The sequence below is a fragment of the Acinetobacter sp. 1207_04 genome, from assembly GCF_052850415.1.
Genome location: NZ_VXCQ01000008.1, coordinates 57,672 through 173,014, shown reverse-complemented (window position 1 = coordinate 173,014; position 115,343 = coordinate 57,672). Strand labels below are relative to the sequence as shown.

Genomic DNA, 115,343 nt, shown 5'->3' with positions numbered 1-115,343 from the left:
GGTGTTTATTTACCCTTTCATAAAGCTAATCAGTTTTTAGGTATGCAGGGTTTACCGACATTTATTGTAAATGATGTGATTAAAGCACCCAATGTTGAGCTATATAAAACAGAATATCGTCAACATTTATTGGCATTATTTGGTTAGGATGATTGAATAATGCTTACAGTTATTGCTGAAATTTTGACAAATTCAGAGCATAGTTTACAGAGGGTTATGGGTTCATTTAAAGCCATTCAAAATACTGTTCTACAAGAAGTAGGCTGTCATGGTTATGATTTGTATATTGATAGCGTTGTTGCTGCTGTTAGAGAAAGTACCATACAACAAAAAGTACCTTATTCATTGGTGATGTATGAACAGTGGGAAACGATGCAACATCTTGAAGTACATATGCAAACTGCGCACATGAAAGCTCATTTTGATGCAGTGAAGGATTTGGTTTTAGATGTTAAAATAAGAATATTGGAAAAGCAGTGAAATGATTGAACGCCAGTAAATACAACTTGATGAAGTATGTAACGGTAACTTTACTTCTTTTATGAATATTTGATTAAGCACCTTTGGGTGCTTTTTTATTTAATAATCTATTGAGTTGGATTGTCTTTTAAGATTCCATTGATGAAGAAATCTTCAGGCTTAAATTGAATAGACTGTAAAGTATAATACTTCAAATTTTCGAGGTGTTGCCAAGTGACTTTAGTTTGGTCTTTAGAAGATTGAAGTTGCATAGAAGTTTGAGTAATTTTTCTCTTATTAGTTATATAGTTGATACTAGTATAATGAACTTCTCCTGTGTTTTTCTGAGTGAAGTCGTAGTCAAAGCCAATGAGTTTGAAGTCATTTTTAATACATTTAAAATGGTAAGTATTTGTAGAGCCATACCAGTTTGAACAAGTAGACATTGAACTGAAAATGATACTTAATGCTTGTTTTCTAATTTTGATTGCTTGTTCTTGAAAGGCATCTGGTAGACAGTTTTCATGATCAGGGTATGTCCATTCGGGGAGTTTTTTGGTCAAAATCAAGTTATCGTTTTTATTTTGTTTGAATAGAATAAGAAGTTTACGATCAGATATTTTATAGTTTTTAGGTTGAATAATTATCGCAAGATCTGCTTTACCATCATTATTGAGATCACCAGTAGATAGTGAAAGGATTTCATAGTTTTACGGAATGAATTTATGTAATGATGCAGGAGTATGTTCAGCTAAACATACTGACGAAAAGCTAATAAGAAACAGTAGATAGGTTATTTTAATCATTGTAGATTTCAATTCTTTTTATTTAACTTTGATGAATTTAAAAGGATTCCGTAGAACCCTTTTATATGATGCTTATAGATGATCAATTGAATTGGATCAGTACTATTTAAAGAAATATCCTGTTTCAGGTGAGCTTGCATTCGCCATACGTTTACGTGGCATACGACCTGCCAAATAGGCTTCACGACCTGCTTCAACTGCTTTCTTCATTGCCGATGCCATCAAAATAGGATGTTGTGCGGCTGCAATTGCTGTGTTCATAAGGACACCATCACAACCCAGTTCCATTGCAATTGCAGCATCACTTGCTGTACCGACACCAGCATCAACTAAAACAGGGACTTTGGCATTTTCTTTTATGATGGAAATAGTATGTGGATTTAAAATCCCTAAACCTGAACCAATCAGACTACCTAAAGGCATAATCGCAACACAGCCCATACTTTCAAGCTCTTGAGCTACAATCGGATCATCTGATGTATAGACCATGATTTCAAAGCCATCATCAATGAGTGTACGTGCTGCTTTAAGCGTTTCGGTAATGTTTGGATACAGCGTTTTTTCATCACCTAAAACTTCAAGTTTCACCAAGTTATGGCCATCTAAAAGTTCACGTGCGAGCATGCAAGTACGCACAGCGCTATTGGCATCGAAACACCCGGCGGTGTTAGGTAAAATGGTGTATTTTTCAGGTGGGATCACTGACAATAAGTTCGGTTGATCAGGATGCTGTCCAATATTGACGCGGCGAATCGCAACCGTAACAATTTCAGCTCCACTGGCTTGAATCGCAAGGTCTGTTTCTTGTAAATCTTGATACTTACCTGTACCCACAAGCAGGCGAGACTGAAAAGTACGAGAACCAATGATCAGAGGTGAATCTTGATAATTAAATGAATTTGGGAGGTCTTGCATGGTTTTCTCCATTTTAGCCGCCACCGACAGCTTGAATAATTTCAATTCGATCTTGTGCAGAAATCACTGTATATTCAAGTTTACTTTTGGAAATGATCAATTCATTCATTTCGACGGCATAACGTTTACCTTCGAGAGAAAGTTCTTGAATGAGTTGCAGTAGATTTTGGCAAGACGTTTCTTGTGGCTTACCATTTAAGAAAATTTGCATAACTGTTCCATTTAATAGCGTCCATACGTGTGCAAATTGAAGATGAGTGTTCAATACATCCAATTATTTTAAGTGTTTAAAGGCATTCCATGCGAGAACGAGCCAACCCAAAATCATCAATGCACCGCCAATTGGAGTAATTGCACCCAATATACGAGGTAAACCAAGTGCCATGATATACAGTGAGCCACAGAACAAGAAAATACCGATTTGAATCAATAAAAAGCTTGTTTTTATTGGAAGTTGCGGAATGACTTTACTGATGATGCCTAAGACAAGTAAGCCAAGTGCATGATAGAAAAAATAGTCGGTTGCGGTATGCCACCAAGTGAGTTGCTCAGGAGAGGCAATTTTTTTTAATCCATGTGCGCCAAAAGCACCCAAGACTACCGCTAAAGCGAGGTTTAGTGCAGAGATTCCGATCCACATAAACGTGATTCATCTGAATAAAATTTCGCATAACATTAACATAAAATTGAGCTGTCATCATGGTAAAATTGCTTAAATAATTAATAAAGTAAAAGAGCCATATCGGCTCTTTTACAGATTTCTAACCAAGTGATTTACTCATTAGAAATGGAATGGATGACTTAGTTGGACGACATCGCTACTTTAATTTTATCCATCGCATTTTTTTCTAACTGACGAATACGTTCCGCGGATACATTATATTCAGCAGCCAATTCATGTAAGGTCGATTTATCATCATCTAACCAACGACGCTGTAAAATATTGCGTGAACGATCATCAAGTTGTTCCATTGCGCTGTGCAAGGCGTTATTACTTTGTTCTTCATAATCTTCTTCTTCAACCAAACGAGCAGGGTCGTAACGATTATCTTCGAGATATAAAGAAGGAGCAACATAGGTGGAATTATCATCGTCATCTTCGCCTTGTGCTTCAAAAGCAGCATCATAAGCAGTTAAACGACCTTCCATTTCGAGCACTTGTTCAGGCGTTACATTTAAATCATTAGCAATTGATTTAGCTTCTTCAAGGGTGAGTTTTTTGCTTGATTTTTTAAGACTACGGAGGTTAAAAAATAGTTTACGTTGTGCTTTAGTAGTCGCAATTTTGACAATCCGCCAGTTACGAATCACGTATTCATGAATTTCAGCTTTAATCCAATGTACTGCAAAAGACACCAAACGGACACCCATCGTTGGGTCAAAACGTTTTACCGCTTTCATTAAGCCTAAGTTGCCTTCTTGGATTAAATCACCTTGTGGAAGTCCATAGCCCGCATAACTACGAGCAATATGCACAACAAAACGTAGGTGAGACATTACCAACATTTTTGCGGCATCCAAATCTTGATCGTAAAAATAACGATCTGCAAGCTCTTTTTCTTGTTCAGCGGTCAGAATTGGAATTTGATTGACCGTGCTGATATAAGCCCCGAGGTTTACACCTGGTGCAGATAAGGACAGGGGCATCAATTGATTGCTGCTGTCGCTCATGAGTACTCCTTAATCGGATCAAATTTTTTAACAATGGTCTTCATCTTAATGCCAAAAACATGCAGAATTAAGAGGAAATAGTGTAAAAATGTAAATTTTTATGCAAAGGCAACTGCTTGTGTTGCATTTATATACAAATTGAAAATAATTACGATTCAATTAAGTAATGAAATTCAGAGTCGGAAAGCTTAAACATTTGCATATTCAATGCATGCAATTGACAATAGCGACTGATATCAATTTCACTGTGTGGATCGGAAGATTTGACGAGAATGATTTGCTTTGATGACACTTTTTTCAATTGTTTTTTTAACAATAAAAGTGGCATAGGACAAGGCTTTCCTATTGCATCGACTTCATAATCAGGGCGTTTTGTATCAATGGTTAGATCAGTCATTTGGGCTTAAATTTAAAACTATTTTATGGTGTGGAATTATAGCAAAGCAGATGTCATTGCTAAACTTAAAAATATGTAAAAGTTGTAAATTTACTTTTTAAATCATGCATAAAAATAGAGCGAAAAAAATTAACATTCGATATTTGGAAATAATTATCTAAAAAAAATCTATTAATTGTAATAAACCCATGATAAGCTCGTTTTGTGTTTAGGTAATAGAGCAATTAATTTGTTGTTTTAAAACCTAAATTCTGAATGGATGTAACCGGGATTTGGTAAATAGTTTTACAGAATGATTACAAGCTTTGAAATACAAAAATATTTTGAAACTTTGTTTGCTCTGCTGTTTGCAACACCGGGTGGTCCTTTTTCATCACTACAGAGGATTAACTTATGACAGCTCGCGAACAAGGCGTTGTTAAATGGTTCAACGACACTAAAGGTTTCGGCTTTATTCAACGTCAAGGTGGCGACGATGTATTCGTTCACTTCCGTGCTATCCAAGGTGACGGTCACCGTTCACTTCGTGACGGCCAACGCGTTGAATTCAGCGTAGTACAAGGTCAAAAAGGTTTTCAGGCTGAAGAAGTACAGCCTTTAGACTAATATTTGGTTCTCGAACTGAATATAAAAAAAGCCTCAATATCATGTTGAGGCTTTTTTGTTTATAATACCCTTCGAATTTACTCCACTACAGTTAGAGCAGCTCTATGGCATCTAGTTTTAAAACCCTAAATTTACATCCGCAACTCAGTCAAGCGATTGATGCTCTAGGGTTTAAAGAAATGACTCCCATTCAGCAAAAAGTATTGAAATATACATTGGGTGGTCATGATGCAATTGGTCGTGCACAAACAGGTACAGGAAAGACAGCAGCATTTTTAATTAGTATTATTAATGATTTGCTCAATAATCCAATTAAAGAGCAACGTTTTCGTGGTGAGCCACGTGCTTTAATTTTGGCACCGACGCGTGAACTTGCAATGCAAATTGAAAGTGATGCTCGTGATTTGGTGAAATTTAGTTCTTTAAATGTGCAAGCATTAGTCGGTGGTGTTGATTTTGATAAGCAAAAAAAGCCACTGAGTCAGAATTTTGTCGATATTATGGTGGCAACACCAGGTCGCCTAATCGATTTTATTGAACAAAAAGAAGTGTGGTTAGATCAAATTGAATTTTTAGTCATTGATGAAGCAGATCGCTTACTTGATATGGGATTTATTCCATCGGTTAAGCGTATTGTTCGTTATTCACCACGCAAAGAGCAACGACAGACTTTATTGTTTTCGGCAACGTTTAGTTATGATGTTTTAAACTTAGCAAAACAGTGGTTGTGTGAGCCTGTGACAGTTGAAATTGAACCAGAAAAGAAAACCAATGCTGATGTTGAACAGCGTGTGTATGTGGTTGAGCGCAAAGATAAGTATAAGTTATTACAAGATATTTTGCGTGATGAGCCAATTGAAAAAGTAATGATTTTTGCTAATCGTCGTGATCAAGTGCGTAAGTTGTATGATCATTTGAAAAAAGATGGTTATAAAGTAGTGATGTTGTCAGGTGAAATTGCACAAGATAAACGCTTGAAAATGCTCGATCAGTTTAAGAATGGTCAACATAATATTATGATTGCAACGGATGTTGCAGGTCGTGGTATTCATGTCGACGGTGTGTCGCATGTCGTGAACTTTACTTTGCCTGAGCAATCAGATGATTATGTACATCGTATTGGTCGTACAGGGCGCGCGGGTACGCAGGGTGTGAGTATTAGTTTCTTGTCTGAAGATGATGCATTTTATTTGCCTGAAATTGAAAAAGCGATTGGTCAAAAGTTACCATTGACACGTTTGGAAGGCTATTGCTAATTTATTTTAATTATATTTTTAATAAGATGCTGTATGAAAAAACCTCTCACTTTGAGAGGTTTTTTACATTTATAAACAAAGATTTGATTTTTAACTAATAAATTAATTCGCTTTGCAGCTAAAAGTTAGCGTAGTTTGATAATCTGTATCTTTCTCAATGTTAGTGTTTGTACCCAATACTGAGCCAAGTACGCCCGCAGCAGCAGTAATCATTTTCCCTGTTTCTTCATCAAAGACACCTTTTAATGCACCGTTGTATTCAGTTTTTTCATTGGAAACAACAGGAGTTGCTTTCTTACCGCATGTTGCATTTGCTGCAGAGATGGCATTATTTTTTGCAATAATCTGACTTTTACCAAGTCCCGTGACTTCATATTGATTGTCTGCTTTTTGAATCGCTAATGATTGGGTCGGTGAGGATGCGCAAGCTGATAGTGCGGCAACAACAGCAACGCCTAACGATATAGTTATATATTTTTTCATCATCTTATTGCTACTCATGTATTGAAATTGAATCTATCTAAGCACAGCATCATGCATAAAGAACAGTATGGATGTATTAAATTTGAAGTTTTCTATGGTTTTACTGTGAAAACAAGGTAATGCCATCATTTTTCCACAGGTAGAACGTAGCTTAGTTTTTTATGAATATGCTACTCTTGTGCATCAGTTTAAATTGACAGTGTATAGGGTAATGGTGGATTCAAAATTACAAATTGTTCATGACAATATGCATCAACGTCAGTCTATTGGGCATCTTATTGAGCCTGCGCCAAATAAAGCACAACTTACACAAGCATTTCAGGCTGCACTGACTGCACCTGATCATCATCGTTTAAAGCCTACACATTTTATTCAGATTGAGACAGAACAGCGAGAAGCTTTTGGTCTGTTGTTGGCAGATGCTGTTGCTGATTTAGGTGAAACTGATCCTGTTCAAGTTGAACGTGTTAAGAGTCATCCATTTCGTGCGCCATTATTGGTACTTGCAGTCACTCGCTTTCAGGATCATCCCAAAGTTCCTTTTTTTGAGCAGACTTTGAGTACGGGTGCCGCTGTGCAGAATTTTTTATTGTCATTACAAGCACAAGGTTTTTCAAGTATTTGGCGTAGTGGGGCCGTGGTAGAGTCGGCTTTATTGAAACGTCAATTGGGTTTGAATGATCGAGATTTAATATCGGGAATTATTTATATTGGAACTGCTGTTAAAGCGATTCCATCTCGTGTTGATGTGGATAGTGCTGAATTTGTGACGACATGGCAGCTATAAGCTAAATTTTAGATGTATTGAAATAATATAAAACAAAATGTAGATGTCATTTGGTTTTATTTGAGGTTGGAGGTTGTAAGTCCTCCAACACAGATTGATTGGGATAATAACAATGTCGGAATTACAATTTAAAGATTTGGTCAGCCCTGTTGCGGTCAATCAGAAAACAGCATTAAGAGTAACTGTGCTTGGTGGTGGTAGCTTTGGTACAGCTATGGCAAATACTGCAGTGCGTAATGGTTGCGATACCATGATTTGGATTCGTGACGAAACTATTGCGACTGAAATTAATGCAACGCATATCAATCAGCGTTATTTGCCTGGTTTTCAGTTGGAAGAAGGCTTGCGTGCAGAGTCCAATCTTGAAAAAGCAGTGTCAAATCGTGACATTATTTTAGTCGCGATACCAAGTCATTCATTTCGAGATGTTTTACGTCAAATTAAACCCTTTATTACGTCACAAGCGGTGGTGTCATTGACTAAAGGTGTAGAGGCGAAAACCTTTAGCTTTATGAGTGATATTATTCAGCAAGAACTTCCTGAAGTGCCTTTTGGTGTGTTATCAGGTCCAAATTTGGCAAAAGAAATTGTTGCGGGTCAGCCAGCAGGAACAGTAATTGCAAGTGATTCTGAGTTGGTGCGCTATGCGGTACAACAGGCATTACACAGTGCATTATTTCGTGTGTTTGGTAGTGATGATGTGCACGGTGTTGAATTGGGTGGTGCGCTGAAAAATATTTATGCAGTTGCTATGGGAATGGCGGTCGCGCATAAAGTCGGTGAAAATACTAAAAGTATGATTTTGACCCGTGCCTTGGCTGAAATGAGTCGTTTTGCAGTGAAATTAGGTGCAAATCCTCTGACTTTCTTGGGGCTATCTGGTGTTGGTGATTTATTTGCAACGTGTAATAGTCCACTTAGTCGTAATTATCAAGTGGGTTTTGCCCTCGGTTCGGGTAAAACGCTTGAGCAAGCGACACGAGAATTGGGGCAGACGGCAGAGGGGATTAATACTATTGTGCAGGTTCATGCCCGTGCAAAAGAATTAGATGTCTATATGCCGATTACTATGGCGCTGTATGAAGTGATTTTTGAGGGTGCACCACCATTGAATATTGCGGTTTCATTGATGAAAAATGGACATCGTAGTGATGTTGAATTTGTATTGCCACATCATCAAGTTTAAATAGAATTGAGTGTAAAATAGATTGGTTTAAAATGAAGTCTATTTGACCTATAGATAGGCTTAAATTTTAACGAAACTTGAAAATAAAATTGAGAGTTGGTTTTCTAAATCAAAAAATAGCGTTAGAAGTTAAGGAAAATAATTATGCAACTGACTTTGGTTCGTCATGGAGAGGCATCACCTGCGCTCGATGGTAATGATGATAAACGCCCATTGACTGTACGCGGTCAACTTCAAGCGGTTGAAACAGCTCGTTTTGTACAACAGCAGGTACAACCTGATGTATTTGTAGTGAGTCCATTGTTACGTGCACAGCAAACGCTTGCAGGAATCCAACAAAATTTTAAAGATTTAGATATTCCTGTGCTGATTTGCGATAAAATCAAACCTGAAGATGATGCAAAGTTTGCCATTGATTGGTTATCTCAGTTGCCTTATGAGCGTATTGTAGTGGTGTGCCACATGAATGTTATTGCTCATATTGCAGAACAACTCACAGGTGAGTATTTTAATCCTTTTGCACTCGCTGAAGCTCGTATTTACGAGCAAGCTGTGATTGCAAATGGTTTGTCGACGCAAAAAAAAGCATTTGTACCTGCGGTATAAACAGATTTAAATATAATGAATGACAGGGCAGAATAAATAGATGTTGCATATATGGATGCCTGAATCTAACGGGGAATGGCAATGGTCGAATGGTGGTCATTGGCAAAAGGCAGAAAGCCTTGAGCAATTAATTCAAGACATTAAACTTGAGAAAACTGATGATGCTGTGGTGTATTTCCCGAGTCGTGAAGTACAAATTGTTCAGCAACAATTAAGCAAAGCACAATATAAACAATTGGCTTCCGAAGGAATTAAATATTTGCTCGAAGAATATGTAATTATTCCTGTGGAGCAGATGAAAGTTTTTTCGCATTTTGAGCAACCTGATCAAGTGTCAATTTTAGGTATTGCTAATAATGCAGTGATCACAATGCAACACGCATTGACATTGTTACCAGTTAAAGTTGTAGCTTTGTTGCCTGATTTTCTCATGTTACCCATTTCTGAAAAAAACCAAATTGTACTTGCCAATATCAATGGGCATTTATTGGTGCGTGAAAATGAATTTTTAGGAAATTCGATTGATGATTTAGCTTTGTATTTAGATTATGCACCGAAAGATCGGCAGTATATGTACAGTGGTTTGAGTGATGCACAAGTGGAAAGCTTATTTGCCATTGCGCCATCAGATCAAAGAGAAAGCTTTGTTTATGAATTAACTGAGATTAAAAAGCCAAAGCAGCATCCTTACAATGTTTTACCGAAAGCAAAAACAGAAAGTAGTGGTGTTACGGGCTATTGGAAGGCTTGTGCAGTACTTGTGGTTGCTTTGATTGTGGTGCAATTGAGCTACGATACATTGCGTTGGATAAAACTGAAAAAAATAGCAGACCAAACCGCTATGCTTGCGGTTGAGCAGTATCAATCTTGGTTTGGGCGTACAGAGCGCACAACTGAGCAGAATGTTCGAAGTAATTTTCAAAGTCGTCTAAATAAGAGTCAAACAGGAGATACTCAAGCTTTACAATTGTTGAGTCGTGTAGGTCCAATTTTGATGCAACATCAGATTATTGCCAATCAAGTTAATTATGAAGCATCGGTGTTAAATATGGATTTAGTCGCAAAGTCTTCAGATAGTTTGCAGACTTTAGTTCAGCAGTTAAATCAACAAGGTTTTAAAGCGGAATTAGGTAACGTACAAACTCAGGGTACAACAGTGATCGGATTGGTGAAAATACAATAATGAAAGCATTAGAGCTTGTGCAAAATAAATTAGATGTTCTGTTTGAGCGATTGACTGAGAACCTTGAGCGGATGTCACCTCGTGAGCGCGTAATGGTAGTTTTTACCACGCTATTTGTTTTGGTTGCTGGTGTCGGTTCTGCGCTATTTTATACGCATAAAGCGGCAGAAAATCAGCAAAAACGTTTGAATGAAATCAAAGAAAGTATTGTGTGGATGCAAAGTAATGTTGTTACGATTCAACCCTCTGATGATTTGGTGATGACGTCTGCGGAAAAAATCCAACAAATTGCTCAACAGCAAGGGATTGCAATCACCTCTCAGCAAATGGGTGAGCAAATACAACTCAGTGCTCAGCATGAAAATTATGCCATTTTGGCTAATCTGCTGACTCAACTTGCACAAGCGGGTTTGAGTATTGAAAAAATGCAGCTTTCTAAGGCAGATGGGCAGATTAAATTAACAGCGACTATACAGTAAGCATTGAAAATAAACGCCTATCGGGCATAGCCTTTTTAACATTGTGTGCCTATAATACGGCAACTTAAAAAGCAGTAGACTTTTCTAGCTATGATGTATTCACTTGCTCGCCCTTTGTTGTTTTCTTTAGCACCAGAGCGTGCACATGAACTCACACTGTCATTGCTTAAATCTGCCCATAAAATGGGTGCAATCCGCAATCAGGTGGCTGCCAAGCCTGTGACCTGTATGGGTATCCAATTTCCAAATCCTGTCGGTCTTGCTGCGGGCTTGGATAAAAATGGTGCTTATATTGATGCGCTTGCTGCGTTAGGCTTTGGTTTTATTGAAATTGGAACCATTACACCGAAACCGCAGGAAGGTAATCCAAAACCTCGTTTATTCCGAGTAGCTCAAGCTAAAGCCATTATTAACCGTATGGGTTTTAATAATGATGGTGTTGATCAACTTGTTGAAAATGTTAAAGCAGCTAAATTTAAAGGCGTGCTTGGTATCAATATTGGTAAAAATGCTGCAACGCCTGTAGAAGATGCTGTTTCAGATTATTTAATTTGTCTTGAAAAAGTCTATAACTACGCCTCTTATATCACTGTTAATATTTCTTCTCCAAATACGAAAAATTTGCGTTCTTTACAAAGTGGTCATGCATTAACTGAATTGCTTGAAACTTTAAAAAAACGTCAATTAGAGCTAGCTGAAGAACAACAGCATTATGTGCCGTTGGTTTTAAAAGTTGCCCCTGACTTAGAGCCAAACGATATTGAGTTTATTGCTGCACAATTATTGCAATTTAAACTTGATGGTCTGATTGTAACCAATACAACCTTGTCACGTGAAGGTGTGGAAGGTCTGCCTTTTGGTGATGAAGCGGGTGGTTTATCGGGTGCTCCTGTATTTGAAAAAAGTACACTATGCTTAGAAGCGTTTGCTAAAATTCTAAAAAATGAAATTCCACTGATTGGTGTAGGTGGTATTTTGGCGGGTGAACATGCGGTTGCAAAACAAAATGCAGGTGCATCGTTGGTTCAAATTTATAGTGGTATGATTTACACAGGTCCAGACTTAATTGCTGACTGTGTGAACGCAATGACCTAATTATGAACACCCCTGATATTATCATTCTGATTATATTATTGATTGGAGGGTTCAACGGTTTGCGACTAGGATTTGTAAAAGCCTTTGCGAACTTGATTGGTTGGGTTGTTGCATTGATTATGGGCGCAAAATATGCCACGTTAATTGCACCAGCCATGTCCTCCCTGAGTCAGGATCCAGTGGTACAGAAGATTGCAGCTTTTGCATTTATTGTCATGTTAATCATTGTATTGACGTGGATTATCACCGCTTTGCTCAATCGAATTTTAAAGACACTCAAACTTGGGCCTCTTAACCGTTTAGCAGGGGCTGGGCTTGGAACCTTGAAAGGTTTGTTTGTCGTCCTCATAACTATGCAAGGATTGGGACCATGGGTGAGTAGTTCACCTACATGGAAACAGTCGAAACTTATTCAGACGCTATTGCCATTTGCACCATTTGCATCTGAGTTATCCAAAGATGTAGCAAATGAAGCATTGCAACATATAAGTCCAGAAGATTCTCAAAAAGAACATTCTGTTAGTGATTCTGATATGCCAGCCTCTACGAAGGAAGGAAAGGCAGAACACTCAACCAAAAATCCGTTTTATTAGTCCTAGCTGGTCTGTGAGGTAGTTATGTGTGGAGTCGTTGGTATAGCTGGTAAATCACCTGTTAACCAAATGTTATTTGATGCGTTGACGATGTTACAACATCGTGGACAAGATGCAGCTGGGATCGTGACTTGCCATAATGGTCGTCTTTTCTTAAGAAAAGACAACGGTATGGTGCGTGATGTATTTCATACACGTCACATGCGTGCATTATTGGGTAACTATGGTATTGGACATGTGCGTTATCCGACCGCAGGTTCATCGAGCAGTGCAGAAGCGCAGCCTTTTTATGTGAATTCACCGTATGGTATTACGCTTGCACATAATGGCAACTTGACCAATGCATCTGATATTCATGATGATTTATTCAAAACTGACTTACGTCATATGAATACCGATTCAGATTCAGAAGTCTTACTGAATGTTTTTGCACACGAACTGCAAAAACGTGCAACACTTGCACCAACACCTGATGATATTTTTTATACGGTGAAACGTGTGCATGAGCGTTGTAAAGGTGCTTATGGCGTGGTAACGATGATTACCGGTCACGGTATTGTTGGTTTCCGTGATCCAAATGGTATCCGTCCACTCATCTACGGTTCGCGTTTAACTGAACAAGGTGAAATGGAATATATCATTGCATCTGAATCGGTTGCGATTACCTCGCTAGGTTTTAAAGTTGAGCGTGATATTGAGCCGGGTGAAGCTATTTTCATTAATGCTAAAGGTGAATTGTTTGCACAACAATGTGCTGAAGCACCACGCTATCGTCCATGTATTTTTGAATATGTTTACTTTGCACGTCCAGACGCAACCATTGATGGTATCTCGGTTTACAAAGCACGTTTAAAAATGGGTGAGAAGCTTGCGAAGAAAATTCTTCAAGAGTGGGGTACAGAGCATGATATTGATGTAGTGATTCCAATTCCAGATACCAGTCGTACCTCTGCGCTTGAACTTGCTAATATGCTCGGTGTGAAATTTCGTGAAGGCTTCATGAAAAACCGTTATATCGGTCGTACTTTCATTATGCCTGGTCAACAACAACGTGAAAAATCAGTACGCCAAAAGTTAAACCCTGTTGAGCTTGAGTTTAAAGGCAAAAATGTACTGTTGGTTGATGACTCAATTGTACGTGGTACAACGTGTAATGAAATCATTCAAATGGCGCGTGATTCGGGTGCAAAAAATGTATTCTTTGCTTCAGCTGCACCGATGGTGAAATATCCAAATGTGTATGGTATTGATATGCCTGCAAAAGCTGAATTGATCGCATCACATCGTAGTGTTGAGCAAATTCGTGACATTATTGGTGCAGATCGTTTAATTTTCCAAGATTTGGATGATTTAAAAGATGCTGTGCGTACAAGCAAAGTTCCTGCAGTGACTGAGTTTGATTGTTCAGTTTTTGATGGTGTGTATGTTACAGGTGATATTGATGAGCAATATCTGGATACACTTGAGCAAAGCCGTAGCGATTTAGCAAAAAAAGATAAAGATGGTTATATCGATGTGAATATTGATGCAGCATCGGTTGACTTGAGTGGTATTAAAGAAATGCTTTAATTTCTAAAATAAAAACTCTTTGAAAAAGCGGGAATTTCCCGCTTTTTTCATTTATATTGTTTGAGATTTAAACTTTTTAATTTTGTCCCGCTGTACAGGTTAAAATGAAGAAGTCTGCTCAGTGTAAAAAGTCCGTTAGGTGCAATGTAATGAGGGTTTTACATTGAAAGATGTGAGTCATTATCTGACTAAAAACAAAAATATCCTTTGGTCAGCAAGTATTTGCTTGATTGCTGCATTGTTGACGATTTTTATTTTAAATACAGTATTAGGTTTACTTGTATATTATACCGATTCATCACAGTCGATTTTTTGGCATGTGCTTAGTCCGCACTTAGTCGTGCTATTGATTATGGTGATTGGTGGCTCGATTGCATACGAGTTTTATGTATTTCGTGCAGGTGGACATTCTCTTGCGAAGCAGTTGAAGGCACGTCGTTTAAGCATGCTCGAAAGTACACCAGAAGAAGGTGTGGCTTTAAAACTTGCGACTCGATTAGCGCAGACTTTTGAAATTGATGAGCCTACACTGTATGTGCTGCCTGATGAAGTTGGGGTAAATGCATTAACTGCAGGTTTTCATCCGAAGGATACGGTCATTATTTTGACTTGGGGTGCATTACAAAATCTAGATGAACAAGAGTTGTACGGTTTATTGGGTCATGAATTTCATCAGATTTTATCAGGTGAGGCGCAAGAAAATACACGTTTAAAAATCATGTACAGTGGTTTGATTTCTTTTAGTCAATTTGGCAGTAAAATTTCTAAACAAGGGTTTAATCATTATACCAATACACAGCGACATAAATTTGAAACTTCATTTGTAGCGGTTGGTGGTGTGATTTGGTTGATAGGCAGTATGGGGGTTTTAATTAGCCGTTTGATTAAATATTTTACGCTCGGTGGGCGTACATTTTATAATGATTATAAAACACGCCGTTTGATTTTAAATGATGCCAATATTCAAACTTTACTCAGGATTTATGTGCATCATGCGGGCTCACAAATTCACAGTGAGTACTCGGAGGCGATAGCGCATATGTGCTTTGCTAACTCATTGAGTCCACAAAGTTGGTTGAATATTCATCCCTCTATTGCAGATCGAATTTATGAGTTAAATCCGTCATTACTACAAAATTTGCAACTTGAAAATCTCAATAAATTAAAAAATCAGCCTTTATTTAGTTTGTTACGCCCCTTAGAGGAAGAGATATCGGAAGTCTATAACCCATGGATTTCTCCGCAACCCTTGCCATTATTGAGGCTTTCACCAATTAGCTTTGCGCTAAATGATGCGATTAAGCCCCTCAATAGTGACGTGCGACGTAATATGGCACGCCCTGATTTGTTAAAACGTGCAATGCAAACGGCAACAGGTTCACGCGAGGTAATGGTTGCGATTTTGATGATTCGCCAATATCGTGAATTTATACCCTCTGAGGCAGAAGTTAGTCGAGCTATTGTTGATGCTTTATTGCATCTTGATGGTCGTGTGCATATTCAAATTTTTCATGATGCATGTGCTAATTTGGGCAATATGCCTGCAACGAGCGCACGTCAATTTATAACCAAACTCGCTAAAATTATTCAAGAAGATGGTGAAATTGGTTTATTGGATGCTTTATTGATTGAAAAAGTGAAAGCTGAGCTCAACCTATTACCTATTCATACACCATCATCACTTGAAAATGTAAAACCTCAAATTGTGCGCTTGATTGATGCTTTATTGCATGTACAGCAAATTAACAGTGCAAATCAGTTAGATGTACGTTATCAAATTTTGGAGCGAGTTTTAACCGAAGATGAACTTGAATTGTTTGAAGAAATTTCTGATGAACCAATTGATTTAGGTGAAATTGTCAATGATATTGCAGGTTTGTTGCTACGTGAGCGTTTAATTATTTTGGGTGTAGCGGAAGTTTGTTTGTGGAATGACCGTATTATTACCCAAGATGAATTAGATGTTTTGGAGCTGCTCTATTGGCGTTTAGGTTTTGAAACAAGTGAAATGATTGATCAGATGCAGAAAAAAAATAGTGTGATGATTTTTTAAAGATTTCATTAATGGTAGGATTTTTGACTAATGTTTATAAAAAATAAGTAACATTAAGTACTGAGACCAATTGCCTAGATTTGCAACGGTAGTAGAAAACAACAATGTAAAGCATAGGTAATTTACTGTAAAACCGTTAAACTACATAGAATAATTTTTTAGTGATCGTTTTGTGAATAGAGCCGAGCATCAGCGCAGTATTTTAGCAACTTTGGGGATTGATGTTTGGATTCCTCAGGTTGACGTGCGTGTTGAAAGCTATATTCCACAAAATTATCGTGATATGGCAACTTCTGATCAAACCGTTGTCACAAATCCTGAATTTCCAATTCCACAAAAAATTTCCCCCACTCAACCACCGATTCAGTCCGAACCTGTCACTATTCAACGAAATACTGAAAAGACAGATATTCACTCGAGTCAACTTCAAGTCAAAACTGTTGCTATTTCTCAGTCGATTGAGCCTTTAGCGCCCACTTTGCAGATTGATGCTTTTGATGTGCAACTCTATGCACTTGAACACTGTGTTTTATTGCTCGATGCGACGGATTTAAACGATGAGCAACGTCAGTTGTGGCGCAATATTCAAGCATCAATGCAAGGGCGAGAAGCAACGTTACATTGGCCATTTCCTCTAATTAATATTCAAGATGGACGTGGTGTAGTGCAGTATTTACAAGGCTTTATAGATGTATATGGTGTGGAAAAACAGTTGATTTGTATGGGGGAGATTCCACATTTAAATATGGGTCAATGTACGGTACTTGCAAGTTTACAGCAAATGATTGAACAACCGATGTTGAAGCGAAATTTGTGGCAGGCAATGCGAACAAAGGTAACAGTATAAAAGACAGTAAAATCAGTTGAAATAAAGATGGTTGAAAATCATAAAAATAATTTTAATCGGCATACTCTTTTTAGGTTAAAAATCATAAATTAATTTGATAAAAGAATAATCATGTTCAATTAAAATTTAAGCAGATGCTTTTGTTTAAATAAGAGATTTGAGTTAACTTAAACTCTAAATAAAATGACTGAATTATTTTATTGGTTGTGATTAAAAATACAAAGGAGTATGTATGCAAAAAGTCGTGGTATTTAGTCAATTAGATCAAGATATTTTGCAACGCTTACATGAAAAGTATCAAGTTGTGGTGATTAATCCTAAACTTGGCGATGTAAATGACCAAATTTTAAAAGAAGTTCAAGATGCTGATGCCATGATTGGTGCAGGGCGTGTATTGAATGAGAAGAATTTAGCTTCAGCGCAAAAACTGAAAATTATTTCATCGGTAAGTGTGGGTTATGATAATTATGACCTCAATTATTTAAATCAACATAATATTTGGCTCACAAATACACCGCATGTGCTGACTGAAACGACTGCTGATTTGGCATTTACACTCCTGATGAGTGCTGCACGACAAGTAGGTTCACTTGATCGTTGGACGAAACAAGGACATTGGCAACGTACAGTCGGTACGGAGCAGTTTGGGCAAGAAATTTACGGTAAAACGCTCGGAATTATTGGTTTAGGTAATATTGGTGCAGCGGTAGCAAGACGAGCACGTTATGGCTTCAATATGAACATTCTCTATCATAACCGCCGAGAACGTCCTGAAATTGCAGAGCCACTTATGGCGCAATATTGTGATTTAAATACATTGTTACAGACATCAGATTTTGTGGTAGTCGCTGTTGATTTAAATGCAGATTCGAAAGCTTTAATGAGTACTGAGCAGTTTGCTCAAATGCAACCTCATGCTGTTTTTGTCAATATTGCTCGTGGTTCTGTGGTGGATGAAATTGCTTTGATTGAAGCGATTAAAAGTCATCAAATTTTTGCAGCAGGTCTTGATGTTTATCAAAAAGAACCATTACAGGAATCTGCAGTTTTCTCATTGGAGCGTGTAGTAACTTTACCGCATGTGGGTTCTGCTACAGCAGCAACACGTAAGCGTATGGTGGAGTTGGCATATCAAAATTTAGTTGATGCATTGGAAGATAGAACGCCACGTTATATTGTCAATACTGGATTTTAGTGTGTGTTAAATATGATGATAATCTGGAATTTAGCATAATGTTGTTAATAACTTCATAACACTTCATTGCAAATTACTTCAAATTTCAATGTTATATTGCTTTAAATCTCTCCATGGATCTGCATTTTGAAAAAGACTTTGCTTAGCTTATGTTTAGTCATGGCGACCACACCCACTGTGGCGGATGATTTTCATGCTGCGATTGGTCCACAGTTTGAAGTCCCCGATTTGGGTAGTGGCGTTGGTTTTATTGATCAGCAAAAAGAACGTGCGATTGGTGAAAAAGTGTATCGACAGGTACAGCAACAACTGCCAATTATTCAAGATCCATGGCTTGAAGATCAGTTTATGAATGTGTTTAGTCGTATTCTAAATCAAACACAGTTGGGTCAACCAATTGGCTTAGTTGTGGTTCGGGATCCTCAAATTAATGCTTTTGCTGTACCTGGTGGTTTGTTTGCCTTAAATGCAGGTATGGTGACTTCATCTGCAAATATGGATGAGATTGCTGGGGTGATGGGGCATGAAATTGCCCATGTTACGCAGCGTCATTATAGTCGCTCACAAGAAGCCTTTAAGGGGCAGGGGTTACTTGCGCTTGCGGGGATTTTAGTGGGGGCTGTGGTTGCATCGCAGGCAGATGGTGATATTGGTGGTGCATTGATGATGGGAACTCAGGCCGCTTTGCTAGATCGACAATTGAGTTATAGCCGAAATCAGGAACGTGAAGCTGATCGTATAGGTATGCAGTTTATGTATGGTGCAGGCTATAACCCAAATAGTATGGCAGATTTTTTTGAAACTATGCATCGATCAACGAGTCGTTTAAGTTTTTTACCTGATTTTTGGCTTACACATCCATTAACCACGGAGCGTATGAGTGAATCACGCTTACGAGCGCAACAATTTCCTCGTGTACCGTATCGTCGGAATGATCAAGATTTTGATATTGTGAAATGGTACACAGCAGTGGTTGCAGGGCAGAGCAATGAGCGTGAATTGCAGGCATTGGCAAGAAATAACAGTTATGCAGGCATAATTGCATTGAGCGCATTTTACTTGAATCAAGGTGATTTTTCAGCAGCACAGCAACAGCTTGATCTAGCCCGTAAAATAAATCCTGATCACAGTTTAATTACACTCATTCAAACAGATATTTATTTAGGGCAAAATAATACCGATGTAGCATATCAGGTGATTTTGCCTAAACAGCGCATTATGCCAGAAAATAGAGCATTAAGTTTTAAACTGGCTGAAGTGTTGATTCGAGAGAAAAAATCCGCTGAAGCCGAAACTTTAGTTAATCGTTTTATTAATAAAAATCCACGAGATATAATGGGTTGGCAATTATTACAACAAGCTGCTAATTTGGATCAAGCGAATCCATTACGAACAGTAAATGTATTGCGTAATCGGGCAGAAGTACAATATTGGTCGGGTGACGAAGAAAATGCGATTAAATCATTGTTGCATGCACAGCGTTTGGCGAAAGATAATATGTCTGCCAAAGCTAAAATTGATATACGCCTAAAAGCCATGCAAGATGAGCGCAAGTTGAAAATTTAAATTTGATGATATGTATTGGTCTGAATAAAAAGCAGTTTTAAGAAAAATGACTTTCTATTCATATATTAAAACGCTAAGCTTAGTGGCTTAAATTTATAAAAATGTATTTGATTCTTATGGAAAAAATGATTGCTCGTGTTGGGATAATTTGTTTAATTTCAAGTTTAATGATGATAAGTACGGTCTCATTTGCTGAAAATATTCCCGATCAGTATGTTCGTGATATTGAGAGAATTTCTACACGCTACAATGCGGATATGAAGTTTTTTCTGCGTACTCTTGACCCTAAAATTAGTCACTTTAATCAAGCACAGCAGGCGCAGTTTTGTACTATTTTGAAGCAGTATGTAGATGATATGTATAAAACGACTGATCAGCATCGGAAATATTTGCCATTATCATCACAGTCAGTCACAAAGCAAACAATCATTGATAAAGTTATGGTTTCACCTGAAATGCAAATTTTGAAAAAATATAATATTCAATGCAATTTGAATTAATTAAATAGAAATTGCTTTGTTTTAAAATTGTTTTCAAGAAGATGTATTAAGGGCTGATCAATGTAGCTGGACATTTTTGTCATGGTAGGAGGAGGTTTGAATGGGAAATTATTGGATAAAAATAAATGTAATCGTTAGGTTTTAAATTTTATTATTACTTAATTTTTGATTGGATGAAATTGAATGTAGAGATTGATTGGCTATTTAATATCTATATTGCGCTTTAAAAACACAAAAAACAAAAATTAAATAGTCCAAATCAAACACAAATCAGATTTTACGACGTGGGGAATTAGCCAAGTTTTGCTTTAATTTTTGCTGAAACTTGTGCAGGATCGGCACGTCCGGCTATGATCGGACGTAGAGAATTCATCACCTTACCCATATCTTTCATGCTAGTTGCACCTTGCGCATCAATTGTTTGCGCAATGAGAGAATCAAGCTCTTCCTCTGACATAGCTTCAGGTAGAAATTGAGATAAAATCTCAAGTTCGGCTTGTTCTTTACTAGCTAAATCTTCACGGTTAGCGCCTAAAAAGGCTTTCACCGATTCTTTACGTTGTTTGATTTGCTTTTCAATGACCGCAAGAACTTGATTATCGTCAAGTTCAATGCGCTCATCGACTTCGATTTGCTTGATTGCTGCCTGTAGACCACGTATAACCGTTAATTTATCCATTTCTTTAGCACGCATTGTTGCTTTCAAAACTTCAGTAATTTGGTTTTTTAAAGTCGTCATTTATCTAGTCCAGGTAGTCAATCAATCACAAATTAATCTTAGTAAAGGCGAGTCGTACGTACTGATTCACGCGCCAATTTCTTTTGGTAGCGTTTAACAGCAGCAGCTTTTTTACGTTTACGTTCTTGAGTTGGTTTTTCGTAGAATTCACGTTTACGAACATCAGCAAGAACACCTGCTTTTTCGCATGAACGTTTGAAACGACGAATTGCTACGTCAACTGGCTCGCCTTCTTTCAATTTAACTTGTGGCATGAAGAATCCTCATTAAGTTATGGATAAGATCTAGGGTCGAATTACCCGAGATCACAAGTGAAGGTCAGTATTTTACTCATTTACATCTCATATCACAAGTCTATAATGGCTTTAGCAATATTTTGAAACGGGTAAAAGGCAGTTTAATGATCGTTCTTGGCTTAGAAACCTCATGTGATGAAACAGGGCTTGCACTTTATGATAGCGAAGTCGGTCTACGAGGACAGGTGCTATATAGTCAAATTAAACTGCATGCAGAATATGGTGGTGTAGTGCCTGAGCTTGCATCACGTGACCATGTGCGTAAGCTTATTCCTCTAATGAATCAATTGCTTGAGGAAAGTGATGTAAAAAAATCTGAGATTGATGCGATTGCTTATACGCGTGGCCCAGGCTTAATGGGAGCCCTAATGACAGGTGCACTGTTTGGGCGTAGCTTGGCATTTTCGCTTAATAAACCTGCAATTGGTGTGCATCATATGGAAGGGCACATGCTTGCGCCACTTTTATCTGAAACACCACCTGAATTTCCGTTTATCGCTTTACTTGTGTCAGGTGGGCATACGCAATTGATGGCTGCACACGGTATTGGCGAATATGAAATTCTCGGTGAGTCGATTGATGACGCTGCAGGTGAGGCTTTTGATAAAGTCGCAAAAATGTTGAAACTTCCTTATCCCGGTGGACCTAATATTTCAAAATTGGCAGAGCAAGGTGATAAAGAAGCCTTTGTATTTCCACGTCCGATGTTGCATCAAGGTTTAGATTTCTCATTCAGCGGTTTAAAAACAGCAGTTTCTGTTCAGCTTAAAAAGTTGGGTGAAGAACAAAGAGATGCAGATATTGCAGCATCTTTCCAAGAAGCATTGGTTGATACTTTGGTAAAAAAATCTGTAAAAGCATTGAAACAAACAGGCTTAAAACGATTGGTCATTGCTGGTGGAGTCAGTGCAAATAAGCGTTTGCGTGAGCGTTTAGAAGCAGATTTAGTCAAAATTAAAGCCACTGTTTATTATGCAGAACCTGCTTTATGTACAGATAATGGTGCAATGATCGCATTCGCAGGTTATCAACGTTTAAAATCGGGTCAAAGTGAAGGATTATCAGTCACTACAACACCACGTTGGCCAATGACGGAATTGACCAAACCCGAATAAATTTATTTAGACTTTAAAAATGAGGAAAGAGGCGAAAGCCTCTTTTCTATTGAAAAATGAAGAATTAATCTAGTTCAGCATGGGCAAAAATTTTCAAAATCACTTCTGTATTATCACAAGATTTTTTAAATTCAGTAATGAATTTTTTTAAAGCATATTCATCAGTTGAATAAGCAACAAACATACTTCCTTCGGGATCAAATTTAACAATATTTTTAAGTTCAGGTAACTGAATTTCTAAAAAAGCCAATGCTAAAGAACCCCAATCGTAACCATTACCTTCAAAGCCTTCATCTGCCCGTGTGGCAAAAATATGCGATTGATAATCCAGATTAGATAAACAAGCTGAAAAACTTTTTTCATGAGCGACCCACAAAAAAGGTGCTATAGCTTGTTCGAATACGGTATCCATTATTTTTCTCAATTCAATCATTATTAAAAATTAGTAATGTCATTTTAAAAAAATCTTAACTTTATTTGGTAAATTTAAGAGTTGAAATTGTATGAAGAATGTATTTTTTATGATTGAAACAGTCTATTCGTTTTCAAATTTATAAGATGTAGTAAATCTTAATATTTACAATCAATAAGTATGGTAAAAGATAAGTTATATCAAAAATGAAGAATGCTTCAGTAAAGTCATGATGCATCGATCTTAGGAGTGAAAATGTTAAATAATAATTCGATTCACTTATACCAAAAATTTAAACAAGGCGTACGTCTACCTTATGATATTTTGAATATTCATAATATTCCGGATGGTGCTAAGCAAGGGAATTTTATTGAAATTCATTGTGGTGGTTTTGGTTCGGAAATATCACCTCATCCAATTGAAAAAGAACAATTTTATGCACTCACAGATCGTGGGCCAAATACGACTTATGATGTAAATGGTGATAAAGGTAAAATATTTTTAGTACCCAATTACACACCAAAGATCGGGCTGTTTAAATTACAGGAAGATGGTTCTATTCAAAAACTAAAAGAAATTTTACTGAAAAATCCATACGGAAAACCAATTACAGGTCTGCCAAATCAGCACTTTGGTGCAACCAAAGAAATTGCCTATGATCAACATGGAAAAGTTTTAGAACAAGGCACAGATGAATATGGGCTAGATGCAGAAGGTTTGGTGGCTTTAAACGATGGTACATTTTGGGTCAGTGATGAGTATGGCCCGCACATTGTACATTTCAATGCAGATGGGGTTGAAATTGATCGGATCAATGCCTACCCAAAAGATAGTCGCCGTATTTCAGGTAATTTATTGCCTATAGAATTTGCAAATCGTAGACAAAATAGAGGGATGGAAGGTTTAACCATTACACCTGATCAAAAGACGTTGGTCGGTATTATGCAATCGACCATGAGTAATCCTGATGTATCAGTTACGAAATCTGATTTGGTTCGTATTGTGATGATTAATCTTGAAAATAAAGAAATTTCTCAATATTTATATAAGCAAGAAATTAAAGGTAACTCGAATACGGCAATCGTGGCATTAAATGATCATCAATTTTTAGTGGCTGAACGTGATGATGATTTTTATAAAGATAATCCAAATGCGTTTAAACGTGTGTATAAAATTGATGTGAAAGAAGCGACTAATTTAGAATGCATTCAGCACAGTTTACAAATGCAACAAGATGAACAATTAGGGTTGCTGATTGAAGAAAAAACCTTGGAACAATATGTATTAAATGCGGGTTGGCAGGGTTTGGCACAATTTAATATTTTACCTGTTACAAAGACTTTAGTGGTCGATTTGATTGAAAAAATAGGATATGTACATGATAAAGTTGAAGGTTTATGGATGATTGATGAACAGCATTTGGCTGTGATCAATGACGATGATTATGGTTTTTCAGAAACCAATGGTGTACTTGAGCAAAAGTATTTAGATTTAGATAAAAACGTAATTGATGCGAATACGCTTTATATTATTGATGGCTTAGATTTAAAACCATAATTAATCTTGAGTTTTGATACGAAGAGGTGCTGTAGATTTCGCTTATTATTTGTTATGAATACGTTGTTATTTAAAGTAAAAGCGCAATATTTTAAGAAAATATTGCGCTTGATTTGAAACTCAAAGCATTAATTTGCACGAATCATTTCATTAAATTTTTCTTTTAATTCAATATATTTTTCATTGGATTTTGCTTGGTCACTCTTTTCTTTAAATATTTTTGCTACAGCAACTTTAGCTAATTCTTCAGGGCTACGTTGTGGCTTTTCAGTTTGATTTTCTTGGGCAACCACGACTTTAATTTTGGGTGTTGCACCTTTGTGTTTGCGACCCGTTTTAATTGAACCTTTTTTGTGGTTTGCATAACGACGTGCGCGAGTATAGCCCATAAGTAAAAATTTACGAGCCATGTCTGCACCGACAAAATCGTTATTTTCCAAATACTCTAAGAATAAAGCAAAAATTTTGTCACTGCTTTCGGCAGCTTGAGCTTCATTTTCAAATGCCCAAAAGGGTAGAATTTCAGATTTGTACGGTTCAACCAATAATACGCCTTCTTCACCACGACCAATACGATATAAATTGGGACGCTTTCTAAAGTTTATTTTTTCAAAGTCGAGAGAAAAGTCAAAACTGCGTGAAAAAGGCTTGGTATCCGTTTGAATGGGAAGTACATTGAGTGCGAGATCGGTCATTGGGGAGTCCTTAAACAGGTAAATAATCAAAAATATACGTAACTATATAGACATGATTATAAAATAGACGTGATTATAAAAGAGTACGATATGCAAAATTTCAGGTATTTTATCGTATTTTGCTGTGGCAAAAGCTAAATACTAATCATAAGCGTTGTTTATCTGTGCTATATCTGAGGATTATACTTTTTAAGCAATGTTAGTTAACATAAGTTTGATAGGTCACTCATCAATTTAAGGCATATCGCATTTATAAATGAATGACCAAAATCGGTGCAGTTTTATACTTTCCTTAAGCGGAAGCGAGTTGGGTTGAACCAATCCAGTGTTTAGAAAATTGATAAGCGGCACGACCTGAGCGCTGACCACGTGCTTGACTCCATCTTAAAGCTTCGGCTCGAACGTTATCATCATAATTCATATTGGCTTTTGTTAAATAATGTTCAACAATTTCCAAATATAAGTTTTGATCCATTGGATAAAAAGACAACCACAAACCAAAACGATCCGACAAAGAAATTTTTTCTTCAATGGCTTCTTGTGGGTGTAACTCTTTGTATTGAGGTACGTCTACTTTGGTCACAGGAGTATTTTCATGCATAAATTCAGGTAATAAATGACGGCGGTTACTTGTGGCATAAATAATAAAATTATTCGAACCTGACTGTAGCGAGCCATCTAAAACACTTTTTAAGCTGCGATAGTTTTCATCTTCAGCATTAAAAGCAAGGTCGTCGCAATACACAATAAATTTTTCAGGACGGTTCTGTATTAGTTTCTGAATTTCAGGTAAATCTTTTAAATCATCACGTTCAATTTCAATTAAACGTAAGCCTTGATCTTGATAAGATGGAAGTAATGAGCGAACAATAGAAGATTTGCCTGTACCACGCGAGCCTGTAAGTAAAATATCATTGGCAGGAAAGCCTTTGAGAAATTGTTCAGTATTTTGCAAAACTTTTGCTTTTTGGCGTTCAATGCCTTTTAAGTCATCAAGTCGCATAGCTTTAGGATTTTGAATGGCTTTAAGTTGCTTATCTTGCCAATGAAATGCGAAAGCAGAAAAATCGGTTTCTTGTTTTGGTGCGGGTAATACTTGATGCAACTGCTCTAAAACAGTGGCTAATGTTTTGATGATATTTTCAGGTAAATCAAGGGTTGGCATTTTTCTGACTACATTTGATTGGTAGTTGAAATATAGCACTCCAAGGTGAAATTTTCTGCAAAGTTCGGTTAAAATTCTAAAATGCTTGATTCGTGTATGATATTGATCGAATATTGCAATTCTATACTTGCTTATCGAAAGTAGATTCAACATATTACAACTAAGAAAAGAGCAATCCTTTAGAACAAACAGAAAGGGTAAAGGCGAATATGATTTTACAATCCATCCAAGATCTCAATCCTCATCAGGCATATCGCATTAAAAAACTACAAAGACAGTTAGATCGTGCAGAAAACTATGAAGAATGGAAAAGTATCGCCCTTCGCTTAGATGAAGAGTCTGGTGCTCAGGAATGGAAATTTGACAATAGTTCGCCTTATTTTGATGCAGAGATTATCTCGCATCGTTTGAATTTATTACGTCGTTATCGTTTTCAAAAACGTACAGCCGATTTGATGTACATTTTACGTGAAGGCTTTAGCCATGATGTTGCCAATATTGGGCATCCATTGTTATTTACCCAAACATATATTGGTACGAAAAAAATCATTGAGCATTATATTGAGGAAGTCAGTCAAGCACTTGCTTATATCGCTTCAGTAAAGTGTGAAACACTAACCTTAAAAGAAAAACAGGACTTTTTTGAAAACTGTGAGAAAGCCTATGGACAGCCTGCGCTGATGTTTTCAGGTGGTGCGACATTGGGACTTTTTCATAGCGGTGTAGTGAAAGCACTGCGAGAACAAGACTTAATGCCAAAAGTATTGTCGGGATCAAGTGCTGGCGCAATTATGACGGCAATGCTTGGTGTGGCAGATCCTAATGACATTCCACATTTGTTGACGGGTGAACATTTTTACAGTGATGCATTTCATTTTCGGAGTCTGCAAGAGTTAATTAAAGGCAATGGAGGTTTTGCCGATGTGCGTTATTTGAAAAAATTCTTGGTAGAAAATTTGGGTGATGTGACATTTGCTGAAGCTTTTGAAAAATCAGGGTTAGACATTAACGTGACCGTTGCACCGTATAATGTGGCACAAGAAGATGCACGTATTATGAATAAATATACATCACCTGATTTGTTGGTGTGGAGTGCGGTTTTAGCTTCATGTGCTGTACCCGTCTTATTTCCGCCTGTGCGTTTGACCAGTAAGCGTTATGATGGGGTACATACGCCATATTTGGCGAGTACTCGTTGGGTAGATGGCAGTGTACGGAGTGACTTTCCACAAGAGCGTATGTCACGCTTATATAACCTGAATTACACTATTGCAAGTCAGGTTAATCCACATATTGTGCCGTTTATGCAAAATGATGAACAGCGTTTTCGCCAAGATCTACTTAGTTGGCCTGAGCGTATTTTACGTCAGCAAGGCAAAATTGTTGCAATGGGTGCGATGGACTTTACTCGTTCACGTATGGGGCGCATTCCATCCATTCGCCGTTTACTTGATCATGGCTATGGGATTGTCGATCAGCGTTATTATGGCGATGTTAATATTGTCGGTAATTATGGTTTGCGTCATTATGGTTATATGTTGCAAAATCCAAAGCCAAAGTTATTCAATATGTTGCAACGAGAAGGTGAACGCGCAACGTGGCCAAAAATATCGAGTATTGAAACACATGCACGTATTGGTAAAACTATTCAACATTGCTTAGAAGTTTTAAAATCACCTCAGGCACAGAGTAGTATGTCTACAAATTTACATGTCCCAGCCTAAAATAAATACACATAGTATTATTGGTAAATTAGCATCTGTTGATTTGCCAAGCACTCAAATTGATCTCACATCACTCACAGCTTGTAATAGCATGCAAAGTCAGGCTTTAGGTCGCCGTGTATTTAAAATTGATCAACATGGGAAGAGCTGGTGGTTGAAAGGGCAGATCAAAGGGATTAATACATTAAGTGAGCAATCTTTTCTTAATGAACTTGATACTTATCAAAAGCTGACCATATTACAAGTCAGCTTTTTATTACCTTTTCAGATTTTTAAACCGATCAAAATTCAAAATTCAACAGAACCCACTTTGAATGTGCAAGTGCCGTGTCAAGGCACTCAAAATATTTGGCTTGAGCAAGGACTCAAAGTTCAACATGCGGCGGCACTTTTCGACCAAGAGCCTGAACAATTGAGTACTGATCAAGTTATTCAAATACTTTTACAAAGTTTAGACATTTTGAATGCACTACATGGCGTTGGTTGGATTCATGGCGATCTCAAGATTGAACATTTTCGAGTGGATCAGTCACAGTGCTATCTCATAGACTTTGAACAAGCACACACCTTAGAGACAAAATTCCCGCAAATATCAGCAACTCCACGCTATATGGCACCTGAATTGTTTCATGGAGAAGCAAAAACAGTGCAAACAGACATTTATGCACTCGGAATAATTTGGTTGCAGTGGTTGACGCAACAAAAATTGAGTGAAAAAAGCTATTTAGATTGGGCGTATTTGCATTGTCAGTACTTAAAAGTACATCTGCCCCCCCGATTTTTACATTTAACAATAATTTTAAATGTCATGCTGGCAAAACATAAACAGCAAAGATGTACAAATATTTATCAAATAAAACAGATATTAAGCGATATTGTATAAAGAAAAAGCAAGATACCTTAAGTTTGTTTTATATTTAGCCAAACGATGGTTTTTTTAATAAAAAGGGCTTGTCATGTAGGGGTGATCTCTATAATATACACAGCCATTGGGGACGTGGCGAAATTGGTAGACGCACTGGATTTAGGTTCCAGCGCCGCAAGGTGTGAGAGTTCGAGTCTCTCCGTCCCCACCAACGAAATCTTACTGCTTTTAGTAAGTAATGTAAGAAGTCGGAAACAGAGGATTGGTGTAATGGTAGCATGACGGTCTCCAAAACCGTTCGTCAAGGTTCGAGTCCTTGATCCTCTGCCAAATTTAAAAAATCTGAGTAAATACTCGGGGACGTGGCGAAATTGGTAGACGCACTGGATTTAGGTTCCAGCGCCGCAAGGTGTGAGAGTTCGAGTCTCTCCGTCCCCACCATATACTAAAGCAGGATTATCCTGCTTTTTTAAACCCTATTTGGGTGGTATTGTGGGAAATTAAATTGAAATAGATTTGAAATGAGTTAAACAAAGATTGTGCGGGGACGTGGCGAAATTGGTAGACGCACTGGATTTAGGTTCCAGCGCCGCAAGGTGTGAGAGTTCGAGTCTCTCCGTCCCCACCATTTATTTAAGTATTTAATATTTGAGATTAATCAAAGATTCATCTAAGTATTAAACACAAGGAAAGGCAGAATGATTATTCTGCCTTTTTTTATGCCTGTATATTTTAGATTTTGATAAATTGTTCTAAAGGTAAATATATACACAATAAAAAAGACCTGAATGATTCAGGTCTTAATTAAAGCAAAATAAACATTCCATTTTTAAAAGTGTAATCTTTTAACTTTTCATGAATGCACAATGCAAAATTTGAAAGAGAGTGTTAGGGTCAAGTATTTAGTTTACAATCTTAATTTAAATTGATCACAGAATGCCAAATCAGTAGTCATTAAAATAGGGTGTTAAGTTACGCCTTTAAATGGTCTTCAAACTCTTCACCTAGCTGAAATGCAAGATTATTTCCCGCAAGATCACAGGTGACTAAGCCGTATTCTTTTTTAAAACTGAATGTAAATCCTTTATTATCAGTTAAATTTTTGACTGAATACCCAAGCTTTTCAAGCCAGATACGAAATGCAATTAAATTTTTAGCTTTAACAACTTTTTTCATGGAGTTTCTCCTTCATTCCTTGGCTATTTAAAATAGATAGGGGTGCTCTGAATTTTTTAAAGGGGCATTCAAATTAATATTATTTTTTTATCATATTTTTTGAGCATAATGTATGTGTGTTGTGGTAAGAAAATGTTTTATTTTGATGATTTATATTTAATTTAAATACTTTTATATTTTTATAAAACATTGATTTATATAGATGTGTGTGTTGTTTTTGAAGTAGCTAAGGAAGATTTTGAAACAATTTAAATGTATAAATCATTGTGTAAAAAATTATGTTTATTTGCACATAATTTACTCTTGGAATACTCAATTGTTGATCAATAAGCGGGCTGGTATTTATTTTTTTTGATTATATTTAAAGAGGTTGCTTAATATTTAGGCTAAACTTAAAATTTGTTGTAAGAATTCATCTGAGAAATATAAAAATAAGCTGATTTGGCATTCAAAGCATAGTAATTTTGAATTTGGAATGCCAAATGAATTTCAGCAGAAAATGTTGTCTTTGAATCTATCTTTAGAAATTATCTTTCAATGCTCGAATGCGTGCAAATTCAGCAGGACTATCAACTCTTAAAAATGGATTGGTTTCAAGTTCAAGTTCAATTGTGCTAGGCAATGTAATTTCACCTCGTTCACGTTGTGCTCTAATTTCGGCAGCACGGTTTTGAATGGCATGATTATCGGGTTCAATATGTAGCGCAAACTGTGCATTCGACAGCGTATATTCATGTGTACAATAAACTTTTGTGCGTGGTGGCAGTGCTGCAAGGCGATTGAGTGAGTGATAGAACTGCTCTGGTGTTCCTTCAAACATACGTCCACAGCCCATTGCAAAGAGGGTGTCACCGCAAAATACGCTATCCAGTTCATCAATGAAATATACGATATGCCCTAAGGTATGACCAGGTACAGCAATAATTTCGATGTTTAAACCTTCAAATTCAAAATGATCATCATGGTTTAGAGGGTGACTGATAAAAGGGATATGACTCAATTCTTCTCGTGGACCATATACTGCAATTTGATGTGCTACCTGTAATTCAGGCACACCACCAATATGGTCTTTATGCCAATGGGTCAGCCAAACTTGTGTCAGATTCAATTGATGATTTTGGCAATATTTAGTCACTAAATGTGCTTCGGTGGGATCAATTGCAACTACATTTTTCGTAAATGTATTTTCAATTAACCAAATGTAGTTTTGCAGTTGATTTTGAACATCAATCACATGAATTTTAAATGACATTTTGAATTCCCCTGCATATTTTCATCTTTATATCTAAAGTGAGTATATCAAGCTCTGTAAAAAAGATGTATGTAATCTATACATTAGATTTTTTTGGTGAAATGGGAAATGATTTAAATATGCAGGAGGTGTTTATTTTTTGATTGATTCATTCAAAAATTGATGAATATTCACAAAAAATTGTTGCAAAATTTATACAAATACTAATAATAACAATTCTCATTAATATTAAGAATCTGTGTTATGCCCTATCGGTTATCTATACTTGCATCTGCAATTTGCTGTGTGCTTTCAGTATCGCAGTCATATGCAGTTGGAAATCAGGCGAATATGAATGAAGAAGGTAACAATGAGGTCAATCGCTCGGACAAGTCTCAATTTACAGTGTCGAAAATGACGCCAATAGTTGTTTATGCATCGAGAGTATCTGAAGTGGGTCAGAGTATTTATAACCAAGAACAATTACAGCGTCTGCCCAATACACAAAAGACGATGACTGATTTTTTAAAGGTGAATCCGAACGTACAGTTTGGTAATGGATCACTTGCAAGTGGTCGACAGGGAGAGCTTGATGCATCGAATATCAGTATTAATGGAGCGTTGTTTTACGACAATAAATTTTTACTCAACAATGTCAATATTGGTAATAGTTTAAATCCTGCCTCTGGTTTGATAGATAATACAGTGGACGGGCTTGCAGGTTCATCGTTAAATGCCAATATTAATATGGATCTAATCTGTGAACTTGAAGTGCTTGATAGTAATGTCAGTGCTGAATATGGCGAGTTTACAGGTGGGGTAGTGAAGGCGAAAACGTGCGCACCAAAAACTGAAATTGGTCAAATACATGGCAAAATAAACTATGATTTTACCAGTAGTGATTGGACAAAATTTAATTATATTAGCCCTGAAGAACAAGAAAAATTTGAGCAAGGTACAGATATTGATTATCAAAAAGATTTTGTAAAGCAAGGTTTGAGTACTCAGCTTTATGGGCGTGCTTCAGAAAAATTGGGTTTAAGTTTAGCTGCGTCTCGTCGTTGGTCTGATATTGAAAAGAAATCAGATTTTGATGCTAGTGAGAATTATGATCAAAAACGTATTGCTGATGATTTTTCAGCAAATGCTTATTATGACTTAAATGAAGATCAACAGCTTAAATTAGGTTTGTATTATCAAAATAGTCAGGGTGAAAAGTACGTTTCAAGTTTAAAAGACGGTGGTTATCAGACCAATATTGAAAACTTAGCACTTGATATGGAATTGAAAAGTACCTTTGATCATGCTGTAGTCACACAAAATATTGTCTTACAAAAACAAAGTAATCGGAAAGATTCAGATTCAAATGAAAGTGTGGCTTGGAATACATCACCCGATAAAAATTGGAATGCGAAAATCAGTAGTGAAGGTGGCTATGGTGCTTTAGAGATGGCTCAGGATAATTGGGAATATAACCTTAAATCCGTTTTTGATGAAATTACCTTTGCCAATGTGCATCATCAATGGACTATAGGGGCAGGTTATAGCCATATCAACGCAATATGGGATCGTCCTGAAAATATGTATCAATATTTTGTACCCTCTAAAAATAATGGTTTAGGGACAGATACATGTACTTTAATTGACGGAAGTGTTGATACACATTGTGATCTGAGTTATGTGGGTAATGATGGTACAAAGGGGCAATACAATACGATTCGTAATGTCTATCAAGCAGGTACTGTCGATGTTCAGCAGGACAAGGGATATGCTTTTGTTGAAGATCAAATGAATTTGAATGATCAGCTTAAGTTGCGTTTGGGATTACGTCTAGATTACGACAGCATCAGTAAAAATAATAATATTGCACCACGTAGCCAATTGCAGTATTTCCCTTTTGCAAATGAGCGACTTGGTTTTACAACAGGTTGGAATCGTTATTATGCAAATAATGCACTTTTCACAGAACTGCAAGATGGTGTGAATCTTTTACGTATTCAGGAAAAACGTAAAAATTTAAATGCGGAATGGTTACAAAATACAAGTGCAAGTGCAGGTACGGCAGTCAATCGTAGTGAGCTTGATACGCCATTTGCAGATGAGGCGGTTTTTGCAATACATTCCTTGTGGAATGGCTGGGCAATACAACTGAAATATGTCAATCGTGATAACCAAGATCAAATTCGTCGGCAACGGATCAGCTTGAGTCCAATTGTTGATATCTATGACAACAGTGGTGCAAGTAAAGCTGAAACATATACACTAAGTCTTGCAAATCAAACTCCAATTCAATTTTTAGGTGCGAAACATAGCTTTAATTTTGCAGCTGATTACAGTGATATTCAGCGTAATTTTAATAGTTATGATGACAATATTTTTATTGATCAGACTTATCAGCAGTATATTTTATATGATGGTGAAGTGATTGATGAAGCGACACGTCCTGCGACTAATTTCGCAAGACCTTGGACAGTACGCGTGGGTTGGAATACTGAATTTACAAGTGTACCGCTGAAAATTAGTCAGTTCTTCCGTTATCGTTCAGATTATGATGCGATGGTCAGTTCAACAATTCCTGTGACAGAGCGTCCAATTGCATCAAATGGTGAAGTGGTTAAAACACGTTATGACAAAGAATCGTTGGGTAGTGCATTTAATTGGGATGTACGTGCAAGTTATGATTTTAAAGTTGGACGAGATGATCAGTTGACGTTGGGTTTAACCATCAATAATTTGACCAATAAACATAATAAATATACCGAAGATAAGGTGGTATCAAATAATGGTTCGAATGGTGTCTATTCAGAGTCGGGTCGTCAGTTTGTTGCCGATATTAGTTATAAGTTTTAATGTATGGAAAGAAAAATGAATTTTTTGAAAATATCTCAGCATATTTTAAATTGTGCGATAGGTTTGAGTATCGTAGTTGTGGCTCATGTGAGCCATGCTAATAGCACTGCACAGATTGCACCTAGGGTTGTTGATAAGACCTGTCAGGTGAATGAAAAAATTGAACGTAACGCGATTCCGAAGACGCCTCATAATATGAGTTTACCTGCTTTTGGGCAAGGTGTAATTGGTTGGGCAACAGGGCCTGAGGGTGCAAAAGCACGTTTTGAAAATATCCAAAAGCAGGATTTGAAAGCAATTCAGGAAAAAGGCACCACTTTGGCAATGGTTAAGGAATGGCAAGCTTTTTATGAAAATGAAGTGCAACGTAATCCATGTAATCCGACGGCGCCATATCGTGCTGAATTGATGAAAAAGATTGCATGGCTATGGGGGTAATTCATAAAAATAAGCGCTGATTTACAGGGGATTTAAATCATTTCTGAGAGTTATTATTACTCACCACCTAATCATTAAGATAGGTGGTTTTTATTTTACTTATTTGCATTCAGTATTTTATGATTACTTTCATAAAATAGGACTTGATTCTGATTTTTTGTATTTAAATTTACTAATTTCATCAAAAACTAAAGATGCTTCTTGTTGGTTGAGACTAATACCAAATGAAATTTTTTTAAATTTACTCTTTATGTGTAAGTTGCCTTTTGCTGCACTTGGTAGTTGATTTTTTGGAGCACTATATTCTGAATAATACATTTTTTCTAGATTTTCAAATAAAATTGTAGTGCTATCTTCATATTTTTTTGTGAGAAAATAGAGTGGAATATGTTTGATAATAATGATTTTATCATCATTAAGGTCAAGCGTTTCACTTCCTTTTCTTAGCCATAAAGTATGACTAATGGCGTGATAAGTGAATGCACTTACGCCGATAAGCCAAATCATTAAAAAACCTGCTGCATTTGAATCTGAACCAAAAAGAACAGCGTAAATAGCAAAAGATGCAGCTAACCAAAAAATGCCAACCACAAAAAAATTGACAAGGATATCCCCAATAAAAAGTGAGTGATCAAATTTGATATGAATGCTACAGCCGTTATTTTTTTGAAAGATTTTAACTTTGTTATTGAGTTGGGTTTTCATGTAATAGATAATTTAAGTGAATGAGTTAAGTCGTTATTTTGTGAGTATAAAATGAAAGCCTAGATAAAGTAAAACCCTCGAAAGAGGGTCTAATATAAATATTCAAAGGCTTATCTGAGTTTAGATAACCAATTTCCCGTGCTTTGAACAACTTGAACAACAACCAATAAAACAATAACAGTGAGTATAACAGCACTTGAATCAAAGCGTTGATAGCCATAAGAAATGGCGAGGTCACCAATACCACCACCACCGACAGCACCAGCCATTGCGGTTGCACCAATTAAGCTAATGGTTGCCGTTGTAAGGTTTAAAATCAGTGAACTACGTGATTCAGGAATGATGAATTTAAAAACAATTTGTGAAACTGTTGCACCCATCGCTTGAGCTGACTCTACGATGCCATCATTGACTTCTAATAAAGAGGTTTCGATTAGACGACCAATATAAGGACCAACATAAATGGTTAATGGAACAATAGTCGCCCATGTGCCAATTGATGTACCAACAATAAACTTGGTCAGAGGAATAATCGAAATGGCGAGGATAATAAAAGGTAAAGACCGCAGGGCATTGACAATTGGATTGAGTATTTTGTAAATAAAGGCATTCGGTAAAATCCCTTCAGGTCGAGTCAGGTACAAACAAATTGCCTGTAAAAACCCCCAAATCATGCCAAATAGCATTGCAAAAAATACCATGACACAGGTTTCTTGCATTGCTGTGACAAACTGATCCATGCTCAGTGAGCTTTTCCAGAAGGGAGCAGTGACTTGTGTCAGCCATTGAACAATCAGATCTCTCATACTTTAACTCCTGATTGCTCGACTTTTACGCCATTTTTCTCAAAGAAGGTGATTGTTTGTTGAATAATTTCAGCATCACCTAAAAGCTGAATAAACATTTGCCCAATCACTGAGCCATTAATTTCGGTCATATTGGCAAATAAAATATTCAGACTAATATCAAACTGTTTTATAGCAGCTTGTACCACTGTTTCCTGCGCAGATGTACCAAGAAACTGTAAGTTATAAATACTATTATGATTTTTATTTTCAAGATTATTCAAAATATTGACAGGCAATTGTTGCTGTAAAACCGTTTGAATAAAGGTTTTGGTGGTTGGGTGTTTTGGTTGGCTGAAAATTTCTAAGGTAGAGCCATTTTCAATCACTTTACCTTGTTCCATAACGGCAACATAGTCGCAAACAGATTCAATGACATCCATCTCATGCGTTACCATAACAATGGTAATACCTTGTTCTTTGTTGATTTTTTTGAGCAATTCAAGTACAGACTGCGTTGTCTGAGGATCAAGAGCAGACGTTGCTTCATCACAAAGTAAAACTTTAGGATGGTTGGCAAGTGCACGAGCAATACCGACACGTTGCTTTTGACCACCTGAAAGTTCATCGGGGTAAGCATCTTTTTTGTGTTTTAAATCAATAAATTCAAGTAACTCATTGAGACGCTTTTGGCGTTCAGCTTTTGCCACACCCAAAAGTTTTAAGGGCATTTCAATATTATCTGCAACCGTTTTGGTTTGCATTAAATTAAAATGCTGAAAGATCATACCGATATTTGCACGTTGATGACGTAATGCATTTGCATCTAGGGCAGTGAAATCAGTTTGATTGATAATAATCTGACCATGCGTAGGGCGTTCAAGCAAATTGATTAAACGAATGAGCGTACTTTTACCTGCACCACTATAACCAATAATGCCGAAAATACTTCCCGCAGGAATGGTTAGGTTAATTTCATCAAGCGCACGTATGTTCTGACCTTTCAGTTCATAGTGTTTTGAAATATTTTTAAATTCAATCATATCGTCAGGAACTATGCAAAAATGAAAAAACAGGCAAATCTTCTTTGCCTGTTTGGTTGATCTTATTATAAAACTATTTTGATTCTGTAAGATAGCTTACAGGTTTATTTACATCGACTTTAGTTCCGCCAAAGTGTTCTTGAACATATTTGCCTACAGCCGCAACATGATAAAGTTCACCGACTTTTTTCAGTACAGCATCATCTTTACGAGATTCAGCCACAGCGAGTACGTTCACATTCATTTTTGTACTTTGATCGGTTGGCTCATAGTAAATTGAATCTTTTAATACATTTAAGCCGCCTTCCATTGCCAAAGTATTACCTAAAATAATCGCATCAACCTCATCTTTGGCACGTACCGCAGTTGCCATTTGAATCGGTTTAATCACAATTTTCTTCACATTTTCAGTAATATCAGCAGGTGTACCTTTTACGGTATCAAAACCATCTTTAAGCTTCACTAAGCCTGCAGATTGTAAAAGTAATAATGCGCGAGATTCATTTGCACCATCATTTGGAATGGCAATTGTTGCGCCTTGAGCGAAATCTTCAACTTTTTTAACTTTAGTTGAGTAAATACCCATTGGCTCTAAATATGTAGTTGCAATTGGAGCAATTTTGTCTTTATTCGACTCATTGAATGCAACAAGGTATGCATACGATTGGAATGCATTGATGTCCACTTCTTTATTTGCAACGGCAGTGTTCATTGCAACATAGTCAGTGAAGTTTTTCACTTCAAGCTTAATACCTGCAGCTTTGGTTTCAGGTAAAGTTGCAATATAACGCCAAATATCAGCATCTGAACCTGTTGATGCCATAACAACAGTTTGTTCTGCGCCTGCTTTCGCTTCAGTTGTTTCTGTTTTTGGTGCTTCTTGTTTACCACATGCGCTAAGGGTGAGCACAGATGCGCTGAACAGTACGCTAAATAGCTTTTTCATGTTTGTGTCCTGAAAGAGGAAATGCCTGCTTTTTATAGAAGTATGACATTCTCGACACGGATGTCGAAATTCAATTATTGCCGGAAATCACTTCCAGTTAAAATGGGTTTTGTTGATTGAGAACCATGCTATTTTATTGTTGAATGCTATTCAAAAGAATAAAATTATTATGGAAAACAATCTCTAAAGATTTGTTAATCATATCAATAAATTTATCTTATACATAGTAGCTTGTGCATGCTACGACAAATGGGGTTGAGTTTATCATATGTCTATATTTTGAATAATTTGATAAGTAAAACAAATACTTTTATTGACTGTACTAAGAAAAGTGGTTGTATTTTATACTTATTCATAATATATAAGTTTTTTTAGGTTGTTATCTTATTTTTAGATATAAATAGTTTGAGTACTTTAGTCGTGAAAAATGTCTAATTCTATTAAAGTTTTTTCTAGTCTATCTATTTTTAATCAAAATTGCCCCAATAACAGGTAGCCAAGGGAAGGTGAGTATTACGATATTCCATGTATAAATGCGAAGTGGAATGGACTTTTCGGAACTAAAAACTCCCCACCAAACCAGTTCTAATAAGATAATGATCAGCAATACACTAAGGATAATGCTCGGCATAAAACTGGTAGTTTTCTTATGGATTTTCTGAGCCATGTGATGTATGCACATGAATGTGGCAATGAAACAAACGTGTCCTAGGAGAAAAATAGAAATTACTAAAAATGGTGAAATAAGTATAATTATAGCTTCTCCTAGTGCAGCGGAACCATTAGCATTATTTTTTCCTAAATCTATAATAAATATGTACCAGATAAATGGTAGAAGTGAAATTGCGCTCCAAAAACAATGCTTTGTAAATAGGTGAATGTAAGTGTTTTTATACTGTTGATCAAATTTTGAAATGATGAATCCTATTGGAATCATTAAAAAAAATGTGAAAAAAAGAGAAATATACATAAAGCACATTCAAAGGATATTGCAGTGATAATCCTGTATTAGTGTCAATTTGAGGTGAAGTGTATATGAAATGTTTGTGATCTTTTGGGTTGAATGAGCAATAAAAAACCCGCCTAAGCGGGTTCTTAAATACCTAAAACTTTATGTCATAAAACAAAGTTAAGCATTTTCACGTGCAATCGCACGGTAACCAATATCTTTACGATATTGAACACCATCAAAAGTTACTTTTTGACAAAGCTCTAATGCTTTGGCTTGTGCTTCACCAATGGTATTACCCAAAGCTGTTACGCATAGTACACGACCACCCGCAGTTACAATGTCTCCATTTTCAAGTGCTTTCGTTCCTGCATGGAAGATTTTTGCATCTGCCATTTCAGTATCTAAACCAGAAATCACATCATCATTGCTTGATGTTTCAGGATAGCCTTTAGATGCAAGAACGATACCCACAGTTTTACGCTCATCCCATTCAGCTTTGGCAGGTAAGTTACCTGCAAGACCTGCTTCAACCAGATCGACCAAAGATGATTTTAAGCGCATCATGATGGGTTGAGTTTCAGGATCGCCAAAACGACAGTTAAATTCGATGACTTTAGGTTGACCTTGAGCATCAATCATCAAGCCTGCGTATAAGAAGCCAGTATATACATGACCGTCTTTTTTCATACCTTCAACGGTAGGATGCATCACTTCGTTCATGGCTTTTTCGAAAACGTCAGCAGTTACAACAGGTGCAGGAGAGTAAGCACCCATACCGCCTGTATTTGGACCTTGATCGCCTTCAAAGATACGTTTGTGATCTTGAGAAGTCGCCATTGGTAAAATGTTGTCACCATCAATCATACAAATGAAAGATGCTTCCTCACCATCTAAAAATTCTTCGATGACGACACGAGAACCTGCATCTCCAAACTTATTGCCTGCAAGCATGTCATCAATGGCATCGAATGCTTCTTGATTGGTTATGGCAACGATTACGCCTTTACCTGCTGCAAGACCATCAGCTTTGATCACAATTGGCGCACCATTTTTTTCAACAAAGGCTTTGGCTGCATCAACTTCAGTGAATACGTCATAGAAAGCAGTTGGAATATTGTGGCGTTTAAGGAAGTGTTTTGCGAATGCCTTAGAGCCTTCAAGTTGCGCCGCAAATTGAGTTGGTCCCCAAATTTTAAGACCTGCTTCTCGACCTGCATCAACCACACCATTTACAAGAGGTGCTTCAGGCCCAACAATAACTAAATCAACAGCATTATTTTTAGCAAAGTCGATAATTGCTGCATTGTCTAAAATGTTTAAGGCAACATTTTCACATTTATTTTCAGTTGCAGAACCTGCGTTGCCAGGGGCTACAAAAACTTTGGCAACTTTTTCATCTTGAGCGATTTTCCATGCAAGTGCATGTTCACGACCGCCATTACCCAAAACTAAAATGTTCATCTAAAAATCCCTTAAGAAAAGAATCCCACCTTGCGAAGCCATGCTTCTCACCCTGTAAAAAAAGGGGCTTCACCAATAAAAACATACCTTTATTTGTGAAAATTCCCCCTTTGTTACAAAGGGGGATTTAGGGGGATTAATAAATATGACTTCTAATCAATTAATGACGGAAATGACGCATACCTGTGAAGACCATTGCAATGCCAGCTTCATCCGCAGCTGCAATCGTCTCTTCATCACGCATAGAACCACCCGGCTGAATGATACATTTGATTCCTGCTTTAGCAGCATTATCAATACCATCACGGAATGGGAAGAATGCATCAGATGCCATAACTGCACCTTCAACCACTAAACCTGCATGTTCAGCTTTGATGGCAGCAATACGAGCAGAGTTTACACGGCTCATTTGACCTGCACCGACACCAATAGTTTGACGCCCTTTAGCATATACAATCGCATTCGATTTTACATATTTCGCAACTTTCCAAGCGAAAATCATGTCGTCAATTTCAGCATCCGTTGGTGCAACCTTAGTCACAACTTTGAGATCATCTTTAGTGATCATGCCTAAGTCTTGATCTTGAACCAATAAACCGCCATTCACACGTTTGTAATCAAGTTGAGATTGACGTGAATCAATTGCAGGAAGTTCACCACATACAAGTACACGGACGTTTTTCTTCGCGCCTGTTACTTCAAGTACGCCATCCGCAATACTTGGAGCAATGATTACTTCAACGAATTGACGGTCTACAATTGCTTGAGCAGTTGCAACGTCTAATTCACGGTTGAATGCAATGATGCCACCGAATGCAGATTCAGGATCGGTTGCATATGCAAGATCATAAGCGGCTGTAATACCATCTAAAGAAACTGCAACGCCACATGGGTTTGCATGTTTTACGATGACACAAGCAGGCTTAGCGAATGACTTAACACATTCAAGCGCAGCATCAGTGTCTGCAATGTTGTTATAAGACAATTCTTTACCTTGAAGCTGTTTCGCAGTTGAAACAGAAGCTTCAGTTGCTGTTGATTCTACATAGAATGCAGCAGATTGATGCGGATTTTCACCGTAACGTAAATCTTGAACTTTATTGAGCTGAGTATTGAAAGTGCGTGCAAACTTATCAGCTTGACCTTCGTCTTTACCTACACGAGCGCCTAAGTAAGATGCAATCATGCCATCATACTGAGCTGTATGCTCAAATGCTTTAACAGCTAAGTCAAAACGCGTTGCGTGAGATAAAGCACCTTCGGCTTTAATTTCAGCAACAACAGTTGCATAGTCAGATGCATTAACAATAATACCTACAGATGCATGATTTTTAGCAGCTGCACGAACCATTGTTGGACCACCGATGTCGATATTTTCAATCGCATCAGCAAGTGAACAGTTTGGTTTTGCAACAGTTTCAGCAAATGGATAAAGGTTCACAATGACAAGATCGATCGCATCGATGTTGTGTTCAGCCATAACAGCTTCGTCTAGACCACGACGAGCCAAGATACCACCGTGAATTTTAGGATGCAGTGTTTTGACACGACCATCCATCATTTCAGGGAAGCCAGTGTGCTCTGAAACTTCAACTACGGCAACATTGTTGTCTTTAAGCAACTTGTATGTACCACCCGTAGATAAAATTTCCACCCCAAGAGCAACAAGGTTCTGGGCAAATTCAACGATCCCGGTTTTATCAGAAACAGAGATTAAAGCGCGTTTAATAGTCATGATCTTCGTCAACAGTATTTAAGTCTAGAGATTGAATAGCTAAGCAAAAGCAGGTTAAAAAAAATGCCTGCGGAAGCCGCAAGCATTTTATCATTTATTCACTCATTAAACCGTGAGCTTTCAACTTTTTACGTAAAGTTCCGCGGTTTAGTCCGAGAATCTCGGCAGCGCGTGTCTGATTCCCACGCGTATATTCAAGAACGACAGATAAAAGAGGTTTCTCCATTTCTGCAAGCACCATGTCATAAACTTGAGATGGTTGTTCACCTTGTAACTGTGCAAAGTAGTGGCGAACTGCGCGGTCTACGTGAATACGTAGAGCAACATCAGACTGTGCAGTAAAAATAGGAGATTTGCTATTCATGCGAATTAATCCGAAAAATCAGATACCACTTGGGTAAAGTGATATAACAATGAGGTCTAAAAAAATCTGAGCCCCGTTTTAGATCCTAAAACGTTGGCTCTAAAACAAGAACTTTAGCTTGCCACAATTCGTGCAATTGAGCGAAAAATAAGCGTAACAATAGTTTAAAATTTGTTACAACGCTCTTTTGGGCAAAAAAACAATCTACGTGCGCGATATTCAAATATAAAGCACATCATTAGACTGTATTTGTTTTCTAAAATTGCGAGGAGTTTGCAGGACAAAGCTTTCGTGGCGCGTATCATACCATTGTCTTAGAAAAAATGAGCAAGAAAACTACATTTTTTTTCACTTTTTTTATGTTTTTTCTACTTTTAAGGATGAATTATTTCAAGATAATACTCATCAAATGCATTTCGTGATTTGTCAATTGTAAATTTGAATTTATATGGGCTATTTGATGGGATGCGATTAATACCACTGAGGCTTTCATTGAGATAATCTTTAGCAGTAATGGTTTGCGTTAAAATCGTTTGACCTTGAGCTTTGAGTGTAAGTTTAATGATCGGGACTTCTAAACTCTTTTTGTAGGTATTTAACAGAGATCCTGAAAACTGAGTGCTCGATTTACCTATTCTTTGTACTTTAATGTTCTCAACACGAATTTGATTGTAACGATCATCAATGGTGTCACAGTTTAAGAGATTACATGTTGTATTAAATGCTGAGTGTAAAGCAGGATGTTTGTCTAATAAAGCAGGATTGAACCACAGGATTTGAAAAACAAGTACAAGTAAGAGAGCAATGTTGATCAAACTCCAACAAAAATAATACAACGGTTTACGCGCTTCAAAGCGTTCCTGTTGACTATAGGTATGCCCATGCGCTTGTCCTGCTGAAAGGTTGAGCGAGGGAATGTTGGTCAATGGATCAAGATTAAATTGATTGAGGCTATTTAAATAAGTGCGTAAATCAATATTTGAGTTTTCAACTTTACGGTCAAAAATTTCAAGCACACTAGTTTCATGGTAAACCTTCTGCTCAGGAACAGGAACTGCTGAAATTTTAGTATGTGTTGGAGTCGATTGTTCTGTGATACCAGAGATTTCAGTTCTAGCAGAAGTGGTCAAATCAAGTGTCGTATTTTCTGTTGTAGATGCATTCGTATGTGTTGTGTTGTGTGGTTGATCTAGATCGTCAGTATTGTTTTGTTCAACTACACTTTCTGATGTCTGAACATTTACAGGAACAGGTTCGGCATTTTGCTTTGATTTTACAGAAGTAATGAGTTGCCCATTCTGTGAAAGATTGAGCAACGCATTAAAGTCAGTATTGCATTTTGGACAAGACACCATACCCTGAGCAACAGTAAGTTGTGGTACTGAAACTTTATAGGTCGTTTTACAGTTGGGGCAAATGGTTTGCTTGTCAGTCATACGTACACAATACTCTTATGATGTTATTTTCGTTTACCTGAAATACGACACCAAGTTTCATCTCGTTTTTCTACTTCTAATATATCAAAAAATTCAGAATAAACATCAGAAACATCAGATACTTGCTCTTCAATTACACCAGCAAGTGCGAACTCGCCATCAGATTTAATCAAAGTTGAGAACTCTTTAGCAAGCATCATGAGAGGACCTGCAAGAATGTTAGCAACAAAAACATCTGCTTTTTCATCTTTAAGTTCAATATTGAACTCTTCAGGTAAGCCAACATACAGATTTTCAAGTACGCCATTGAGTTCAGCATTTTGTTTGGTTGCAAGTACAGCTTGTGGATCAATATCAGTTGCATAGACTTTTTTAGCACCTAAAAGTAATGCAGCAACGCCTAAAATACCTGAGCCACAACCATAATCGATGACAATTTTATCTTTGACGTCAGTTTTACCTAACCATTGTAGGCATAAGAATGTCGATGCATGGTTACCTGTACCAAAAGCCAAGCCTGGATCAAGTTTGATGTTTACAGCATCGGCTTCAGGTGCTTCCATCCATTCAGGAACAATCCAATATTTTTCTGCAATTTGAATCGGCTCATACGCATCCATCCATGTACGTTCCCATTCTTGGTCTTCCATAAACTCGCTACGCATTGGTTCAGTAGGAAGCTGGGTGCGAATAAATGTTTCTAAAGCTGAAACATCAATTTCTTCACCTTCTTCTTGTGCATAAATACCCGTTACAATGACTTTATTCCAAAGCGGTGTTTCGCCCGGAAGTGGTTCAAGTAAATCTTGATTTTCAGCATCATCTAAAGTAACACTCACTGCTCCAAGAGAGCTAAGTAATGTTTCAGTAAAATCAACTTGAGCTTGTTCAACAGTAATATGAATTTGTAACCACTTCACGAGTTATAACCTAAATATATTTTCATCAGTCGGCTATTGTAACGGATGCAACAACAGAACGACACCTCAAATCTTAGAGAAATGGGTGTCCCTTATTGTTTATATCTTTATAAATTACAGTCCATGTAATAAGTTAATGTGATGATGCCGTATTTTCAATTGATGGTTGTTCGGTAAATCGATTCAGTGCAAAACCAAACAATGCTGCAAAAACATACATGAAAATAGAATACACTGCTGCAGGCATTGCAATAGTACTGCTAGCCATCACTGTAAGGGCAATCGTCATTGCTAATGTACTGTTATGAATGCCAATTTCAAATGCGCAAGCACGCGCTTGTGCTGTATTGATACCCAACATACGTGGGACAAAATAACCAATGGTTAGGCTGCATAGGCAGAAAATCACTGTTGCTAAACCTACTTGGGTTAAATATTGCATAATTTGAGTGCGTTCTTTGGCAATTGCACCAATAATAATGAGTACAAGGAAAACGACGGCAAAAATACGTAATGGTTTATTTAATTTTTCGGTGAAATGTGGCGCATAGTGACGAATCAGCATACCAATACAGACGGGTATAATAATAATGCCGAATACTTGTAGAATTTTACTGAACTCTAAGCTGATTTGTTGCCCATCATTCATAAAGTATTGAATCGAAAAATTCATAATTAATGGTAGGGTGAAGGCTGCGATTACAGAGTTAATTGCCGTCAGAGTAATATTGAGCGCAATATCACCTTTAAATAAGTAACTGAACAGATTTGCGGTACTCCCTCCTGGTGATGCTGCCAATAACATGAGACCAACAGATAAAAGTGGTGGCAGTGCAAGTATTTTGCAGACCATAAAGGCGATGCTGACCAAAAGTATCAATTGGCAAAAAAGTGCAATTAACACAGCTTTAGGATGTTTGCTAACTCGAGCGAAATCTTTAGGGGTTAGCTCTAGACCTAGTCCGATCATAATAATAGATAATGCCAAAGGCAGCATGATGGTGATAATTCCGGAATCCATGTGGTTCTATCCTTTTTGTTTTTTTATAAAATTAATCTTCTTTAAACTAATGTATTTATTCTTATTTGGGTAGGTTTTTTGTGCCTTAATATATAAAGTAGGTATTTTCTCATGTAAGGCAAAACAATCATTATTTAAGTGATTGGACGGTTATAAAAAATGGATAAAAATAAAAAATGATTAACTTAGAGAAGATTTAAAATTGATGGAAAATTTTAAGTTAATTTTTTAACGAATGATTGTCTAAGCGAATGACTTTATCATTTGTATTAATAGAGGGTAGATTGGTTGTCGGCAGGCAGAACTGATTCATAAAATTAAATAGATATTCGCCTGAAGATATATAGAAAAAGTAACTTAATAGAAACTTTAAGTGTGGAAGCATATATTTCAAGCGGATATCTAGATTTTAATTGAATTATAGAAATAAAAGCATATAGGTAGATTTTGCCAATAATTTTCTCAATCCCTTTAGTGTTACACCAGAGTGCTTACCTTAAAGGTTATTGAGTTGCACCACCTGGAGGTGCAGGGAAGTGAAATTGAAGTTTACCATTTTCATTAGGTTCGCAGGTGCCGTTAAAAATTACACCTTTGTTAGCATATACAACCCAATCCCCTTGTTTTTTCTTACTACAGATTTGGATTTGTTTCTTCACTTCATTTTGAGAAGCGGTATCTTTGGCATGTGCAAAAGAAACCGTAGCAACACAAAGTAGTGCTGATGAAATAATTTTTGCAATAGTGGTATTCATCATGTATTTCCTTTCATTAGATTTGAGAATCATTCAATTTGAGAAAAACTTGGATATATCACATCATCCTAAATGGACTGAATTTTAATCATAATTTTCTTTTTTCATTATTAATATGAACTTTTTACGATATTTTGCAACAGAATGTCACGGAGTGTAATAATGTTATTATTTCTTAATAATTGATGAGTTCAATAAAAATTAAAAACAGAGCAAAACTCAATTCAAAATTTTGCTACAATAGTCAGTCATTTTTAATCTCCTTTTTACGACTATGCATTATCCTAAAGTATACGATGTCATTGTGATCGGTGGCGGTCACGCAGGTACGGAAGCAGCATTGGCTGCGGCGCGTATGGGGCGACAGACACTACTATTAACACACAACATTGAAACTTTAGGGCAGATGAGTTGTAACCCTGCCATTGGTGGTATTGGTAAATCGCATTTAGTGCGTGAAATTGATGCCCTTGGTGGTGCGATGGCTTTGGCTGCAGATAAAGGTGGTATTCAGTTTCGTATTTTAAACTCACGTAAAGGTGCAGCGGTTCGTGCGACACGTGCGCAAGCCGACCGTATCCGTTATAAAGCTGCGATTCGTGATGTTTTAGAAAACCAAGCCAATTTGGATATTTTCCAACAATCAGCAGATGATTTGATTCTTGAAGGAGATACTGTAAAAGGTGTTGTGACACAAATGGGGATTCGTTTTGAAGCGAAAACCGTTGTCCTTACCTCAGGTACTTTTTTGGGCGGAATCATTCACGTTGGTTTGAATCAGTCTTCAGGTGGTCGCGCTGGTGATCCACCGTCAATTTCATTGGCGGCACGTTTACGTGAATTAAATTTACCAGTGGGTCGCTTAAAAACAGGTACACCACCACGTATTGATGCGCGTTCGGTTGATTTCTCTGTAATGACACCGCAACCAGGTGATTTTCCATCGCCGACTATGTCGTTCATGGGTGATGCATCAATGCATCCTGAACAAGTGAATTGTTATATCACGCATACAAACGAAAAAACGCACGATATTATCCGTGGTGGTTTAGATCGTTCACCAATGTATACAGGTGTGATTGAGGGTGTAGGTCCACGTTATTGCCCATCGATTGAAGATAAAATTCATAAATTCGCCGATAAAAATTCGCATCAAGTGTTCTTGGAGCCTGAAGGCTTGGATACACATGAACTTTATCCAAATGGTATTTCGACATCGTTACCGTTTGATGTTCAGTTTGAATTGGTGCGTTCAATTCGTGGTATGGAGAATGCGCACATTCTTCGTCCAGGTTATGCGATTGAATATGATTATTTTAATCCTCAAGCATTAAAATTCTCTTTAGAAACCAAAGCTATTAATAACTTGTACTTTGCTGGTCAAATTAACGGTACGACAGGTTATGAAGAAGCTGGTGCACAAGGTTTATTGGCAGGTTTAAATGCCGCTCGCCGTGCATGGGATCAAGAGCAATGGACACCAAAACGTGATGAGGCGTATATGGGCGTTCTTGTGGATGACTTGATTACTTTAGGTACGAAAGAACCATACCGTATGTTTACCTCACGTGCGGAATATCGTTTGATGCTTCGTGAAGACAATGCGGATCAGCGTTTAACAGCCATTGGTCGTGAAATGGGCTTGGTGGATGATGAGCGTTGGAATGTGTATTGTGAAAAAATGGAAGCAGTAGAAAAAGAAACGGGTCGTTTACAACATCTTTGGGCTGCGCCAAATAATCCATTGGGTAAAAAATTCGTTGATTTGACAGGTGATGACTTGTCTAAAGAAACCAATGCGATTGATTTATTGAAACGTCCAAATATCAACTTTGCGCAAATTGCTGAAATTACGGGTTCTGAGGTTTCTGCATTTGTTGGTGAGCAAATTGAAATTGCGGTGAAATATGCAGGTTATATCAATCGTCAGCAAGAAGATGTTGCTCAAATGAAGCGTCTGGAAGAAACTCGTATTCCTGCTGAATTTGATTATGATGTCGTTTCGGGCTTGTCTCGTGAAATTACTTTGAAGTTGAAAGATGTTCGTCCTGAAACTTTAGGTCAAGCAGGGCGTATTCCGGGTGTAACACCTGCGGCTGTTCAGTTGATTATGATTACGATACGTAAGAATAATGCAGCGAAAAAATCTGCATAAGACTTTTTAAAGTTGTAAAAAACCCGCTTAGTGCGGGTTTTTTCATATTTTTAAAAAAATGAGGCTTTATAGGCTTATTTGTTAATATTCGGTGGTGCAAGTATCGTATTTGAATTTCGTGTATATTAATTAGATCAGATATAAAACAATTAGAGAAAAATGAAAGAATTTATAACAAAAAATGCTACAACAACTCATGGTGGTGTTGTTTCAGAAGTATTAGATACTTTTACTATTGATGGAAAGAAAGTTCATTTAGATGGTATGCAACACTTTTGTCCTCTATGTAAAAAAATGGTTTCTGCTCTAGGCACAGACAGTACTAAGACAGCTATGGGGCGAAAAACTATTTTTGAAGGAAATAGGACATCCTGTGGGGCAAGTTTTATTGCGAATCAAAGTCTTGCTTTTGCCGATACAGGTGGTATTGCTTTAGGTAAAGAGTTCCTGACTCAATTGATACTTGATCAGCCTACTCATGAATTTGCAGAACGATTTTTATTGCGTAGTCAAAATACAGATGAAGTCATTCGCAATGGAGAATATGAAATATATAAAAACGGTCATCTTGTACTTAGAGGCCATACAGATGAAGATGGTATGACACAACTAATTAGTGGTATGGAAAATGATGAAATAGAAATTCATATTACTGATGGGAGTGATGATAATGGGTAGTGTGGTTATTGGCGTTGCAAAAATGCGAAAAATGCGTGCTGATGCTGCAAACAATCCTACACTGTTACAGGTGGATGTAGAACGGCTGTTAACCAGTGGTGAAATTGCCATGTGTCAGCAAGTATTTAAAAATGCAATTGATTATAGCAAGGTCAGAATTGTCAGAGGTGGACTATTAGGTTTAACTGCTTTGACAGGTAATGCCATGACACCCGAGGGATTTATTCATTTACCTAGTAATGAATATATGAACACACCTGATTTTAGTATTGCACTTGATGCAATAGATAAACATTGGTTTATTCATGAAATGACCCATGTCTGGCAGTACCAATTGGGTACAAATGCGGTTTGGCACGGAATTAATCAATTGTGCAAGGGAGGTTATACTTCTACTGTTCGGACAGCAGATACTCCTAAGAATGGTGATTTAAAAGCTTATGCTACAGATTTAAGTGGAGCAGATGCTAAGAAAAAATTTAGTGAATTTAATTTTGAGCAACAAGGACGGATTATTGAGTTTTGGTATGATGCTTGTTATTTACAGAAAGAAAATCCTCAAAGACCACATCATCAACGAAGTTTGCAATTATTAATTTATGTAAAACAAATTCTTGTAGATTTTTTACAAAATCCATCGGATAAGAACTTACTTCCAAAAAGTTAATTTTATGAAAAAAAATGTTTATTTATTTATTTTTTTATTTGTTTATGGATGTAATTATGAGAAAACTGCTCATAAACTACCACTTTCATTGGATGTGAAAGAGGATAATATTTGCTTATATACAAATAGTAAAAATTCATTTTTAGATGAAAATAATAAAGATGCTTCGTATTACTTAATTTGGGTGAAATCTTTTATCTCAATGGGTAATGCAAATATTTATGATAAAAAAATTACACTTAGAGAACATTCATTTCCATTTAAAAAAGATAGCTGTGTTTTAGTACCAATAAATTTACTTGAAATAAATAAACCGTATGAATTTATTATTCATACAGAAAAATCATTTTCAACAAGGGCATGTGTTTTGAAAAAGGGAAATAAATTTCAAATTAAAACTGTAACATCAACTGAAAATTGTGATAAATAAGATATTTAGAGTGATAGGTTTGAATACTTACCTAAATTTTTTGAAAAGTTAGAAAATTAATTTCAGTAATTTAAGTTACTACAGTCTATGTTTGAATTTTTCGAATTAAAATTAAATTGGGTTAAGTGTATGTTATCGAATAATAAAATTTCATAATAAGTATAATTAAATTACTCAGCATTTTTAATTATTTCTCAGCATGAAACAATTTGGTTAAATTGAACTTACTTTCAAACAGAGGTGAACGATATGACTAAAAAATCAATCCGTTACAACAGTGGCGATCTTGCATGTATAGCTTGATCATTCAACTTAAATCTCTAATGAAAAATTGATGTCTGTACTGTCATACCGTATTAACAGCCATGAGAGTTTTTTGTGATATGACATTGCAGGCATTAATTTTCAAAATTTAGAAAGATAAAATGACAATAAAATAGTGAAATCTAATCAATAATAAAGAAATCGAATAAATAAAAATGAATTGAATAATCTAAAATAAAAAAACTATGAAAAGAGCCTGAATTCAGGCTCTTTTTTATTGCATGATTTTTTTAAAATGAAAATAAGGCATTATTCAATTTCATGAACTGCATTAAAAACTTCAATGGGTTCAATACGCACAATTTTTTGACCAAAACTACGTAACCACCAAACTAATTGCGAAGTAAAAGGAACAACAGCGCTGATTTCATACAGTTGATCATTGAGTTGTGTGATGGTTTGCGCATGGCTGAGTTGGCTTTCACTAAAATGTAGTACATCACTTTCATTCATGAATAATTTAAGTTCAATACTTTCAGTGGGCTTGTTGAAGTCGACACGGAAACCTAAAGCGCCTGAATCTATATATTTATCAATATCAAAATCTACAGGATGCATAGCACGAGTATCTAACACAGTTGCAGATTGAAAACGATGTAAGGCAAAGGTTTGAACATCTGACTTATCTAAACGTGTGCAGATCAGATAAATAATGGCACCTTTTTGTACTAACCCTAGTGGATTAAGGGTGTAATTACGTTCTTCACTTTGATGCCCTCGTGAACGATAAATACATTCGATTTGTTTATCCTGCAATAAACCTTCATAAATAGCTTGCTGTGCTTGTCGTTCAACGAGTGGGGGAATAAGTGGCTGACTAGCAGGAACAATTCGAACACGATTAATCCATTGGCGCACATTATTTTGGCTCGATAGGCTGCGCCGTGCCAAATCAAACCAAGGATTCATTTCATCAATTAGACTTGGTGGAAGTAAATGCTTTAAATGTTCCTCAACCATCATAAAAGTAACTGCTTGAGAGCTCGTCATATTGGGCAAACTTTGAATAGGGGCATCTGAGCGCCAACGCCAACCCTGAGGCACTGTTTTGTTGCTTTCAATTGGAAAGCGTTGTGCAATTTGATTTAAATCACGCTGAATGGTACGTAGACTAATATCAATGCCTTCACGGTTGAGGCTTTCTTGTAATTCACGTGTGCCTAACCATTTCCCTGTAGAGAGTCGGGAAAGTATTTGCCACTGACGATAAAGGCTATTGGAAGTTTCTTTTTCTTGTGCAGGCATAATTAATCAATTAAATAAGATTTGAGGAACAACATTAGAATGACACAATAAGAAAAATATTCACATTCCGCAACTAGAAAACAATTCATTCTCTGCTTAAGCTAAAAGAGAGGTGTGTTCCTCGATTATCATCTGTTTAAAAACAGTTGCTGTAGCAATCCGTAGAGTTGGCATTGTTATTGCTATATCCCTCATACAATCAACAACAAAGAAACGAGGTTTGTATGCTTAAAGATAATATGAGTACAGAGTTAAACCTTGAACAATTCTTACCAGTAACGGGAAATATTTTAGGTGAGCTCAGTCATGTGAGCCACCATTCGCAACATGTACTTGGACAAATAAAATCACAATTTTTTAATGAATTAACCGATGACTTAAGCCTACCAGTGGAAACAACACAGCATTTAGAAGCGTGGTTAGCACAACATAGTTTAACGATTTTACATCAACTTAATGATAGTGTGAAAACGCATTTTCTCTATCAAGGTATTACTTTTAATGTGTATGGTGAGAGTTCAGGCATAGAGCGTACGATTCCTTTCGATCTGATTCCACGCATCATCGCTCGTAAACAATGGAACCATATTGCACAAGGCTGTACACAACGTGTCAAAGCCTTGAATTTATTTTTAGATGATATTTATCATGATAGGCATATTCTTAAAGAAGGCATCATTCCTGAGCTTCAAGTGCTGAGTCATGAGGCATATCAACCTATGATGATTGGGCATAACTTACATGGGAAGATTTATAGCCAAATTAGTGGTGTCGATATTATTCGAGATGGTAGTGGAGATTTTTATGTACTTGAGGATAATCTTCGCACGCCATCAGGTGTGTCTTACATGCTTGAAAGCCGTAAGATGAGTCAAAAACTGATGCCTGAATTGTGTGAAAAACATTTATTAGGTATTGAACATTATCCGCAATTGCTCAAATCAGTCTTGGCTGAGAATGCTCATGTTGATACACCGAATATCGTAGTGTTAACGCCAGGGCGCTATAATAGTGCATATTATGAGCATGCATTCCTTGCTCGAGAAATGGATATACCTTTGGTGACATCGCTCGATTTATTTGTTGAAAATGATAAAGTTTATATGAAAACCATTCGTGGACGTCAACAAGTTCATGTGATTTATCGCCGTTTAGATGATGCCTTCATTGACCCTTTAGCATTTAAGCCAGACAGTACATTAGGCGTTCCTGGTTTAATGTCGGCTTACTTAAAACACAATGTCGTCATTGCAAATGCACCAGGTACAGGGGTGGCAGATGATAAATCTATTTATCCTTATGTCGATAAAATGATTGAATATTATTTAAATGAAACACCTATTTTAAAAAATGTTCCAACCTATCAATGTCGTGAAGCTGAACAGCTTGATTATGTTCTCGCTAATCTTGAAAAATTGGTGGTCAAAGAAGCACAAGGTTCAGGTGGTTATGGCATGTTAGTTGGGCCACAATCATCAGAACAACAAATTGCTTTGTTTCGCAGTAAATTAATAGAGACACCACAAAACTATATTGCACAACCGACCTTGGACTTATCGGTATCGCCGACTTTAACGCAAAGTGGTATTGGTGAACGTCACATTGATTTGCGTCCATTTGTACTGAGTGCACCTGACCGCACTGAAATTGTACCAGGTGGCTTAACCCGTGTGGCGATGAAGCAAGGTTCACTTGTGGTGAACTCATCGCAAGGTGGCGGGATTAAAGATACATGGGTTATTGATCCTTTACATGCCTAAATGCAGATTCAGGGTGATCTTATGATTTTACTAACTTCAAATGCACAAAATATTTTTTGGTTAGGTCGTTATTTGGCGCGTGTACAGTATGCCTGTAGCCAGTTTCCATTTAACGATGATGATCGTGCTGTGGAATATGCTCATGCATTTTATCTACCTGTTTTTGATGCAGCATCGCTCAATGTATTGCTGCAAGATGAAACGCAAGAGGCATCATTTCAACAACAATTTCAATGTGCAAAAAATAATATCCATGATTTACGTGGGGTATTATCGACAAGCTCTTTTGCTGAGTTGAATCAATTGATTGGAGAGGCTGAACAGAACCGAACGTATATCTGCGATATTGCAGGTGATTGTCGTGAGGTACTTGAGTCGGAAGAAAATCATGAGGTTTTTTTATTTTTTAGCCTTGGACAAAAAATAGAACAGTTGGATCACCATCTACGTTTAAAGCAGCATATAGAGGTTGTAATTGTTGAATTGGACTCATTGATTATATTGTTACAAGCATTGGGTTTTGAGCATTTAGAGCGGTATTGGAAACAGTTACAGCAAAAAATTGATGTTCAGAATTTTTATCTTTTAAGTGAACAAATACACAACATTTTTACGTTGGATCGCTTATGAAACTGATGATTAATCACCAAACACATTATCATTACTCAGAGCCTGCTTCTCGCAGTATCCAATACGTTCGCATGTCGCCACAGAGTAATCAGCACCAATATGTACACAGTTGGGATGTGAGTATTCCTGGTGTTAATGTATCGAGTAAAGATGCTTTTGACAATGTATGGATGACAAGTACGCAAGTAGAAAATTATCAACAATTACTTATTATGGCGCAGGGTGTGGTGGAGATTAATCCTGGTAATCTTTTTGGAATTGCTTCAAAAGTACCTCCAAGTATTTTTTTGCAAATGACAGAAACGACTTTATGTAATGCTGAAATGCTCAATTTTGCACAAAAATATGTGCCAAATGTTAGTCTTGAACATTTAAAAAAACTTGCGCAAGCGGTATTACATGTGATGCCTTATCTTTCGGAAAGTACTTCGGTGACACACAGTGCAATTCAATCATTTAATGATCGGCAGGGTGTTTGTCAAGATCACAGCCATGTTTTTATTGCGATGTGTAAGGCATTGGGTGTTCCTGCACGCTATGTATCGGGCTACTTATATGTGACCGATATGATTCATTTGGCGAGCCACGCATGGGCTGAAATTTGGCTTGATGGACACTGGCATTGTTTTGATGTCAGTAATCAATTGTTTAAGCCATCAGCGCATATTTATGTTGCTGTGGGGCGTGATTATTGGGATGTTGCACCAGTACGTGGTGTACGCACACGGGGTGGAATTGAAACAATGCACTCGATTGTTCAAGTACTTCCCTGTTAAGATAAGCGCGATAACTTACATGTATTTCAACGACTAGAGCCATCGGAATAAAAATAAAAGGTAACAAAATGACATATTGCTGTGCACTGCGATTACAAGATGGTTTCGTTTTTATCAGCGATACAAGAACCAATGCAGGAATTGATCATATTTCTGTCTATCGTAAACTTTATACTTTTGGTGTGGAGAACGAGCGTTTTATCTGTATACAAACATCGGGAAATTTAGCGACTACACAGGCAGTGATAGGGCATCTTGAAAATCATTTGGCTTTAAAACAAGAACCGCATTTGTATAGCGTGAATACCATGTTTGAAATGGCGGAACTTGTTGGACAAACATTGAAAAAAGTAATTGCTGATGTAACGACTGATCCTATAGAGCAGAGCAATTATTTTTGCAGTATTTTGGTCGCAGGGCAGATTTCGGGTACAGAGATGCAGTTATATAATATTTATCCGCAAGGTAATTTTATTTGTGCTACCCGTGATACGCCCTATTTTCAAATTGGTGAAAGTAAATATGGGAAACCAATTTTAGATCGTGCACTGCATTATGAAATGCCCTTAGACGAGGCATTACGCTGTAGTCTAATTTCCTTTGACTCAACATTGCGCTCCAATGTATCGGTTGGAATGCCACTCGATGCCCTGATATATGCTAAAGATAGTTTAAAACAACCTACAGGTAAGCGAATTACTGAAGATGATCAGTATTTTCAGAGTATTAGTAAGCAATGGTCGGAGACTTTGCGTAGTGGATTGCAGGAAATGCCAAAGCCAACTCCAGATTACTTTGCTTAGATTGGGGTGATATGAACAGTAGTTAGATAAAAATGTGCATATGTAATCTAATGAAAACATTGCTACTATTTCATAGAGTTGTTTTTAATTGGTTCTTAGGTTATAAAACAATCATAAAAATAAAATTGAGTGATATTAAATCATGAAATTTCAACTCTGCTATGCAAGTGAGGCAACTGCTTCAGATAAACATATTTTAAATGATTTACGTAACATCTTGAATGAAGCACGTCATTTTAATATTAAGCATAATGTGCATGGGGCTTTATTTTTTGCAGATCGTTATTTCTTCCAGTGTATTGAAGGTGAGCAGTCGATTGTTGAAAATCTAGTGGTGAAGCTGTATAGAGATTCGCGTCATATGGATATTCGTATTTTGAGTCGTAATCCAATTGAGCAGATGCATTTTAGCCAGTGGTCAATGAAATATGTCAGTCGAAATAGTCAAGTACAGCAATTTTTTCGACAAAAAGGATTTGATTATTTTGAGCCGCTTAAGCTGAATGAACAGGATTTGCCTGAGTTTTTAACACTTTTATATGATGCAAAGGCTGTTGAAGTATAAATAGTTTAAACATATAAGCAGTCTAAAATTTGAGGTTTAAGTCTTTAAATAAGAAACCAAGCATGGCTTAGCTTCTTATTTAGGAGCGAAAATTAGAGTTTTTTACGCACAGGTCGATTACTCATACGACAAAGTAACTCATAGCCAATGGTTCCATTGGCTTCTGCAACATCATCAACTAAACGGTTTTTACCCCAAAGTTCAACAATTGTACCTAAAGGGGCATTTAAACCTGTAACATCAATAGCGATCATATCCATTGCGACACGACCAATTACACGAGTTGTTTGACCATTGATGGCGACGTAGTTTTGTTTTGGAAATGCACGAGGATAGCCATCGCCATAACCAATAGAAACAATTGCAATATTCATGGCTTGTTCAGCAACAAAAGTTGAACCATAACCAACTGATTCACCTGCTTGAATTTCATTGAGCGCAATGATTTCCGCGGTAAAGGTCATCACAGGCTTGATGTCTAGATCTTGTACCGATTTATCTGTAAATGGTGATGCACCATAGAGCATAATACCTGGACGAACAAAATCAAAATTCAATTCAGGCCATTTGAAAATTGCTGCAGAATTACAGCAAGATGCCATGATTGGATCACAAGCTTCTTTCACATCTAAAAATTGATTTTTTTGTTGTTCATTTAGTGGGTGATTTTCAGCATCGGCATTGGCAAAATGCATTGCGAGAACACACGTGAAGCCATCGGCTTTTAATGTATTAATAATATTAATGATCTCGGGAAATTTAAAACCAAGACGATTCATGCCACTATTGAGTTTGACCCAAACTTTTAAGCCTTTAGCGATATAGATATCTTTGTGTGCATTTAACCAATCGAGTTGAATTTGGTGATGTACGACAATTTCAATATTTTGCTCAATGGAAATTGCCATTTCATCGGCACTGAAAACCCCTTCAATGAGAGTAATCGGTTGTTGAAAACCTAATGCACGAATTTCAAGTGCTTCTTCAAGGTGGGCGACACCAAAAGCATCGGTTTCACTTAAGGCATCTAAGCAGTCTTTAACGCCGTGCCCATAGGCATTAGCTTTGATCATACTAACAATTTTAGCTGTAGGCGCAAGTTGTTTAACGCGATTTAAGTTATATTGCAACGCTTGACTATCAATATAAACTGTTGCTTGACGCACCCGTGTTACTCCTTGGGAATGGCAAATGTAGAACGACATTTCATACAATGTCGCTCATGTTAGGGGATTAAATTTTGAAAATATAAGTAAACGCGCTTATGTTTCAGGCGTATATTTTAAACCGACAATATTGTAGACCTATCAAGTCTAAATGGACATGAGCATTTAAGTTTTTAATCATCTATCAGCTTTGAATCGATAAAACATATCTATTGTTGTTTTGACATCATTTGTGAACCAATTAAATTTAAATTTTTCTGTAGAATCAGAGATTTTATCAATTATTTAATTGATTATAAAAGTTGGAATAATAAAATTTAGTGGCAAGTTTTTAAATCGAATGATGTATGAGAGTTCTGTAATGAATGGTTATTTGTAGAGTAAATGAAGTTTTTCTTGCACGATTCAATACAAGTACAACGGGTTTCGTAGAAGTGAATGTTTCGAAATTTGTATTTTGATTATTTTGGACAAATTTTCGCTTTGAAAAACTTAAACTTTGGGGACTCAACTTCGATTTAAACAAGATTGAGAAAACTAAATTTCATTAAAATCAATTGGTGGTTGAACTTGCATATACTTGATTGTGATACGCCTAACGACTACACATTAATGACCTTAGTAGCATTAAATTATGATATTAATCAAATCAATACTGGGTCGAGTATGTGTAGCACTTATTTTTGAATAGATAAAAAAAGAAGGTGAGCATGTGAAAATGAACACCTTACAGGTCTTTGAAATGGATTTATTCAGCAGAATCAAGCGTACTATTTGGAGTAATTACATAAAAAATATGCAAAGCGTCAGAGGCTTGATCAGGCATTTTAAAAAGATGAATTATTCTTCATCATCATACTGCGCATAATACTCAGGTGATAAATTACTGAAACGTGTATATTGTCCTTCAAATGCTAAACGAACAGTACCAATAGGGCCGTTACGCTGTTTACCAATAATAATTTCTGCAGTACCAGCTTCTTTCGATTCTTTGTTATAAACTTCATCACGGTAAATAAACATAATTAAATCGGCATCCTGCTCGATGGCACCCGATTCACGTAAGTCGGACATAACTGGGCGTTTATTTGGGCGGTTCTCTAACGATCGGTTAAGCTGTGATAATGCAATAACAGGACAGCTCATTTCTTTTGCTAAAGCTTTTAAACTTCGTGAAATTTCGCCAATTTCACCTACACGGTTGTCGCCCATTCCTGGAACTTTCATTAACTGAAGATAATCGACCATAATACAACCGAGTTTTCCGCCATGTTGTTTTGCAATACGGCGAGCACGAGCACGTAATTCAGTGGGTGGAAGTGCAGAAGAATCATCAATATATAAGTGTTTTTCTTGTAGTTGTAAAATTGTCCCCGTAACTTTAGACCATTCGTCCCCATCCATTTTACCTGAACGTAAATGCCCTTGATGTACGCGCCCCCAAGATGAAATTAAACGCATTGCAATGGAGTCTGCGGGCATTTCCATAGAGAAAACTAAAGCAGGCAAGTTGTTATTAAATAACACACTTTCTACAAGATTCATGGCAAGGGTGGTTTTACCCATCGATGGACGTGCTGCAACAATAATCATGTCACCCGCTTGCATACCAGAGGTTTTGTTATCAAGTTCAACAAAGCCAGTAGTTAAACCTGTAATACTGCCTTCCATTTGTGAAAGTTCATCAAGTTTAGTGATTAAATCTGCGGTTACACTTGCAATAGGTTTTGGACCTTGTGCTTTCGCATTATTATTGTGTTGTTCTGCGATCGAGAAAATATTGGTTTCTGCTAAGTCTAAAATTTCACTGACTTCACGACCTTTAGTGTCATAGGCATTTTGCAGCATTTCATTGCCGACTTTAATCATGCTACGTAAGGTTGCAAACTCTTTGATTTTAACTGCATAAGTTTCAAGGTTATAAAAACTTGAAGGTGAGTCTGACATGAGTTGCATCAGATATTCTTCACCACCGACAGTGTCAATTAAATTCTGTTTAATGAGCCAATCATTGACTAAAACAGCATCATAAGGTGAGCTTTCTTGTGCAAGTTTTTCAATGGCACGGAAAATGTATTTATGTCGTGTTGCATAAAAATCATTTTCATTCAGTACATCACTGACTTGTTCAAATGATTCGGCAACAGTCATTAATGCGGTCAGTACAGCCTGTTCAATCGCCAAGTTATGTGGTGGCGTACGAAATTCTTTTAATGGTGCTGTGTCAGGTGACTTAGCATCATTTTTAAAAGTATTTGTAGAAGCAGGGGCGGTTGCCTGAGACATATAAGACCTTGATTTTAAATAAAGCAAAATGGCTGATAGGGGACTGCTTTATCATAAAGCAAAACTCATCCTATTTCCCAATGAAAAAATTCAATAAGCTGAAAGAAGAGGTTTTGAGTAAATTTTATATTTTTCAATTAGACAAATAAAAAAGAGCATGCAAAAGCATGCTCTTTTTTTGCAAAAATTACTCAGCTACGATAGTAACGAGAACTTCAGCAGTAACATCATGATGCAATTGGATTGCGATGTTGAATTCACCAACGTTGCGTAAAGCACCAAGTGGTAAACGTACTTCTGCGCGGTCTACAACAAGACCAGCATTTGTCAACGCGTCAGCGATGTCACGAGTACCGATTGAACCAAATAGTTTACCTTCGTCACCAGCTTTAGCAGTGATAACGATGTTAACTTCGTTCAATTGATCAGCACGTGCTTGAGCAGCAGCTAAAATATCAGCTTCAGCTTTCTCAAGTTCTGCACGACGAGCTTCAAAAGCAGCAGTATTTGATTCAGTTGCAGCAACAGCCTTACCTTGTGGGATAAGGAAGTTACGGCCGTAACCAGCTTTAACTGAAACTTTATCGCCTAGTTTACCTAGGTTTTTAATGCGTTGTAATAAGATAATATCCACAGCTCAACCTCACTTATGATTGTCAGTGTAAGGGATCAAAGACAAATAGCGAGCTTGTTTAATAGCAAGCGCTAATTGACGTTGGTAACGAGCTTTAGTACCTGTAATACGGCTAGGAACAATTTTGCCGTTTTCAGTGATGTACTGTTTTAAAGTGTCAATATCTTTATAGTCGATATACGTTACTTTCTCTGCTGTAAAACGGCAGAACTTGCGACGACGGTAAAAACGTGCCATGTTATGTTCTCCTTAAGCTTCAGCAGAGTCTTGAGCGTGTTGTGCTTCTTCACGTTGAGCTTTACGCGCACGTTTTTCTTCAGCACTTTTCGCCAATAATGACTCTTCAGTAATTGCGTTTTCACGACGGATAATTACGTTACGAAGAATAGCATCGTTGTAACGGAATAATTCTTCCAATTCATTAAGCGTAGTTTGACCACATTCAATGTTCATTAGAATGTAGTGAGCTTTATGAATTTTGTTAATTGGGTAAGCCAATTGGCGACGGCCCCAATCTTCAAGACGGTGAATTTGACCTTCAGCTTCTTTGATGTGAGAAATGTAGCGTTCTACCATTCCCACAACTTGATCGCTTTGGTCTGGGTGTACCAGAATTACGATTTCGTAGTGACGCATTGTCAGCTCCTTACGGTTTATGCAGCCCCAATCTAATAAAGATTGAAGCAAGGAGTCACAATTAAATTAACTTGAAAAGTCAATCAAATTGAGCCGCAAAATATTGCGAGGTGGTATTATAGGCATAATGTTATTGGATTACAATCTAAATTAATTTTGTTTAAATATACTATTTTGTAGTTTCTAAAACTTTTTGAACCAAATCACAATTTAATTTAAGCGGGCTGATCTCATAATCAACAATTTTTTGGCGATCTTTATGGGAAATCTGATTATCTTTTAGTTGAAAATCACTATTATGGCTATACCAACGGAAATTAGGCAAGGATTGGTATGGGTCTTCAGAAAGAAAAGTGTACTTTTGATTGATTACAACATCACGTGCTAATGATTTATAAAAACCTAGTCGAATATTTCCTTTCCATTGAATTTGATTAGCTTGTTCTTGTTGATTAAGTGGGAGCGTATTGATTTCAACACGTGCTTGATAATTCATTACTTCATAGAATAAATAAAAGGGGGCACCAGAACTTGACGAAACATATTCTTTACCATTACACATAATCCAATTGTTTAAATAACTTGTTTCTAGAGCGGTATAAACTGTTTGTTCTTGATTGGTTAATTGTTCAAAAGTGACTTGTTGGTAGTTTACAGGTGGAAAATCCCATAAATCTTCATCTCGATTGATTGTTGATACTCGATAGATATTCGATCTCAAGGCATCTTTTAATTTAGTTTGTGAAAAATTTGAAGATAAAGCTTTGGTTTTAGAAGTGATAGAATAGTCTGTAGAAGATCGTAAAGATGGACTATTAGGATTTAACGCTTTTTGAGTGGGTTGAGGATTAGAAGTACATCCTTGTAATAAAAGGGTTAAGCAGACTACTTTTTTTAGCATATAAAATTCCAGTAAAAGTCAAAAACTACATCTAAATAATATAAATTCCGTATTGTTCAGATAATGTTGGATTGTGGCTAAATTTTTTCAAACTTTGTTATAAAATATAAGAATAGCTTACGATTTTCAGCCTAGTTTGTTCATTTTTTGCCTGCGGCGTTAGCCATTTATGAAATGTTAATGAACCCTATATAAATAAAGAATTTAAAAACTTACTCCCTCAACAAAAACACCACATAACCTTTAAAATTTGGATCATTTTTAAAACTCAATGGTCTGTTCCAGTCACCATGCTGAACAAGTCCAATTTTATAAGGTAGGTTGAGTTTAGTCACTTTTTTTAAATAGTTTTGATAATTCGGAATTGTTTTTGAACCCTGATAGGTTTGAATTGCGAGCTCATCAATATTATTTCGAAGTAACCTAAGCGTTTCAGTATCTTGAATATTTGTCCAATCCAATAATCCTGTGATACTGAGCTGATACTGTTTAGGAAGTTGTAGTCTAATTTTTTGCAAAAATAATGCATATTCTTTGAGGTTTTTAGTTTTTGCATCAAAGTCGATTTGAATCCCGATAATTTTATTATCGTTATTTTCCCATTGATGAACACGCTTTAAAATTTTATCCAATTCATGATCTTGCCAATTGAGATGATGATTACGGAAAACAAGCCAAACTTTTTGATGTGGCACTCTTAGAACAGCAACGCCTTGAGGAATTAAAATCGATTTTTTCGTGTTCCGTTCTATTTTGACTTCACCTTGTAGCACATAAATTTCTTTAGCTTTGGCTAAATAAGGGGCAGAAGAAATATCACCCCAAATCCAAAAAGCATCATAATGATTGGCGTCTATAATATTTGTTGATGTAGCATTCTCTGCTGCCGATTGACTTGGGTTACAAGCCATCAAACCGAAAGCAAACATAAAAATAAGTATTAAATAATGAAAGCGCATTGGAAAATTACCAATAATACTTCAATGACTTCGCCCAACTTGAGTTTGGGTAGTCTCGTTTCAGTTGATCAAACCATTGTTTTCGGGTGTTTTTAGGAACGTCTGCATCGCCACAATCATTCGTACCATTGGGTGAGTAACACATGACAGAACGATATAGAGCATAGGCTTTTAAGTCGCCATTGGGTTCAGTTTGAATGATATTTTTATAGGCCGTTCCACGAGCAAAAGGCGTACCCTTAAAATTGGTTTGATTGTTTTCAGTCTGCCACGAATAATAATAGTCACCATAACGTGAATGACGCATATATTCACCTAAACATACATTCAACAATGCATTTTTTGGTGATTGTACAAGTTGTTTAGACAGGGTGATTAAGTCGGGGCATTTAAGTTGCGGTGTAATATTTGAGCCTTGCCAAATAAAATCAGAAAATGGAGGCTGTTCTTTGAGTGCATCATTGGATTCATAAGATTTATATTGATTCGCATCTTTAGGTAAATACTGAATATTTTGATTAAACAGGGCAAAATTTTGCACATTTAAAGATTTAGATAATAAGGTATAAATCGCAGTATTCTTTTGATTTTGTGTACTTATGCTCGACTGAATAATTGTTTGTAACGACTTTTCATTGGCAAAGTCGTGGATAAAATTCTTTTGCAGAATTGCTTGGCTTATTTGTGGATTTTTACCAATAAATGCTTGAGTATTTTGGCTTTGATTGAAGTGATTCGCTAAAGCTGTTTCAAGTAGGGCTTTGGTATTACCATTATTCGCATGTTGGTAAAGTTGTAACCAATGCTGGTGGGCTTGCGCTTTATTTTGTTTTTCTAAAATTTGCCCAATTAAAAATTGTTGACTCAATTGCAAAGCGCTGTTGTTCTGTGTAGCAGCTTTCGGTAAATAAGATAAAGCGTCTTGGTTCTTTCCTTGAACATAAAATAAATGAGCAGCTTGTAGATATTGGAATAACTCAGGTTGTGTTTTAAAGAACGCTTTTTGGCTATTCAATTGTGTCCATGTAATCGGTTTATAGTTTTCATCACCTGTTTTACGCATTTGCATTAGGTTATAGGTAGTCAATAAAAAAGGTTCATTGAGTAATTTAGGATTAAAATTTTTTGAGCGAAAAACCCGTCGATCCAATTCTGCAGGTAGTTGATCCATTTCTAAATTATATAAAGGAGATTCAGGGTGATTGATTTGCCATACAATTTCATTGACTAATAAATCTTGTCGATCTGTTAACCATAAACCACGACGCATCAAACCACGGGCGCTTGCGACATATTGCCCTTTTGGATACAGCTTTAAATATTCGGTAATGTTGTTAAAAAAGTTTTTAACGGAAACATGATTAATTTTATCAGGGTTGATATCGCCATATTGATCTTGTGCAGAAGCAAAAGCGGTATTGAGTTCTGTTCGAATAAGCATATATTGCGCTGTTTCTTTGAGCCAAGGGTCTTCAACTTGGCTTAATGCTGTATAAATTTTAGAAGCTGCGGAAAAGTTAGTATTGTAAAACAAAATACTACCATTCAAGTACGAGGCATATTGGCGTGTTGTTACTGACCAATTTGGGTTTACTGAAATAAGCCCAATAGATTTTTCACAATCGATGAGTTTTGAGCGGGCATCAATTAGTAATTGTTTTTCAGCTATTGGAATATTTTTATTGGCTTTGACTTGATTAGTAAAACTTTGTTGTCCTTGTTGTAAGGAAATACAACGCTCCTCATAACTAACTTTATCTTGATCGGGTTTAAAGGGTTTACGTTTATTATTAACTTTATTCTCGGTAATAGTGGGGAATAAGCTCACATCAAAAGGTACGCTACCATATTGGGCTGACCAAAGGTTTAAATCGGGCTTTAATGTTTTAATTCGTGCCAAGCCTAGATCGCTCAGCAAAAGTGTCATATTGGTTTTATTGTCATTACCAGGTATTAAAACGGGTAAATTACTACAGGCATTATAATCTGATCCATCTAGACTAAAATCAGGTGAACAGTATTCATCTGAACCTGCATAGCTTTGTTGTGTGATAAAAAGTGTTGTGGGAATGAAAGCAATAAAAATAGATTGATATAGTGTTGTTATGTTCATGAATCGTTATTTATAAGTAAGGAATGCATTAAATCATAACAATTAATTCGAAGAATAAGGATGGCAAAAATAAAAAAATAATGTGATTTTAAGATGAATTTTTGAGAGCGATTTTAAAATTGCAGATTAAAGCTAGGGAAGAAAAGATAGAGAGAACTCTATCCTTTCTAAAACAGGGGTAAATGTGGTGCGGGAGAATTTGTGCTAAAACTAAAACTAAAACTTAAAACCGTAATTAAAATTACTGAATATAAGAAATAGCGTTTTGCCCAAATTTGATCATTTTCAGCTTTAAAACCAATGATCGATAGATACACCCAATATGCACACATAGCATTGAAGATGATCACGAAGAAAATATTGGTATAGCCAAAACAATACAAACCATTTAAAACCAATGCAAACAAAATCACATAAATCAGGCTTTCGACCTTAGTACGAACAATTGAGCGTGCAACAGGTAAAATAGGAATTCCAGCATTTTTATAGTCATCAAAACGATAAATTGCGATACCCCATGAATGTGGCATTTGCCAAAATGCATATGCTAAAAAAATCAGCAATGCGGCAACATCAAATTCATTTGATACAGCGGTGTATCCAATAACAGGAGGGCTTGCGCCAGAAATACTACCAATCACCGTTTGGTGAATGCTGGTACGTTTGCTCCATAAACTATAAAAAATTACATAAACCACAAAACCAAGTACAGCAAAACCAAAGGCATATGCGTTAACAAAAAACCATAATAGAGCAAAACCCGATAGACCTAAAACTGCTGAAAAAATTAAAGCAACAGTTGGACTGATAGTTTTTTTAACCAATGCACGGTTCATTGTCCGTTGCATTTTATGGTCAATGTCTTGATCGATGACGTTATTGACAACACAACCTGAGGCAACAACAAGTGTTGTACCAAGTAGGGTGATGAATAGGAGAAGGAAATCTACTGAGCCCTGAGCGGCTAAAAAGAAGCCGCCCAGAGTGGTAACAAAGTTACCAAAGAGAATTCCTGGCTTAGTCAGGAATAAATACTTTTTAAACATGCCGATCAGTTTAGATCATCATGTTTGAATGTAAGTAGTTCATAATCCACACAGAACCAATAAGCAATACAGCAATGGTTAAAATTGTGTAGACAAAAGCAATCACATTCCAACGTTGTTCAGATGACGAGTTCATGTGCAAGAAGAAAACCAACTGTACAAGAACCTGAGCAACCGCTGTAATTGCAATGGTTGCAACTACAGCGCCACCTGTCATACCGCTCATCACCATCCCAAACGGGATGATGGTAAGGATAACAGACAAGATGAACCCGATAGAGTATTGCTTAATATTGCCGTGCGAAGCATCTGCAGTATTATGGTCATGACTCATTATAGTGCTCCCAGTAAGTAAACTACGCTGAATACACAGATCCAAACGATGTCAAGGAAGTGCCAGAACAAGCTTAAACAAGCAAGGCGACGAGTATTTGGAAGTGTCAAACCATTTTTCTTGATTTGATACATCAATACAAGCATCCAGACTAGACCAGAAGTTACGTGAATACCGTGTGTTCCTACAAGTGTAAAGAACGAAGATAAAAACGCACTATGACTAGGGCCGTGACCAGCGTGAACTAAATGATTGAATTCATAAAGTTCCATGCCGATGAATGTTGCACCGAATACCCATGTAATTGCCAACCACATTAAAACTTGGCTAACATTTTTCTTGTATGAAGCAAGTACCGCGAAACCAAAGGTCACAGAAGAAATAAGGAGAGCAAAAGTTTCGACAAGTACGAAACCTAAGGTATCACCAAATAATTCTTTAGGACTAGGGGTGCCCGGCGGAATATGACTGCTTAATACAGCGAACGCGATGAAGAGTGTACCGAATAAAATCAAGTCACTCATCAAGTAGGTCCAAAAACCAAAGACGGTGATGTCTGTATCATCGTGATGATGATGCTCGTCGTGTCCGTGGTTATCGTGATGAAGTACTTCAGTCATGTCCTTAGTCCTTCTTCAAGTGTTTTTCAAGTAAAGCGTAACGTTCGTTTTCGATACGTTCAACTTCAGCAGCAGGGACGTAGTAATCCACTTTTTTCGTGAATGAACTTACGATGAAGCTGATGATCGCACCAAGGAAGCAAACAGCAGCTAACCACCAAATGTGCCAAATCAATGCAAAGCCCATAGCCGTAATGAACATTGCAATCACGAAACCTGCAGCACGGTCAGTCGGCATATGAATATCTTCATATGAATCAGGACGGGCATAAGCTACACCATTTTCTTTGTCAGTCCAGAAAGTATCAATACCATTGATTTTTGGAAGATGAGCAAAGTTATAGAATGGAGCAGGTGACGAAGTCGCCCATTCAAGTACACGACCATCCCATGGATCGCCAGTGTGGTCCATGTTGTCGTGACGTTGTAAGAAACCAACGATGACTTGCATTAGGAAACATGCGATACCAATAGCAACTAGTACAGCACCAAACAATGCAATCGCGATATACGGATCCCATTCAGGGTTATCATATGTATTCAAGCGACGAGTCATACCCATGAAACCAAGGATATAAAGTGGCATGAATGCAAAATAGAAACCGAAGAACCAGAACCAGAATGATGCTTTGCCCCAAGTTTCATTTAACTTCCAACCAAACATTTTTGGCCAGTAGAAAGTGATACCCGCGAACATACCAAATACCACACCACCAATAATTACGTTATGGAAATGGGCAATAAGGAACAATGAGTTATGTACCAAGAAGTCCGCTGGAGGAACTGCCATCAATACACCTGTTAAACCACCGATACCAAAAGTCACAAGGAAGCCAAGTGTCCAGTACATTGGTGATGTAAAGGTAATACGACCCTTATACATGGTGAATAACCAAGAGAAGATTTTCACACCAGTTGGGATCGCGATGATCATAGTCATGATACCGAAGAACGCGTTAACGTTGGCACCAGAACCCATTGTAAAGAAGTGATGTAGCCATACTACGAACGCAAGTACTGTGATCGCAATAGTCGCATATACCATTGATTTGTAACCAAACAATGTTTTGCGAGAGAAAGTAGAAACGATTTCCGAATACAAACCAAAAGCTGGAAGAATCAGAATATATACTTCTGGGTGACCCCAAGTCCAAATCAAGTTCACATACAGCATTGGGCTACCGCCAAGCTCGTTTGTGAAGAAGTGGAAACCGAAGTAACGGTCAAGCGTTAACATTGCAATAGTTGCAGTTAATACTGGGAATGATGCGATGATCAATACAGCTGTACAAAGTGCAGTCCATGTAAAGATCGGCATATCCATAAGACCCATGCCAGGCGCACGCATTTTAATGATGGTAACAAAGAAGTTAACACCAGTAAGAAGTGTACCTAGACCTGAAACTTGGAGTGCCCAAATATAGTAGTCAACACCAACACCAGGAGAATACTGAATACCAGATAGAGGCGGGTAAGCCATCCAACCTGTTGCAGCGAATTCACCTAATACAAGTGAAACCATCATCAAACCTGCAGCACCAGCAAATAACCAGAAGCTTAAAGAGTTTAATAATGGGAATGCTACGTCACGTGCACCAATTTGAAGAGGTACAGTGATGTTCATCATACCTACAACAAGACCCATTGCTACGAAGAAGATCATAATTACGCCATGCGCAGTAAAGATCTGGTCGTAATGGTCAGGATGTAAGTAACCTTCACCACCACCTTTTGCAAGGAAGAGTTGAAGACGCATCATGATCGCATCTGCGAAACCACGCAACAGCATGACTACAGATACAACGATATACATAATACCAATTTTTTTATGGTCTACAGATTTAAACCATACATTCCAAAGGTAGCCCCATTTTTTGAAATAGGTAATACCACCGAGTAAAGCAATTGCACCTAAAGCCATGATTACCATGGTAACAAGTACAAGAGGCTCTTTAGGGATTGAATCCCAATTGAGTTTACCCAATAACAGAGTCATGCTCATATCTTATTCCCCTACAGAAGCAGATGCATGTTCAGCACTTGCATGTTCAGCACTTGCATGATTTGCACCATGGTAGTTGCTCATGTAAGTCTTAATAATGTCGTTGAACAAGTTAGGCTCAACTGAAGAATAATAAGTCACAGGATGAGGCTTAGTAGGGAATGGACCTTTACGTTCAGCTTCGTGTGCAGCTTTAATTTCTTCTGGTGTATGAGCATTGTTGACCATTGCTTCAATTTGGTGCTTAGAACGATCACCATCTTTCAGAGATGCGAATTCTGCTTTATCCAACATAGGTTTTTGGATTGCATCAGCATTTACTGAAGTACCATTGCCAGCTTTAACAGCATCAACCCAAGTATTGAATTCAGCGTCAGTTACCGCATGCGCACGGAAACGCATTTGTGTAAAGCCATAACCGCTATAGTTTGAAGAGAAACCGCGGTAACCTTCAGCTGGGCTATGTTCATCAGCAATAATATGAAGCTGAGTTTGCATGCCTGCCATTGCATAAATCTGACCAGCTAACTGTGGAATGAAGAATGAGTTCATTGTGAAGTTAGATGTGATTTTGAAATTAACAGGTGTAGCAACTGGGAAGCGTACTTCGTTTACTGTCGCAATTTCTTGTTCAGGATAAACGAAAATCCATTTGAACTGTTCAGCAATAACCTGAATAGTTAATGGTGCTTTTTCTGATTCTAGCGGACGATATGGGTCATATTTGTGCGAACCATACCATGTGATATAAGCAAGAATACCAATAATAATACATGGAATGCCCCATACTACAATTTCAATTGCAGTTGAGTGCGCCCAAGTAGGTTTATAGTCTGCATCTTTATTTGACGCGCGATATTTCCAACCAAACCACAATGCCATAATGATCGAAGGAATTACGACCAATAACATTAAGTAAATTGCAGTCATCATTAGGTCACTTTGACCTGCTGCAACTGAACCTTTAGAGTTTAGAAGTACCATATCACCACCACACCCTGTTAAAAGTGCAGTCAGCGTTGATAAAGACAATACAGCTAAAATTGTTTGTCTCATTTTACAACCTCGGTGAAGAGTCCCATTCCCTATATAAATATGGGATAGCGATTAAAGTGTCGCATGATTAAAAATGCCCATTATTAACAAATAGTAATCATTCTCAATAATGTGACACCGCTACGTTGTAGGGCATTATGCCTCATATCGTCAAACTTAGCTATAGATAAGGGGGGAATATGTTGTGTGAAAAATACCTGATATGTTTAGTCGGAAATGTAGCTAAAACAAAAAGATAAACTATTATTTTTTCATTGCTTAGAGTTAAAAAATGGCGGAAATCCGCCATTTTATTATTTAGAAGTTATTTGGAAATTTCTATGACTCGGGTTTTTGCAATTCGATCGTGTAGCGCAATATTTCCTTTACTAAAGAACATCACTAAGTCAACGATAAAGATAATTGCGAGTAATGGCATAAATGCAACCATTTGTGAAAGCACAATAAATAAGAATGAGCGAACAAAAAAACCACGTAATGAGCCAGGTGGAAGAAGCGTTGTATTATCTACAATTTGAAGATTAAACAACTTCTTACCGATACTTTGCCCTGATTTTTTAATCATGGTGCTTTGAACTAAAAGTAAAATGAATACAAAAGCGAGCATCGCCATATGCGCTGAAGCAGGAATGCTCTCATTGAGTATTTCCACAACTTTCATCTGATTTTCCATAGATGCACCAGATTCAGCAATTTTTTTGGCTTCATCAGGCATGTAATACATCATGACCATCAGTTGCGGTAAGAAAAATAATGCAAGGTCAGTCACTTTTGCAGAAATGCGCTTACCTACAGGTGCAGCTTGAACATTGTTTGGTGTAATTGGTGTTTTTTGAGTCGTTATGTTTTGATCAAGATTATTTTCAAAAGGTGTATTATTGAACGTTGGATTTACTATTTGTTGTCCTGCAGGTTCATATTTCAATTGACCTTGCGTCAATTCACCTAAAGCTTTCCATTCGGTCATGCCTTGATGCCAAACCAAATCAGTCAATAAAACTTGTTGGCTGCTGAGCATCTGATTGAGTTGCTCTAGTGAATATGGACCGGCTTGTTGATTATTGCGTGCCAAGTAAATTTGCATAAAACTTAAATCTCAAAAAAAACAAAAAACAATATTGAAAAAAAAAGACCCACAAGTGTGGGTCTTTTTTAACACAGTTTATTAAGCTTGTTGAGCTTTTTCTTCAGAAAGGAAGAACCAAGTGTCTAAAACAGAATCTGGATTAAGTGAAACAGACTCGATACCTTGTTCCATTAACCAAAATGCAAGATCAGGATGATCCGAAGGTCCTTGACCACAAATACCGATATATTTACCAGCTTTACGACAAGCATGAATCGCCATAGAAAGAAGCACTTTCACCGCTGCATCACGTTCGTCAAAAAGGTGAGATACAATACCAGAGTCACGATCTAGACCAAGTGTTAACTGAGTTAAGTCGTTAGAACCGATAGAGAAACCGTCAAAGTGTTCAAGGAATTGTTCAGCCAATAATGCATTGGTTGGTAATTCACACATCATGATCACTTTAAGACCATTTTCACCACGTTTTAAACCATTTGCGGCAAGAAGCTCAATTACACGCTTCGCTTCATTTACTGTACGAACAAATGGAATCATGATCTGGATGTTTGTAAGACCCATTTCATCACGTGCTTTTTTCAATGCACGGCATTCAAGCTCAAAACAGTCGCGGAAGTTGTCAGATACATAACGACTTGCACCACGGAAGCCCAACATTGGGTTTTCTTCTTCAGGCTCGTATAGCTTACCACCGATCAAGTTTGCATATTCGTTTGACTTAAAGTCAGACATACGAACGATTACAGGCTTGTCTGCAAATGCTGAAGCAAGGGTGGAAATACCTTCAACCAATTTCTCAACATAGAATTCGATTGGAGAAGAGTAGCCTGCAGTACGTGCCATAACAGCTGCACGTGTTTCACGTGGTAAGCTTTCAATGTTCAATAATGCTTTTGGATGCACACCAATCATACGGTTGATGATAAATTCTAAACGTGCAAGACCAATACCTTCATTTGGAATTTGCGCGAAGTCAAATGCACGGTCAGGGTTACCCACGTTCATCATGATTTTGAACGGAAGAGCTGGCATAGATTCAATTGAGTTACGTTGAATTTCGAAATCCAAAGCACCTTCATAAATAAAGCCAGTGTCGCCTTCAGCACAAGATACAGTCACTTCTTGACCATCTACAAGAACTTCAGTTGCATTACCACAACCGACAATTGCAGGTACACCAAGCTCACGTGCAATAATTGCTGCGTGACAAGTACGACCACCGCGGTTTGTGACGATTGCTGCAGCACGTTTCATTACTGGTTCCCAGTCTGGGTCAGTCATGTCAGATACAAGAACATCACCTGGTTGTACTTTGTCCATTTCTTTGATTGAAGAAACGATACGAACTTTACCAGAGCCAATGCGTTGACCGATTGAACGACCTTCACACAGAACAGTACCTTTTTGTTTAAGCAGGTAACGTTCCATTGTGCCGACATTTTCACGGCTTTTTACAGTTTCAGGACGTGCCTGAACGATGTAAATTTGACCGTCATCACCGTCTTTTGCCCATTCAATATCCATAGGCGCTTGGTAATGTTCTTCAATGATTAACGCTTGTTTAGCTAATTCTTGAAGTTCTAAGTCATTTAAAGCAAATTGTTGGCGTTCAGCTTTTTCAACATCTACGACAACAACTGATTTACCTGTAGTGCCTTCTTCACCATAAATCATTTTTTGGTGTTTAGAGCCAAGGTTACGACGAATAACTGCATGTTTACCATTGCGAAGAAGTGGTTTAGAAACATAGAATTCGTCAGGGTTAACCGCACCTTGAACAACCATTTCACCCAAACCGTAAGATGCAGTAATGAATACCGCTTCACGGAAACCAGATTCTGTATCAAGTGTAAACATTACACCAGCAGCGCCAGTTTCTGAGCGAACCATACGCTGAATACCCGCAGATAATGCAACGATGTCATGGTCAAAATTTTGGTGTACGCGGTAAGCAATTGCGCGGTCATTATATAGTGAAGCAAATACTTCTTTAATCGCAATTAAAATATTGTCGATACCGCGAATGTTTAGGAATGTTTCTTGTTGACCTGCAAATGACGCATCTGGCAAGTCTTCAGCAGTCGCAGAAGAGCGTACAGCAACAGCAACGTCAGGGTTGCCTTTTGAAAGTTCAGCGAACGCATCACGAACTTCTTTTTCTAAGCTTGCTGTAAGTGGGGTATCAACAATCCATTGACGAATTTTAGCGCCAGTTTCTGCAAGAGCGTTAACATCATCAACATTCAATTGTTTTAATTCAGCTGAAATTTTAGCATTTAAACCGCTTTGCTCAAGGAATTCACGATAGGCAGCAGCAGTGGTTGCAAAACCACCTGGTACTGATACGCCAGCATTTGCTAAATGGCTGATCATTTCACCAAGTGATGAGTTTTTACCACCCACGAGTTCTACGTCGTGTTTCCCGAGTTTTTCCAGACCGATTACGCGTGCTTCCAAAGTTGTTACTCCACTTTTGCAGTATTCACTATCTTGGTATCAAATTATAACAAAAAAAACCGCTTTTTGATTCAACCAAGCGATAGTCATGTAAGATGACGTTACTATAAAGATTATACAGTGCGATGACAAATGTTTGAGGAGAATTTTAATGTCGGGAAGTAACCAAATAAAGAGAAGCGTTTTTTTTATTTCTGATGGTACAGCTATTACCGCTGAAACACTGGGTCACTCTTTGTTGGCACAGTTTCCACATGTGAAATTTGACATTCATATTATCCCTTATATTACGAGTGAAGAGGCGGCCATGAATGTGGTCGAAGAGATCAACAAACGGGCGGAAATAGATGGTGAACAACCCTTAGTTTTCGATACTTTAGTTGACCCTTACGCACGAGATATTATAAATACTGCAAATGCTGTAAATCTTGATGTATTTGAAGGGCTTATCAGTAAACTATCAGATGTTCTAGGGACTGCGCCTACAACTTTAGTCGGACAGACCCATGCTGTGACCGATTCTGAGTCGTATAAAGCACGTATTGATGCTGTACATTTTGCTTTAGATAATGATGATGGTGCACGTACACGACACTACGATAAAGCTGATTTAATCCTGATTGGCGTGTCACGTTCAGGTAAAACACCGACCTCTATTTATCTATCATTACAGTTTGGAATTCGTGTAGCGAACTATCCACTTACAGAAGAAGATTTGGACGATAATCGTTTACCTGCGGTCTTAAAAGAGCATAAACACAAGCTTTTTGGTTTGATGATTGATGCAGAACGCTTGGTTGCAATTCGCTCTGAACGAAAGGCAAATAGTCGTTATGCGAGCTTTAGTCAGTGCCAAATGGAGTTGCGTGCGGTAGAGGGAATTTATATTTCGGAAGGAATAAAACATCTCAATGTTTCTGAAATGTCTATTGAAGAAATCTCAACTCGTGTGTTGCAAATGACAGGTTTAAAACGTCGAATTGGATAATATTTGTACACTTTTAAGGGTTTTGTAAGATCCTAGTTTGAGCGTTAATAATTCTTCGTATTTTTATATATTTCGAAAAAAAGCTGAACATCTGTTCGGCTTTTTTTGTGTGAAGTTGTGATTATTTAAGGTGACTAAAATAACAATAATAAATGCTTTAGTAACCTGTTTGAATGATGAATTTATTGCTAAAAAAAACGTTATTTTGAACATAAAATAATCACATTGGGGGTGGGTTTTGTTGTTAACTTTGCATGGTATCACTAAAAAAAATGGCCTTTATAGTTGTGAAAATGATACTAATATTGTTTTACGTGATATGAGGTATCACAAGTATTTAGAATATAAATAGTTGAGAGATGCTATTTTGCCTATTTTTTGTTCTGAATTTTGAATTGAACATCAAAGAAATGATTTTTGGGTTCATGCGCTTCAGCAATAATTGATTTTTTTGATGATGTTTGGCATCAATACAAAAGTAATCAGAGATATTATATAGATATGATTTATATTTTAATGATATGAAAAGGTGGTTTTTTTGAGTTTTGACTGATCAAGTTAGTGCTGTATAAAAGAGAAGCTCTTATTAGCTTCTCTTTTTATTGGCAGAATCTAATATGTGGTAATAATAACATCAACTAAATGTTCAATGCCTTCCATACTTTGTACAGCATTTTTAGTAATTTTTAAGATAGGCCATGTAATTAGTTTGCAGTTGCCTTTTTGCAAAGCTGAATAATAGGTATCCGATTTAAAAAATACTTTCTTCTCTGTGGCAGAGTTTGGCATGAGTTGACGTTTCATCCAAGTATTACTGACTTGTGATTCTAAATAGCGAATCGCCAATAAAGATTTTACACGGTTGTTAAATAAGTGGCGATTTTTACTAATGAGAGGGTGGGCAATAATTTTTTGAATCGCATTTTCGGTTTGAGGTAAAACAAAATGAGGTTTAATTTGAAAAACTTTTACAAATTGCGCTTGTTTGATCAATAGTGCAAGATGAGAAATAGTCAGTTGATTTGCGCCAATCACAGCAACGTTTAATCCTGAAAAATTGGCGATTTTGATTTGGTCAGCCGCAATGATTTTTCCCTGAAATTCTTGAAAATACTCAGCGTTATTGTGGAAAAAACTATCTTGTTGCTGCTTTTGTTTTGACATCCGATGTAATCCTTTTTGTTTTAATTGTTTGCAGTGAGTTCTGCTGTTAATTCATATATCCAACTTGGAGCCTTTGGTAAAGATTTTTCTAGTATCTGGTCAGTCATTTTCACTATAAAATCAATGGGGCTGTGAAATCATTTTAGATTGCGATCAACGGTTTTTTTGCCATGAAATTGGATCAGTTGGAACCAAGGGTTACGGCGATCTTCTACTGTACCTCCACCAATACGAGAGAATTTTCTCATTGCGACATACAGTTTTTTTTCGGGTAAACCTAACTTAATGGCGTTGACCCGCATTTTATTGATCAGTGATCAATAAGCTAAAGTCCCAAGTAATAAGTGTGAATCAACAATACGAGCAGCCATTTTCCCGATTTCAATCGTACTTTTATTGATGCCTTGTGCCTTCATGACGCTTAAAGCCAACACCTAAGTGTCGTGCTTCATCACCATTACTAAGTTAAAAAGCTTAGTGACAGACAGGATCATCAACTGTTTCAAGGACAAATGTAAAAAATTACACCATCGAGAGTGACTTTAAGCATAGGAATGACTGCGCCTAATATATAAAAAGGCATATCATCAGCATAGGTGTCGAGCCATTCAATAATCGGGCGTAATTTTTATTGGGCTTTGGAGTGCCATCCTCTAACATATTCAAACGTTTCATCTGTTCTATTTCAGCATTGGCATGGCATTGTTCTTCAGCGTGAAAAATGGCATATATATCACGCAGTGTTTCGGTTGTAGCTTTATTGCTTTTCTTCTGATGTGTATATGAATGAATAAGTGTATATAAAATGAGATGGCAATTTATTTTAAATTGAAGTATTTAATCAAAAAAATATAACAGATTTTGTGCACTAGCTTGATCGTTAACTATATTATTATGCGTAAATATTAAGCAATAAATTAAACAGAGTGATTGATTATGCAGATTAAAATAATTTTCATTGGGGTAATGGTTCTTTCTCTAAGTTCAATCAGTAGTGCTGTAGATACTAATGCTCAAGAGAAAATTCAAATTGTTAAGAAGCTTTATAATAGTCTACTAGATGGTTCAGCCTTAGGCGAGGATGAAGCCATTCGTCGTTATGGTAGTCATGAATTACGTCAAATTTTAAATAAATTAGAAGTCATTTCAGATCATAATGAAGGTGATCAGTGTGAATGGCAGGCGGCAGGTGTGCTTATTCCGGGTCAAGACACTGATTTAACTGCAAACAAAATTCAATACTCAGTGTTACAAAATGGTCGAGTACGTGTGCAGGCGAAAAATTTTGGTCAAAGTTTTAAAGTTGATTTTGATGTGAAATGTACAAATTTGGGCTGTAGTATTACTGATTTTTATACACCACAAAGTTATAAAAATATGATGGCAAGTTATGCTCGTAAAGGTCAATGTTGATTAATTGACCTACTATATAAAAATAGCCACTTTTAGCTTGGCTATTTTTATATATAAAGATTCTAAGTACGGAAAATAGTATTTAATTTGACTGTTTCAAATTCATTAATAAACTAAAGTTATTTAAACGGTTGTCTGTGTCGAAAATATCACAAGTAAAAATGAACTCATCGACGTCATATTGCATGAGTAATTTTTCTAAACCTTGTTTCACTGTTTCAGGTGAACCAATTTGTGCCATCGCTAAGAAATTCTGTACCGCAATTTTCTCTGACACAGACCATCGACCTTCCATGGTTTGAACTGGTGGTTGAAGTTTTAGACTACGTCCAGTCAATAAAGCTAAAATTCTTTGATAGACACTTGTTGCTAAAAATTCTGCTTCTTCATCAGTGTCAGCAACAACAGTTGGTACGCCCATAGATACATAAGGTTTGTCTAAATATGGGGAAGGTTGGAAATTTTCACGATAGAGCTGAATCGCTTGACCGAGCATACGAGGAGCAAAATGTGAAGCAAAGGAGTAGGGAAGTCCCAACTGTGCTGCAAGTTGTGCGCTAAATAAACTTGATCCAAGTAACCATACAGGGACATGCGTATTTTGTCCTGGTGTTGCTGTAATGCGTTGTCCTTGTTTAGCTTCAGCAAAGTAGCTCAAAATTTCTAGGACATCTTGTGGAAATTGCTCTTCGGTTTCTTGGCGACCACGTCTTAATGCTCGCATTGTGACTTGATCTGTTCCTGGTGCACGACCTAAGCCAAGTTCAACTCGTCCTGGGTACAGTGTTTCTAATGTACCAAATTGTTCAGCCACAACAAGTGGAGCATGGTTAGGTAACATAATGCCACCTGAGCCAACTTTAAGTGTCGATGTATTGGCGAGTAAATAGCCCAGAAGTACCGCTGTAGCAGAACTTGCAATACCATCCATATTATGATGTTCGGCTAGCCATAAGCGTGAAAAACCAAGTTTTTCAGCATGCTGAGCCAATTCAAGGGCATGTTGTAAAGAAAATTGTACCGATTTATCTTCACGGACGGGAGCAAGCTCAAGAATGGAGAATTGCGTATTGTGCAATGAGCGCATATTTAAACTCTTTTATAATCATATATCGAAATAATACGATATATGGTGATGGAAGTATATCGTTTATTTTCGATATTTGTGTGTATTAAATATTGATCATTGCAAAATAGATTTTGTAATTTTTATCAGGCGTAAAAAAACACCCGAAGGTGCTTTTGAGTTGAGTGAGTAAGTTAATCACGCCAATTTTTATTTTTGTACTGACCGTAGTGATGACCATTGTCATGGCGATAATTACGATCATTATAACGATAATTTGAGTTACGATAGCCTGATGATCTGCGATCATAACGATCATTGTAGTTGCCGTTATAGTTACGGTCATAACGGTCATCATAACGACGATCTTCAGAGACTTTTTTACCTAAAGAAGCCCCACCTGCCGCACCAAGCGCAGAGCCAATATAGCCACCTGTCGATCCAGATACATTCCGACCTACAGTATAGCCACCAGCGCCACCGAGTGCTGCGCCAATTGCGGCACCTGTACGATCTTTGCGGTTTGCAGAAGCAGCTGCACCACCTGCACCACCAATCGCTGAACCGATCATTGCACCAGTTGAGCCACCCATTTGCTGACCAATTGCCGCACCAACCACACCACCTAAGGCTGAAGTTAATGCAGTATTTGTACTATTACCTGCATGTGCAGTGGTTATTAAGCTTGTAGCGATTACCGTTGCGCCGATCATTGCTGTAATTTTCATGGTCAACTCCTTGAGAAGCTTCTCTAATATTTTGTCTTGAGTTTAATGTAACGAAATACTTCGCTTTGATTGTGAATGCTCATGTATGCAACATGATGTGAATAGTAAATGCTTTGTATCCACTCTTATTAATTTCTCCATAATTATGTTCGTATTCTTGTTTTAATCTGTGCAATATTGAAACTAAAGAAAGTGGTTCAAAGGATAAATTAAAGGGTACGAATACATAAAAAAAGCCCTCAATCGATATTGATTGAGGGCTTTTTCTCACCGCACATTAAATTAATGACGGTGCTTTTTATAATACTTTTTGTTGTGCTTTTTACTATATTTGCGGTCATCGTAGTGGCGATCTTCAGATACTTTTTTACCTAAAACTGAGCCACCCGCTGCACCTAATGCAGAACCAATATAACCACCTGTTGAACCGCCCATATTTTTTCCGACAGTATAACCACCGACACCGCCTAAACCACCACCGACTGCGGCTGCTGTACGGTCACGTTTATTGGTTGCAACAGCAGCACCACCAGCACCGCCAAGCGCAGAACCGATCATTGCACCTGTGTTGCCGCCCATTTGTTTACCAATTGCTGTTCCAGCAACGCTGCCCAATGCAGAAGTTGCTGCAATACGTGTCGAATTATCTGCATGCGCACTAACCGTAAATACTGAAGAAACTGCAAGTGCAGTACCAAGTAACATTGCATTAAGATTCATCATTCACTCCATGTCCTGTTAGGGACTAATGTCTTTCATTTAATATTTGATGTAAGCAATGTACCAAAGACAAGGGCTTTGAATGTGGAGATGAAATACTAGAGTTATAGCGTTTGGTATCGGAGTGTATGCTTTGTATTAATATTGTCTATTTAGAAAACAAATGATTGAAAATTTTGTGAAATATGTCACAAAAACATAAAAACTTAATTTTTATAAAAATACATATAGATGAAACGATCAAGTGTAGTAGTAGAAGTCAGCGAATAGATATGTCAATTAAGAGGCAGAATCGTTAAACTAAGCGCAATTTTAGAATTCTTTACTTAATTTGAGTATGCTGCATCAAATGTGATGTATCACCCGATAATATTGATAGAAGTTTTATTTTATTGATTTTATATTGGCTCTAAAAAGTAAAGACGAGCTTGAGAATAGATTTAAATGAAAGAATCGTTACGTTTACGATTAGATCAACTGTGTGATCGACATGAAGAATTAGAAGCCTTGTTGGCAGATATCGAAGTCATTTCTGATAATAAGCGTTTTCGCAATTTATCTCGTGAACATAAAGATTTAACAGAAATTACAGATGTTTGGAAAAAGTATAAACAGGCAGAAGAAGATATCGTCACGGCTGAAGCGATGCTTTCTGATCCTGACTTTAAGGAAATGGCGATTGAGGAAATTAAAGAGAATAAAGCTTTAATTGAAAGCCTTGAAGCCGATCTGAATGTATTGATGATTCCAAAAGATCCAAATGATGCCAACTCTGCATATTTGGAAATCCGTGCAGGAACAGGCGGCGATGAAGCTGCTATTTTCTCGGGTGATTTATACCGTATGTACAGCAAATACGCCGAATCACAAGGTTGGCGTATTGAAGTACTGTCCGAAAATGAAGGCGAGCACGGTGGTTATAAAGAAATTATTTGCCTAATTAATGGCGATGGTGTGTACGGTCGTTTGAAGTTTGAAAGTGGTGCACATCGTGTACAACGTGTGCCTGCGACAGAATCACAAGGTCGTGTGCATACTTCTGCATGTACGGTAGCAATTTTACCTGAAATTGATGTCGATACCACGGTTGAAATTAATTCATCAGAATTACGTATTGATACTTACCGCGCATCAGGTGCGGGCGGTCAGCACATTAACAAAACCGATTCAGCGGTACGTATTACGCACCTTCCAACAGGAACAGTAGTAGAGTGTCAGGACGAGCGTTCACAGCATAAGAATAAAGCCAAAGCGATGGCATTACTTGTGTCACGTTTGGAAAATGCAAAACGTGCTGCTGCTGATGCCGCAACATCGGAAATGCGCCGCGATTTAGTCGGTTCAGGTGATCGCTCAGAACGTATTCGTACTTATAACTACCCACAAGGTCGTATGACAGATCACCGTATCAATTTAACCTTATATAAGTTGGATGCCGTAATGGAAGGCGATTTAACTGAACTTTTAGACAGTTTACACCGTGAATATCAAGCTGATCAGTTGGCGATGCTTGCACAGCAGAATGGTGGCTAATGAACATTGCACAGGCTTTAGCCTTACGTGGTGAACCTGAAAGCTACGAACGCCAAGAAAATGCATGGTTGCTCGAACATATCACTAAAATTGATTCATTTGATTTGGTGATGAAAAAAGAGCAAGTATTGACTGCTGAACAAGAGCAAAGCTATGTTGATGCTTTGAAACGTATTGAAGCAGGTGAACCTTTAGCCTATGTAACAGGTTCACAACCATTTTGGACACTTGATTTAAAAGTCACTAAAGATACGCTCGTGCCTCGTCCAGATACGGAAGTTTTGGTTGAAACGGTGTTGCATTTAGATTTGCCTGAAGATGCCCGCATTGTCGACTTAGGGACAGGGACGGGTGCAATTGCATTGTCTTTGGCAAGTGAACGTCCTGATTGGGATATTACTGCAACTGATATTTATGAGCCAACGCTCGAAGTTGCTCAGTTTAATGCTGAGCAACATGATTTAAATCATGTCAAATTTGCCTGTGGCAGTTGGTTGAATGCTTTAAATCGTAATCAATATTTCGATGTGATCGTGTCTAATCCACCGTATATTGATGCAGATGATGTGCACATGAAAGATTTGGCGACTGAACCAAAACGTGCTTTAGTAGCTGAAAATCATGGTTTGGCTGATATTGAGTTGATTATTCAACAAGGTCAAAAGTACTTAACAGCAAATGGTTGGATTGCGCTTGAACATGGTTATGATCAGGCGGATGCCGTACAACAGTTATTTAAAAAATATGGCTTTAAAGACATTCGTACTGTGAAAGATTACGGTGGTAATGATCGAGTAACCTTGGCATGTCATGCATAAATGACCTATTACAGATCATTTAAGCGTTAAATGTTAAATATAAGAATAAAAAACCGAGCAAATTGATTTGCTCGGTTTTTTGCTTATTAATATCATGTTTAAACAGTAAAATACTGAATTTTATAGAGTTCAGCAAATAATTAACTTTTAAAGCTTTTAAAGATAGGTATCCGCGATGCTATCTGCAATATTTAGTTGATTTAGACCATCTGTTTCAAGGGCTAAACAGAGTGCAACAATTTTAGCTGTTTCTGCAATATTCTGTTTTTTTAATGCCAAGCCTGTTTGAATTTCTTCGAGGCATTGTTGATTGATATCTAAAGCATCGGCTAAATCGGTTGGATTATTTTGATCCATAAAATTGGCGATGACTTTTTTAAGTTCGATATCTGAACTGCTGAGAATCCCTTGGCGCATTTGCTCATCAAGATCTTCAACGTGGTTGGAAAATGAATGAGTAAAATTTTGCACAAGACTTGCGTCAAGTACATTAATCATTTTAAGCATGGCAATAACCTAGCTGTTTAACAGGGTGGGAGAGTAGAGTTTAAAAATAACTCAAAATATGAGTGAAAAATAAACGATAAATCACTCTACTGCAAGTAGAAATAGATGAGTGGTATGCAATTTTTTCAAGCAGAGTTTTACATTGTTTTTTTTCATATTGAATAGAGACTAGTTACTCCTGCCCATCTAATGTAATATTTTCATGGCGATAACTGCCAGGACTTACACCTGTCCACTTTTTAAATGCACGGTGAAACGCACTCGGGTCTTGAAAATATAAATCATCACTAATCTGTTGCAAGGTTTTATCACTGCGACTGAGCAATTCAATAGCGGTATCTCTGCGAATTTCATTTTTAAGTTGTTGATAACTGAAGCCTTCACTTTTTAAACGTCTTTGAATTGTTGCTTCCGAAATGTTTAAAAAATGAGTTAATTCATTGAGTTCAAGCCATTCTGAAGGATGTTTTTGCATTAAATGCTTACGAATGATTGAGCTTAACGCATGCGGGTTTTTAAAGCGAACTAATAAATTTTGTGGTGTATTTTGAATGAATTTTTGCCATGCAGAATGGTCTTGTTTAATTGGTGTTTTGAGCCAACTCGCATCAAATTGAATATAATTTTCATCTGCTAAATAGCCAATATTTTCACAAAAACGGACTTTATAGTCTTGATCATCTTGAGGTGCATTGCATTTAAGTTCGATACGATTGAGCGTAATACGTTGTCCTGTCAGCCAACACATCAGTCCGTGAATGAGCATTAAATATGTCGCATAGCTAAACATTCGCTTGGGCTGATCTGTGTCATAAATCACGATATAAGCGTAGTTTTCTTCGGTAAAGAGCGTGCTTTGAAAATCATCTAAAATTGCATTTAAAAATTGTAAAATTTGTCGTAAAGCCATGTGTAAATGATCGGCATGCATGACCATTTCTGAGAGTAATTTATAACTTCCTCTACGCATATGATGACGGTCCATACCAAAAAACTCATCATTCATGGCATTGGCAAGTTCAGTCCAAAGTTGCGCATAGGCTTCGACTGAAACACGAGCAAGGGGAGAATGAAGAATCTCAGATGCAATGCCTGCTTGATCGAGTATAGGATCAAGAGTGATGCCCTGATTTTTTGCTTCCTGCAATGCTTCGTGCACCAAGCTGACGGAAATCGTTCCTTTGCTGTACTGTAACGGTTGATTCTTCAGCGTGTTATCCATTATTTTGTTGGGCATCCATTGTCCAAAAACATCATACATGATGCAACTTTTGGAAATTGTACTCAATTAGACTTACGATTACTCTGCGTGATATGCAAATTTTGTATCGTTAATGCGATACCTGAAAAAAATGAAAAGGATAGAATATGAAAATTGAAGGGAAAGTCGTTGTTGTGACAGGTGGTGCATCAGGTTTAGGTGCAGCAACTGCAAGTTTCTTGGTTGAACGCGGCGCAAAAAAAGTCATCATGGTCGATATGAATCAAGAGCTTGGTCAAGCCTTAGAACAAGAATTGGGTGCAGCATCAAAATTTGTAAAACTAGATGTTACCGATGAAACTGCAGTACAACAATTTTTTCAACAACTCGAAAAAGATGAAGGTCAACTCAACGGCTTAGTCAATTGTGCAGGTATTGGCCCATCGGCTAAAGTTTTGGGTAAAAATGGTATTCATGCTCTAGATGCATTTCAAAAAGTTTTGAATATTAATGTATCAGGGACATTTAACATGCTACGTTTTGCGGCAGATGTGATGTCACGTTATGAGTTGAAAAATGGCGAAGAAGATCGGGGTGTTATTGTCAATACTGCATCTGTTGCAGCATTTGATGGTCAAATTGGTCAAACGGCGTATTCAGCTTCGAAAGGTGCGGTAGTTGCAATGACTTTACCTTTGGCACGTGAGCTTTCTCAGCATGCAATTCGTGTGATGACTATTGCACCAGGAATTATGGAAACACCGATGTTAAAAGCACTACCGCAAAATGTACAAGATGCTTTGGGTGCTATGGTGCCATTTCCACCGCGTTTAGCAAAGCCAATCGAATTTGCACAGTTGGTCGGTCAGATTTTTGAAAATGGCTATTTAAATGGTGAAGTGATCCGTTTAGATGGTGCAATTCGTATGCAACCACGTTAATCAAACTTATTCGTACTATTTAATCGTTTAGTTTTATTCAAAATTATTAAAGATGAGCGAATTTTGAAGTTCGCTCATTTACCTCAAATATTTTTAATAAATCATTTTGCATGAAAAACACCCTTAAATTGAATTTGATTAGTTTAAGGCTGGGCTTTTCATTGCCTAAATTTTGTGAATATTGAAAATATAAATTTAAAAATTGAGCATTATTGTTACGAAAAGCAAAGCACAGTGAAATATCGATAGGGTCAGCTTGAATAGACATGATCCTAGCAGTCAGAGAAGGGAATCGACATGATTTTAAATGAAGAACAAAAAATGATTCAGGACATGATGCGTAATTATTCGCAAAATCAGCTTAAGCCTACAGCAGCAGAGCGTGATAAAACCCATCGTTTTCCTGCTGAAGAATTAAAGGCTTTAGGTGGATTAGGTGCATTAGGGATGACTGTTGCACCTGAATGGGGTGGAGCAGGGCTTGATTATATTTCGTTAGTTTTAGCGATTGAAGAAATTGCTGCGGGTGATGGTGCAATTTCAACCATTGTCAGTGTACAAAATTCATTGCCATGTGGCATTACGCAAAAATATGGTACGCAAGCACAGAAAGAACAGTATTTGAGCAAATTGGCGACAGGTGAGTGGCTTGGTTGCTTCTGTTTAACTGAGCCTCAAGCGGGTTCAGATGCAGGGGCATTGCAGTGTAAAGCTGAACGTGTAGGCGATGAATGGGTATTGAATGGCACGAAACAATTCATTACATCAGGAAAATATGCCCAAATTGCCATTGTATTTGCAGTCACAGATAAAGCCGCAGGTAAAAAAGGTATTTCTTGTTTCCTTGTGCCGACGCAAACTGAAGGTTTTATTGTTTCTCGTATTGAAGAGAAAATGGGGCAACATTGTTCAGATACGGCTACCATTGTTTTAGAAAACTGCCGTATTCCTGCGGATCACTTGCTTGGAAAAGAAGGTGAAGGTTATAAAATTGCATTGTCAAATTTAGAATCAGGACGGATTGGGATTGCATCACAATGTGTAGGAATGGCACGTGCCGCTTTAGAAGCAGCGGTTGAATATGCCAATGATCGTAAAGCTTTTGGTGTCGAACTTGTACAGCATCAAGCTGTAGCATTTCGTTTAGCCGATATGGCAACACAAATTGAAGCTGCACGCCAATTGATTTTTCATGCAGCAAGCTTAAAAGATGCAGGTTTGCCATGTTTAAAAGAAGCCTCAATGGCGAAATTATTTGCTTCTGAAATTGCAGAAAAAGTCTGTTCAGATGCGATTCAAATTCATGGCGGTTATGGCTATGTTTCAGATTTTCCTGTAGAGCGTATTTACCGTGATGTACGTGTTAGCCAAATTTATGAAGGTGCATCAGATATTCAGCGTTTGGTGATTGCACGTGAAGTCATTGCAGGATAAATTACTTTAATGTGAAATTTTTATCGATTGGAAAAAGTCAGTGTTAAATACACTGACTTTTTTATTTTTTTAAATATTTAATATAAAACAAAAGGATAGATCTTATCCAAAAACTGCATGTCGCTTGAGGTGTTTGGAAATTGTGCGCATATTCTAATCGTGGTTATCTATAGATATACATAGAAATAAACAGTTTCAAAATGAAACAGTTTTAAAAGAATATTTATCGATACATGGAACTACAAGTCATGAAGATTTGTACACACGAATAAAGGAAGCGTGATGAAAACATTAGAACAGGCGTATCAAACTTTTAATTATGAGCAATTGGTTCAAGAGCAATTGGTTGGCAATCCTCAATCAATCAATGCTTATGAAGAGTGTTGTGGTCGCTATGTAGGGCAAAATAAAGTAGCGCTGATTTGGGAAGGAAAACAAGGTGAGTCGGAACGATGGACTTTTGATCAACTTGCCGAAGCATCAGCTCAACTTGCACATTATTTTCAATCGATTGGCATTACAACAGGAGATTGTATTGCAGGTTTATTACCACGTACGCCTGAATTGCTGATTACAATTTTAGCAACATGGCGTATTGGTGCGATTTATCAGCCTTTATTTACTGCTTTTGAATCGAAAGCCATTGAGCATCGGATTGAAACTGCGGGAACACGTCTGATTGTGACCAATAGCGAACAACGCACAAAACTGAATGAAATTGAAAATACAGAAATTTTAACCATTCATACGCAAGGAAAAGTATCTAAAGATGCTGATTTTTGGACGGAAATTGCTAAATATTCTTCTCATTTCTCATCTGAAATGTTGAGTTTTGAAGATGACTTTCTGATGATGTTTACTTCAGGTACAACAGGTTTGGCTAAATCGGTGCCTGTACCTTTAAAAGCAGTGTTGGCGTTTAAGGAATATATGCGTCATGCAGTAGATTTGCGTGAAGAAGATTCTTTTTGGAATCTAGCCGATCCTGGTTGGGCATATGGTTTGTACTACGGTATTGCAGGACCATTGGCTTTAGGTCATAGCATTATTATGGATGAACGTGCATTTAGCGTAGATAACGTCGTGCAAGTAATCAAAAAATATAAAGTCAGTAATTTGACTGGTTCACCGACTGCATTTCGTATGTTTTTTGGATTTAAAGAGCAATTTGATCAAGCGATTCAATCACATTTACGTGTAGTAAGTAGTGCCGGCGAGCCTTTAACTCCTGAAGTTATCCATTGGTTCAAGCATGATTTAGAGGTCAATATCTATGATCAATATGGACAAACTGAACTTGGCATGGTGATTGGAAATCATCACGCACTCGAACATCCCATTAAAGTGGGCTCAGCAGGCTTTGCCAATCCGGGACATCGTTTTGCAGTGCTTGATCAACATCATCAAGAAGTTGAGAGTGGGGGTATTGGTACTTTAGCCATCGACTTTGCACAGTCACCTTTAACTTGGTTTAAGGGCTATGGTGGTAACAATCGTAAATCTTTTGTGGGTGACTACTATTTAACAGGTGATACTGTTCGTTTAAATGAGTTTGGTGGTGTTGATTTTATTGGTCGTGCTGATGATGTAATTACAACTTCGGGTTATCGTGTTGGTCCTTTTGATGTTGAAAGCACATTACTTGAATGCACTGAAGTTCTTGAATCTGCAGTAATTGGTAAACCAGATCCTGAACGAACTGAATTGGTCAAAGCCTTTGTGGTACTTAAACCTCATTATGAGGGTAATGAAGCATTGGGCTTAAAACTACAAGAATATGTACGTTCACGGTTGTCGAAACATTCATATCCAAGAGAAATTGAATTTGTGCAAAGTTTACCTAAAACATCAAGTGGCAAAATTCAACGTAATTTACTCAAACAACAAGAAGTTGAATTAATGCAAAAGCTACAAAAAGTTAGTTAGTGCTGATTTTATAACTGATTGAAAGAATTATTTTACTCACCCAACACGATTTTAAATCATGTTGGGCTTTCCTTTAAAAAATATTGTAATTACAATGGAATGTTTTTGTAATTTTGTTTCGATGTTTTAATGCAGAATAAGTTGCTATTCTTTAAGCATTATTCAAAATGATTTTTTATAGCTATCACATTTCAGCAAATTTTTAGATAAGCTATGTACCTTACATCTTCTACCCGATATAGGCTCGAAACGTAATGTACTCATTTGATCAAGTATTGGAACTCAGTGAAGCTGAAATGCACCTTTATGCACGTCAGATTTTATTGGAGGGTTGGGATCTTGAAGCACAAGAACGGTTAAAACTTGCTAATGTTTTGATTGTGGGTTGTGGAGGCATTGGTTGTACGACTGCGGAGCTTTTAGCACGTGCAGGTGTAGGTAAAATTACCTTAATTGATTCAGATACGGTGGAAATTAGTAATTTACAGCGACAGATTGCTTTTACCAGCCAAGATATTGGTTTTTATAAAGCCGAAGTTTTGGCGAAGCGTTTAAAACAGATCAATGCTTATATTGAAATAGACAGTCATGTTGCACAGTTCAATGCTGAAAATGCAGATGCACTCATTGCACAGCAAGATTTAGTCCTTGATGGTTGTGATAATTTTAGTACCCGTTATTTGGTCAATAGTGTGTGTACGCAACGTAATGTAGCCTTAATTAGTGCATCTGCAATTGGTTTTGAAGGTCAATTGTTTATGGTGGAAGGTGATTCAGCATGTTATGAATGTCTATTTCCCAAAGAGCAACATGCAAATGAAGCTTTGCGTTGTGCAGATTCGGGTGTACTTGCAACCACGCCAAATGTAATGGCAAGTTTACAAGCGCATCATGCGCTGTTGTATTTAGGGCTCGGTACAACGCCATTGAAGCAAAAATTGTTACTTTGGGAAGGTTTAAGCATGAAACAACGTATTTTAGCCTTTGAAAAAGATGTGGAATGTACAAACTGTCAGGCAAGACAATCCGCAAAAGCATTTTAATTTGTTACACTCGAAGCAATTTATTTAAAGTCAGATCTTATGAAAAATAATATTTTCCTAGATGGACTCCGTTCAGTTGCCCGTGTGGGTGAAACTGCGGTGATTGCTGCAAAGGCAGGTATTCGCTACGCCACAGAAAAACCAAGCAATGCCAAGTTGATGCGTGAAACATTTGAATCACTTGGTTCAACATATATTAAACTTGGACAATTTATTGCGAGTACGCCGTCACTCTTTCCTCGTGAATATGTTGAGGAATTTCAAGGCTGTTTAGATCAAACGCCATCATTGCCATTTAGTTATGTTGAAGAGGTTCTAGCTTCAGAATTTGCTGGACGCAATTTGTCAGAAATTTTTGCATCGATTGATGAAAAACCATTGGCATCTGCATCTATCGCACAGGTGCATGCGGCAAAATTGGTATCGGGTGAAGATGTTGTCATTAAGGTACAGAAGCCTGGCGTGGAAACGATTTTATATACCGATTTGAATGTTTTACATTGGGCGACCAAAGTGCTTGAACGTGCTGTGCCAAAAGTAAAATTTGCATCTTTGGCGGATATTGTCGATGAGATTAAAACACGTATGGTACGTGAAGTAGATTTTATTGAAGAAGCCAATAATCTCGATGATTTTGTTGAGTATTTGCAGGTTTCTCAAAATACTGCCGCAACTGCTCCGAAAGTTTATCATCAATATTCAACGCGTCGTATTTTGACTATGCAACGTTTGTATGGCGTGCCATTAACCGATTTTGAAGTCGTAAAAAAAGTAGCAAAAGATCCTTCACAAGTCTTGGTTACAGCCATGAATACATGGTTCGGTAGCCTAATGTTGTGTAAATCTTTTCATGCCGATTTACATGCCGGTAATCTGATGTTACTTGATGATGGTCGTATTGGCTTTATCGATTTCGGTATTGTCGGTCAGCTCAAACCAGAAGTTTGGCAAGCCTGTATGGCATTTATGGATGCTTTACAAAAGACCGATTATCCATTGATGGCTGAAAATATGCTGCAAATGGGCATGACCAGTACTAAAATTGATACTGCTGTACTTGCTGCCGATTTAGAACGCTTATTTAGTGGTGTTTTAATGGCAGATCCACAACAGATTTTGTCGTCTAATCCTGCCGATTTGAATGATATTATGATGGATATGGTCGGCGTTGGTGAACGTCACGGTATTCGATTCCCACGAGATTTTGCATTACTTTTCAAACAAATGTTGTATTTTGATCGATTTATGCGAGTGCTTGCACCGTATACCGATATCTATGCAGATCAACGTATTCAAATGGTTCAATCACTTGATCCTGCATCATTATTGAAACATTGATATCGTATTTTTGATTAAATAAATAATCCCCCTCAACCTCCTTTTAATAAAGGGAGGAGCTTTTCAATATATATGTAAAAGTGAGGAAATCCCCCCATTATCAATAGGGGGGATTTATTAGGGGGATTCAAAGGAATGTTTATGGACGCAATTATCATTGAAGGTTTAAAAGTTGAAACTGTAGTGGGATGTTTTAATTGGGAACGCCAAATTATTCAACCACTAATGCTTGATCTGACCATCAATACATCACTTGAAAATGCATCAAATTCAGATGAACTTGACGATACGCTAAATTATGCAGAAATATGTGAAATTTCAGCAAAAGTGATTGTTGATGCCGCCCCAAAATTGATCGAACATGCGGCAAAGCTAGTACTTGATGCGCTTTTTTCTACCTTTCCAAGCATTGAATCGATTATGATTACAATCCGGAAGCCTGCCATTATCGCGCAAGCAAATTCTGTAGGAATTCGTCTTGAACGCCACCGAAACGATTTTCGCCCTAGCATTGGCGAGTAATTTAAATCCTCAATATCATTTTCAGCATGTTTTCAGCCAAATCCAAAATTTGGGTTCTGTGCAATTTTCTCCAATTTATTTAATTCCGTGTCGTGATGGTGTGGGTGAGGATTATTGGAATGCTGTCTGTTTACTAAAAAGTACCTTGTCAGTTGATGCTTTAACGGTCTTGTTAAAACAGCTTGAAATAGAATCGGGGCGTGTACGTCCATCGCATCAAATTGCTTTAGATATTGATCTTATTGCGTGGGGTGGTGATCTTAATCATATGCAATTTAATCCCAAAAAATTACCTTTGGCGTTGGATGTAAAAATTCCGATGTTAGATTTATGGTCAATAGATTTTTTCAAACATGAAAAACATCAATTTCCAATCATTGTTTTATAAATTAAAAAAAATTAGAGGGTTTTTTACTATGTATTTAAAGTCATTTGCGGTATTTAACTGTGTACTTGCGTTGAGTGCATGTCATCATTTGCCTAAAAAACCAGTACAGCAACCGAGTGTGACAGTTGAAAATCAGACATTGCAGCAAAGAGATCAGCAGTTAAAACAAAAAATATATAATTACACGCAAGATCAAGCTTTATTTGATGTGGCATTTGATGATTTGAATAATGATGGAAAAGAGGATGCAATTGTTGTTTTGAAAGGGCAAGATTGGTGTGGTTCAGGTGGTTGTACTATGTTGATTTTTAAAGGGCTGCCAAATCAACAATTTGAATTTATCAGTAAAACGACATTGGTCGATACACCTGTTTATTCCACCACATATTTACACAATGAATGGAAGCAATTGTTGGTGTATAGCCGAAAGCATGGACAGGTTATGTTAAAGTTTGATGGAATGAAATATCCATCAAATCCATCTTTACTCCCAGTTCAAAGTGCTAAGCTTGCACCGAATAGTGCCCATTTATTATTAGGACAGCCTTAGCTATTTAAAAAGTAAAAAATCTTCTTTTATTATTCTAAATTTAAAATTAATATTTATTTAAATAACGAAAGAAGATTTTACTAAGTAAAAGCTAATGATTGTTTTAAGTGTTATTTTAAATTATTTTAGCTCATCCATAAAATAATAAAAGGTAATGAAATATTCATTAATAATGTTTTTAGAAATTCCTCTCTTAATCTAATAAACATATTGTTAAAAATCAATTTTGATTCTCAATCATTGTATGACCTATTTCGTGACTTAATGAAATTGCCTATAAAATTTTGAGGGTGGATTGAAGGTAATAGAATCTGTAATATTTTTTAAAACTGTAAAAATTACATTTCCAGTCGCTTTAATGATTTCAATAATAATATATTTAATTATTTCAGGTTGATTACTCAATAATGAAATTAATTTATAACTTAGTCTTTTATTTAGTACTCATTTTTCTGACCAGAGAAATTCTAATGTTTGAGTAATTTTTTGAGTTTGGTCTAAGTTTAAAGCCTTTAGTTTATGAATAAATTACGATCAATGATGTGCATCTTTCTGAGCATGAATATTATTATTTTTTATATAGATATTTAGGAGAGTTTAAGAGGATTACATATTTATTGATATCCCCAAAACTTATAAGGAAATGTGCTCGATAAGGAAGAAACTCTCATTCCTTGTTTAACTCAATTTGAGCTTCATATAATGTCTAAAAAATAATGTTGGCTGAATAATGATTTTTTATTTTTAATTTTTAATGTAATGTTCTGAATTATACATATTAATTTTTTATAGTTTTTAATAAGAAGTAACTAAAATAATAAATTAAAGTAATTTAAATTTTATAATTAATATTTTGGATCATTAATTTTTATATTCTAAAATCTTTTAATTTTAAGTTGAATTATCTTTAAATTTAGAGGGGACTAAATGTAGATTTTTTAGATTAAATAAAAAGCTCACATTTGTGAGCTTTTTAGGAATCCAGATAAGAAATTTTTTTAAATAAAATAACTCGTCTTTGTCATTAATTTAGAAATAGCCGTCATCGTAATTTTCACTGGTGCTGGTAAATCGACACCACCTGCATTTAAAGCCGTATCACGATGATGCAATTCATCTTCATTCATTTGTACTAAAATTTTACGAGAACGTTCATCTTGTGGAGGAAGTTCACTAATATGTTGTTGTAGGTGGAGGCTTACTTGGCGTTCAGTTTCTGCGACAAAACCTAGACTATATTTATCACCAGCAATACCTGCTAAAGCACCCATACCAAAAGATAGGCCATACCAAACAGGATTAAATAAACTGGTATGACTGTCCAATTCTTTTAAGCGGTCTTCACACCAAGCCAAATGATCTTGTTCTTCAATGGCTGCAAATTCCATTTCCTGACGTACTTTAGGTAGTTTCGCCGTGAGTGCTTGACCGTGATATAAGGCTTGTGCGCAAACTTCACCACTATGATTGACACGCATTAGCCCTGCAACATGGCGAGCTTCACTGACTGCAAGTTGTGTAGTCGTACCTTCAGATGGATTGCTACGCTGTGCAGAGGTTGCACCAGGAACAAGACTGCGTAATGCTTGATCAAAGGAGTTGATGAGTTTGTCGATGCCTGTATATTGACGCATATTAGTCCTCCAAGGAAACTTGAGTGGTGGCTGCAAGCGGTTTTAAACGAGCCAATAACCAAAAACTGAAAATGGCACTGAGAATTGCCGTAATACAAAATAGAATTTTAATATCAATTTTCAGAATACTTAAGATAATAATTGAAAAAATTGCTGAACTGACCATGAAAATCGCATTAAAGATGTTATTGGCAGCAACGACACGTGCACGGTGGCTACGTGGTGCATAGGCTTGCATCATCGCATACAGAGGAACAATATAAAAACCGCCACTGATTCCGAGTAAAGTCACAGCAATCATCACATGATAATAAGCGAAACCTGATGTGAACATTTGAGCAATATTCATCAGCTCACCTGTACGTTCAGGAACAAAGGCTAAACTTGCTGCTAAATACAACGCAAATACCGTTAAACCTATTGCACCAAAAGGCACCATGCGAATATTGACTTCATTGCCACCAACTTTTCGACATAATAATGATCCGACTCCAATGCCGACTGAAAACAGAGTAAGGAGTAGACTTACGACATTTTCGGATGCATGTAAATTTTGCTGTGTCAGTTGTGGAATTTGGGTTAAGTAGGTTGCACCATAAAACCAATACCAAGAGTTGCCGAGTAAAACCAAAAAAACCAAAGGAAGGCTGTTCGCATAACGAATAGTTTGAATGCTCGTGCGGAAAAAGTTCCAATCAATTTCTATATCATTTTCAGTAACATTTTGTTTTAAAACGAAGGTACTACAGATGTAACCAATCACCGCAATCATGGTGACTGTTAGACTGATCCACCATAAATTGCCTTGTGATGAGGAAATCACAGCCCCACCTAAAATCATCCCAATTAGAATAGCGATAGATGTACCCGATTGGAACAATGCATTACCCGACATCAACTCTTGTGGTTTTAATATATCGGGTAAAATAGCGTATTTAATGGGACCGAAAAAAGTACTATGTGTACCCATTAAAAATAATGCAAACAATAAGATAAAAATATTACCCAATAAAAAACCAACTGTTGCAATCAACATAATGATGATTTCAAGCACTTTAATTTTACGAACTAAAGATGAACGCTCATATTTATCGGCAATTTGTCCTGCGGTTGCTGAAAAAATAAAATAGGGCAAAATAAACAATAAAGCAGCCAAATTATTCATGGTGCTCACGTTGCCACTGTGCTGAATCCATCCGTAGGTAATGACCAACAATAATGACTGTTTAAAGACATTATCATTCAAAGCACCGAAAAACTGAGTAAGGAACATCGGAAGAAAGCGCCGTGTACTCAGAATGTGTTGATTTTTATCCATGGTCATTTGACTTCGATTAGTTTTATTAAGAAATGTGATGAAATAGTAACTCTAAAGAAAAATCATGTATCATACTTTTTGTGTTCAACTGAACTGTTAAATCAGTAAAAACTTGAACTTACAGTGCATAACACAGGGGATCGAACCTAGCATCCATGAATATAGTGTGTATGCTTTCGATATTTTCTGATATATGTTTCTTCATAGATTAAATTTCTCTGCTATAGAGCCTGGTATGCCAGCAAAAATTAAATTTAAAAAATCCGTTCTTGCGCATTGCATGTATAGCATCTTTAGCACAAATGATATCAATAAACTCTTATTGAACAGTATTTTTTTAAGTGCATTTGTTGTACCTAATGTTTATGCACAAGATTTATCTGTAGATGTAAAACAGGATACGACTGTTGATGTTGCATCAACGAGTGGTGCGACTGTAGAAAAAATCATTCCACTGCCAAATTTAAATGATTCAAGTTTAGGGTTAAAAAATTCTCAATTTTCGCAACAACTTGAAGATGCCGCTCAACAACAAGGATTGCCTGCAAGCAAGATTGCGTTAATTGATGAGAAATTAACGCAAGCTGAAGATCAGACACAGCAAGCTGCGGAAATTGATAGTTTACTAATGTTGCAGCAGCAACAAAAAAATCCAAATAGTGATCAGGGTTTTAAGCCAATTACATTTGATGATTTAGAAGAATTACCTGCTAGTCAGATTGATCCTGCATTTGCTGCCGAAATCAATCAAGTTGCAGAAGAAGCTAAAACGGAAGCATTGAATTTCCGTCATGGTATGAGCAAGCAGCCAGAGATGATTATTGCTGATCCGACTCAACAAGAGCTGATTGATATTGGACAAGCGCCAATTAATGTTGATTCATTGATTCAAGATATTCGTGCAGATAGTCAAATTCAAGTGTCTGAAAATGAATCGGGACGAACTTTTATAGACTATAATCAAGAGGTAGTTGAAGAAGACACACAAAAGCTCAATGTATTTCAACGTATTGTAAAGAAGATTGGGCCTAAAAAAGATAACACAGTTGTGATGGAAAAAATTCATGTCGAGGTTGAGGGAGCAACCGTTCCTTTGGCTGCCAACATTAAAGCTAAATTATCCGTTTTTACGGTAGAGGCATTTTCAGACTTTAATTCATCTGTACCACAGTTGCGTACGCTTGCTAATCAGGCAGCACAAGCTGTTGGCTATTATAATGCTCAATTTAAGTTTAAAAAACAAAGTGATAATAAGTTAAAAGTCACTGTTACTCGTAATGATCCTGTGCTTATTGGCGAGCAGAATATTGAATTTAGTGGAGCAGGTGAAAATTTACCACAATTACAAGTAATCCGTGTTTTACCTGATCAAGAGCCTGGTGATATTCTCAATCACGGTTTATATGAAAATACTAAGGCACGAATTGTTGAAGCTGCAACCAACAATGGTTTCTTTGACAGTTATTGGCGTTTACATGATCTTAAGGTTTTACAGCCACAAAATAAAGCCGATATAAATTTGAAATATGAAACAGGCAATCGTTATAAAATTGGTGAAGTTGAGTTTCGCATGAGCGATCCAAGCAAGCCATTGCCCGTAGATTTGGATATTTTAGAAAAACTTGCCCCTTGGAAAGATGGTGCAGATTATACGGCTTGGCGTGTCAATACTTTGTCAAATAACTTGACCAATACGCGTTATTTTAACTATACCTTGGTTGATGCTGTTAGACCTGATCCAATTCAAAAACCATTAGAATTACCTCCTGATTTACAAGCGCTTGTTGATGAGCGAAAAATCAGTGAAGGTGCGTTGATGGCAGATAGTGGTAAGAAAGTAGCTACTACATCTAGCGAAGAAGTAACACAAAATCTAGTTGATGAGCAAACTTTTGCAGGAACGACGCCTGAAGAGCAATTGCCTGCTGCGCGTATGCAACAAACACAACAACAAGATAAGGAAGCTGAAACTGAACGCTTACAACAACAAGCACGTATCGATCAAAAGATTCCTGTCATCGTCACGCTAAATGCAGATAAGTTGAATAACCTAGAGGCAGGTGTAGGTTATGGAACGGATACGGGTGTCCGTTTACGTAGTCAGTATAGACGTGCAATTGTGAACAATCGTGGACATTCATTTGATGCCAATATGGAGCTTTCACAAATTCGACAGGCATTTGATGGGAAATACAACATTCCTTATAACCATCCACTCAATGACTACGTTAGCATTGTTGGTGGTTATGAACGAGAAGAACGAGATGAAGTCGGGAATAATTTAAACCTTCTCATTGAGTCAGCCGTTTTTGGTGCAGACCGTATTATTAAAGGTTCAAGAAAAGAGTGGCAACATATTTTTGGAATGCGCTATCGTTTAGATCGTATCACGCAAGAAGGTGATATTACGAATGAAGCAGATTTACCCGATGCGTTTGTCATTCCTGGCGCAAAGCCTGAGCAACAATCTTTGTTGGTTGGTTATCAAGTCAGTAAAACCAATAGTGACAATCGTCTAAACCCAACGCAGGGTTTTAAACAGACTTATAAAGTTCAGTTGGGTAGTGACAAATTACTGACCGATACTAATATGGCGATTGTCGATGCGACATGGAAAGCACTTTATAGCTTTGGTCAAAACGATGTACATCAACTGATTGGTGGAACACAGTTAGGCTACATCTTTGCCGATGATTTTGAAAAAGTACCGTATAATTTACGTTACTTTGCTGGTGGAGATCAAAGCCTACGTGGTTTTGATTATAAGAGTTTATCACCTGAAGAGTTTGGCTATAAAGTCGGTGGACAAGGTCTAGCTGTAGGCTCATTGGAATATAACTATCAGTTTAAAGACGGATGGCGTGCAGCTATCTTTACTGACTTTGGTAATGCTTTTGACCAAAAATTTAATAATGATGTTGAATATAGTTTAGGTTTAGGAATTCGTTGGAAATCCCCGATTGGACCAATACGTTTAGATGTGGCATCAGGTCTTTCAGATGAAGGGCATCCAATACGTTTACACTTCTTTATTGGTCCGCAACTTTAATTTTAAAACTTAACAATAAGACAGGATTACTGAAATATTATGGCTGAAATTGAACAGCAAGAACCTAACACACCACAGGAAGAACCTAAAATGACGCCTAAGCAGAAGCGTAGTATGTTACGCCGTTCTTTGGTGTGGATTGGTGTTTTGTTGTTGATTTTAGTCGGGACTTTGACGCTGATGTTTTCAACGGACAAGGGAAGTCGTTTTTTACTTGATCGTGTTTTATCAAAACAAAGTATTATTCAGTATCAATATGAAAGTGGGAATTTACTCAAGGGAATTATTTTAAAAAATATTATTGTGAGTTTAAAACCTGTCGATATCAAAATTGATCGGGCTGACGTATCACTTGGTTGGCGTGCTATTGTGAATAAAGAAATTCATTTAAGCCACGGTGATGTCAATAATCTCCGAATTATTATGAAATCGCCACCATCGGATGAACCCTTCAAATTTACTCCAATTAAATTACCTTTTGTATTACGTATTGATGATGCAACGGTTGATCATTTGCAGATTGCAACATCATCAGGTGTTAAAGTCGATTTTAATGATATTGAGTTGCATGAAGCATTGTGGGCAGGAACTCAATTAACCTTTGAAAATGCAAAAACAGATATGGGTTATTTATCTGTACGAAATGCAACAGGTTCAATGGATTTTTCAGGTAAATATCCAATTAATGCGAGAGCAATTGTAAAATTACCATCACTGAAAAGCCTAAATGTTGAAGATATTTATGTCGATGCTCGCGGTACTTTAGATACGATTAAAGCGGGTATTGCGACAAAAACACCCGATATGCTGACAGGTTGGGCAGTGGTTCATCCCATGCGTACACATGTGCCAATGAAAGGTGGATTGATTTTCAAAGACTATCACTGGCCATTGTTATTAGATCAAGAATTAATGTCTAAAAAAGGCACAGCGACATTTAATGGTAATATTGAACAGCTCAATTTAGATGTGCAAACGGATATTAGTGGAAAAAATATTCCACAAGGTCAATATACGGCTTCAATGAGTACCGATTTATTAAATCAATTGAATATTACCAATCTAAATGGTCAATTGATGGGTGGTGCGATTAATTTAGCAGGTATGGTGAGTTGGGAAGATCATGTGCATTGGGATCTTAAAGGGCGTTTAGATCGTATTAGTCCGAAAGATAAAATTATTCCACAAGCGATTCGAGACTTTTTACCACCATCATTAGATGCCAATATTGCCTCGAAAGGTGCATTAAAAGAAGGTATGCAAATAGGTGCAAATGTTGATTTTGACAAGTTTGAAACTTGGAATTTAAACCTTACACAGGCTGAAGAAAAAGCGAAAAAAGCACAGCCAATATTGATGGATGTTCAGTGGAAAAATATTGATCGGGCGATGCCTTATATTGGATGGCTAAGTAGTGACTCGGGCAATGTAAAATTGGCATTGGTTGAAGGACAGCAGAACATTCAAGTTGCAACAACCATTGGTAAGCATGAGCAAGCGACATTGCCTGCGGGACAATATCAAGCGAAGTTAGATTTAAAAGATAATAATTTACACATTCCTGAGTTTAGCTATCAGGCAGATCAAGGTCGTTTAACGGGTAATGCCGTGATTGAGCTACCTGATGAAAAACGTCAACTAAAATGGAATGCATTATTAAACGCACAAAACTTTAATCCGCAAAGTATTGCAAGTGCAGCACCAATCAATTCATTGAATGGTCAAGTTAAAGCCAATGGTTATGCTGTGCCAAATCAGCAAATTATTCAATTTCAGTCGATTGATTTAACAGGCAAAATGGTCAATCAAGCCAAAGCTGAAACATTGAAACTGACAGGAACAAGTACAGCTGCCCTTATCTTTAATAACGAAAAAGCAGGCGGTGGTTTTAAAAGTTTTGCAGTGAAATACGATGGTGCATTAAATACGAGTCAATTCCCACAGGGCAATGGCGTATTGAAATTTAAGGTTTCAGGTACACCTGAGTTGCTCAATATTGAAAACCTGCAACACGATGGTGCCGCAGGTAAAGTGGTTGCGAGTGGAATGGTGCAAATTGCCAATGGTTTTGGCTGGAATATTAATGCTTCATTGATACACTTTAAACCACAATATTTTGTTTCATCCGTTCGTGGTGAAGTCTCTGGTAATGTAAAAACGCAAGGTATATGGAGTGATCAAATCAAGAAAATCAACATTGAACAGCTCAATGTTGCAGGTATGATCAATAATAAGCCTTTGCGTGGACGTGGTAATTTGGCTGTCATTTTAAATAGTGATCAAAATGGTTTTGTTCCGACACAATTTGAAGCCAATAACTTATTACTTGCTTATGCTAATAATCAGCTTCAAGCGACTGGGAATTCCCAAAACTTACGCTTAAATATCAATGCACCAGCTCTATATGAGTTATATCCAGGTTTACGTGGTACAGCACATGGTTATTTAAATATAAAAGCCAAACCAAGTTTGAGTGCAACGGCAAATCTTGCCATAGATAATTTTGGTTATCAAAATAGTTTGAGTATCAAAAAACTGAGTTTAAAAGGTGAATTACCAACATCAATGACGACGCCAGCAAAAATGGTTGCGCAAATGGATACTTTACGAAGTGGTGGTCGTGAAATTCAATATGCCGCATTGACGTTATCGGGAACACGAAAAGCACATCTAATCCAATTACAAGGTTGGAACTACTATTCAAAATTTTATGTGCAAATGGCGGGTGGTTTTAATGCACAAAATGATTGGCTCGGGCAAGTTCAAAAAGGTGAGTTTGACTCTGTGCGTGTACATCTTATACAAGATCAAAATGCACCAATTATTTATACCACTGCAAATAAAGAACTGTATGTTGGACAGCACTGTTGGTCGAGTCAACAAAGCCAATTGTGTTTTGATCAACCCATTCGTGCGAGTCAAACTAAAGGCAATGTGTCATTCTTAACCAAAAATCTCGATTTGAAAGACTTTGGTGCATTTATGCCAGAAGGCTTAGCTATGACAGGCAAGCTCAATGGTTATGCTAAAGCCTCTTGGGCACAAGGTACGCGTCCTAAAATTGATGTCAAAATGGTCACGAAAAGTGGCGTCATTGGTGTTGCTGCTGACGATCCTGATGATGCTGCTTCAACACTTAGCTATGATGAGGCAAGTATTATTGCGAAAAGTATACCGAGTGGCTTGCAAATGCGTGTGGATTTGAAAGCACCCAATATTGGTACAGGCTATGCCAATGTCATTATTGATCCTTATACCGATGCAAAACCAATGCGTGGTGAAGTGGCATTTAATGATGTGCAGTTGAAAATATTAAAACCGTTTATCGCTGATGTCCGTAAAATGGACGGGACGTTGGCACTTGCGGGTAAAATTTCAGGCACATTAAGCAAACCATTATTTGATGGGGAAATGCGTCTGAAAAATGGCAGTATCAGCATGATTTCACTGCCTGTAAACCTAACCAATATTCAAGTCTATTCTTCGATTCGCCAAGATGTTGCAACAATTAATGGTGCATTTAACAGTGGTCGTGGTGTAGGGACGTTAACGGGCGGTATAAATTGGAAAAATGATCCACATATTCAATTGACATTAAAAGGCGATAAGTTAGTGATTCAACAGGCTTCATTAGTGACCGCTTTGGTTGATACTGAGTTGTCTGTAGATGTATTGCCATTAAGTAAACGCTTAACTGTCAAAGGAAATGTAACAATTCCTGCTGCGCTCATTTCAATGCCTGAGGCGAGTGCAACAGTGATTAATGTGAGTCCAGATGCTCGTATCGTTCGTGAAGGTCAAGATCAACTTGCCTTACTCAAAGCAGCACAGCCTTGGGATATACGTGCTGATGTCGATGTGAAATTAGGTGATAAGGTTACTTTTCAGGGCTTTAATAGTCGTATTCCACTACTTGGGCGTGTGTATTTGACCCAACGAGGGCTTGAAACAGCAATGCGTGCCAATGGTGCGATTGGTGTAGGACGTAAAGTGACCATTGAAGCTTATGGTCAGCGGTTAGATTTGAATCGTGCAATTGCGCGTTTTAATGGAGCATTGTCCAATCCAACGCTCGACGTAGATGCAACCAAAGTGATTCAGGGTAGTACTGTAGGAGTTCGTGTTACAGGCACAGCGGTGAGCCCAAATATTCAAGTTTATAATGATGCAGGCTTATCGGATCAAGAAGCAATGAATGCCTTGATTACAGGGCGAATTAATGAAGGATCGAGTGGATTAAGCAATGCCGATGGCTTTAAGTCCGATGTTAATAATACCATTGCAGCGGCAGGAATTAGTTTAGGTTTAGGAGGTACACGCGCCTTTACCAATCAAATTGGTCAGACTTTTGGTTTAAGTGGCTTGGCACTTGACGCACAAGGTACAGGAGATGATACACAAGTCAGTTTGACGGGCTATATTACACCTGACTTATATATTCGTTATGGTGTTGGGGTATTTACTCCTGTTAATAAATTAACCTTACGTTATCAAATGAATCAACGTTTGTATCTTGAAGCAAGTCAATCACTCGAAAAAGCCATAGACGTGTTCTATCATTGGCGTTTCTAAATTTGATAAAAGCTCGATAACCTTAAGTGCTTCGAGCTTTTTCATGCGTATGAAAAAGCAATCAATCGATGAAAATTTGGAAAATATCCCTTTTAGAAAGTTTTTTCAGTATGATATGTCGCAACAGGAGAATGTAATGAAAAGTTTAGTGATCTTGAGCATAAGTGCTGCACTATTGGTGTCAGGTTGTGCCGAAAAGAAACCTGCAACCCCTGAAGAAATTTGGCAAGGTTACTGCACAAGTATTGGAAATGCTGCACGAACGATTGCGCTCGATCGTCAAAATGGCATTACCAAACAACAAGCAATAGACTATGCAAACAAAGTGACAGATGCTACGACTAAAGGTTTTGTTTTGGAATACCTTGAAAAGATCTATGCTTTACCTGATGCTGAGTTAAAAGCAGATAAAGATGCAGTTCAGGCACGATTTAAAAAAGAAGCTTATGAGCAATGTGTCAACACACCACATGATCCGAAAAAGATGCCCGATTACAAACCGTTCTAAGGAACGGTTTTTTTATATCTTATAAGTGTGAATTATAAACAAGTATTGTCAGAAAAAGTGATTAGCATAAAAAGAGAAAAGCATATATAAAATATTAAAATAGATGTTTGCAAAGGAGTGGTGGAGATGAAAGTAGTCGCATACTTACACAATGCAGATTTATTGTTAGAAGACGAACAGGGTGTTGCGATCGTTGGTGGCAGTCATTATGTGCTTAGCCTTGGTGATCAAGTCGTATTTCAAAATGTTATTGATGAGCAAGCCAAATTATTTCAAGTTAATATCACATTTTCCTGTGCTGATCATGCCATGCAACATCAAGATGAAATTCAAATCAAATTTGAAGGATGTCGTGATCAACTTAAAAGCTATTTAGCGAAAACCACTGTACACTAAGGTGTAATGTACTTTTACAGATAAAAAAGGCAACATTGAGTTGCTTTTTTTGTTGCTCAATCAAGTCAAAAGTAATGTAAAAATAAATCTATTTTTTGTAAATAGAAAACTTTTGACAAAATAAGGCGAATTAAACATCTATTTTTCAAAAATGCTGAAAAATAGTGAATTTCGGCATCAAATGAAAAGTTATTTCAAAGAATATGTTGTTTAATATGACAATCAGATGAGTATTTATTTATAAAATAATGGTCATCACGAATTAACACGATCTTTGCATTAACTTTTGGCTTGATTTTTAGTAAAATTTGACTGTCCATATTGCCTGTGAAGCTTTTGACAAGCTGGAATTCAGAGGCAATTTTTTAAAAAAGAGGAATAAACCGTGCTAGAAGCTTACCGCCAACACGTTGCTGAACGTGCCGCACTCGGAGTCCCACCGAAGCCACTTGACGATGCTCAAACTGCTGACTTGGTAGAGTTGTTAAAAAATCCACCAGCAGGCGAAGAAGCATTCTTAGTCGATTTACTTGAAAATCGTATTCCAGCAGGTGTTGACCAAGCTGCATACGTAAAAGCTGCTTTCTTAACAGCCGTTGCTAAAGGCGAAGCAACTTCACCATTAGTTTCTAAAGAACGTGCGGTTTACTTACTAGGTACTATGCTTGGTGGTTATAACGTTGCACCTTTAGTTGAATTACTTGATGATGCAGAGCTTTCTGGTTTAGCTGCAGAAGCATTGAAAAAAACGCTTCTTGTATTTGATGCATTCCATGACGTTGCTGATAAAGCAAAAGCGGGCAATGCCAATGCACAAGCTGTTATGCAGTCTTGGGCAGATGCTGAATGGTTCACTACTCGTAAAGATGTTCCAGAAGAAATTAAACTTACAGTTTTCAAAGTAACTGGCGAAACAAACACAGACGACTTGTCACCTGCACAAGACGCTTGGAGCCGTCCAGATATTCCATTGCACGCAAATGCAATGTTGAAAAATGAACGTGATGGTATTAATCCAGAAGTTCCTGGTGAAGTTGGTCCACTTAACCAAATTAAAGCACTTATTGCACAAGGCAACCAAGTTGCTTATGTTGGTGATGTTGTTGGTACAGGTTCAAGCCGTAAATCTGCAACGAACTCAGTTCTTTGGTTCTTTGGTGATGACATTGCGCACATCCCGAACAAAAAAGACGGTGGTTATTGCTTAGGTTCTAAAATCGCTCCGATTTTCTTCAACACAATGGAAGATGCTGGCGCATTGCCAATCGAAATTGATGTTGCAAACATGAACATGGGCGACGAAATCGTTCTAAATATTGATCATGCTGCTGCTAAAGTAACTGCATCTAAAAACGGCGCTGTGATTGCTGAAGCTGAATTGAAAACGCCAGTTCTTCTTGATGAAGTTCGTGCTGGTGGCCGTATCAACTTGATCGTTGGTCGTGGCTTAACGACTAAAGCGCGTGAAGCTTTAGGTCTTCCAGTTTCTACTTTGTTCCGTGCGCCAGTTCAACCTGCTGCAACAGGCAAAGGCTTTACTCAAGCACAGAAAATGGTTGGTCGCGCTTGTGGTCTTCCAGAAGGTCAAGGTGTACTTCCAGGTACTTACTGTGAACCTAAGATGACGACTGTTGGCTCGCAAGATACAACTGGTCCAATGACACGTGACGAATTGAAAGACTTAGCTTGCCTAGGTTTCTCTGCTGATCTAGTTATGCAATCTTTCTGTCACACAGCTGCTTATCCAAAACCAGTTGACGTTCAAATGCAACACACGCTTCCTGATTTCATCATGAACCGTGGTGGTGTATCTTTACGCCCAGGCGACGGTATTATCCACTCTTGGTTAAACCGTATGTTAATGCCGGATACTGTTGGTACAGGTGGTGACTCACATACTCGTTTCCCAATTGGTATTTCATTCCCAGCGGGTTCTGGTCTTGTAGCATTTGCTGCAGCAACTGGTGTTATGCCACTTGATATGCCTGAATCTATTCTTGTGAAATTCAAAGGTAAAATGCAGCCTGGTATCACACTACGTGACCTTGTACATGCAATTCCTTATGTTGCGATTCAACAAGGTGATTTAACTGTAGAGAAGAAAGGTAAGAAAAACATCTTCTCTGGTCGTATCCTTGAGATCGACTTAACAGAAATGGAAAATGACCTGACTGTTGAGCAAGCATTCGAACTTTCTGATGCTTCTGCTGAACGTTCAGCTGCTGGTTGTTCAATCACGCTTTCTGAAGAGAAAGTTGCTGAATACTTGAAATCTAACATCACAATGTTGAAGTGGATGATTTCTCAAGGTTATGGCGATGCTCGTACGATGGCGCGCCGTGTTGAAAACATGGAAAAATGGTTGGCTAATCCATCACTTCTTAAAGCTGATGCTGACGCTGAATATACGAAAGTATATGAAATTGACCTTGCGACAATTACTGAACCAGTTCTTTGCTGTCCAAACGATCCAGATGATGCAAAATTGTTATCTGACGTTCAAGGCGTGAAAATTGACGAAGTATTCGTTGGTTCATGTATGACAAACATTGGTCACTTCCGTGCTACTGGTAAGTTGTTAGAGAAAGTTCCTGGCGGCGTGTTGAACACTCGTCTTTGGATTGCTCCTCCAACTCGTATGGATGAACACCAATTGATGGAAGAAGGTTTCTATAACATCTATGGTAAAGCTGGCGCGCGTACTGAAATGCCAGGTTGTTCATTGTGTATGGGTAACCAAGCACGTGTAGCACCGAACACAACTTGTGTTTCGACTTCTACGCGTAACTTCCCGAACCGTTTAGGTCAAGGTGCTAATGTTTATTTAGCGTCTGCTGAACTTGCTTCTGTTGCTGCGGTACTTGGTAAATTACCAACACCTGCAGAATATCAAGAATATGCTGCTCAAATTGACAGCATGTCTGCTGACATCTACCAATACTTAAGCTTCGATAAGATGGGCGAGTATACAGATGCTGCTAAAGATATTGATACGAAGAAAATTGCTGCTGCTCAGTTGACTTAATTTATTGAAAATTAATAATTAAGTGGTATAAAATAAGGGTTGATTATTCAGCCCTTTTTTTTAAATTTATATGAATGAGCAGATAAAAAGATTATTGATACTTGTATTTATGGTAATAGGTGGATTTATATTAAAAGTCCTTATTACTGCCGTACAACGAATAAATGTATCTAATCAAGATAGTTACATTGTAAATGTTGGATATATTGGTAGTTATATATCTGGTATTACATCGTTGATTATAGTTTTACTTACAGTTTTAGCTGTTAAGTATTCATATAATGTTTATATGGAAGAAGTGAAAAGAGTAAAACAACAAAGATTGGAAGATAGATTTTATCATTTACTAACTATGCATAAAGAAAATGTAAATGGAATGGTTATTGATTTAGAAAATTCTAAATTGGAAGGTTCGAAAGTTATTTTAAATATGTTTAGAGAAATAGAAAGTATTGTAAAAATATTATGTATAAAAAAATATTGTGAACAATATAAATTAGTAAATTTTAAAATAAAAAATATATCTGAACGTGACAAAAAACTATTAATTATACTTAAAAAAATGGATAAATATGAAATATTCAAAAAAATAAATTGTATTGGTATAAATGAGAAAATTATTTATGCAAATATAGCTTTTTTAATCATGTTTTTAGGATGTGGGGATCGGTCAAGCAAAATTTTAAAGAATTATCTGCTGAAATTTGAAAATAACTTTAATGTTGATGATGTCATTGGATTGTTTTCAGATGAGAAATTTAGAAACGATGTTAAAGAAAACTTTAAATTTAAGTTCAAACTATTTGGGGGCATCAGTCAAGATTAGGACATTATTTCAGAAATATGTTTCACATTGTGAAGTTTATTGACTCTGATCAAGACTTATCATTAGATCAAAAAAAATCTTATATTAAAAACTTTAGAGTACAATTAAATACATTTGAGCAAGCATTATTATTAGTGAATAGTATGAGTGTTTTTGGAAGTGATTGGTCACAATATATTATTAAGTATAAATTAGTAAAAAATATTCCGAAAGATTTTTTTGGAAGTGATTATTGGTTTAATCTGGAAGATGAAGTTAGAAAAATAGCAATCGAGAATTCTGGTTGCATTAGAAAAGAATATAATCAAGATATTGATATTTTTATGAGGAACTATTTTGAATTTAGTAAACACCAATTGAATGTGAAAATAGGTTTTACTTAATATTTTGATGCTATAATGTTAATACTTAGTATTGAATATAATTAAATAGGATTATGCTTAATTGATTTAAAAGATATCACGATCTTTACATTACTGAACATTAATTATTTTTTATTTTCATATTATATTTTTCAAAAAGTTGACGTAGCAAATGGCAAAACAAACTCGATTTTTATGTATTGGTGGCTTTCTGAATGGTTCAGCTTTGAAAGATCAAGGTGATAAATTTGAATGTTTAGAAAGCTCAAAGCAAGTGATGTATCGAAAATTGGAAATTTTTCATCCTGATTTAAGAGATGACAATTATTATGTTTGTGAAACTACTACAGACCAGCAAGCTAGAAACTGGGTGTATGATATAGATTCTAAGTAATTTTTTATTTGCACTCTATATCATTAATTTTTAAATAATATACTCAAAGGTTTTTACTTTATTGAAATATCTAACTATAGAATTTTTAATGCATAAAGCTAAATTATAGACATTGCCCATGATTTTAATAAATTAGATCAAGATTTTGGTCTAATTTTCGATATTTTTCCTTTATGTAATTTGTATAAATAATTATCTTAGTATAAGTAAAATATCAAAGTGGAAAATAAAGTCCTGTCCATAACGTACTAATCCGTTTAAAATTAGATAAATAAGACTTATTGGATATCGTATGAATTATCAATTCGATGCCTTCATGACCATAGTTGCTGCCGTTGCAGTACTCCTTGTTGGTTATATATTTGTCAACAAAGTTAGCATCCTGAAGAAATACAATATTCCTGAACCTGTTGCAGGTGGCTTAGTTGTGGCTTTAATTACCTACTTATTATTCAAAAGTTTTAATGTTACGGTTAATTTTGACACTAAAATTCAGCAAATATTTATGCTGATGTTTTTTACCTCTGTAGGTTTAAGTGCAAGCTTGGTTAAACTCAAAGAAGGAGGTAAATCACTACTTATATTTTTGGTTTGCGTGGTGATTTTTGTCTTGCTGCAAAATGTAGTCGGTATAAGTCTTGCTAAAGCTTTAGGTTTGGATCCTTTGATGGGTTTAATTACAGGTTCTATTACTTTAACAGGTGGGCACGGCACAGCGGGGGCATGGGGAACGGTTTTTGAGCAGGAACATGGCGTACAAGGGGCTATTGCCTTAGGTATGGCGAGTGCTACATTTGGTTTAGTCATTGGCGGTATGATGGGTGGGCCAGTGGCAAAATTCCTAATACGTCGCTACAAATTGGCGGAAGAGCTTTCCCCTGAAATAGGTCGAAAAGAAGCTCCACCTGCATCACAAACAGCGCCGTTCGAGTATCCAGAAAAGACCCGCTTAATTACAGCCGATGATGCGGTAAAAACTATGGGGATGTTCGCCATCTGTATCAGCTTTGCTTACTTCATGACAGCACTGGCTAAAGGACAGTGGTTTGAATTACCCACGTTTGTTTGGGCACTAATGTGTGGTGTAATTTTACGTAATATTTTAGAACATGGTTTGAAGGTTCAGGTCTTTGAGCGCTGTATTGATGTCTTTGGTAATGCCTCACTAGCACTGTTTTTAGCCATGGCATTAATGTCATTACAATTATGGCTCTTGGCAGATTTAGCAGGGCCTTTAGTCATTATCTTAATTGTTCAGACGATATTTTTGGCACTCTATTTGTACTTTGTGACTTTTCGCATTATGGGTAAAAATTACGATGCAGCTGTACTTTGTGCAGGGCAATGTGGCGTTAACTTAGGAGCGACACCAACTGCGATTGCTAATATTCAAGCAGTAACCAATACTTATGGTGCATCACATAAGGCCTTTTTGATTATTCCACTTACCGGGGCATTTTTCGTGGATATTGTGAATGCTTTTGTCATTCAATTTTCAATTGGTATTTTGAGCTAATATTTCTAATTTTATCTTAAAAATAAAAAAGCACCTCAAGGTGCTTTTTTTAATCGTATTTTTGGAATGATAATGTAAATAATCTAAAGATAGACATTAAAAAGCCCCATGGTTAGGGGCTAGTCGTATGTGCATCTAGGGCACATACTGTAGAGGCTCATCTCATACTATGAGTATTAAAGCATAAATTGGAATATTTATCACGGAATATATTCTTTTAATATTGGTTATAAATATGCATAGTAAACATAAATTTATGAAATATTTAACATTAATAATATAGAAGTTTAAACATAAAAGAATATAAGGCAATTAGCTATCAAGAAAGTATTCTTTGCTTATTGTTATTGGGTTCTTGAAAAGTTGATTCAATAAAATTTACAATTTTTTTTAAATTAAAATACTACCGAAGCTTGGGAAGTAAAGACTACGGAAAAGATATTCTATATCTATCAATTTTTTGGAAACACGAAGCTTATATTGTGATTTTAGAGCGAAATAAGTGGAATACGGTATCTTTAGTGCATTAAATATTTTAATTTATGGGCGTTGTTTTTCGATTGCACAATTATTGTTTAAACTACTCTGTGTAGAAGTTTTTGCTAAGCTGACATTAACGGCAGGAATATTGGTGGTCGTTATTGTGATTACAACATTGGTTATTCGTGAATATTTGTCTGAGAAACAACTTAAAAAAGATGGGTTTATTGATTAGCCATTTATGGTAGATCAAGACCATATTGATAAGTATATGGTCTTGATCTACATTACAGAATTACTCAATCATCATTAAGTCAGCACTATTGGCTATTTTAAGTGGTCTTAATGCAAAGATAGTCCGAGTATGGCGAATTCCTTTCATTGAATATAAGTTTTTACGTAAGAATCGCTCATAATGCTCTGCATTTTTCACAGCAACTTTAACCAAATAATCATAATCACCTGTGACTAGGTGTGCTTCTACGACTTCGGGCATATTGGCTAAAGCATCACTAAAATCTTCTAAAATTTCATCATCATGACGTTCAAGCGTAATTTCAATGAAAAATAACTCATCGATACCAATCGCTTTGGGATTAATATTTGCTGAATAACCTTCAATAATTTTTAAATTTTCAAGGCGTTTAACTCGTGTCCAACACGGTGAGGATGATAAACCTACCAAATCTGCAAGTTGTGCAATGGTCAAACGACCATCTTTGTGAAGTGCCGATAAAATTTTTCGGTCAATTTTGTCTAGAGAGTATCGGTTGTCATTCATATCGATTGTCACAAAAAATATTTTCAAAAATGATTGAAAAAATGAAATTTTATTCTGAAAAATAGAAAGATTAAACCTAAATTCGGGAAACATTCTATAGTGCAGCGTATTAAAATAATCCTATTCAATCAAAGGCATTTGGGAGATTGGCTTTGATTGTATGCAATGCATCTTTAGCGGAAGGGTGCCACTCAAGATGCATTGTGTACCTCAATTTTATTTTCAAGACTTTGCCGATTAGCATGCAATATAGTATTGCAATTCAATTATTTAATATTAAGATTTCACTCTTTTTTGTTTTAACCAATAGGCTAAACTTAAACATGAAATCCAGAGTGGAATCAGCAAAACTGCAATACGCATATCGGGCGTCATCCACATAATACAAAGAATACCGAGCATAAAAATAACGCAGATATAATTACTCAGAGGGTACATGAGGCTTGGAAAAAGCGTCATTTTTTGTAATTGAATCATGCGCTTTTTAAATTTCAAATGAGTCAGTGATAACACCATCCAATTGATCACAATGGCAGAAACAACAAGGCTCATGAGCAATTTGAAAGCTTTGTCTGGAAATAAATAATTTAATAATACACAAATTGCAGTAACCAGTGCTGAGACTAAAATAGCCGTATAAGGAATACCACGCTTATTGATTTTACTTAAAAATTTTGGCGCATTGCCTTGTTCTGAAAGTCCGAGCAACATGCGACTTGTGCCATAACTCGTACCGTTATAAACAGAAATTGCTGCAGTGAGTACTACAAAATTGAGTACAGTTGCCACGCCTTGGCTGCCCAAAGAATCAAAAATTAAGACAAAGGGGCTACCGCCTTCAGCAATTTGGTTCCATGGAAACAGTGACAATAATATAAAAATAGTCAAAATATAAAATAGCAAAACACGGTAAACAATTTGATTAACAGCTTTAGGAATGGTTTGCGTTGGATTTTTGGTTTCTGCTGCAGCAATACCAACCAATTCAATGCCACCAAAAGAGAACATAATAATTGCCATTGCCATGACTAAGCCAGATAAGCCATGAGGGAAAAAGCCACCCAAAGCCCACAAATTACTCACAGAAGCGGTTTCTCCAGCATGACCACTTGCGAGTAAGTATGCGCCAAAACCAATCATACCGATAATGGCTAAAATTTTGATGATGGAAAAGGCAAATTCCATTTCCCCAAAGACTTTTACATGCATCAAGTTAATGATATTGATAAAAATAAAGAAGCCTAAGGCAGAAACCCATGTTGGAATTTCAGGCCACCAATACTGTACATATAAACCAATTGCACTCAGTTCAGCCATACACACCAAAACATTGAGTACCCAATAATTCCAACCTGACATAAAGCCTGCAAATGGGCTCCAAAATTTATAGGCGAAATAACTAAAAGAACCACTCACAGGTTCTTCTACGACCATTTCACCCAATTGACGCATCATGAAAAAGGCAATAAGACCTGCAATGGCATAACCTAGAATTACAGATGGGCCAGCAAGTTTAATGGTTTGTGAAATACCGAGAAAGAGCCCAGTACCAATAGAACCACCTAAGGCAATCAGCTGAATATGTCGATTGCTTAGCCCGTGTTTAAGTTGGCTTTGCTGTTGAGTAGACATCAATAATCCATGTATTTTGCAAAAAGATAAAAAGGTGTAAATGTACTTGTCGTTGGCATTAGTCGAATTACAATAAAACGGCAAAATTTAAACGCTATAACTATAATTATTTTTTATGGAATAATGAAATTTTATTTATGAATAAAAAATGACTGTTTGTATTTTGAGCGCAATATGCGGTTTAAAACTGCATTAGAAATAAACATTCATTTACCGTGGGTAAATTTGTCTTTTACTCGTGTGCCGATTAACATAATGGCTTAGAAAAAATAAAAGCATGGCACATGAGATTGACCGTTTGGTATACCCTCCGTAAATTTGTTTATGACAATCTACATGATGAAGAAAATGAAACGCTATTTAGTCGTTGTATCAACTATGCGTTGATTAGTTTGATCATTGGTAATGTCATTGCGGTCTTACTTGAGTCAGTTAATCAAATTTATAAAGATTATCAATGGTATTTTGATATTTTTGAAAATATTTCTATCCTGATTTTTACAGTGGAATATATCTTACGTTTTTGGAGTGTGGTCGAGAAAGATCCATTCGATTCGGAATGGCATCAACGCTGGAAATATATCACGAGTGGAGCCGCGATTATTGATTTACTGGCTATTTTACCCGCATATATCAATTTCTTTGTACAAATAGATTTACGATTCTTAAGAACACTGCGTCTATTACGCTTGTTAAAGCTCACTCGTTATTTTGTGTCCCTACAAATTTTGTTGCGTGTCATTGAGCGTGAAAAAGGTTCATTTCAAGCGGTTATTTTTATTCTTGGTATTATGATTGTGATGGCGGCAGCAGGTATTTACGTGGTTGAAAGTCGGGCACAACCTGAAGTTTTTAGCTCGATTCCTGCGTCTATGTGGTGGGCTGTGGTGACATTGACCACAGTTGGATATGGCGATGTGACACCCATTACACCTGCGGGGCGATTTTTAGGTGCGCTAATTACTATTCTTGGGGTTGGTTTAGCCGCTTTACCTGCAGGGATTCTGGCAAGTGGTTTAGCGAGTGAGTTAGAGCAACGTAAACAACAATTGGAAATACGCTTTCGTGATTTATTATTAAATTGTGAAATCGATATTATTGATGATTCACAAAAGATTGATCAAATTCGTAAAGATGTTGGCCTATCTGTTGATCAGACTAAAGAAATTGTTTTACAACTGATCAATGAACGTAAAGAAAAAGAACTTTTAAAGGAGAAAAGCAAATTTTGTTTTTGTCCTAATTGTGGTTATAAATTACCTGATTAGCTTTTGTAAAATAATGAAAGCATTAATTCTATAATGGTATTTGTTTAAGCCAATAATTAATCAAAAAAGATTTTATTGATTATATGAAGTGAAATTTTTAAATGTATGGCAAGAAATTTCGCCAAATAAGCACATTATTGGAAAAAATTAATAAATTGAACAAGGTGATAATTTAAATGAAATTTTTTTAGATGCAATATTTTGATAGTTGAGTTCTCTTTATGAATCTTTAAAAAGTATTGTAGATATCAATGTTTTTATCTTTAAAGAAAATTGCCGTCATATCTAATTCTTGATTCAAAATATTTTCAGATATTATTGTTTTGACTTTTAGATAAAAATTATTCATGTATTTCATAAAATTGTTGAAAAATGTTCATCTGTATTTTTGTTCATTAAATTCATGTCATACTGAATATTATTTACTTTGTTGTTTTGTTTATTTGATCTCACTGAAGACTTAGTTCGATAATTCACTTGAAATATTTTACTTCATCGAGACATTCAAAGTATTGCTTTGAATTTTTACTCAGATAAAGCTTTGCTTTATGGACTCCCTCGCTCATGCTAGAAATTCGTCACCTTAAAACCTTAACTGCCTTACGTGAGCATGGCTCACTTGTTGCTGCTGCCAATGATCTATGCTTAACGCCATCAGCAATTTCTCATCAACTCAAAGAGTTAGATCATTGGTATGGAGTAGAGGTGGTCAATCGCCGTTCACGTCCTGTGACATTTTCCAATGTTGGACAACGTTTATTGAAACTTGCTGATGATGTTTTGCCACAAATTCATATTACACAATCAGATATTACTCGGATTGTGCATGGGCAAACGGGACGTATTATTTTTTCATCAGAATGTCATAGTTGTTTTGATTGGTTGATGCCATTGTTGAATCAATATCGCCATCAATATCCTGATGTAGATCTCGATTTTGCTTCAGGTTTTGAGGCAAACCCGCATGAATTATTACAAAACGGTGAGTTTGATTTACTCATTACCGCAGATCCTATTGCCTTAAAAGGTATTGAATATTTTCCAATTTTTGAATATGAATCACGTTTGGTTTTGTCAAATACCCATCCTTTGGTACGTGCTGAACAAATTACCGTACAAGAACTTGCAGAAGAAACCCTCATTACATATCCTGTCGATAAACATCGTCTAGATATTATGGCGAAACTTTTTCTTCCTGCGAACATTCAACCGAAACATATTCGTACAACCGATTTGACGCAAATGCTGATTCAATTGGTTGCAAGTGGGCGAGGAATTGCTGCATTGCCTGATTGGGTAGTCAATGAATATGAGCAGAAGGGTTGGGTAACATC

109 protein-coding genes, 4 tRNA genes and 1 pseudogene (2 of these 114 cut by a window edge) are annotated in these 115,343 nt (G+C 36.9%); 60 read left to right on the top strand and 54 right to left on the bottom strand.

What is annotated here, in order from left to right:
- On the top strand, nt 1–147 hold the 3' end of the coding sequence (locus tag FW754_RS09435) for an NAD(P)H-dependent oxidoreductase (RefSeq protein WP_446324485.1). The gene continues 435 nt to the left of window position 1, outside the view; 147 of the gene's 582 nt are visible here — the last part of the coding sequence; its start codon lies off the left edge, out of view; the stop codon is at nt 145–147.
- Nucleotides 148–159: 12 nt separating this feature from the next.
- The gene (locus FW754_RS09430) at nt 160–480 is read left to right on the top strand and encodes a putative quinol monooxygenase (protein ID WP_446324484.1); all 321 of its coding nucleotides are present in this window, start codon (nt 160–162) and stop codon (nt 478–480) included.
- A 107-nt stretch (nt 481–587) separates the two neighbouring features.
- Here FW754_RS09430 and FW754_RS09425 read toward each other — a convergent pair whose 3' ends face one another.
- From FW754_RS09425 to FW754_RS09395, 7 genes and pseudogenes are all read right to left on the bottom strand, one after another.
- Entirely contained in the window at nt 588–1,022 is a 435-nt protein-coding gene (locus FW754_RS09425; RefSeq protein ID WP_446324483.1) for a hypothetical protein, read from the bottom strand.
- A gap of 81 nt (nt 1,023–1,103) precedes the next feature.
- A pseudogene (locus FW754_RS09420) lies at nt 1,104–1,160 on the bottom strand (FG-GAP repeat protein); the annotation flags it as partial.
- 207 nt (nt 1,161–1,367) lie between these two features.
- Complete coding sequence (locus tag FW754_RS09415; RefSeq protein ID WP_419349487.1) at nt 1,368–2,180, bottom strand: thiazole synthase; 813 nt, start codon at nt 2,178–2,180, stop codon at nt 1,368–1,370.
- Between the two features lie 13 nt (nt 2,181–2,193).
- Nucleotides 2,194–2,391 (bottom strand): sulfur carrier protein ThiS, encoded by a 198-nt coding sequence (thiS, locus tag FW754_RS09410; protein WP_409512746.1) that lies wholly within the window; start codon nt 2,389–2,391, stop codon nt 2,194–2,196.
- Nucleotides 2,392–2,454: 63 nt separating this feature from the next.
- On the bottom strand, nt 2,455–2,820 hold the full coding sequence (locus FW754_RS09405; RefSeq protein WP_446324482.1) for a DUF423 domain-containing protein: 366 nt from the start codon (nt 2,818–2,820) through the stop codon (nt 2,455–2,457).
- Nucleotides 2,821–2,981: 161 nt separating this feature from the next.
- Entirely contained in the window at nt 2,982–3,851 is an 870-nt protein-coding gene (rpoH, locus tag FW754_RS09400) for an RNA polymerase sigma factor RpoH (protein ID WP_409512744.1), read from the bottom strand.
- A gap of 148 nt (nt 3,852–3,999) precedes the next feature.
- Nucleotides 4,000–4,248: a sulfurtransferase TusA family protein gene (locus tag FW754_RS09395; protein ID WP_446324481.1), complete on the bottom strand. Its 249-nt coding sequence runs from the start codon at nt 4,246–4,248 to the stop codon at nt 4,000–4,002.
- Between the two features lie 393 nt (nt 4,249–4,641).
- On the opposite strand from FW754_RS09395, the gene FW754_RS09390 reads away from it, so the two are divergent.
- Nucleotides 4,642–4,854 carry a cold-shock protein gene (locus FW754_RS09390; RefSeq protein WP_409512742.1) on the top strand — a complete coding sequence of 71 codons (213 nt, stop codon included), beginning with the start codon at nt 4,642–4,644 and terminating at the stop codon, nt 4,852–4,854.
- Between the two features lie 104 nt (nt 4,855–4,958).
- Nucleotides 4,959–6,110 carry an ATP-dependent RNA helicase RhlB gene (gene rhlB / locus FW754_RS09385; RefSeq protein WP_419349479.1) on the top strand — a complete coding sequence of 384 codons (1,152 nt, stop codon included), beginning with the start codon at nt 4,959–4,961 and terminating at the stop codon, nt 6,108–6,110.
- A 102-nt stretch (nt 6,111–6,212) separates the two neighbouring features.
- On the opposite strand, the gene FW754_RS09380 is transcribed toward rhlB, so the two are convergent.
- Nucleotides 6,213–6,593, bottom strand: a complete 381-nt coding sequence (locus FW754_RS09380; protein WP_446324494.1) for a hypothetical protein — start codon at nt 6,591–6,593, stop codon at nt 6,213–6,215.
- 211 nt (nt 6,594–6,804) lie between these two features.
- Here FW754_RS09380 and FW754_RS09375 point away from each other — a divergent pair, with 211 nt between their 5' ends.
- The 13 genes from FW754_RS09375 to FW754_RS09315 all read left to right on the top strand — a co-directional run bounded on the left by FW754_RS09375 (nt 6,805) and on the right by FW754_RS09315 (nt 20,252).
- Nucleotides 6,805–7,380 (top strand): nitroreductase family protein, encoded by a 576-nt coding sequence (locus FW754_RS09375; protein WP_446324480.1) that lies wholly within the window; start codon nt 6,805–6,807, stop codon nt 7,378–7,380.
- Nucleotides 7,381–7,492: 112 nt separating this feature from the next.
- Nucleotides 7,493–8,566, top strand: coding sequence for an NAD(P)H-dependent glycerol-3-phosphate dehydrogenase (locus tag FW754_RS09370; protein ID WP_446324479.1), 1,074 nt, complete (start codon nt 7,493–7,495; stop codon nt 8,564–8,566).
- A 144-nt stretch (nt 8,567–8,710) separates the two neighbouring features.
- Nucleotides 8,711–9,172 (top strand): SixA phosphatase family protein, encoded by a 462-nt coding sequence (locus FW754_RS09365; RefSeq protein ID WP_409512737.1) that lies wholly within the window; start codon nt 8,711–8,713, stop codon nt 9,170–9,172.
- Between the two features lie 40 nt (nt 9,173–9,212).
- The gene (gene gspL / locus FW754_RS09360; protein WP_446324478.1) at nt 9,213–10,355 is read left to right on the top strand and encodes a type II secretion system protein GspL; all 1,143 of its coding nucleotides are present in this window, start codon (nt 9,213–9,215) and stop codon (nt 10,353–10,355) included.
- Nucleotides 10,355–10,834 carry a type II secretion system protein GspM gene (gene gspM, locus FW754_RS09355; protein WP_409512735.1) on the top strand — a complete coding sequence of 160 codons (480 nt, stop codon included), beginning with the start codon at nt 10,355–10,357 and terminating at the stop codon, nt 10,832–10,834. The genes gspL and gspM overlap by 1 nt, the downstream gene beginning before the upstream one ends.
- A 90-nt stretch (nt 10,835–10,924) precedes the next feature.
- Nucleotides 10,925–11,929 carry a quinone-dependent dihydroorotate dehydrogenase gene (locus tag FW754_RS09350; RefSeq protein ID WP_446324477.1) on the top strand — a complete coding sequence of 335 codons (1,005 nt, stop codon included), beginning with the start codon at nt 10,925–10,927 and terminating at the stop codon, nt 11,927–11,929.
- A gap of 2 nt (nt 11,930–11,931) precedes the next feature.
- A complete protein-coding gene (locus tag FW754_RS09345; RefSeq protein WP_409512733.1) occupies nt 11,932–12,522 on the top strand; it encodes a CvpA family protein in 591 nt (196 codons plus the stop codon).
- Between the two features lie 24 nt (nt 12,523–12,546).
- Entirely contained in the window at nt 12,547–14,091 is a 1,545-nt protein-coding gene (gene purF / locus FW754_RS09340; protein ID WP_409512732.1) for an amidophosphoribosyltransferase, read from the top strand.
- A 163-nt stretch (nt 14,092–14,254) separates the two neighbouring features.
- Nucleotides 14,255–16,144, top strand: a complete 1,890-nt coding sequence (locus tag FW754_RS09335; protein ID WP_409512731.1) for a M48 family metalloprotease — start codon at nt 14,255–14,257, stop codon at nt 16,142–16,144.
- Nucleotides 16,145–16,316: 172 nt separating this feature from the next.
- Complete coding sequence (locus FW754_RS09330) at nt 16,317–16,991, top strand: hypothetical protein (RefSeq protein WP_446324476.1); 675 nt, start codon at nt 16,317–16,319, stop codon at nt 16,989–16,991.
- Between the two features lie 232 nt (nt 16,992–17,223).
- Nucleotides 17,224–18,186 carry a 2-hydroxyacid dehydrogenase gene (locus FW754_RS09325; protein ID WP_409512729.1) on the top strand — a complete coding sequence of 321 codons (963 nt, stop codon included), beginning with the start codon at nt 17,224–17,226 and terminating at the stop codon, nt 18,184–18,186.
- 159 nt (nt 18,187–18,345) lie between these two features.
- Nucleotides 18,346–19,752, top strand: a complete 1,407-nt coding sequence (locus tag FW754_RS09320; protein WP_446324493.1) for a M48 family metalloprotease — start codon at nt 18,346–18,348, stop codon at nt 19,750–19,752.
- 167 nt (nt 19,753–19,919) lie between these two features.
- Nucleotides 19,920–20,252 (top strand): hypothetical protein, encoded by a 333-nt coding sequence (locus tag FW754_RS09315; RefSeq protein WP_446324492.1) that lies wholly within the window; start codon nt 19,920–19,922, stop codon nt 20,250–20,252.
- A 292-nt stretch (nt 20,253–20,544) separates the two neighbouring features.
- On the opposite strand, the gene FW754_RS09310 is transcribed toward FW754_RS09315, so the two are convergent.
- Both FW754_RS09310 and rpsU read right to left on the bottom strand, forming a co-directional pair.
- Nucleotides 20,545–20,991 carry a GatB/YqeY domain-containing protein gene (locus FW754_RS09310; protein ID WP_409512727.1) on the bottom strand — a complete coding sequence of 149 codons (447 nt, stop codon included), beginning with the start codon at nt 20,989–20,991 and terminating at the stop codon, nt 20,545–20,547.
- Between the two features lie 38 nt (nt 20,992–21,029).
- Nucleotides 21,030–21,245 carry a 30S ribosomal protein S21 gene (gene rpsU, locus FW754_RS09305; RefSeq protein ID WP_001136722.1) on the bottom strand — a complete coding sequence of 72 codons (216 nt, stop codon included), beginning with the start codon at nt 21,243–21,245 and terminating at the stop codon, nt 21,030–21,032.
- 146 nt (nt 21,246–21,391) lie between these two features.
- Between rpsU and tsaD the strand changes: the two genes are divergently transcribed.
- A complete protein-coding gene (tsaD, locus tag FW754_RS09300; protein ID WP_446324475.1) occupies nt 21,392–22,402 on the top strand; it encodes a tRNA (adenosine(37)-N6)-threonylcarbamoyltransferase complex transferase subunit TsaD in 1,011 nt (336 codons plus the stop codon).
- Nucleotides 22,403–22,466: 64 nt separating this feature from the next.
- Here the strand turns inward: tsaD and FW754_RS09295 are convergent, their stop codons facing one another.
- The gene (locus FW754_RS09295; RefSeq protein ID WP_446324474.1) at nt 22,467–22,814 is read right to left on the bottom strand and encodes an Imm51 family immunity protein; all 348 of its coding nucleotides are present in this window, start codon (nt 22,812–22,814) and stop codon (nt 22,467–22,469) included.
- A gap of 255 nt (nt 22,815–23,069) precedes the next feature.
- On the opposite strand from FW754_RS09295, the gene FW754_RS09290 reads away from it, so the two are divergent.
- Nucleotides 23,070–24,371, top strand: a complete 1,302-nt coding sequence (locus FW754_RS09290) for an esterase-like activity of phytase family protein (RefSeq protein WP_446324473.1) — start codon at nt 23,070–23,072, stop codon at nt 24,369–24,371.
- 128 nt (nt 24,372–24,499) lie between these two features.
- Here FW754_RS09290 and FW754_RS09285 read toward each other — a convergent pair whose 3' ends face one another.
- Together FW754_RS09285 and FW754_RS09280 are read right to left on the bottom strand one after the other, a co-directional pair.
- Nucleotides 24,500–25,066, bottom strand: a complete 567-nt coding sequence (locus FW754_RS09285) for a DUF4385 domain-containing protein (RefSeq protein WP_409512723.1) — start codon at nt 25,064–25,066, stop codon at nt 24,500–24,502.
- 292 nt (nt 25,067–25,358) lie between these two features.
- The gene (locus FW754_RS09280) at nt 25,359–26,231 is read right to left on the bottom strand and encodes an ATP-binding protein (RefSeq protein WP_409512722.1); all 873 of its coding nucleotides are present in this window, start codon (nt 26,229–26,231) and stop codon (nt 25,359–25,361) included.
- 209 nt (nt 26,232–26,440) lie between these two features.
- On the opposite strand from FW754_RS09280, the gene FW754_RS09275 reads away from it, so the two are divergent.
- The 6 genes from FW754_RS09275 (at nt 26,441) to FW754_RS09250 (ending at nt 29,448) form a co-directional block, all read left to right on the top strand.
- Nucleotides 26,441–27,955 carry a DUF3336 domain-containing protein gene (locus FW754_RS09275; protein ID WP_446324472.1) on the top strand — a complete coding sequence of 505 codons (1,515 nt, stop codon included), beginning with the start codon at nt 26,441–26,443 and terminating at the stop codon, nt 27,953–27,955.
- Nucleotides 27,942–28,838: a protein kinase domain-containing protein gene (locus tag FW754_RS09270; RefSeq protein WP_446324471.1), complete on the top strand. Its 897-nt coding sequence runs from the start codon at nt 27,942–27,944 to the stop codon at nt 28,836–28,838. The genes FW754_RS09275 and FW754_RS09270 overlap by 14 nt, the downstream gene beginning before the upstream one ends.
- A gap of 108 nt (nt 28,839–28,946) precedes the next feature.
- Nucleotides 28,947–29,031: transfer RNA gene (locus FW754_RS09265), tRNA-Leu, on the top strand.
- Nucleotides 29,032–29,076: 45 nt separating this feature from the next.
- Nucleotides 29,077–29,150: transfer RNA gene (locus FW754_RS09260), tRNA-Trp, on the top strand.
- A 26-nt stretch (nt 29,151–29,176) separates the two neighbouring features.
- Nucleotides 29,177–29,261: transfer RNA gene (locus tag FW754_RS09255), tRNA-Leu, on the top strand.
- A gap of 102 nt (nt 29,262–29,363) precedes the next feature.
- Nucleotides 29,364–29,448 (top strand) — tRNA-Leu (locus FW754_RS09250).
- A 344-nt stretch (nt 29,449–29,792) separates the two neighbouring features.
- On the opposite strand, the gene FW754_RS09245 is transcribed toward FW754_RS09250, so the two are convergent.
- Entirely contained in the window at nt 29,793–29,996 is a 204-nt protein-coding gene (locus FW754_RS09245; RefSeq protein ID WP_409511460.1) for a hypothetical protein, read from the bottom strand.
- A 520-nt stretch (nt 29,997–30,516) separates the two neighbouring features.
- Entirely contained in the window at nt 30,517–31,248 is a 732-nt protein-coding gene (gloB, locus tag FW754_RS09240; RefSeq protein ID WP_419349595.1) for a hydroxyacylglutathione hydrolase, read from the bottom strand.
- 243 nt (nt 31,249–31,491) lie between these two features.
- Between gloB and FW754_RS09235 the strand changes: the two genes are divergently transcribed.
- Nucleotides 31,492–34,077, top strand: coding sequence for a TonB-dependent receptor plug domain-containing protein (locus FW754_RS09235; RefSeq protein ID WP_446324470.1), 2,586 nt, complete (start codon nt 31,492–31,494; stop codon nt 34,075–34,077).
- Between the two features lie 15 nt (nt 34,078–34,092).
- The gene (locus tag FW754_RS09230; protein ID WP_446324469.1) at nt 34,093–34,515 is read left to right on the top strand and encodes a DUF4951 domain-containing protein; all 423 of its coding nucleotides are present in this window, start codon (nt 34,093–34,095) and stop codon (nt 34,513–34,515) included.
- Nucleotides 34,516–34,644: 129 nt separating this feature from the next.
- Here FW754_RS09230 and FW754_RS09225 read toward each other — a convergent pair whose 3' ends face one another.
- The 11 genes from FW754_RS09225 to FW754_RS09175 form a co-directional block, all read right to left on the bottom strand.
- Nucleotides 34,645–35,220: a hypothetical protein gene (locus tag FW754_RS09225; protein WP_446324468.1), complete on the bottom strand. Its 576-nt coding sequence runs from the start codon at nt 35,218–35,220 to the stop codon at nt 34,645–34,647.
- A 110-nt stretch (nt 35,221–35,330) separates the two neighbouring features.
- The gene (locus FW754_RS09220; RefSeq protein ID WP_419349587.1) at nt 35,331–36,026 is read right to left on the bottom strand and encodes a methionine ABC transporter permease; all 696 of its coding nucleotides are present in this window, start codon (nt 36,024–36,026) and stop codon (nt 35,331–35,333) included.
- A complete protein-coding gene (locus FW754_RS09215; RefSeq protein WP_419349585.1) occupies nt 36,023–37,048 on the bottom strand; it encodes a methionine ABC transporter ATP-binding protein in 1,026 nt (341 codons plus the stop codon). The genes FW754_RS09220 and FW754_RS09215 overlap by 4 nt, the downstream gene beginning before the upstream one ends.
- A gap of 73 nt (nt 37,049–37,121) precedes the next feature.
- Complete coding sequence (locus tag FW754_RS09210) at nt 37,122–37,994, bottom strand: MetQ/NlpA family ABC transporter substrate-binding protein (protein WP_409511453.1); 873 nt, start codon at nt 37,992–37,994, stop codon at nt 37,122–37,124.
- A 1,129-nt stretch (nt 37,995–39,123) separates the two neighbouring features.
- On the bottom strand, nt 39,124–40,407 hold the full coding sequence (purD, locus tag FW754_RS09205; RefSeq protein WP_446324467.1) for a phosphoribosylamine--glycine ligase: 1,284 nt from the start codon (nt 40,405–40,407) through the stop codon (nt 39,124–39,126).
- A gap of 160 nt (nt 40,408–40,567) precedes the next feature.
- Nucleotides 40,568–42,142 carry a bifunctional phosphoribosylaminoimidazolecarboxamide formyltransferase/IMP cyclohydrolase gene (purH, locus tag FW754_RS09200; protein ID WP_446324466.1) on the bottom strand — a complete coding sequence of 525 codons (1,575 nt, stop codon included), beginning with the start codon at nt 42,140–42,142 and terminating at the stop codon, nt 40,568–40,570.
- 94 nt (nt 42,143–42,236) lie between these two features.
- The gene (gene fis, locus FW754_RS09195) at nt 42,237–42,506 is read right to left on the bottom strand and encodes a DNA-binding transcriptional regulator Fis (protein WP_001086304.1); all 270 of its coding nucleotides are present in this window, start codon (nt 42,504–42,506) and stop codon (nt 42,237–42,239) included.
- A 374-nt stretch (nt 42,507–42,880) separates the two neighbouring features.
- Nucleotides 42,881–43,942 (bottom strand): zinc-ribbon and DUF3426 domain-containing protein, encoded by a 1,062-nt coding sequence (locus FW754_RS09190; RefSeq protein ID WP_446324465.1) that lies wholly within the window; start codon nt 43,940–43,942, stop codon nt 42,881–42,883.
- Nucleotides 43,943–43,965: 23 nt separating this feature from the next.
- The gene (gene prmA, locus FW754_RS09185) at nt 43,966–44,862 is read right to left on the bottom strand and encodes a 50S ribosomal protein L11 methyltransferase (RefSeq protein ID WP_409511449.1); all 897 of its coding nucleotides are present in this window, start codon (nt 44,860–44,862) and stop codon (nt 43,966–43,968) included.
- 133 nt (nt 44,863–44,995) lie between these two features.
- Entirely contained in the window at nt 44,996–45,883 is an 888-nt protein-coding gene (locus tag FW754_RS09180) for a bile acid:sodium symporter family protein (RefSeq protein WP_446324464.1), read from the bottom strand.
- Nucleotides 45,884–46,386: 503 nt separating this feature from the next.
- Entirely contained in the window at nt 46,387–46,638 is a 252-nt protein-coding gene (locus FW754_RS09175) for a hypothetical protein (protein WP_409511447.1), read from the bottom strand.
- A gap of 274 nt (nt 46,639–46,912) precedes the next feature.
- On the opposite strand from FW754_RS09175, the gene mnmG reads away from it, so the two are divergent.
- The 4 genes from mnmG (at nt 46,913) to FW754_RS09155 (ending at nt 50,568) form a co-directional block, all read left to right on the top strand.
- Entirely contained in the window at nt 46,913–48,793 is a 1,881-nt protein-coding gene (mnmG, locus tag FW754_RS09170; protein WP_409511446.1) for a tRNA uridine-5-carboxymethylaminomethyl(34) synthesis enzyme MnmG, read from the top strand.
- Nucleotides 48,794–48,952: 159 nt separating this feature from the next.
- Nucleotides 48,953–49,471 (top strand): PAAR domain-containing protein, encoded by a 519-nt coding sequence (locus FW754_RS09165; RefSeq protein ID WP_446324463.1) that lies wholly within the window; start codon nt 48,953–48,955, stop codon nt 49,469–49,471.
- The gene (locus FW754_RS09160; protein WP_446324462.1) at nt 49,464–50,138 is read left to right on the top strand and encodes a zinc protease; all 675 of its coding nucleotides are present in this window, start codon (nt 49,464–49,466) and stop codon (nt 50,136–50,138) included. Before FW754_RS09165 ends, FW754_RS09160 begins: the two co-directional genes overlap by 8 nt.
- Nucleotides 50,139–50,142: 4 nt before the next feature.
- Nucleotides 50,143–50,568: an NF045616 family extracytoplasmic (lipo)protein gene (locus tag FW754_RS09155; protein ID WP_446324461.1), complete on the top strand. Its 426-nt coding sequence runs from the start codon at nt 50,143–50,145 to the stop codon at nt 50,566–50,568.
- Between the two features lie 573 nt (nt 50,569–51,141).
- On the opposite strand, the gene FW754_RS09150 is transcribed toward FW754_RS09155, so the two are convergent.
- On the bottom strand, nt 51,142–52,137 hold the full coding sequence (locus tag FW754_RS09150; protein WP_446324460.1) for a helix-turn-helix transcriptional regulator: 996 nt from the start codon (nt 52,135–52,137) through the stop codon (nt 51,142–51,144).
- A gap of 224 nt (nt 52,138–52,361) precedes the next feature.
- On the opposite strand from FW754_RS09150, the gene FW754_RS09145 reads away from it, so the two are divergent.
- The 5 genes from FW754_RS09145 (at nt 52,362) to FW754_RS09125 (ending at nt 56,671) form a co-directional block, all read left to right on the top strand.
- Complete coding sequence (locus tag FW754_RS09145; protein WP_446324459.1) at nt 52,362–53,897, top strand: circularly permuted type 2 ATP-grasp protein; 1,536 nt, start codon at nt 52,362–52,364, stop codon at nt 53,895–53,897.
- A gap of 21 nt (nt 53,898–53,918) precedes the next feature.
- Nucleotides 53,919–54,527 carry an alpha-E domain-containing protein gene (locus FW754_RS09140; protein WP_446324458.1) on the top strand — a complete coding sequence of 203 codons (609 nt, stop codon included), beginning with the start codon at nt 53,919–53,921 and terminating at the stop codon, nt 54,525–54,527.
- On the top strand, nt 54,524–55,303 hold the full coding sequence (locus tag FW754_RS09135) for a transglutaminase family protein (protein ID WP_446324457.1): 780 nt from the start codon (nt 54,524–54,526) through the stop codon (nt 55,301–55,303). The genes FW754_RS09140 and FW754_RS09135 overlap by 4 nt, the downstream gene beginning before the upstream one ends.
- A gap of 68 nt (nt 55,304–55,371) precedes the next feature.
- Nucleotides 55,372–56,106 carry a peptidase gene (locus FW754_RS09130; protein ID WP_446324456.1) on the top strand — a complete coding sequence of 245 codons (735 nt, stop codon included), beginning with the start codon at nt 55,372–55,374 and terminating at the stop codon, nt 56,104–56,106.
- Nucleotides 56,107–56,248: 142 nt separating this feature from the next.
- Complete coding sequence (locus FW754_RS09125; protein ID WP_409511437.1) at nt 56,249–56,671, top strand: BLUF domain-containing protein; 423 nt, start codon at nt 56,249–56,251, stop codon at nt 56,669–56,671.
- Between the two features lie 92 nt (nt 56,672–56,763).
- On the opposite strand, the gene alr is transcribed toward FW754_RS09125, so the two are convergent.
- The 15 genes from alr to ppsA all read right to left on the bottom strand — a co-directional run bounded on the left by alr (nt 56,764) and on the right by ppsA (nt 73,968).
- Complete coding sequence (gene alr, locus FW754_RS09120; RefSeq protein ID WP_409511436.1) at nt 56,764–57,837, bottom strand: alanine racemase; 1,074 nt, start codon at nt 57,835–57,837, stop codon at nt 56,764–56,766.
- A gap of 840 nt (nt 57,838–58,677) precedes the next feature.
- On the bottom strand, nt 58,678–60,123 hold the full coding sequence (dnaB, locus tag FW754_RS09115) for a replicative DNA helicase (protein WP_409511435.1): 1,446 nt from the start codon (nt 60,121–60,123) through the stop codon (nt 58,678–58,680).
- 187 nt (nt 60,124–60,310) lie between these two features.
- The gene (gene rplI, locus FW754_RS09110; RefSeq protein ID WP_409511434.1) at nt 60,311–60,757 is read right to left on the bottom strand and encodes a 50S ribosomal protein L9; all 447 of its coding nucleotides are present in this window, start codon (nt 60,755–60,757) and stop codon (nt 60,311–60,313) included.
- A 9-nt stretch (nt 60,758–60,766) separates the two neighbouring features.
- Entirely contained in the window at nt 60,767–60,994 is a 228-nt protein-coding gene (gene rpsR, locus FW754_RS09105; RefSeq protein WP_086191057.1) for a 30S ribosomal protein S18, read from the bottom strand.
- Nucleotides 60,995–61,006: 12 nt separating this feature from the next.
- On the bottom strand, nt 61,007–61,393 hold the full coding sequence (rpsF, locus tag FW754_RS09100; RefSeq protein ID WP_409511433.1) for a 30S ribosomal protein S6: 387 nt from the start codon (nt 61,391–61,393) through the stop codon (nt 61,007–61,009).
- Between the two features lie 169 nt (nt 61,394–61,562).
- Nucleotides 61,563–62,294 carry a hypothetical protein gene (locus tag FW754_RS09095; RefSeq protein WP_446324455.1) on the bottom strand — a complete coding sequence of 244 codons (732 nt, stop codon included), beginning with the start codon at nt 62,292–62,294 and terminating at the stop codon, nt 61,563–61,565.
- Between the two features lie 212 nt (nt 62,295–62,506).
- On the bottom strand, nt 62,507–63,253 hold the full coding sequence (locus FW754_RS09090) for a DUF3142 domain-containing protein (RefSeq protein ID WP_419347325.1): 747 nt from the start codon (nt 63,251–63,253) through the stop codon (nt 62,507–62,509).
- Between the two features lie 7 nt (nt 63,254–63,260).
- Nucleotides 63,261–65,366 (bottom strand): hypothetical protein, encoded by a 2,106-nt coding sequence (locus FW754_RS09085; protein WP_446324454.1) that lies wholly within the window; start codon nt 65,364–65,366, stop codon nt 63,261–63,263.
- Nucleotides 65,367–65,533: 167 nt separating this feature from the next.
- Nucleotides 65,534–66,412, bottom strand: coding sequence for a heme o synthase (cyoE, locus tag FW754_RS09080; RefSeq protein WP_409511429.1), 879 nt, complete (start codon nt 66,410–66,412; stop codon nt 65,534–65,536).
- Between the two features lie 10 nt (nt 66,413–66,422).
- On the bottom strand, nt 66,423–66,749 hold the full coding sequence (gene cyoD / locus FW754_RS09075; protein ID WP_409511469.1) for a cytochrome o ubiquinol oxidase subunit IV: 327 nt from the start codon (nt 66,747–66,749) through the stop codon (nt 66,423–66,425).
- Nucleotides 66,746–67,366, bottom strand: coding sequence for a cytochrome o ubiquinol oxidase subunit III (cyoC, locus tag FW754_RS09070; protein ID WP_409511428.1), 621 nt, complete (start codon nt 67,364–67,366; stop codon nt 66,746–66,748). The genes cyoD and cyoC overlap by 4 nt, the downstream gene beginning before the upstream one ends.
- Nucleotides 67,367–67,370: 4 nt before the next feature.
- Complete coding sequence (cyoB, locus tag FW754_RS09065; RefSeq protein ID WP_409511468.1) at nt 67,371–69,362, bottom strand: cytochrome o ubiquinol oxidase subunit I; 1,992 nt, start codon at nt 69,360–69,362, stop codon at nt 67,371–67,373.
- 9 nt (nt 69,363–69,371) lie between these two features.
- A complete protein-coding gene (gene cyoA / locus FW754_RS09060; RefSeq protein WP_409511427.1) occupies nt 69,372–70,424 on the bottom strand; it encodes a ubiquinol oxidase subunit II in 1,053 nt (350 codons plus the stop codon).
- Nucleotides 70,425–70,728: 304 nt separating this feature from the next.
- Nucleotides 70,729–71,508: an RDD family protein gene (locus FW754_RS09055; protein ID WP_446324453.1), complete on the bottom strand. Its 780-nt coding sequence runs from the start codon at nt 71,506–71,508 to the stop codon at nt 70,729–70,731.
- 81 nt (nt 71,509–71,589) lie between these two features.
- The gene (gene ppsA, locus FW754_RS09050) at nt 71,590–73,968 is read right to left on the bottom strand and encodes a phosphoenolpyruvate synthase (protein ID WP_409511425.1); all 2,379 of its coding nucleotides are present in this window, start codon (nt 73,966–73,968) and stop codon (nt 71,590–71,592) included.
- A 151-nt stretch (nt 73,969–74,119) separates the two neighbouring features.
- Here ppsA and ppsR point away from each other — a divergent pair, with 151 nt between their 5' ends.
- Nucleotides 74,120–74,956: a posphoenolpyruvate synthetase regulatory kinase/phosphorylase PpsR gene (gene ppsR / locus FW754_RS09045; RefSeq protein WP_409511424.1), complete on the top strand. Its 837-nt coding sequence runs from the start codon at nt 74,120–74,122 to the stop codon at nt 74,954–74,956.
- Nucleotides 74,957–75,568: 612 nt separating this feature from the next.
- On the opposite strand, the gene FW754_RS09040 is transcribed toward ppsR, so the two are convergent.
- The gene (locus FW754_RS09040) at nt 75,569–76,120 is read right to left on the bottom strand and encodes a flavoprotein (RefSeq protein WP_446324452.1); all 552 of its coding nucleotides are present in this window, start codon (nt 76,118–76,120) and stop codon (nt 75,569–75,571) included.
- A gap of 137 nt (nt 76,121–76,257) precedes the next feature.
- Entirely contained in the window at nt 76,258–76,422 is a 165-nt protein-coding gene (locus FW754_RS09035; RefSeq protein WP_446324451.1) for a hypothetical protein, read from the bottom strand.
- A gap of 634 nt (nt 76,423–77,056) precedes the next feature.
- Between FW754_RS09035 and FW754_RS09030 the strand changes: the two genes are divergently transcribed.
- Nucleotides 77,057–77,533 (top strand): hypothetical protein, encoded by a 477-nt coding sequence (locus FW754_RS09030; protein ID WP_446324450.1) that lies wholly within the window; start codon nt 77,057–77,059, stop codon nt 77,531–77,533.
- 82 nt (nt 77,534–77,615) lie between these two features.
- On the opposite strand, the gene FW754_RS09025 is transcribed toward FW754_RS09030, so the two are convergent.
- From FW754_RS09025 to FW754_RS09015, 3 genes are all read right to left on the bottom strand, one after another.
- Nucleotides 77,616–78,620 carry an LLM class flavin-dependent oxidoreductase gene (locus FW754_RS09025; RefSeq protein WP_446324449.1) on the bottom strand — a complete coding sequence of 335 codons (1,005 nt, stop codon included), beginning with the start codon at nt 78,618–78,620 and terminating at the stop codon, nt 77,616–77,618.
- Between the two features lie 173 nt (nt 78,621–78,793).
- Entirely contained in the window at nt 78,794–79,327 is a 534-nt protein-coding gene (locus FW754_RS09020) for a hypothetical protein (protein ID WP_409511419.1), read from the bottom strand.
- Nucleotides 79,328–79,609: 282 nt separating this feature from the next.
- Nucleotides 79,610–80,047: a hypothetical protein gene (locus tag FW754_RS09015; RefSeq protein WP_409511418.1), complete on the bottom strand. Its 438-nt coding sequence runs from the start codon at nt 80,045–80,047 to the stop codon at nt 79,610–79,612.
- A 444-nt stretch (nt 80,048–80,491) separates the two neighbouring features.
- Between FW754_RS09015 and prfA the strand changes: the two genes are divergently transcribed.
- Both prfA and prmC read left to right on the top strand, forming a co-directional pair.
- Nucleotides 80,492–81,580 (top strand): peptide chain release factor 1, encoded by a 1,089-nt coding sequence (gene prfA, locus FW754_RS09010; protein ID WP_409511417.1) that lies wholly within the window; start codon nt 80,492–80,494, stop codon nt 81,578–81,580.
- Complete coding sequence (gene prmC, locus FW754_RS09005; RefSeq protein ID WP_446324448.1) at nt 81,580–82,398, top strand: peptide chain release factor N(5)-glutamine methyltransferase; 819 nt, start codon at nt 81,580–81,582, stop codon at nt 82,396–82,398. Before prfA ends, prmC begins: the two co-directional genes overlap by 1 nt.
- A gap of 156 nt (nt 82,399–82,554) precedes the next feature.
- Here prmC and FW754_RS09000 read toward each other — a convergent pair whose 3' ends face one another.
- Nucleotides 82,555–82,905: a hypothetical protein gene (locus FW754_RS09000; RefSeq protein ID WP_409511415.1), complete on the bottom strand. Its 351-nt coding sequence runs from the start codon at nt 82,903–82,905 to the stop codon at nt 82,555–82,557.
- Between the two features lie 172 nt (nt 82,906–83,077).
- Nucleotides 83,078–84,142 (bottom strand): AraC family transcriptional regulator, encoded by a 1,065-nt coding sequence (locus FW754_RS08995; RefSeq protein WP_446324447.1) that lies wholly within the window; start codon nt 84,140–84,142, stop codon nt 83,078–83,080.
- A 131-nt stretch (nt 84,143–84,273) separates the two neighbouring features.
- On the opposite strand from FW754_RS08995, the gene FW754_RS08990 reads away from it, so the two are divergent.
- Nucleotides 84,274–85,047: an SDR family NAD(P)-dependent oxidoreductase gene (locus tag FW754_RS08990; RefSeq protein ID WP_446324446.1), complete on the top strand. Its 774-nt coding sequence runs from the start codon at nt 84,274–84,276 to the stop codon at nt 85,045–85,047.
- A 46-nt stretch (nt 85,048–85,093) separates the two neighbouring features.
- On the opposite strand, the gene FW754_RS08985 is transcribed toward FW754_RS08990, so the two are convergent.
- On the bottom strand, nt 85,094–85,315 hold the full coding sequence (locus FW754_RS08985) for a hypothetical protein (RefSeq protein ID WP_446324445.1): 222 nt from the start codon (nt 85,313–85,315) through the stop codon (nt 85,094–85,096).
- 29 nt (nt 85,316–85,344) lie between these two features.
- Between FW754_RS08985 and FW754_RS08980 the strand changes: the two genes are divergently transcribed.
- From FW754_RS08980 to FW754_RS08950, 7 genes are all read left to right on the top strand, one after another.
- On the top strand, nt 85,345–86,481 hold the full coding sequence (locus FW754_RS08980; RefSeq protein WP_446324444.1) for an acyl-CoA dehydrogenase family protein: 1,137 nt from the start codon (nt 85,345–85,347) through the stop codon (nt 86,479–86,481).
- A gap of 282 nt (nt 86,482–86,763) precedes the next feature.
- Entirely contained in the window at nt 86,764–88,407 is a 1,644-nt protein-coding gene (locus FW754_RS08975) for an AMP-binding protein (protein ID WP_446324443.1), read from the top strand.
- 254 nt (nt 88,408–88,661) lie between these two features.
- Nucleotides 88,662–89,450, top strand: coding sequence for a HesA/MoeB/ThiF family protein (locus FW754_RS08970; RefSeq protein WP_446324442.1), 789 nt, complete (start codon nt 88,662–88,664; stop codon nt 89,448–89,450).
- Nucleotides 89,451–89,489: 39 nt separating this feature from the next.
- On the top strand, nt 89,490–90,788 hold the full coding sequence (locus FW754_RS08965; protein ID WP_446324441.1) for an ABC1 kinase family protein: 1,299 nt from the start codon (nt 89,490–89,492) through the stop codon (nt 90,786–90,788).
- A gap of 141 nt (nt 90,789–90,929) precedes the next feature.
- On the top strand, nt 90,930–91,310 hold the full coding sequence (gene folB, locus FW754_RS08960) for a dihydroneopterin aldolase (RefSeq protein ID WP_409511407.1): 381 nt from the start codon (nt 90,930–90,932) through the stop codon (nt 91,308–91,310).
- On the top strand, nt 91,267–91,698 hold the full coding sequence (locus FW754_RS08955; RefSeq protein WP_446324440.1) for a 2-amino-4-hydroxy-6-hydroxymethyldihydropteridine diphosphokinase: 432 nt from the start codon (nt 91,267–91,269) through the stop codon (nt 91,696–91,698). The genes folB and FW754_RS08955 overlap by 44 nt, the downstream gene beginning before the upstream one ends.
- A gap of 28 nt (nt 91,699–91,726) precedes the next feature.
- Nucleotides 91,727–92,248 carry a hypothetical protein gene (locus FW754_RS08950; protein WP_446324439.1) on the top strand — a complete coding sequence of 174 codons (522 nt, stop codon included), beginning with the start codon at nt 91,727–91,729 and terminating at the stop codon, nt 92,246–92,248.
- A gap of 998 nt (nt 92,249–93,246) precedes the next feature.
- On the opposite strand, the gene coq7 is transcribed toward FW754_RS08950, so the two are convergent.
- Together coq7 and FW754_RS08940 are read right to left on the bottom strand one after the other, a co-directional pair.
- The gene (coq7, locus tag FW754_RS08945) at nt 93,247–93,882 is read right to left on the bottom strand and encodes a 2-polyprenyl-3-methyl-6-methoxy-1,4-benzoquinone monooxygenase (protein WP_419347383.1); all 636 of its coding nucleotides are present in this window, start codon (nt 93,880–93,882) and stop codon (nt 93,247–93,249) included.
- 1 nt (nt 93,883) lies between these two features.
- Nucleotides 93,884–95,200 carry an MFS transporter gene (locus FW754_RS08940; protein ID WP_446324491.1) on the bottom strand — a complete coding sequence of 439 codons (1,317 nt, stop codon included), beginning with the start codon at nt 95,198–95,200 and terminating at the stop codon, nt 93,884–93,886.
- Nucleotides 95,201–95,435: 235 nt separating this feature from the next.
- Here FW754_RS08940 and FW754_RS08935 point away from each other — a divergent pair, with 235 nt between their 5' ends.
- From FW754_RS08935 to FW754_RS08890, 10 genes are all read left to right on the top strand, one after another.
- Nucleotides 95,436–98,249, top strand: a complete 2,814-nt coding sequence (locus FW754_RS08935) for an autotransporter assembly complex protein TamA (RefSeq protein WP_419347388.1) — start codon at nt 95,436–95,438, stop codon at nt 98,247–98,249.
- 39 nt (nt 98,250–98,288) lie between these two features.
- The gene (locus FW754_RS08930) at nt 98,289–102,821 is read left to right on the top strand and encodes a translocation/assembly module TamB domain-containing protein (protein ID WP_446324438.1); all 4,533 of its coding nucleotides are present in this window, start codon (nt 98,289–98,291) and stop codon (nt 102,819–102,821) included.
- Nucleotides 102,822–102,957: 136 nt separating this feature from the next.
- The gene (locus tag FW754_RS08925; protein ID WP_446324437.1) at nt 102,958–103,329 is read left to right on the top strand and encodes a hypothetical protein; all 372 of its coding nucleotides are present in this window, start codon (nt 102,958–102,960) and stop codon (nt 103,327–103,329) included.
- A gap of 126 nt (nt 103,330–103,455) precedes the next feature.
- Nucleotides 103,456–103,725 carry a hypothetical protein gene (locus FW754_RS08920; RefSeq protein WP_409511399.1) on the top strand — a complete coding sequence of 90 codons (270 nt, stop codon included), beginning with the start codon at nt 103,456–103,458 and terminating at the stop codon, nt 103,723–103,725.
- A 385-nt stretch (nt 103,726–104,110) separates the two neighbouring features.
- Nucleotides 104,111–106,750, top strand: coding sequence for a bifunctional aconitate hydratase 2/2-methylisocitrate dehydratase (locus tag FW754_RS08915; RefSeq protein ID WP_409511398.1), 2,640 nt, complete (start codon nt 104,111–104,113; stop codon nt 106,748–106,750).
- 70 nt (nt 106,751–106,820) lie between these two features.
- Complete coding sequence (locus FW754_RS08910; RefSeq protein ID WP_446324436.1) at nt 106,821–107,576, top strand: hypothetical protein; 756 nt, start codon at nt 106,821–106,823, stop codon at nt 107,574–107,576.
- 29 nt (nt 107,577–107,605) lie between these two features.
- Nucleotides 107,606–107,959 (top strand): putative phage abortive infection protein, encoded by a 354-nt coding sequence (locus FW754_RS08905; RefSeq protein ID WP_446324435.1) that lies wholly within the window; start codon nt 107,606–107,608, stop codon nt 107,957–107,959.
- 151 nt (nt 107,960–108,110) lie between these two features.
- A complete protein-coding gene (locus FW754_RS08900) occupies nt 108,111–108,332 on the top strand; it encodes a hypothetical protein (protein ID WP_446324434.1) in 222 nt (73 codons plus the stop codon).
- 292 nt (nt 108,333–108,624) lie between these two features.
- Nucleotides 108,625–109,848 (top strand): sodium/glutamate symporter, encoded by a 1,224-nt coding sequence (gene gltS, locus FW754_RS08895; RefSeq protein WP_446324433.1) that lies wholly within the window; start codon nt 108,625–108,627, stop codon nt 109,846–109,848.
- 502 nt (nt 109,849–110,350) lie between these two features.
- Nucleotides 110,351–110,563, top strand: coding sequence for a hypothetical protein (locus tag FW754_RS08890; RefSeq protein WP_446324432.1), 213 nt, complete (start codon nt 110,351–110,353; stop codon nt 110,561–110,563).
- Nucleotides 110,564–110,623: 60 nt separating this feature from the next.
- Here the strand turns inward: FW754_RS08890 and FW754_RS08885 are convergent, their stop codons facing one another.
- Nucleotides 110,624–111,109 (bottom strand): Lrp/AsnC family transcriptional regulator, encoded by a 486-nt coding sequence (locus tag FW754_RS08885; protein ID WP_409511392.1) that lies wholly within the window; start codon nt 111,107–111,109, stop codon nt 110,624–110,626.
- Nucleotides 111,110–111,385: 276 nt separating this feature from the next.
- The gene (locus FW754_RS08880; protein ID WP_409511391.1) at nt 111,386–112,741 is read right to left on the bottom strand and encodes an amino acid permease; all 1,356 of its coding nucleotides are present in this window, start codon (nt 112,739–112,741) and stop codon (nt 111,386–111,388) included.
- Nucleotides 112,742–113,025: 284 nt separating this feature from the next.
- Between FW754_RS08880 and FW754_RS08875 the strand changes: the two genes are divergently transcribed.
- Together FW754_RS08875 and FW754_RS08870 are read left to right on the top strand one after the other, a co-directional pair.
- Nucleotides 113,026–114,009, top strand: a complete 984-nt coding sequence (locus tag FW754_RS08875; RefSeq protein WP_446324431.1) for an ion transporter — start codon at nt 113,026–113,028, stop codon at nt 114,007–114,009.
- Nucleotides 114,010–114,573: 564 nt separating this feature from the next.
- A protein-coding gene (locus tag FW754_RS08870) for a LysR family transcriptional regulator (RefSeq protein WP_409511389.1) crosses the window boundary here: on the top strand, nt 114,574–115,343 show its 5' portion. The gene runs 151 nt beyond the window's last position; 770 of the gene's 921 nt are visible here — the first part of the coding sequence; its start codon is at nt 114,574–114,576; its stop codon lies off the right edge, out of view.

What these genes read in the sequence shown, in the direction of transcription:
- cyoB (WP_409511468.1), bottom strand. Translation starts at nt 69,362, where the DNA reads ATGACTCTGTTATTGGGTAAACTCAATTGGGATTCAATCCCTAAAGAG.
- FW754_RS08930 (WP_446324438.1), top strand. Translation starts at nt 98,289, where the DNA reads ATGGCTGAAATTGAACAGCAAGAACCTAACACACCACAGGAAGAACCT.
- FW754_RS08920 (WP_409511399.1), top strand. Translation starts at nt 103,456, where the DNA reads ATGAAAGTAGTCGCATACTTACACAATGCAGATTTATTGTTAGAAGAC.
- FW754_RS08935 (WP_419347388.1), top strand. Translation starts at nt 95,436, where the DNA reads ATGCCAGCAAAAATTAAATTTAAAAAATCCGTTCTTGCGCATTGCATG.
- FW754_RS09150 (WP_446324460.1), bottom strand. Translation starts at nt 52,137, where the DNA reads ATGCCTGCACAAGAAAAAGAAACTTCCAATAGCCTTTATCGTCAGTGG.
- FW754_RS09190 (WP_446324465.1), bottom strand. Translation starts at nt 43,942, where the DNA reads ATGACTGACAAGCAAACCATTTGCCCCAACTGTAAAACGACCTATAAA.
- FW754_RS09035 (WP_446324451.1), bottom strand. Translation starts at nt 76,422, where the DNA reads ATGCGGGTCAACGCCATTAAGTTAGGTTTACCCGAAAAAAAACTGTAT.
- cyoE (WP_409511429.1), bottom strand. Translation starts at nt 66,412, where the DNA reads ATGTTTAAAAAGTATTTATTCCTGACTAAGCCAGGAATTCTCTTTGGT.
- gltS (WP_446324433.1), top strand. Translation starts at nt 108,625, where the DNA reads ATGAATTATCAATTCGATGCCTTCATGACCATAGTTGCTGCCGTTGCA.
- FW754_RS09090 (WP_419347325.1), bottom strand. Translation starts at nt 63,253, where the DNA reads ATGCGCTTTCATTATTTAATACTTATTTTTATGTTTGCTTTCGGTTTG.
- tsaD (WP_446324475.1), top strand. Translation starts at nt 21,392, where the DNA reads ATGATCGTTCTTGGCTTAGAAACCTCATGTGATGAAACAGGGCTTGCA.
- FW754_RS08925 (WP_446324437.1), top strand. Translation starts at nt 102,958, where the DNA reads ATGAAAAGTTTAGTGATCTTGAGCATAAGTGCTGCACTATTGGTGTCA.
- FW754_RS09325 (WP_409512729.1), top strand. Translation starts at nt 17,224, where the DNA reads ATGCAAAAAGTCGTGGTATTTAGTCAATTAGATCAAGATATTTTGCAA.
- FW754_RS09370 (WP_446324479.1), top strand. Translation starts at nt 7,493, where the DNA reads ATGTCGGAATTACAATTTAAAGATTTGGTCAGCCCTGTTGCGGTCAAT.
- FW754_RS08875 (WP_446324431.1), top strand. Translation starts at nt 113,026, where the DNA reads ATGAGATTGACCGTTTGGTATACCCTCCGTAAATTTGTTTATGACAAT.
- FW754_RS09125 (WP_409511437.1), top strand. Translation starts at nt 56,249, where the DNA reads ATGAAATTTCAACTCTGCTATGCAAGTGAGGCAACTGCTTCAGATAAA.
- FW754_RS08900 (WP_446324434.1), top strand. Translation starts at nt 108,111, where the DNA reads ATGGCAAAACAAACTCGATTTTTATGTATTGGTGGCTTTCTGAATGGT.
- FW754_RS09285 (WP_409512723.1), bottom strand. Translation starts at nt 25,066, where the DNA reads ATGACCGATCTCGCACTCAATGTACTTCCCATTCAAACGGATACCAAG.
- FW754_RS09165 (WP_446324463.1), top strand. Translation starts at nt 48,953, where the DNA reads ATGAAAGAATTTATAACAAAAAATGCTACAACAACTCATGGTGGTGTT.
- FW754_RS08910 (WP_446324436.1), top strand. Translation starts at nt 106,821, where the DNA reads ATGAATGAGCAGATAAAAAGATTATTGATACTTGTATTTATGGTAATA.
- dnaB (WP_409511435.1), bottom strand. Translation starts at nt 60,123, where the DNA reads ATGTCTCAGGCAACCGCCCCTGCTTCTACAAATACTTTTAAAAATGAT.
- FW754_RS09430 (WP_446324484.1), top strand. Translation starts at nt 160, where the DNA reads ATGCTTACAGTTATTGCTGAAATTTTGACAAATTCAGAGCATAGTTTA.
- rpsU (WP_001136722.1), bottom strand. Translation starts at nt 21,245, where the DNA reads ATGCCACAAGTTAAATTGAAAGAAGGCGAGCCAGTTGACGTAGCAATT.
- FW754_RS09140 (WP_446324458.1), top strand. Translation starts at nt 53,919, where the DNA reads ATGATTTTACTAACTTCAAATGCACAAAATATTTTTTGGTTAGGTCGT.
- FW754_RS09095 (WP_446324455.1), bottom strand. Translation starts at nt 62,294, where the DNA reads ATGCTAAAAAAAGTAGTCTGCTTAACCCTTTTATTACAAGGATGTACT.
- ppsR (WP_409511424.1), top strand. Translation starts at nt 74,120, where the DNA reads ATGTCGGGAAGTAACCAAATAAAGAGAAGCGTTTTTTTTATTTCTGAT.
- FW754_RS09145 (WP_446324459.1), top strand. Translation starts at nt 52,362, where the DNA reads ATGCTTAAAGATAATATGAGTACAGAGTTAAACCTTGAACAATTCTTA.
- FW754_RS09350 (WP_446324477.1), top strand. Translation starts at nt 10,925, where the DNA reads ATGATGTATTCACTTGCTCGCCCTTTGTTGTTTTCTTTAGCACCAGAG.
- mnmG (WP_409511446.1), top strand. Translation starts at nt 46,913, where the DNA reads ATGCATTATCCTAAAGTATACGATGTCATTGTGATCGGTGGCGGTCAC.
- FW754_RS09025 (WP_446324449.1), bottom strand. Translation starts at nt 78,620, where the DNA reads ATGCGCTCATTGCACAATACGCAATTCTCCATTCTTGAGCTTGCTCCC.
- FW754_RS09415 (WP_419349487.1), bottom strand. Translation starts at nt 2,180, where the DNA reads ATGCAAGACCTCCCAAATTCATTTAATTATCAAGATTCACCTCTGATC.
- cyoC (WP_409511428.1), bottom strand. Translation starts at nt 67,366, where the DNA reads ATGACTGAAGTACTTCATCACGATAACCACGGACACGACGAGCATCAT.
- FW754_RS08975 (WP_446324443.1), top strand. Translation starts at nt 86,764, where the DNA reads ATGAAAACATTAGAACAGGCGTATCAAACTTTTAATTATGAGCAATTG.
- FW754_RS09270 (WP_446324471.1), top strand. Translation starts at nt 27,942, where the DNA reads ATGTCCCAGCCTAAAATAAATACACATAGTATTATTGGTAAATTAGCA.
- FW754_RS09155 (WP_446324461.1), top strand. Translation starts at nt 50,143, where the DNA reads ATGAAAAAAAATGTTTATTTATTTATTTTTTTATTTGTTTATGGATGT.
- FW754_RS09275 (WP_446324472.1), top strand. Translation starts at nt 26,441, where the DNA reads ATGATTTTACAATCCATCCAAGATCTCAATCCTCATCAGGCATATCGC.
- FW754_RS09315 (WP_446324492.1), top strand. Translation starts at nt 19,920, where the DNA reads ATGATGATAAGTACGGTCTCATTTGCTGAAAATATTCCCGATCAGTAT.
- FW754_RS09295 (WP_446324474.1), bottom strand. Translation starts at nt 22,814, where the DNA reads ATGGATACCGTATTCGAACAAGCTATAGCACCTTTTTTGTGGGTCGCT.
- purD (WP_446324467.1), bottom strand. Translation starts at nt 40,407, where the DNA reads ATGAACATTTTAGTTTTGGGTAATGGCGGTCGTGAACATGCACTTGCA.
- FW754_RS09085 (WP_446324454.1), bottom strand. Translation starts at nt 65,366, where the DNA reads ATGAACATAACAACACTATATCAATCTATTTTTATTGCTTTCATTCCC.
- FW754_RS09040 (WP_446324452.1), bottom strand. Translation starts at nt 76,120, where the DNA reads ATGTCAAAACAAAAGCAGCAACAAGATAGTTTTTTCCACAATAACGCT.
- FW754_RS08885 (WP_409511392.1), bottom strand. Translation starts at nt 111,109, where the DNA reads ATGAATGACAACCGATACTCTCTAGACAAAATTGACCGAAAAATTTTA.
- FW754_RS09175 (WP_409511447.1), bottom strand. Translation starts at nt 46,638, where the DNA reads ATGAATACCACTATTGCAAAAATTATTTCATCAGCACTACTTTGTGTT.
- rpoH (WP_409512744.1), bottom strand. Translation starts at nt 3,851, where the DNA reads ATGAGCGACAGCAGCAATCAATTGATGCCCCTGTCCTTATCTGCACCA.
- FW754_RS09055 (WP_446324453.1), bottom strand. Translation starts at nt 71,508, where the DNA reads ATGCAAATTTACTTGGCACGCAATAATCAACAAGCCGGTCCATATTCA.
- FW754_RS09235 (WP_446324470.1), top strand. Translation starts at nt 31,492, where the DNA reads ATGCCCTATCGGTTATCTATACTTGCATCTGCAATTTGCTGTGTGCTT.
- FW754_RS09215 (WP_419349585.1), bottom strand. Translation starts at nt 37,048, where the DNA reads ATGATTGAATTTAAAAATATTTCAAAACACTATGAACTGAAAGGTCAG.
- purH (WP_446324466.1), bottom strand. Translation starts at nt 42,142, where the DNA reads ATGACTATTAAACGCGCTTTAATCTCTGTTTCTGATAAAACCGGGATC.
- FW754_RS09375 (WP_446324480.1), top strand. Translation starts at nt 6,805, where the DNA reads ATGGTGGATTCAAAATTACAAATTGTTCATGACAATATGCATCAACGT.
- gspM (WP_409512735.1), top strand. Translation starts at nt 10,355, where the DNA reads ATGAAAGCATTAGAGCTTGTGCAAAATAAATTAGATGTTCTGTTTGAG.
- FW754_RS09160 (WP_446324462.1), top strand. Translation starts at nt 49,464, where the DNA reads ATGGGTAGTGTGGTTATTGGCGTTGCAAAAATGCGAAAAATGCGTGCT.
- prmC (WP_446324448.1), top strand. Translation starts at nt 81,580, where the DNA reads ATGAACATTGCACAGGCTTTAGCCTTACGTGGTGAACCTGAAAGCTAC.
- gspL (WP_446324478.1), top strand. Translation starts at nt 9,213, where the DNA reads ATGTTGCATATATGGATGCCTGAATCTAACGGGGAATGGCAATGGTCG.
- FW754_RS09220 (WP_419349587.1), bottom strand. Translation starts at nt 36,026, where the DNA reads ATGAGAGATCTGATTGTTCAATGGCTGACACAAGTCACTGCTCCCTTC.
- FW754_RS09310 (WP_409512727.1), bottom strand. Translation starts at nt 20,991, where the DNA reads ATGACGACTTTAAAAAACCAAATTACTGAAGTTTTGAAAGCAACAATG.
- gloB (WP_419349595.1), bottom strand. Translation starts at nt 31,248, where the DNA reads ATGTCATTTAAAATTCATGTGATTGATGTTCAAAATCAACTGCAAAAC.
- cyoA (WP_409511427.1), bottom strand. Translation starts at nt 70,424, where the DNA reads ATGAGACAAACAATTTTAGCTGTATTGTCTTTATCAACGCTGACTGCA.
- FW754_RS09135 (WP_446324457.1), top strand. Translation starts at nt 54,524, where the DNA reads ATGAAACTGATGATTAATCACCAAACACATTATCATTACTCAGAGCCT.
- FW754_RS08995 (WP_446324447.1), bottom strand. Translation starts at nt 84,142, where the DNA reads ATGCCCAACAAAATAATGGATAACACGCTGAAGAATCAACCGTTACAG.
- thiS (WP_409512746.1), bottom strand. Translation starts at nt 2,391, where the DNA reads ATGCAAATTTTCTTAAATGGTAAGCCACAAGAAACGTCTTGCCAAAAT.
- FW754_RS08950 (WP_446324439.1), top strand. Translation starts at nt 91,727, where the DNA reads ATGTATTTAAAGTCATTTGCGGTATTTAACTGTGTACTTGCGTTGAGT.
- FW754_RS08965 (WP_446324441.1), top strand. Translation starts at nt 89,490, where the DNA reads ATGAAAAATAATATTTTCCTAGATGGACTCCGTTCAGTTGCCCGTGTG.
- FW754_RS09000 (WP_409511415.1), bottom strand. Translation starts at nt 82,905, where the DNA reads ATGCTTAAAATGATTAATGTACTTGACGCAAGTCTTGTGCAAAATTTT.
- FW754_RS08940 (WP_446324491.1), bottom strand. Translation starts at nt 95,200, where the DNA reads ATGGATAAAAATCAACACATTCTGAGTACACGGCGCTTTCTTCCGATG.
- FW754_RS09390 (WP_409512742.1), top strand. Translation starts at nt 4,642, where the DNA reads ATGACAGCTCGCGAACAAGGCGTTGTTAAATGGTTCAACGACACTAAA.
- FW754_RS09345 (WP_409512733.1), top strand. Translation starts at nt 11,932, where the DNA reads ATGAACACCCCTGATATTATCATTCTGATTATATTATTGATTGGAGGG.
- FW754_RS09290 (WP_446324473.1), top strand. Translation starts at nt 23,070, where the DNA reads ATGTTAAATAATAATTCGATTCACTTATACCAAAAATTTAAACAAGGC.
- prfA (WP_409511417.1), top strand. Translation starts at nt 80,492, where the DNA reads ATGAAAGAATCGTTACGTTTACGATTAGATCAACTGTGTGATCGACAT.
- coq7 (WP_419347383.1), bottom strand. Translation starts at nt 93,882, where the DNA reads ATGCGTCAATATACAGGCATCGACAAACTCATCAACTCCTTTGATCAA.
- FW754_RS08970 (WP_446324442.1), top strand. Translation starts at nt 88,662, where the DNA reads ATGTACTCATTTGATCAAGTATTGGAACTCAGTGAAGCTGAAATGCAC.
- FW754_RS09320 (WP_446324493.1), top strand. Translation starts at nt 18,346, where the DNA reads ATGGCGACCACACCCACTGTGGCGGATGATTTTCATGCTGCGATTGGT.
- FW754_RS09020 (WP_409511419.1), bottom strand. Translation starts at nt 79,327, where the DNA reads ATGAAAATTACAGCAATGATCGGCGCAACGGTAATCGCTACAAGCTTA.
- FW754_RS09210 (WP_409511453.1), bottom strand. Translation starts at nt 37,994, where the DNA reads ATGAAAAAGCTATTTAGCGTACTGTTCAGCGCATCTGTGCTCACCCTT.
- FW754_RS09280 (WP_409512722.1), bottom strand. Translation starts at nt 26,231, where the DNA reads ATGCCAACCCTTGATTTACCTGAAAATATCATCAAAACATTAGCCACT.
- FW754_RS08985 (WP_446324445.1), bottom strand. Translation starts at nt 85,315, where the DNA reads ATGTCTATTCAAGCTGACCCTATCGATATTTCACTGTGCTTTGCTTTT.
- FW754_RS09180 (WP_446324464.1), bottom strand. Translation starts at nt 45,883, where the DNA reads ATGGATTCCGGAATTATCACCATCATGCTGCCTTTGGCATTATCTATT.
- FW754_RS09245 (WP_409511460.1), bottom strand. Translation starts at nt 29,996, where the DNA reads ATGAAAAAAGTTGTTAAAGCTAAAAATTTAATTGCATTTCGTATCTGG.
- rhlB (WP_419349479.1), top strand. Translation starts at nt 4,959, where the DNA reads ATGGCATCTAGTTTTAAAACCCTAAATTTACATCCGCAACTCAGTCAA.
- fis (WP_001086304.1), bottom strand. Translation starts at nt 42,506, where the DNA reads ATGAATAGCAAATCTCCTATTTTTACTGCACAGTCTGATGTTGCTCTA.
- FW754_RS08980 (WP_446324444.1), top strand. Translation starts at nt 85,345, where the DNA reads ATGATTTTAAATGAAGAACAAAAAATGATTCAGGACATGATGCGTAAT.
- FW754_RS09130 (WP_446324456.1), top strand. Translation starts at nt 55,372, where the DNA reads ATGACATATTGCTGTGCACTGCGATTACAAGATGGTTTCGTTTTTATC.
- FW754_RS09365 (WP_409512737.1), top strand. Translation starts at nt 8,711, where the DNA reads ATGCAACTGACTTTGGTTCGTCATGGAGAGGCATCACCTGCGCTCGAT.
- FW754_RS08880 (WP_409511391.1), bottom strand. Translation starts at nt 112,741, where the DNA reads ATGTCTACTCAACAGCAAAGCCAACTTAAACACGGGCTAAGCAATCGA.
- rpsR (WP_086191057.1), bottom strand. Translation starts at nt 60,994, where the DNA reads ATGGCACGTTTTTACCGTCGTCGCAAGTTCTGCCGTTTTACAGCAGAG.
- FW754_RS09395 (WP_446324481.1), bottom strand. Translation starts at nt 4,248, where the DNA reads ATGACTGATCTAACCATTGATACAAAACGCCCTGATTATGAAGTCGAT.
- FW754_RS08990 (WP_446324446.1), top strand. Translation starts at nt 84,274, where the DNA reads ATGAAAATTGAAGGGAAAGTCGTTGTTGTGACAGGTGGTGCATCAGGT.
- FW754_RS09230 (WP_446324469.1), top strand. Translation starts at nt 34,093, where the DNA reads ATGAATTTTTTGAAAATATCTCAGCATATTTTAAATTGTGCGATAGGT.
- FW754_RS09030 (WP_446324450.1), top strand. Translation starts at nt 77,057, where the DNA reads ATGCAGATTAAAATAATTTTCATTGGGGTAATGGTTCTTTCTCTAAGT.
- FW754_RS09225 (WP_446324468.1), bottom strand. Translation starts at nt 35,220, where the DNA reads ATGAAAACCCAACTCAATAACAAAGTTAAAATCTTTCAAAAAAATAAC.
- folB (WP_409511407.1), top strand. Translation starts at nt 90,930, where the DNA reads ATGGACGCAATTATCATTGAAGGTTTAAAAGTTGAAACTGTAGTGGGA.
- FW754_RS09405 (WP_446324482.1), bottom strand. Translation starts at nt 2,820, where the DNA reads ATGTGGATCGGAATCTCTGCACTAAACCTCGCTTTAGCGGTAGTCTTG.
- rpsF (WP_409511433.1), bottom strand. Translation starts at nt 61,393, where the DNA reads ATGCGTCACTACGAAATCGTAATTCTGGTACACCCAGACCAAAGCGAT.
- FW754_RS09380 (WP_446324494.1), bottom strand. Translation starts at nt 6,593, where the DNA reads ATGAAAAAATATATAACTATATCGTTAGGCGTTGCTGTTGTTGCCGCA.
- FW754_RS09015 (WP_409511418.1), bottom strand. Translation starts at nt 80,047, where the DNA reads ATGAATCTTAATGCAATGTTACTTGGTACTGCACTTGCAGTTTCTTCA.
- purF (WP_409512732.1), top strand. Translation starts at nt 12,547, where the DNA reads ATGTGTGGAGTCGTTGGTATAGCTGGTAAATCACCTGTTAACCAAATG.